The organism is Larkinella harenae (assembly GCF_054780515.1).
On record NZ_BAAGWE010000001.1, the window covers coordinates 1,384,116 to 1,499,458 of the forward strand.

General features: G+C 53.4%; 91 protein-coding genes and 1 riboswitch (2 of these 92 cut by a window edge). Of the genes, 51 read left to right on the forward strand and 40 right to left on the reverse strand.

From position 1 onward, the window contains the following. From nirB to ACYVH9_RS05665, 20 genes are all read left to right on the forward strand, one after another. Nucleotides 1-1,031, forward strand: the end of a protein-coding gene (gene nirB / locus ACYVH9_RS05570; protein ID WP_460635307.1) for a nitrite reductase large subunit NirB. It extends 1,489 nt beyond the left edge of the window; 1,031 of the gene's 2,520 nt are visible here — the last part of the coding sequence; its start codon lies beyond the left edge, outside the window; it ends in the stop codon at nucleotides 1,029-1,031. A gap of 90 nt (nucleotides 1,032-1,121) precedes the next feature. After that, nucleotides 1,122-1,478 carry a nitrite reductase small subunit NirD gene (nirD, locus tag ACYVH9_RS05575; protein ID WP_460635308.1) on the forward strand — a complete coding sequence of 119 codons (357 nt, stop codon included), beginning with the start codon at nucleotides 1,122-1,124 and terminating at the stop codon, nucleotides 1,476-1,478. A 6-nt stretch (nucleotides 1,479-1,484) separates the two neighbouring features. After that, on the forward strand, nucleotides 1,485-2,948 hold the full coding sequence (locus tag ACYVH9_RS05580; protein ID WP_460635309.1) for an ATP-binding protein: 1,464 nt from the start codon (nucleotides 1,485-1,487) through the stop codon (nucleotides 2,946-2,948). 19 nt (nucleotides 2,949-2,967) lie between these two features. Then, nucleotides 2,968-3,642: a response regulator transcription factor gene (locus ACYVH9_RS05585; RefSeq protein ID WP_460635310.1), complete on the forward strand. Its 675-nt coding sequence runs from the start codon at nucleotides 2,968-2,970 to the stop codon at nucleotides 3,640-3,642. 607 nt (nucleotides 3,643-4,249) lie between these two features. Next, complete coding sequence (wecB, locus tag ACYVH9_RS05590; protein ID WP_460636447.1) at nucleotides 4,250-5,338, forward strand: non-hydrolyzing UDP-N-acetylglucosamine 2-epimerase; 1,089 nt, start codon at nucleotides 4,250-4,252, stop codon at nucleotides 5,336-5,338. Nucleotides 5,339-5,385: 47 nt separating this feature from the next. After that, a complete protein-coding gene (locus ACYVH9_RS05595; RefSeq protein WP_460635311.1) occupies nucleotides 5,386-6,087 on the forward strand; it encodes a class I SAM-dependent methyltransferase in 702 nt (233 codons plus the stop codon). A 177-nt stretch (nucleotides 6,088-6,264) separates the two neighbouring features. Beyond that, nucleotides 6,265-8,610: an SLBB domain-containing protein gene (locus tag ACYVH9_RS05600; protein WP_460635312.1), complete on the forward strand. Its 2,346-nt coding sequence runs from the start codon at nucleotides 6,265-6,267 to the stop codon at nucleotides 8,608-8,610. Next, entirely contained in the window at nucleotides 8,610-9,716 is a 1,107-nt protein-coding gene (locus ACYVH9_RS05605; protein ID WP_460635313.1) for a Wzz/FepE/Etk N-terminal domain-containing protein, read from the forward strand. The genes ACYVH9_RS05600 and ACYVH9_RS05605 overlap by 1 nt, the downstream gene beginning before the upstream one ends. Nucleotides 9,717-9,761: 45 nt before the next feature. After that, on the forward strand, nucleotides 9,762-11,114 hold the full coding sequence (locus ACYVH9_RS05610; protein ID WP_460635314.1) for a lipopolysaccharide biosynthesis protein: 1,353 nt from the start codon (nucleotides 9,762-9,764) through the stop codon (nucleotides 11,112-11,114). A 5-nt stretch (nucleotides 11,115-11,119) separates the two neighbouring features. Continuing rightward, a complete protein-coding gene (locus tag ACYVH9_RS05615; RefSeq protein WP_460635315.1) occupies nucleotides 11,120-12,448 on the forward strand; it encodes an oligosaccharide repeat unit polymerase in 1,329 nt (442 codons plus the stop codon). A 33-nt stretch (nucleotides 12,449-12,481) separates the two neighbouring features. Next, complete coding sequence (locus ACYVH9_RS05620; protein ID WP_460635316.1) at nucleotides 12,482-13,663, forward strand: glycosyltransferase; 1,182 nt, start codon at nucleotides 12,482-12,484, stop codon at nucleotides 13,661-13,663. Next, nucleotides 13,660-14,382 carry a hypothetical protein gene (locus ACYVH9_RS05625; protein WP_460635317.1) on the forward strand — a complete coding sequence of 241 codons (723 nt, stop codon included), beginning with the start codon at nucleotides 13,660-13,662 and terminating at the stop codon, nucleotides 14,380-14,382. Before ACYVH9_RS05620 ends, ACYVH9_RS05625 begins: the two co-directional genes overlap by 4 nt. A gap of 97 nt (nucleotides 14,383-14,479) precedes the next feature. Beyond that, entirely contained in the window at nucleotides 14,480-15,286 is an 807-nt protein-coding gene (locus tag ACYVH9_RS05630) for a class I SAM-dependent methyltransferase (RefSeq protein WP_460635318.1), read from the forward strand. Nucleotides 15,287-15,293: 7 nt separating this feature from the next. Beyond that, nucleotides 15,294-17,201: an asparagine synthase (glutamine-hydrolyzing) gene (asnB, locus tag ACYVH9_RS05635; protein WP_460635319.1), complete on the forward strand. Its 1,908-nt coding sequence runs from the start codon at nucleotides 15,294-15,296 to the stop codon at nucleotides 17,199-17,201. Between the two features lie 3 nt (nucleotides 17,202-17,204). Beyond that, nucleotides 17,205-19,382: a bi-domain-containing oxidoreductase gene (locus tag ACYVH9_RS05640; RefSeq protein WP_460635320.1), complete on the forward strand. Its 2,178-nt coding sequence runs from the start codon at nucleotides 17,205-17,207 to the stop codon at nucleotides 19,380-19,382. Continuing rightward, nucleotides 19,379-20,938: a heparinase II/III domain-containing protein gene (locus ACYVH9_RS05645; RefSeq protein ID WP_460635321.1), complete on the forward strand. Its 1,560-nt coding sequence runs from the start codon at nucleotides 19,379-19,381 to the stop codon at nucleotides 20,936-20,938. Before ACYVH9_RS05640 ends, ACYVH9_RS05645 begins: the two co-directional genes overlap by 4 nt. After that, on the forward strand, nucleotides 20,935-22,182 hold the full coding sequence (locus ACYVH9_RS05650; protein ID WP_460635322.1) for a glycosyltransferase family 4 protein: 1,248 nt from the start codon (nucleotides 20,935-20,937) through the stop codon (nucleotides 22,180-22,182). The genes ACYVH9_RS05645 and ACYVH9_RS05650 overlap by 4 nt, the downstream gene beginning before the upstream one ends. After that, nucleotides 22,115-23,050: an NAD-dependent epimerase/dehydratase family protein gene (locus ACYVH9_RS05655; protein WP_460635323.1), complete on the forward strand. Its 936-nt coding sequence runs from the start codon at nucleotides 22,115-22,117 to the stop codon at nucleotides 23,048-23,050. Before ACYVH9_RS05650 ends, ACYVH9_RS05655 begins: the two co-directional genes overlap by 68 nt. Nucleotides 23,051-23,088: 38 nt before the next feature. Continuing rightward, nucleotides 23,089-24,243 (forward strand): glycosyltransferase, encoded by a 1,155-nt coding sequence (locus ACYVH9_RS05660; protein ID WP_460635324.1) that lies wholly within the window; start codon nucleotides 23,089-23,091, stop codon nucleotides 24,241-24,243. Continuing rightward, a complete protein-coding gene (locus ACYVH9_RS05665) occupies nucleotides 24,221-25,237 on the forward strand; it encodes an MraY family glycosyltransferase (RefSeq protein WP_460635325.1) in 1,017 nt (338 codons plus the stop codon). Before ACYVH9_RS05660 ends, ACYVH9_RS05665 begins: the two co-directional genes overlap by 23 nt. On the opposite strand, the gene ACYVH9_RS05670 is transcribed toward ACYVH9_RS05665, so the two are convergent. The 3 genes from ACYVH9_RS05670 to ACYVH9_RS05680 are packed head-to-tail and all read right to left on the reverse strand — an operon-like array spanning nucleotide 25,200 to nucleotide 30,587. After that, nucleotides 25,200-26,768: a capsule assembly Wzi family protein gene (locus ACYVH9_RS05670; protein WP_460635326.1), complete on the reverse strand. Its 1,569-nt coding sequence runs from the start codon at nucleotides 26,766-26,768 to the stop codon at nucleotides 25,200-25,202. The genes ACYVH9_RS05665 and ACYVH9_RS05670 overlap by 38 nt on opposite strands. A gap of 22 nt (nucleotides 26,769-26,790) precedes the next feature. Further along, the gene (porU2, locus tag ACYVH9_RS05675) at nucleotides 26,791-30,150 is read right to left on the reverse strand and encodes a putative type IX secretion system sortase PorU2 (RefSeq protein ID WP_460635327.1); all 3,360 of its coding nucleotides are present in this window, start codon (nucleotides 30,148-30,150) and stop codon (nucleotides 26,791-26,793) included. Between the two features lie 47 nt (nucleotides 30,151-30,197). Further along, the gene (locus ACYVH9_RS05680) at nucleotides 30,198-30,587 is read right to left on the reverse strand and encodes a sugar 3,4-ketoisomerase (protein WP_460635328.1); all 390 of its coding nucleotides are present in this window, start codon (nucleotides 30,585-30,587) and stop codon (nucleotides 30,198-30,200) included. A gap of 367 nt (nucleotides 30,588-30,954) precedes the next feature. Between ACYVH9_RS05680 and ACYVH9_RS05685 the strand changes: the two genes are divergently transcribed. Together ACYVH9_RS05685 and ACYVH9_RS05690 are read left to right on the forward strand one after the other, a co-directional pair. Beyond that, nucleotides 30,955-31,854, forward strand: a complete 900-nt coding sequence (locus ACYVH9_RS05685) for a sensor histidine kinase (protein WP_460635329.1) — start codon at nucleotides 30,955-30,957, stop codon at nucleotides 31,852-31,854. Between the two features lie 67 nt (nucleotides 31,855-31,921). Then, nucleotides 31,922-32,812: an SDR family oxidoreductase gene (locus tag ACYVH9_RS05690; RefSeq protein WP_460635330.1), complete on the forward strand. Its 891-nt coding sequence runs from the start codon at nucleotides 31,922-31,924 to the stop codon at nucleotides 32,810-32,812. Nucleotides 32,813-32,865: 53 nt separating this feature from the next. Here ACYVH9_RS05690 and ACYVH9_RS05695 read toward each other — a convergent pair whose 3' ends face one another. From ACYVH9_RS05695 to ACYVH9_RS05705, 3 genes are all read right to left on the reverse strand, one after another. Continuing rightward, on the reverse strand, nucleotides 32,866-34,248 hold the full coding sequence (locus tag ACYVH9_RS05695) for a DUF4932 domain-containing protein (protein WP_460635331.1): 1,383 nt from the start codon (nucleotides 34,246-34,248) through the stop codon (nucleotides 32,866-32,868). 224 nt (nucleotides 34,249-34,472) lie between these two features. Continuing rightward, nucleotides 34,473-34,646 carry a hypothetical protein gene (locus tag ACYVH9_RS05700; protein ID WP_460635332.1) on the reverse strand — a complete coding sequence of 58 codons (174 nt, stop codon included), beginning with the start codon at nucleotides 34,644-34,646 and terminating at the stop codon, nucleotides 34,473-34,475. Nucleotides 34,647-34,770: 124 nt separating this feature from the next. Beyond that, nucleotides 34,771-35,208: an FKBP-type peptidyl-prolyl cis-trans isomerase gene (locus ACYVH9_RS05705; protein ID WP_460635333.1), complete on the reverse strand. Its 438-nt coding sequence runs from the start codon at nucleotides 35,206-35,208 to the stop codon at nucleotides 34,771-34,773. 322 nt (nucleotides 35,209-35,530) lie between these two features. On the opposite strand from ACYVH9_RS05705, the gene ACYVH9_RS05710 reads away from it, so the two are divergent. From ACYVH9_RS05710 to ACYVH9_RS05730, 5 genes are all read left to right on the forward strand, one after another. Next, the gene (locus ACYVH9_RS05710) at nucleotides 35,531-36,184 is read left to right on the forward strand and encodes an RNA polymerase sigma factor (RefSeq protein WP_460635334.1); all 654 of its coding nucleotides are present in this window, start codon (nucleotides 35,531-35,533) and stop codon (nucleotides 36,182-36,184) included. A gap of 108 nt (nucleotides 36,185-36,292) precedes the next feature. Next, nucleotides 36,293-37,381 (forward strand): FecR family protein, encoded by a 1,089-nt coding sequence (locus ACYVH9_RS05715; protein WP_460635335.1) that lies wholly within the window; start codon nucleotides 36,293-36,295, stop codon nucleotides 37,379-37,381. Nucleotides 37,382-37,560: 179 nt separating this feature from the next. Continuing rightward, nucleotides 37,561-40,896 carry a TonB-dependent receptor gene (locus tag ACYVH9_RS05720; protein ID WP_460635336.1) on the forward strand — a complete coding sequence of 1,112 codons (3,336 nt, stop codon included), beginning with the start codon at nucleotides 37,561-37,563 and terminating at the stop codon, nucleotides 40,894-40,896. Between the two features lie 13 nt (nucleotides 40,897-40,909). Then, nucleotides 40,910-42,580, forward strand: a complete 1,671-nt coding sequence (locus ACYVH9_RS05725; protein ID WP_460635337.1) for a RagB/SusD family nutrient uptake outer membrane protein — start codon at nucleotides 40,910-40,912, stop codon at nucleotides 42,578-42,580. A 12-nt stretch (nucleotides 42,581-42,592) separates the two neighbouring features. After that, on the forward strand, nucleotides 42,593-44,050 hold the full coding sequence (locus ACYVH9_RS05730) for a BNR-4 repeat-containing protein (protein ID WP_460635338.1): 1,458 nt from the start codon (nucleotides 42,593-42,595) through the stop codon (nucleotides 44,048-44,050). A gap of 60 nt (nucleotides 44,051-44,110) precedes the next feature. On the opposite strand, the gene ACYVH9_RS05735 is transcribed toward ACYVH9_RS05730, so the two are convergent. The 3 genes from ACYVH9_RS05735 to ACYVH9_RS05745 form a co-directional block, all read right to left on the reverse strand. Further along, on the reverse strand, nucleotides 44,111-45,412 hold the full coding sequence (locus ACYVH9_RS05735) for a RagB/SusD family nutrient uptake outer membrane protein (protein WP_460635339.1): 1,302 nt from the start codon (nucleotides 45,410-45,412) through the stop codon (nucleotides 44,111-44,113). Nucleotides 45,413-45,481: 69 nt separating this feature from the next. Then, nucleotides 45,482-48,529: a SusC/RagA family TonB-linked outer membrane protein gene (locus ACYVH9_RS05740; RefSeq protein WP_460635340.1), complete on the reverse strand. Its 3,048-nt coding sequence runs from the start codon at nucleotides 48,527-48,529 to the stop codon at nucleotides 45,482-45,484. 128 nt (nucleotides 48,530-48,657) lie between these two features. Continuing rightward, the gene (locus tag ACYVH9_RS05745) at nucleotides 48,658-50,448 is read right to left on the reverse strand and encodes a serine hydrolase domain-containing protein (RefSeq protein WP_460635341.1); all 1,791 of its coding nucleotides are present in this window, start codon (nucleotides 50,446-50,448) and stop codon (nucleotides 48,658-48,660) included. A gap of 354 nt (nucleotides 50,449-50,802) precedes the next feature. On the opposite strand from ACYVH9_RS05745, the gene ACYVH9_RS05750 reads away from it, so the two are divergent. Continuing rightward, complete coding sequence (locus tag ACYVH9_RS05750; protein ID WP_460635342.1) at nucleotides 50,803-51,135, forward strand: cupin domain-containing protein; 333 nt, start codon at nucleotides 50,803-50,805, stop codon at nucleotides 51,133-51,135. A gap of 53 nt (nucleotides 51,136-51,188) precedes the next feature. Here the strand turns inward: ACYVH9_RS05750 and ACYVH9_RS05755 are convergent, their stop codons facing one another. The 5 genes from ACYVH9_RS05755 to ACYVH9_RS05775 form a co-directional block, all read right to left on the reverse strand. Next, on the reverse strand, nucleotides 51,189-52,445 hold the full coding sequence (locus ACYVH9_RS05755; RefSeq protein ID WP_460635343.1) for an MFS transporter: 1,257 nt from the start codon (nucleotides 52,443-52,445) through the stop codon (nucleotides 51,189-51,191). A gap of 20 nt (nucleotides 52,446-52,465) precedes the next feature. Next, nucleotides 52,466-53,578 carry a Kelch repeat-containing protein gene (locus ACYVH9_RS05760; protein ID WP_460636448.1) on the reverse strand — a complete coding sequence of 371 codons (1,113 nt, stop codon included), beginning with the start codon at nucleotides 53,576-53,578 and terminating at the stop codon, nucleotides 52,466-52,468. 21 nt (nucleotides 53,579-53,599) lie between these two features. Further along, on the reverse strand, nucleotides 53,600-54,538 hold the full coding sequence (locus ACYVH9_RS05765) for a dihydrodipicolinate synthase family protein (protein WP_460635344.1): 939 nt from the start codon (nucleotides 54,536-54,538) through the stop codon (nucleotides 53,600-53,602). A 93-nt stretch (nucleotides 54,539-54,631) separates the two neighbouring features. Next, on the reverse strand, nucleotides 54,632-56,143 hold the full coding sequence (locus ACYVH9_RS05770; RefSeq protein ID WP_460635345.1) for a RagB/SusD family nutrient uptake outer membrane protein: 1,512 nt from the start codon (nucleotides 56,141-56,143) through the stop codon (nucleotides 54,632-54,634). Between the two features lie 18 nt (nucleotides 56,144-56,161). Next, nucleotides 56,162-59,431, reverse strand: coding sequence for a SusC/RagA family TonB-linked outer membrane protein (locus ACYVH9_RS05775; RefSeq protein WP_460635346.1), 3,270 nt, complete (start codon nucleotides 59,429-59,431; stop codon nucleotides 56,162-56,164). 234 nt (nucleotides 59,432-59,665) lie between these two features. Between ACYVH9_RS05775 and ACYVH9_RS05780 the strand changes: the two genes are divergently transcribed. From ACYVH9_RS05780 to ACYVH9_RS05790, 3 genes are read left to right on the forward strand one after another with little or no spacing between them, the layout of a single operon-like run. After that, nucleotides 59,666-60,370 (forward strand): FadR/GntR family transcriptional regulator, encoded by a 705-nt coding sequence (locus ACYVH9_RS05780; RefSeq protein WP_460635347.1) that lies wholly within the window; start codon nucleotides 59,666-59,668, stop codon nucleotides 60,368-60,370. Nucleotides 60,371-60,372: 2 nt separating this feature from the next. After that, complete coding sequence (locus tag ACYVH9_RS05785) at nucleotides 60,373-61,542, forward strand: sialidase family protein (protein ID WP_460635348.1); 1,170 nt, start codon at nucleotides 60,373-60,375, stop codon at nucleotides 61,540-61,542. A gap of 15 nt (nucleotides 61,543-61,557) precedes the next feature. After that, nucleotides 61,558-62,721: a n-acyl-d-glucosamine 2-epimerase gene (locus ACYVH9_RS05790; RefSeq protein ID WP_460635349.1), complete on the forward strand. Its 1,164-nt coding sequence runs from the start codon at nucleotides 61,558-61,560 to the stop codon at nucleotides 62,719-62,721. 54 nt (nucleotides 62,722-62,775) lie between these two features. Here the strand turns inward: ACYVH9_RS05790 and ACYVH9_RS05795 are convergent, their stop codons facing one another. Continuing rightward, nucleotides 62,776-63,786, reverse strand: coding sequence for a LacI family DNA-binding transcriptional regulator (locus tag ACYVH9_RS05795; RefSeq protein ID WP_460635350.1), 1,011 nt, complete (start codon nucleotides 63,784-63,786; stop codon nucleotides 62,776-62,778). Between the two features lie 329 nt (nucleotides 63,787-64,115). Here ACYVH9_RS05795 and fbp point away from each other — a divergent pair, with 329 nt between their 5' ends. Next, nucleotides 64,116-65,117: a class 1 fructose-bisphosphatase gene (gene fbp / locus ACYVH9_RS05800; protein ID WP_460636449.1), complete on the forward strand. Its 1,002-nt coding sequence runs from the start codon at nucleotides 64,116-64,118 to the stop codon at nucleotides 65,115-65,117. Between the two features lie 54 nt (nucleotides 65,118-65,171). Here the strand turns inward: fbp and ACYVH9_RS05805 are convergent, their stop codons facing one another. From ACYVH9_RS05805 to ACYVH9_RS05815, 3 genes are all read right to left on the reverse strand, one after another. Then, nucleotides 65,172-65,414, reverse strand: a complete 243-nt coding sequence (locus tag ACYVH9_RS05805; RefSeq protein ID WP_460635351.1) for a hypothetical protein — start codon at nucleotides 65,412-65,414, stop codon at nucleotides 65,172-65,174. 83 nt (nucleotides 65,415-65,497) lie between these two features. Next, a complete protein-coding gene (locus tag ACYVH9_RS05810; protein WP_460635352.1) occupies nucleotides 65,498-68,455 on the reverse strand; it encodes a glycosyltransferase family 117 protein in 2,958 nt (985 codons plus the stop codon). Nucleotides 68,456-69,019: 564 nt separating this feature from the next. Next, entirely contained in the window at nucleotides 69,020-69,418 is a 399-nt protein-coding gene (locus tag ACYVH9_RS05815) for a response regulator (RefSeq protein ID WP_460635353.1), read from the reverse strand. A gap of 192 nt (nucleotides 69,419-69,610) precedes the next feature. On the opposite strand from ACYVH9_RS05815, the gene ACYVH9_RS05820 reads away from it, so the two are divergent. Further along, nucleotides 69,611-70,033 (forward strand): response regulator, encoded by a 423-nt coding sequence (locus ACYVH9_RS05820; protein ID WP_460635354.1) that lies wholly within the window; start codon nucleotides 69,611-69,613, stop codon nucleotides 70,031-70,033. 154 nt (nucleotides 70,034-70,187) lie between these two features. Here the strand turns inward: ACYVH9_RS05820 and ACYVH9_RS05825 are convergent, their stop codons facing one another. The 4 genes from ACYVH9_RS05825 to ACYVH9_RS05840 all read right to left on the reverse strand — a co-directional run bounded on the left by ACYVH9_RS05825 (nucleotide 70,188) and on the right by ACYVH9_RS05840 (nucleotide 77,213). Then, nucleotides 70,188-71,726 (reverse strand): RagB/SusD family nutrient uptake outer membrane protein, encoded by a 1,539-nt coding sequence (locus ACYVH9_RS05825; protein WP_460635355.1) that lies wholly within the window; start codon nucleotides 71,724-71,726, stop codon nucleotides 70,188-70,190. Between the two features lie 14 nt (nucleotides 71,727-71,740). Further along, complete coding sequence (locus tag ACYVH9_RS05830; RefSeq protein WP_460635356.1) at nucleotides 71,741-75,142, reverse strand: SusC/RagA family TonB-linked outer membrane protein; 3,402 nt, start codon at nucleotides 75,140-75,142, stop codon at nucleotides 71,741-71,743. Between the two features lie 247 nt (nucleotides 75,143-75,389). Further along, complete coding sequence (locus tag ACYVH9_RS05835) at nucleotides 75,390-76,448, reverse strand: FecR family protein (RefSeq protein WP_460635357.1); 1,059 nt, start codon at nucleotides 76,446-76,448, stop codon at nucleotides 75,390-75,392. A 180-nt stretch (nucleotides 76,449-76,628) separates the two neighbouring features. Beyond that, the gene (locus tag ACYVH9_RS05840; RefSeq protein WP_460635358.1) at nucleotides 76,629-77,213 is read right to left on the reverse strand and encodes an RNA polymerase sigma-70 factor; all 585 of its coding nucleotides are present in this window, start codon (nucleotides 77,211-77,213) and stop codon (nucleotides 76,629-76,631) included. A gap of 193 nt (nucleotides 77,214-77,406) precedes the next feature. Between ACYVH9_RS05840 and fabF the strand changes: the two genes are divergently transcribed. The 5 genes from fabF (at nucleotide 77,407) to tenA (ending at nucleotide 81,793) form a co-directional block, all read left to right on the forward strand. Next, nucleotides 77,407-78,651 carry a beta-ketoacyl-ACP synthase II gene (gene fabF / locus ACYVH9_RS05845; RefSeq protein ID WP_460635359.1) on the forward strand — a complete coding sequence of 415 codons (1,245 nt, stop codon included), beginning with the start codon at nucleotides 77,407-77,409 and terminating at the stop codon, nucleotides 78,649-78,651. 31 nt (nucleotides 78,652-78,682) lie between these two features. Then, nucleotides 78,683-78,784, forward strand: a riboswitch (TPP riboswitch). Nucleotides 78,785-78,829: 45 nt separating this feature from the next. Next, nucleotides 78,830-79,636, forward strand: a complete 807-nt coding sequence (thiM, locus tag ACYVH9_RS05850; RefSeq protein ID WP_460635360.1) for a hydroxyethylthiazole kinase — start codon at nucleotides 78,830-78,832, stop codon at nucleotides 79,634-79,636. Further along, the gene (gene thiE / locus ACYVH9_RS05855; RefSeq protein WP_460635361.1) at nucleotides 79,633-80,253 is read left to right on the forward strand and encodes a thiamine phosphate synthase; all 621 of its coding nucleotides are present in this window, start codon (nucleotides 79,633-79,635) and stop codon (nucleotides 80,251-80,253) included. Before thiM ends, thiE begins: the two co-directional genes overlap by 4 nt. A 60-nt stretch (nucleotides 80,254-80,313) precedes the next feature. Next, nucleotides 80,314-81,120, forward strand: a complete 807-nt coding sequence (gene thiD / locus ACYVH9_RS05860) for a bifunctional hydroxymethylpyrimidine kinase/phosphomethylpyrimidine kinase (protein ID WP_460635362.1) — start codon at nucleotides 80,314-80,316, stop codon at nucleotides 81,118-81,120. Nucleotides 81,121-81,124: 4 nt separating this feature from the next. Then, a complete protein-coding gene (gene tenA / locus ACYVH9_RS05865) occupies nucleotides 81,125-81,793 on the forward strand; it encodes a thiaminase II (protein ID WP_460635363.1) in 669 nt (222 codons plus the stop codon). 6 nt (nucleotides 81,794-81,799) lie between these two features. On the opposite strand, the gene ACYVH9_RS05870 is transcribed toward tenA, so the two are convergent. The 3 genes from ACYVH9_RS05870 to ACYVH9_RS05880 form a co-directional block, all read right to left on the reverse strand. Then, nucleotides 81,800-82,462, reverse strand: coding sequence for a GNAT family N-acetyltransferase (locus tag ACYVH9_RS05870; RefSeq protein ID WP_460635364.1), 663 nt, complete (start codon nucleotides 82,460-82,462; stop codon nucleotides 81,800-81,802). Between the two features lie 286 nt (nucleotides 82,463-82,748). After that, on the reverse strand, nucleotides 82,749-84,275 hold the full coding sequence (locus tag ACYVH9_RS05875) for a PKD domain-containing protein (RefSeq protein WP_460635365.1): 1,527 nt from the start codon (nucleotides 84,273-84,275) through the stop codon (nucleotides 82,749-82,751). A gap of 50 nt (nucleotides 84,276-84,325) precedes the next feature. Beyond that, nucleotides 84,326-84,808 (reverse strand): hypothetical protein, encoded by a 483-nt coding sequence (locus ACYVH9_RS05880; RefSeq protein ID WP_460635366.1) that lies wholly within the window; start codon nucleotides 84,806-84,808, stop codon nucleotides 84,326-84,328. A 334-nt stretch (nucleotides 84,809-85,142) separates the two neighbouring features. On the opposite strand from ACYVH9_RS05880, the gene ACYVH9_RS05885 reads away from it, so the two are divergent. The 3 genes from ACYVH9_RS05885 (at nucleotide 85,143) to ACYVH9_RS05895 (ending at nucleotide 87,972) form a co-directional block, all read left to right on the forward strand. Beyond that, nucleotides 85,143-86,150, forward strand: a complete 1,008-nt coding sequence (locus tag ACYVH9_RS05885) for a helix-turn-helix transcriptional regulator (protein WP_460635367.1) — start codon at nucleotides 85,143-85,145, stop codon at nucleotides 86,148-86,150. Between the two features lie 82 nt (nucleotides 86,151-86,232). Beyond that, nucleotides 86,233-86,829, forward strand: a complete 597-nt coding sequence (locus ACYVH9_RS05890; RefSeq protein ID WP_460635368.1) for a hypothetical protein — start codon at nucleotides 86,233-86,235, stop codon at nucleotides 86,827-86,829. A gap of 6 nt (nucleotides 86,830-86,835) precedes the next feature. Beyond that, entirely contained in the window at nucleotides 86,836-87,972 is a 1,137-nt protein-coding gene (locus ACYVH9_RS05895; protein ID WP_460635369.1) for a serine hydrolase domain-containing protein, read from the forward strand. A gap of 8 nt (nucleotides 87,973-87,980) precedes the next feature. On the opposite strand, the gene ygiD is transcribed toward ACYVH9_RS05895, so the two are convergent. The 5 genes from ygiD to ACYVH9_RS05920 form a co-directional block, all read right to left on the reverse strand. After that, the gene (ygiD, locus tag ACYVH9_RS05900) at nucleotides 87,981-88,814 is read right to left on the reverse strand and encodes a 4,5-DOPA-extradiol-dioxygenase (RefSeq protein WP_460635370.1); all 834 of its coding nucleotides are present in this window, start codon (nucleotides 88,812-88,814) and stop codon (nucleotides 87,981-87,983) included. Nucleotides 88,815-88,947: 133 nt separating this feature from the next. Then, complete coding sequence (locus tag ACYVH9_RS05905) at nucleotides 88,948-89,451, reverse strand: hypothetical protein (protein WP_460635371.1); 504 nt, start codon at nucleotides 89,449-89,451, stop codon at nucleotides 88,948-88,950. Nucleotides 89,452-89,578: 127 nt separating this feature from the next. After that, nucleotides 89,579-90,823 (reverse strand): L-fucose:H+ symporter permease, encoded by a 1,245-nt coding sequence (fucP, locus tag ACYVH9_RS05910; protein ID WP_460635372.1) that lies wholly within the window; start codon nucleotides 90,821-90,823, stop codon nucleotides 89,579-89,581. A 139-nt stretch (nucleotides 90,824-90,962) separates the two neighbouring features. Beyond that, nucleotides 90,963-92,105 (reverse strand): trypsin-like peptidase domain-containing protein, encoded by a 1,143-nt coding sequence (locus ACYVH9_RS05915; RefSeq protein ID WP_460635373.1) that lies wholly within the window; start codon nucleotides 92,103-92,105, stop codon nucleotides 90,963-90,965. A gap of 1 nt (nucleotide 92,106) precedes the next feature. After that, entirely contained in the window at nucleotides 92,107-92,682 is a 576-nt protein-coding gene (locus tag ACYVH9_RS05920; RefSeq protein ID WP_460635374.1) for an RNA polymerase sigma factor, read from the reverse strand. A gap of 141 nt (nucleotides 92,683-92,823) precedes the next feature. Here ACYVH9_RS05920 and ACYVH9_RS05925 point away from each other — a divergent pair, with 141 nt between their 5' ends. From ACYVH9_RS05925 to ACYVH9_RS05965, 9 genes are all read left to right on the forward strand, one after another. Further along, nucleotides 92,824-93,006 carry a hypothetical protein gene (locus tag ACYVH9_RS05925; protein ID WP_460635375.1) on the forward strand — a complete coding sequence of 61 codons (183 nt, stop codon included), beginning with the start codon at nucleotides 92,824-92,826 and terminating at the stop codon, nucleotides 93,004-93,006. A 308-nt stretch (nucleotides 93,007-93,314) separates the two neighbouring features. Continuing rightward, nucleotides 93,315-94,178: a heme/hemin ABC transporter substrate-binding protein gene (locus ACYVH9_RS05930; RefSeq protein WP_460635376.1), complete on the forward strand. Its 864-nt coding sequence runs from the start codon at nucleotides 93,315-93,317 to the stop codon at nucleotides 94,176-94,178. Between the two features lie 22 nt (nucleotides 94,179-94,200). Next, nucleotides 94,201-95,307, forward strand: a complete 1,107-nt coding sequence (locus ACYVH9_RS05935) for a FecCD family ABC transporter permease (RefSeq protein ID WP_460635377.1) — start codon at nucleotides 94,201-94,203, stop codon at nucleotides 95,305-95,307. A gap of 89 nt (nucleotides 95,308-95,396) precedes the next feature. Continuing rightward, complete coding sequence (locus tag ACYVH9_RS05940) at nucleotides 95,397-96,236, forward strand: heme ABC transporter ATP-binding protein (RefSeq protein WP_460635378.1); 840 nt, start codon at nucleotides 95,397-95,399, stop codon at nucleotides 96,234-96,236. Nucleotides 96,237-96,248: 12 nt separating this feature from the next. Next, nucleotides 96,249-97,283, forward strand: a complete 1,035-nt coding sequence (locus ACYVH9_RS05945; RefSeq protein WP_460635379.1) for a hemin-degrading factor — start codon at nucleotides 96,249-96,251, stop codon at nucleotides 97,281-97,283. A gap of 181 nt (nucleotides 97,284-97,464) precedes the next feature. Then, nucleotides 97,465-97,692 (forward strand): hypothetical protein, encoded by a 228-nt coding sequence (locus tag ACYVH9_RS05950; protein ID WP_460635380.1) that lies wholly within the window; start codon nucleotides 97,465-97,467, stop codon nucleotides 97,690-97,692. Between the two features lie 34 nt (nucleotides 97,693-97,726). After that, nucleotides 97,727-98,341 carry an HmuY family protein gene (locus ACYVH9_RS05955; RefSeq protein ID WP_460635381.1) on the forward strand — a complete coding sequence of 205 codons (615 nt, stop codon included), beginning with the start codon at nucleotides 97,727-97,729 and terminating at the stop codon, nucleotides 98,339-98,341. Nucleotides 98,342-98,366: 25 nt separating this feature from the next. Beyond that, nucleotides 98,367-98,720, forward strand: a complete 354-nt coding sequence (locus tag ACYVH9_RS05960) for a DUF6686 family protein (protein ID WP_460635382.1) — start codon at nucleotides 98,367-98,369, stop codon at nucleotides 98,718-98,720. Nucleotides 98,721-98,950: 230 nt separating this feature from the next. After that, nucleotides 98,951-100,102, forward strand: a complete 1,152-nt coding sequence (locus ACYVH9_RS05965) for a hypothetical protein (protein ID WP_460635383.1) — start codon at nucleotides 98,951-98,953, stop codon at nucleotides 100,100-100,102. 84 nt (nucleotides 100,103-100,186) lie between these two features. Here the strand turns inward: ACYVH9_RS05965 and ACYVH9_RS05970 are convergent, their stop codons facing one another. The 10 genes from ACYVH9_RS05970 to ACYVH9_RS06015 all read right to left on the reverse strand — a co-directional run bounded on the left by ACYVH9_RS05970 (nucleotide 100,187) and on the right by ACYVH9_RS06015 (nucleotide 114,530). Continuing rightward, on the reverse strand, nucleotides 100,187-101,560 hold the full coding sequence (locus ACYVH9_RS05970; protein ID WP_460635384.1) for an HmuY family protein: 1,374 nt from the start codon (nucleotides 101,558-101,560) through the stop codon (nucleotides 100,187-100,189). A gap of 45 nt (nucleotides 101,561-101,605) precedes the next feature. Then, complete coding sequence (locus ACYVH9_RS05975) at nucleotides 101,606-103,882, reverse strand: TonB-dependent receptor (protein WP_460635385.1); 2,277 nt, start codon at nucleotides 103,880-103,882, stop codon at nucleotides 101,606-101,608. 278 nt (nucleotides 103,883-104,160) lie between these two features. Further along, complete coding sequence (locus ACYVH9_RS05980) at nucleotides 104,161-105,498, reverse strand: agmatine deiminase family protein (protein WP_460635386.1); 1,338 nt, start codon at nucleotides 105,496-105,498, stop codon at nucleotides 104,161-104,163. Between the two features lie 202 nt (nucleotides 105,499-105,700). Continuing rightward, on the reverse strand, nucleotides 105,701-106,990 hold the full coding sequence (locus ACYVH9_RS05985) for a sensor histidine kinase (protein ID WP_460635387.1): 1,290 nt from the start codon (nucleotides 106,988-106,990) through the stop codon (nucleotides 105,701-105,703). A gap of 83 nt (nucleotides 106,991-107,073) precedes the next feature. Continuing rightward, a complete protein-coding gene (locus ACYVH9_RS05990; RefSeq protein ID WP_460635388.1) occupies nucleotides 107,074-108,459 on the reverse strand; it encodes a sigma-54-dependent transcriptional regulator in 1,386 nt (461 codons plus the stop codon). 115 nt (nucleotides 108,460-108,574) lie between these two features. Then, nucleotides 108,575-109,729, reverse strand: a complete 1,155-nt coding sequence (locus ACYVH9_RS05995; protein WP_460635389.1) for an ABC transporter permease — start codon at nucleotides 109,727-109,729, stop codon at nucleotides 108,575-108,577. A 78-nt stretch (nucleotides 109,730-109,807) separates the two neighbouring features. Further along, entirely contained in the window at nucleotides 109,808-111,052 is a 1,245-nt protein-coding gene (locus ACYVH9_RS06000; protein ID WP_460635390.1) for an ABC transporter permease, read from the reverse strand. Between the two features lie 87 nt (nucleotides 111,053-111,139). Beyond that, nucleotides 111,140-111,802 (reverse strand): ABC transporter ATP-binding protein, encoded by a 663-nt coding sequence (locus tag ACYVH9_RS06005; RefSeq protein ID WP_460635391.1) that lies wholly within the window; start codon nucleotides 111,800-111,802, stop codon nucleotides 111,140-111,142. Nucleotides 111,803-111,814: 12 nt separating this feature from the next. Beyond that, on the reverse strand, nucleotides 111,815-113,275 hold the full coding sequence (locus tag ACYVH9_RS06010) for a TolC family protein (protein ID WP_460635392.1): 1,461 nt from the start codon (nucleotides 113,273-113,275) through the stop codon (nucleotides 111,815-111,817). Beyond that, nucleotides 113,268-114,530, reverse strand: coding sequence for an efflux RND transporter periplasmic adaptor subunit (locus tag ACYVH9_RS06015; protein ID WP_460635393.1), 1,263 nt, complete (start codon nucleotides 114,528-114,530; stop codon nucleotides 113,268-113,270). Before ACYVH9_RS06015 ends, ACYVH9_RS06010 begins: the two co-directional genes overlap by 8 nt. 239 nt (nucleotides 114,531-114,769) lie before the next feature. Between ACYVH9_RS06015 and ACYVH9_RS06020 the strand changes: the two genes are divergently transcribed. Further along, nucleotides 114,770-115,343 carry the start of a hypothetical protein gene (locus tag ACYVH9_RS06020; protein ID WP_460635394.1) on the forward strand. 764 nt of this gene lie beyond the right edge of the window, so 574 of the gene's 1,338 nt are visible here — the first part of the coding sequence; its start codon is at nucleotides 114,770-114,772; its stop codon lies beyond the right edge, outside the window.

Genomic DNA, 115,343 nt, shown 5'->3' on the forward strand with positions numbered 1-115,343 from the left:
AGGAGCTGCTGGATCTGGTCAAAATCAACCGGTTTCAGACGTACGATGCGGTTCTGGACCAGTTTGGAAAAGGAGATGGCTGTGAGGTTTGTAAGCCGCTGGTTGCTTCGCTGCTGGCCAGCCTCTGGAACGAAAATATTCTGGAGCAGGGCCGGGCTACCATACAGGACTCCAACGACCGGTTTTTGGCCAACATCCAGAAAGGCGGCACGTACTCGGTGGTTCCGCGCATTCCCGGGGGAGAAATCTCACCAGACAAGCTGATTGTCATTGGGCAGGTGGCTAAAAAGTACGGTTTATACACCAAAATCACCGGTGGGCAGCGCATCGATCTCTTCGGTGCGCACGTGGGCGATTTGCCCAGAATCTGGGAAGAACTGATAGCGGCCGGTTTCGAGAGCGGCCACGCTTACGGGAAATCACTGCGGACGGTGAAAAGCTGCGTCGGATCCACCTGGTGCCGGTTTGGCGTGCAGGATTCGGTGTCGTTTGCCATTGAAGTGGAGGATCGTTACAAGGGCATACGGTCTCCACACAAGATCAAATCGGGCGTGTCGGGCTGCATTCGTGAGTGTGCCGAGGCTCAGAGCAAAGATTTTGGCATCATCGCCACCGAAAAAGGCTGGAATCTATACGTAGGCGGCAACGGCGGTTCCAAACCGCAGCACGCTCAATTGCTGGCGTCGGATGTGGACAAAGAAACCTGCATTCGCTACATCGACCGTTTTCTGATGTTTTACATCAAAACTGCTGATCCGCTGGCCCGTACCGCAACCTGGCTCAATAAAATGGAGGGCGGCATGACGTACCTGAAAGCCGTGGTGGTGGACGATGTGCTGGGCATTGCTGCCGATCTGGAGCAGGAGATGCAGTTGCTGGTCGATACGTTTAAATGCGAATGGAAAGAAGTGGTTGACAACCCGGAGCTCCGCAAACGGTTTACCCACTTTGTCAACGTACCAGAGCAAAAAGACCCGACCGTCCGGTTTGAATCGCTGCGCGATCAGAAGCGGGCCGTGGAGTGGAAATAACGGTTTTTTGTTCATCGTATTCTGTACTACGGTTGTGCAGCCGGGATTTCCCAACAATCATCCTTGTCTTTTTCTAACCACATTACTATCATGGAAGCGCTTGTTGCAGATAAAGAAGAAATGACCTGGCGGCTGGCCTGCCGGGTCGACGATATTCCCGAAAATGGCGGTGCCTGTGTGCTGATCGACGGGCACCAGATTGCCGTTTTCAATTTTACACGCCGGGGCGAATGGTATGCTACTGATAACGAGTGCCCGCACCGGCAGCAAATGGCGCTATCGCGGGGCATGACCGGTAGCCAGGGCGACGAGCCGAAGGTGGCCTGCCCGTTTCACAAAAAGACGTTTTCGCTCCGAAGTGGACAATGCCTGAACGATGAAGGCTACCAGATCAACACTTTTCCGGTGAAAGTAATGGACGGAATGGTGTATATTGGAGTGGAATAACCCAGCATGAGTCAGCTTGATGAACAGGTCGCAGCCCGGTTGACCCGGTTTTATGTGGTGGCGCTCACCGTTGTTGCGTTGCTATCGCTGAGCGGGCTGCTGTTTATCCGGCGAACCATCAGTACGCATTACGACGACAGCCGGGTGGTGAACGTAGCCGGGCGGCAGCGGATGCTCAGCCAGCGGCTAACCAAGCTGGCGCTGTTGCGAATCACCGGAATACCGTCGGCTGATACGGTGGTATTTGATTCGCTGTTGCGGACCTGGAGTCAAAGCCACATCCAGCTGCGGAACGGAATGTTGCGGATGGAAATGGCGTATTCCGTGCGGAAGAGCCGTCAGCTGGAAGCCATGTTCGCGCAAATCGAGCCGGTTTTCCGGTCGGTTTACGACAGCTTTCGGCAGATCAATAATGCCCATGCGCCACCTGCGCAGAAAAAAGCGGCCCTCGAGCGGCTGCTTCGCGAAGAGCCGCTTTTTCTGCAACAGATGAATGCAATTGTTTTCCGGTTCGATACGGAAAGTTTTGAACGGGTCCGGCAGCTGGAACAGGTCGAATGGGTGTTGACGGTGGCTACGTTACTGACCTTGCTGATTGAGGGGCTGCTGATTTTCAAGCCCGTGGTCAACCACACCCGGGAGGTCATTCGGAAGTTGACCGAATCGGATGAAGCACTTCGGGAGGCCAACATCAGCCTGGGACGCGCCAACGGGGATCTGGAAGTGGCAAATCAGCAACTGGTGCAGACACAGCAGGAATTGCTGCGGGCTACCGAAGAAAAATACCGGTTGCAATTGCTGGAAGATACCGTGCGGTCGGCGGCTTTGCTGGAAGGGCAGGAGGAGGAGCGACGTCGGTTTGCCCGTGAACTCCACGACGGCATCGGCCAGATGCTGACGGGCCTGAAACTGCACGCAGAAAAGCTAAAAACCGTTCCGTTTGCCGAACCCAAACACCGGCAACGGTTTGAGGAGTTGTGCGATCTGATTTACGACGTAATCCAGACCACCCGACAAACCTCGCACAATCTGATGCCGTCGGTATTGGGCGATTTTGGTCTGGCGGCTGCGCTCCAGTTTCTGGCGGACCAGGCGGCCCGTTCGTCTGGTCTGGCGGTGGTTTTTGAAGGAGCCGACTTGCCGAATCGATTGAGTCCGGCGATGGAAATTGGGTTGTACCGCATTGCGCAGGAGGCCCTGAACAATGCCATTAAATACGCCGAAGCGCAAACCATTCGGATTAAGCTGGAACTGGGAAAAGCCGTTCTGGAGTTAACCATTGAAGACGATGGAAAGGGCTTTGCCGTCAAGTCGGTGCTGAACGGCGAACGAAGGGTGCCCGCCATCAAGGGAATCGAAAACATGCGCACTCGTGCCCGGTTGCTAAACGGCGAATTCACCCTGACGTCGAAAAGCAAAAAAGGAACGAAAGTGCGAGTTCGGTTTCCGGTACGTTTTGATAGTCAGTAGTTTGAAAACTTTTTAGCGTATGCCCATACGGATTCTGGTTGCCGACGATCATTCTGTGGTCAGAAAAGGGATTCGGACCTTGCTGGAAGATGAAACCGATATCGAGATCGTGGGCGAAGCCCCGGATGGCGACGAAGCGATCAGTATGATTCCGGCGACTCAGCCGGACGTCATCCTGCTGGACATTACCATGCCCCGGATGTCGGGGATCGATACCTTGAAGGCGGTGACGCAGCAATTCCCGCGTGTTCGGGTGCTGATGTTCAGTATGCACAACAACCAGGATTATATTCTGAAATCTGTGCAATACGGCGCGGCTGGCTACCTGCAAAAAGACACGGATCGGGAGGAGTTGCTGCTGGCCGTTCGGACCGTGGTCGACGGGGATTTGTATTACCCGCCCAGCGCGTCGTCGGTGATCATTCGCCAACTGGTGTTGCCCGTGGCCAGCCCACTAAAAACCGACGCCGGCCCGCAGCCCAAACCGTCGATCTGGAAGGTAATTACCACGCGCGAAGCCCAGATTCTTACCTGCCTGACAAAAGGGATGAGTAGTCCTGAAATCGCCAAAGAGTTTGCCATCAGCCCCAACACCGTTGCCAACCAGCGGGCCAGCATCATGCGGAAAGCCGGGGTGAAAAATACCGTTGACCTCATCCGACGCGCGCTGGAAGATTCCGGAAAACCGTTGTGACTTGCTGGTGTTCCAGTGGCTCGAGAATGAGAGCTGCGTATTGGCGTTCAGCGCCACCACGGAGCTGTCGGGCAATGTTTTGCCAAACCTCGATCATGGCACGGCTGGCCTCGTAACTTGTCCCGAAACCCAGCGTCTGAATGAGTTGCCGGGCTTCTTCTGCTTCCGCGGTTTTGTGCGGATGGTGCCGAAGCCAGGCTTACCAGAACGTTTGGATGGCCGGATCGGGGGCAATGACCCACTTCTGAAACGAAGCATCACAGACAAAATCCACTGTGGTAAAATGCTGATAGTCCATGCCTTTGGTTCCGCTGGTCCTGGTTCTTATGCCAAGACAGTCGAGGTTGGCAGAGCTCATCAATTCTCCCGAAAAAAATCAATGGCCAGTCAGCTTTCATTGAATTTAGAATGCAATTGTTGGTTAAGGTGTTGTCAATCACTTTTCCGCTCGTTTGTGACCGGGTGAATTGGCTCGGAAGATTCGATTCAGCGTCAGCCGTAGGAATTGCAAAGGGGAGACACATTCCTAAATTTTCTACAAGCCGACGGTTTTATTCCCCCAATTTTTGTGGTGAACCGGTCCTCTGACTTCACCATGCAAAAGCCGATCAAAATCCTGAATATCGTTGGGGCGCGTCCCAACTTCATGAAAGTGGCTCCTCTTCACCGCGCTTTTCAGCAGTACGCTGCTGTTCAGTCGATTATTGTTCATACCGGACAGCATTACGACGCTAAAATGAGCGACGTATTTTTCAGTCAGCTGGAACTGCCGCAGCCCGATTATTTTCTGGGCATTGGCGGAGGGTCGCACGCGCAGCAGACCGCCCGCATCATGCTGGCGTTTGAAACCGTCATGGAAAAAGAGCAGCCCGACCTGGTGCTGGTGGTGGGCGATGTCACGTCGACCATTGCCTGCGCGATGGTGGCTGTAAAACTTCATGTTCCGGTGGTGCACGTAGAAGCCGGTTTGCGAAGCAACGACCGGCGAATGCCCGAAGAAATCAACCGTATTTTGACTGACCGGATTTCTGACCAGTTGTTTGTAACCGAACAAGCCGGGTTGGATAATCTGAAGCGAGAGGGCGTTGATGACGGAAAAGTACATTTTGTCGGCAACGTCATGATCGACTCGCTGGTGCATTACCGGCGGAAAGCCGCTGAAACCGAAACGGTTGAAAAACTGGGACTGAAGTCGAAAGAATACGTATTGATGACGATGCATCGGCCAGCTAATGTTGATGCGGAACACGGTTTGCGAAGCATTTTGCAGATCGTTGAAGATACCGCCCAGTACAAAAAAGTACTGTTTCCCATTCACCCGCGTACGTTGAGTAATATTGAAAAATTCGGGCTGGCCAACCGCCTGAAATCCATCGCCAATCTGAAGTTGATGGAACCCCAGGGTTACCTGGAATTTCTGAATCTGATGGAACACGCAGCCATTCTGGTGACGGATTCGGGTGGGATTCAGGAGGAGACGACTTTCCTGCAAGTGCCCTGTCTGACGTTCCGCGACAGCACGGAGCGCCCCGTGACGGTGGAGCTCGGTACCAACCAGTTGCTGGCCGATCTAAATCCCAAAACTGTTCACCAGAAGGTGATTGAAATTCTGGATGGCCGGGCTAAAAAAGGAACAATTCCTCCGCTTTGGGACGGGCAAGCCGCCGGGCGGGTGGCCGGCGTTCTATTTGATTAATGCCAAGATTGGAAACCAACAGAAACCGTGAAAACAGCAGTGTAAGGATGACGACGGGTATCATTTATACGGAACAAAATGGGGCATATTTGCAGAAAAACCCAACCTGGCACGTAGAGGATTCGCCGTGGAAGGCCCGGCAGATTCTGAAAATGCTGGACCGAAATCCAATTGCTCCTCAAACCGTGGCCGAAGTTGGTTGTGGAGCGGGCGAAATCCTGAATCAGCTGTATCGGGCCATGCCGGAAGATGTGGATTTTACGGGCTACGACATATCCGTTGATGCCATCATGCTCGCTAAACAGCGGGAGAAAGCCCGGTTGAGATTTCGGCATGAGAATTTCCTGGAAACGGAAACCGTCGTTGATTTGCTCATCATGATGGATGTGTTTGAACACGTGGATGATTACCTGGGGTTTCTAAAACAGTGCCGACAGAAGGCAAAGCATACTTTATTCCATATTCCGCTGGATCTGTCGGTGAGCGCCATTTTGAGAAACCGGTTGATGGCTGGCCGCCGGTCAGTGGGTCATTTGCATTATTTCATGAAAGAAACCGCGCTGGCTACCCTGACCGACAGTGGCTACGAAGTCGTTGATTTCTTTTATACAACGGGGTCGCTGGACTTGCCAATGAAGGATTTTCGGTCCAGGGTTGCGGTTTGGCCGCGAAAACTGCTGTATGCTATCAACGAAGACATGGCGGCCAAGCTACTGGGTGGTTTTTCATTGTTAGTACTGGCAAAGTAAGCCGATTTTTACCCCAAAATAGGCATTACAATAGGCCTTTGAGTGGCCGCCGGACCCGAGATTTGGATAGTTTTCTACACATCCACCTTTTGCCCTCCCTCTATATTTACAACACTGAGCCCTGGGTGAGTTTCCTGGGCAGCTCCTTGCACTTATTCCGTTTATACCGTGATTTTTTTGGGTTTAACGAATTGGAGAACAGGTGGTAGGCTACTAAGCCTGGTCGTACTGATTGGGCTAGGGCTGTTTACTCCGGCAACTGCTCAGAAGGTGAGCGAACTGACCGACGAGCAGGTGCAGCAGTTTATTCAACAAGCGAAAGAAACCGGTCTCTCCGAAGCACAGATTGAGCAAATGGCCTTGTCGCGCGGGTTCACGCCCGCCGATATTGTCAAGATGCGTCAACGTATTGCCGATCTGGAAACCAAACCGGAACAAAAACCGGTCCGCGACACGGGAGCTGGCCGTACCCAATCGGAAGAGCTGGCAACGCCCGTTTCCCAGCCCGTTACGAAACCCGCTCTAGCCGAAGAAAAAGCATCACCGGTTTTTGGCGCTTCCCTGTTTTCCAACGCCAGCCTGACGTTTGAACCCAACCTGCGGATTCCGACACCCAAAAATTACCAACTGGGGCCGGATGATGAGCTGATTGTGGACATCTATGGGAATGCCCAGCAAAACTACCGCGCCAAAATCAATCCGGAAGGTACCATTCGACTGGAAAATCTGAGTCCCATTTACGTCAACGGTTTGACTGTGGAACAGGCCGGCCAGCGCATTATTGGCCGGTTGCGGCAATTGTATACCGGCCTCAATGCGCCCGGAAGTGGTGTGCAGGCGGAAGTATCGCTGGGCAACATCCGGAGCATCAAAGTGACGTTGATTGGGCAGGTGGTCAAGCCAGGAACGTATACATTGTCGTCCTTAGGAACGGTTTTCAATGCGCTGTATGCCGCCGGGGGGCCTGATCCGGGTCGGGGCTCATTTCGGGATATCCGGGTGATCCGCGCAAACCGCGTGGTTCGCACCCTGGATATTTATGACTTTTTACTGGGTGCTGATCAGAAGGATAACATCCGTTTGCAGGATCAGGACATCATTTTTGTGAACCATTACGACACCCGGGTTGAGCTCAGTGGCGAAGTGAAGCAACCGGGAATTTATGAAGTAAAAAAGGACGAGTTTCTGAAAACCGTGCTGGCTTTTGCCGGAGGGTTTACCGATAAGGCTTATACCGCATCGTTGACGTTACGCCGGAATACCCCCAAAGAGCTGGAAGTTGGAACCATTCCGGCCGCCGAGTTGGAGAAATTTGTGCCCCAGCGCGGGGATCTGTACGTGGTGGGCAGCATTCTCGAACGGTTTGCCAACCGGGTCGTCATCAGCGGGGCGGTATTTCGACCGGGCACATATTCGCTGCAAAAAAATCCGACGCTCCGGCAGCTTATCACGGCTGCGGAAGGTTTGCGGGAAGATGCTTTTCTGAACCGGGGAACCATCCGGCGACTCCGGCCCAACCTCGATCCGGAATTGATACCGGTTGATCTGGGTAAAGTGATGCGAAGTGAAACGACCGATATTCCGCTGCAACGCGAAGACGAAATAACGGTTTTGGCGTACAGCGATCTGCGCGAAAAGCGGACCGTCTCGTTGCAGGGAGCGGTCAATAAACCCGGTGATTTTGCGTATGCCGACAGCATGAGTGTGGCCAACCTGATTGTGCTGGCGGGTGGCTTTGCGGAAGGGGCTACGGCCTCACGCATTGAGATTGCCCGGCGGCTCCGCAGCGATACCGCCGGTTTGCCGACCAACCAGAATGTCCGTCTGTTTCAGTTTGATCTGGACGAGAACCTGCGCCTGACCGAAAGCGATGCGCGGTTCAGCCTTCAGCCATTCGACCAGGTATTTGTGCGGACATCGCCCCGGTACGAAGCGCAAAAATTGGTGACCATCACGGGGGAAGTGCGCTATCCGGGACGGTACGCCATTCGGGATAAATCCGAACGGGTGTCGGATCTGATCAGTCGGGCGGGGGGGCTACAACCGGAAGCCTTTCTGAAAGCAGCCCGGTTTAGTCGGAATGGAGCCATGATTTCCATCAATCTTCGCGAAATTTTACAGAAGCCAACAGATAGCGGGAATTTGTTGCTGCTGGCGGGCGATTCCATCACGATTCCCCGGAAAGTGGAGCTGGTACGGATTCTTGGGGAAGTGCTTAATCCGTCGACGGTGGATTACAACTCTGATAAATCCTTTCGATCCTACATCGACGAAGCGGGCGGGTTTACCGCCAAGGCGCAACGACGGAGAACATACGTGATCCACGCGAATGGCAAAATCCGGCGAACCAAGCAATTCCTGTTCTTTCGTTCGTATCCCAAACCCGAGCCGGGCATGGACTTGATCATTCCGAGCAAGCCCAAACGGGAAGATACAAAATTGTCGCCTGCCGAGCGGATTGCTGTGATGACGGGCATCACCTCCCTGGCGGCAGTGGTCTTGACCGTAATTCGATTATTTTAATGAACGCAGAAGCCATCCCATCGACCGCGAATCATGTAGCGCACCAACCCGCGCCGGCCAGCCGTTACTGGCTGGGTTTATCGCCGGCCCGAATCGGTCAGGTGCTCTGGAAGAGAAAGGTGGTATTAGGACTGATTACAGGTTCGTTTGCGCTCATCGGTATTGTGCTGTCGCTGTTGCAGAAGCCGGAGTATACATCCGAAGCCCGAATCATGCCCGAAATAAGTCAGGGCTCGGGGGATTTGATCAAGCGGCTGGCCACCGTCGCGGGGTTTGCCGGGCTGGAGTTTGGCGAAACCGGTAGTGTCGATGCCGTTCGTCCCGACTTGTATCCCAAGGTATTACAGAGCACGCCCTTCATCCTGTTTCTGATGAAACAGTCGGTGCCGACGAAAGATGGCGGCCAGAAAACCGTGGCTGATCTGCTGACGGTTTCCGACGCCTGGTTTGACAAAAAGTGGTTTTCATCGCCCACCAAAACCGATATCATCCAGGCCAAAACCAGGCCCCAAACCATTCGGCTTACGCAGGAGCAGCAAGATTTGCTCGAAGATATTCAGCAGCGGGTGGGCGCTCAGATGGACACCCGTTCCGGAGTGATCACGGTTTCGGCCCAGATGCCCGATCCGGTAGCGGTGGCCGCCGTGACGGACATTACCCTGGATTACCTGACGCGCTACGTCACCAATTACCGCACCGAAAAATCCCGGCGCGATCTTGAGTTTTACACCAATCGGCTGAAGGAAGCCAAGCGTCGGTTTGAGCGGGCGCAGTACAGCATGTTTCAGTACAACGATCAGCATAAATACATGGTTGTGCAGGCGGCAACCATGGAAAAGCAACGCATTGACGCCGAACTGAACATCTCGCAGGTCGTCTACACGGAACTGGCCAAACAATTTGAGCAGGCCAAAATCAAGGTTCAGGAACAAACGCCGGTTTTCAAGGTCCTCGAGCCGGCCCGGATTCCGCTGAAACGCTCGTCGCCCCGGCGTACGGTGATGGTCGTTCTGTATACACTCGCCGGGTTTGTGCTCGGCAGTGTGTATTGCGTAGCGGTGGAGATGAAGGCCGTTGAGCAGTTGCGTCGAAGCCTGACGACGTGAGCAAGCCGCCGAAACAGGAAAGTCGAACGTGTTGATTGATACCCGATGCTGCATCGCGTTTTAAAATCGTTGGGAGCCAGTGCATTCGGCCAAGCCAGCCAGATTCTGATTCAACTGGTGAGCGTGCCGGTGCTGATTCATTATTGGGGGTTGATCTATTACGGCGAATGGCTGCTGTTGTTCTCGATTCCGTCGTACCTGACCTTGAGTGATGTTGGAATAACGTCGGCGCTTTCCAACGAATTACTCATCGATGTGAGCCGGAAGGAATACGTAAAAGCGGCACGGCTTCTCGGAAATGGCATCACGTCCATCATGGTCTTCGGGAGCCTTGGTTCGGGGCTGATCGCAGCCATTCTCTATGGAGCGGATTTTACAACCTGGCTGAAAATCAGCCAGGTTGGTGGGTCGGAAGCCTGGCTGACGGTGCTGTTGCTGATGGGATACGTGGTGATGCTGCTTCAGCAGGAGTTGCTCAGTACGGTTCCGCGATCCGAAGGGGATAATGCAAGTGGCCGAATCTGGATTACGCTGACACGCTTGCTGGAGTTTGGCGTGGTAGTGGCACTGGTCCGGCTGGAAGGGCAGGCCGTGGTGGTGGCGCTGGGTTATTTACTGGTTCGGGCGCTTAGCTGGAGTGTAATGCTGCTGGTGTATCGCCAGCGGTTTCCGTGGGTTCGTCAGGTAACGGTAGGCTGGTTTCCACTGGCCCAAATCCGGCATCTGCTGAGTCCGTCGCTGGCCTTTTTCGGTTTTGCGCTGGCCAATGCCATGATCTTGCAAGGCAGTACGTTACTCATCGGCGCTTTCATGACGCCTGTTCAGGTGGTGATCTATACGGCGCTGCGGACGCTCAGCAATTTTATTCGGCAACTCATGAATCTGCTCACATCGGCCATCTGGCCCGAACTCACCCGGGCGCTGGTGGCGCACGATTTTTCCAAAGCCGTGGTGCTGCACCGGCGCGTCTGCCAGGTTGCCTTCTGGATCTCGCTGCTGGGCCTGCTGCTGCTCGAACTAGCGAACGGACCGATTCTGGCGGTCTGGACAAACGGCACGGTTCAGCCTGTTCAACCCGTCTTTACGCTGCTGCTGCTGGCAACGCTTCCGTACAGTTTATGGCTAACCAGCGCCACCATCGCCATTTCGGTCAACCGCCACCAGTCCATTGCACTGTCGTTCGTGCTGAGTAGCCTGGGAGCGTTGCTGGCGGCTGCCTGGCTGGTGCCGCGCTACGGGTTGACCGGTATGGCCGCCGGACTGCTGATCGGCGATTGCGTGATGCTATTTCCGGTTTTTCGAAACAGCCTGAGCATTCTTCTGGAAGAACGGGTTAGTAAACTACTCCCGGCTATTGTAACGGATTTTGGCTGGATTGGTCAACTTCGAAAAGGATAAGCACCATGATCTGGATCTACATGCTGGTCAGTTTGGGGGTATTGATTGCGGGCTTTATCAATGCCCGGCGGCTCAGTCCAACACAAACGGTAGCGTTTTCGGTATGCATTATTTTACTGCTGATCTACAGTGTGTTAACACCCCTGTATTTTTACCTGACGGGTCGAAAAACGATTGTTGGTGATCAGGGATTGTTTCTGTTTACCGGCAAGGATATAACCCCGTATTACGAGAAAGGCATGTTGTTTCATATGATTGCCAACGTGTTTTTCGTGTTCGGTTTTTTGTGGAAACGGTATCCGGATTCGGCAACTACGTACGAAATAAAAGAAACCGATACGCCGGAATTACGCCGGAAAGTGGTGGGCCTTTACTTGTTTTTTTTCGCCATTGTTTTCGTGGATTTATTGATTAGTGGGATCAATCCGCTTGCGATTATAACGGGTGTTTCCGAGGAGAGTATTTTCTTGAACGAGAACTCTACCCGCTCTTTTTATTTTCGGAACTGTGCCGATTGTATCGTAACAACCATTATTGTGTTTGCCTTCTTGAAAGGAAAGCCGTGGAAGCTGGCGCTGTTGCTGATTCCGGCGTTTGTTCTGTTTGCGGTCATGGGTTTTCGGTACCGAATGATCATTACCTTGCTCGGTATTGTTATTGGGTCTATTGCCAGCTCATCGTCGGATTTTAACGCTCGGAAGTGGCTGGTTATCGGGTGTAGCCTGCTCTATTTTGTTTTCTTTATTACGTATAATCGTTGGAATTTTATTGCAGGTCGATTTAGTGATTTATCTTACAATCCGGCGGAATTTGATTACGAAATGTTCTTTGATCAAACCCACCAGTCGCTCAATGATTACAACCTGATTCGCTACTACGAAGCGAATCCTGAGTTGGGTCCTGATTACGGATTAACCATGTTTGGGTATGTTTTTATCAAAGCGATTCCTAAATTTTTCTTCAAAAATGGTGAAAAACCGTACCCGCCCCCAGCGCTGGCGATCGTCAATGACTCTTTGGAGTTTCCGCCGGAATGGCCCAAAACGGGAGAAACAACCATGCACTACGGCGGATTTTACGGGGCTTTTGGCTGGTTTGGAGCGGTTTTTATGCCGTTTTTACTGGGCTTTGTAATTCATCTTTTTTCGAGTAGGAACCCGTCTACGCAACCCGTTGGACTGCTTAATCAAATTGTGTTGTCGCTGGCGTTGTTCATGTTTATTTCCCGAGGGTATTTTCCTCAATTTCTGGATAACTTCGTCTATTTGTCGATCCCGATCTGGTTAACGAAAAAGTCGATAAAGCAGCTTAGTGTGGTCACTTCAAAGGCGTAATAAATGAGTCAGTATCCGTAGAATAAGTGCGCTATGAAACTACTTATCAATGCTTTTAATCTGGCTTCTGCCGGAGGACTGAACGTAGCGCTGAATTTTCTAAAAAATGTTCAGCAGCTGAAACGAGAAACCGATATCGTTCATGTCGTGGTGCCTAAAGACTGCGGTTATGAAGTGTTCGAAGGCAAGGGGCTGCTGCTGCATTTTTTGCCGAAACTGCTGAATCCGTGGTTTACCAGACCTTATATGGATAATGTCTGGTACCCGCGTCTGGTGAGCCACGTAAAGCCGGATATTATTTTTACAATGGGTAATTTTCCTTCCTCGGTTGCCTGCAAACAGGTTGTTTTACTCCATCTTTCGCACCTGGCCTATCCGCATGATCAGTTGTTATGGAAAAAACTGGGCTATGAAATCCTTTTCAAAATCAAGCTGCGAACCTGGGTATTTAAACGACGCATCAAGCATGCTGATGTGCTGCTCGTACAAACCAACACCATGCGGACGCGGATGCGCCAGCTGTACACCCAGCTCCCCACGGTTCAGCTTTTTCCGAATGCGTATACTTTGTTGAAAAGCCATAGTGCGTACACCTTGCCCGCTCGGAAACAGGCCGGTCTGATTTATCTGTTGTGCCTATCGCGCTATTACCTGCACAAGAACCTGGAAATTCTGGTCGATGTAGCCCAAATTATCAAAGAGAAACAGTTGCCTTACCGGATCTTTCTGACTATTGAACCCGACCAGCACCCGAACGCAAAGCGGCTGCTGGCCCAAATCGCCCGCGAATCACTGGACGATATCCTGATTTCCATTGGCAATGTGCCGGCTGATGGTATTGCGTCAGTTTATCAGCAGGTTGATGGACTCATTATGCCGACTCTGCTGGAGTCGTTTTCGGCCACCTACGTCGATGCCATGCATTTTGGTGTTTCCATTTTTACGTCGCGTCGTGATTTTGCGGAGGAGGTTTGCGGAGAAAGTGCGCATTATTTTGACCCGCATTCGGCCCAGAATATCGTTGAAACGATCCATGCCGGGTACGCGGACGAAGCGCTTCGTCAGTATAAGATTGCCGAAGGCAGGCTGCGGTCTACCACCTTACCTGATTGGCCAACCGTCAGCCGAACCTGTTGGGAATTGCTCCAATCACTGGCCGAAAATACCGCAATGCCAGCGTCCATCCAGAACGAAAAATCGACCTACCGCGCATGAAAATCAGCTTTTTATCCTTATTTATTCGATTGTTTTGCCTGACTGCGCTGGTTGCTGGAACGGTTTGGTTAACGTCCTGTACACCTACAACCGAACCGCAGTCGGCCGGTTATGACTATCAGCCGCTGGAAAAAGGCAAGTACTGGATTTATGAGGTGCGGGAACAACGGTTTTCGCTGAACGGCAGCTCGACCTCCGAAACCTATCAATTGCGGGACATGATTACCCATGCGTACCCGCCCAGTGAAGTCCCGGGAGGGAGTATGACGTACCGAATCGAGCGTCACCGGCGGGCGAACGACAGCCAGGCCTGGCAACCCGATTCGGCGAGCAGCATCCGGATGGTAGATGATCAGCTGGTGAAGACTGAAAGTAACCGATCGTACGTCAAACTTGTTTTTCCGGTGGTCGATCAGTTCCAGTGGAACGGCAATGCTTTCAACAGCATCGGTGAGGATTTGTACCAGGTTAGAAATGTTGGTCAACCGTTTTCGGTGCTGAACCAGCCGTTTGCGGAAACGGCGACGGTGGTGCAACAAAACGATTCGACGCTGGTTTCGCAGGACAAACGGCTGGAAGTCTATGCGCGCGGAGTCGGCCTGATCTACCAGGAAAAAGTGCAGCTACAGTTTTGTTCGTCCACACCTTCCTGCGTGGGAAAAGCGCAAATTGATTACGGCATCCGGTATTACCTCCGTCTGAAGGAATACGGGAAGTAATGGTAGGAGAGAATTTGCGAGAGCGGCTGCATAATGGACGGTTTTCTACAGTCTCCCCCCGTCTTCGTGTCGATATTTGGTCATAAAGCTCGGCCTGATGAACGCGAAACAACAAGTCCACGATTTTTGGAATGAAGCCTCCTGCGGGGAAGAGTTGTACCTGAAAGGCGAAACCCTTCGTCAGAAGTACACGCAACAAGCGAAAGATCGGTATCGTCTTGAGCCCTACATCGCTGATTTCGCTGATTTTACGGCATACAACGGAAAGCAGGTGCTGGAAATCGGGGTGGGGCTCGGAGCCGACCACCAGCAGTTTGCGGAGGCCCGCGCCGTGCTGCACGGCTGCGACCTCACCGAGCGGGCCGTTCAGCACACCAGCGATCGGCTATCGTTGTTTGGTTTTCATTCGGATTTGCGCGTGGCCGACGCCGAAAACCTGCCGTATGCCAATGACGGTTTTGATCTGGTGTATTCGTGGGGCGTGATTCACCACAGCCCGGATACACCCCGGGTGGTGCAGGAAATTTTTCGGGTTCTGAAGCCGGGCGGACAGGCAAAAATCATGATCTATCACAAACACAGTTGGGTGGGCTATTTGCTGTGGCTGCGTTACGGGCTGGCCGTTGGCAAACCGTTTACCAGCCTGGCAGCTATCTATGCCAGACACCTCGAAAGTCCCGGTACGAAGGCCTATAGCCGACAAGAGGCTCGCCAGTTGTTTGCGCCGTTTAGCCAGGTTTCGATCAAAACCGTTCTGACACACGCCGATTTGCTCTCCTCAGAAGCGGGTCAACGGCACCGGAGCGGATGGCTCACGCTGGGCCGACGGCTTTATCCACGCGGGCTCATCAAAGCGGTTTTTCCGGGGCACGGACTTTATATGCTGATTTCCGCCATCAAATAATGACATTATGTGCGGCATTGCGGGCATCGTAAGCGCTTCGATTTCTTCTTCTCTTGATCTTCGTTCGGCTATCCGGCACCGGGGACCGGATGGCGACGGTATTTTTAATGCACCAGGTGTTCAGCTGGCGCACACGCGGTTGGCCATCCTGGATTTGTCGCCCAATGGCCAGCAGCCCATGCAAACCGCCGACGGGCGTTATGTCATCGTTTTTAACGGTGAAATTTACAACCACCTTGCGCTGCGGGCCAGCCTCGCCAACCAGCACGTTTTTCGTTCAACCTCCGATACCGAAACGTTGCTGTATGGTTTTGCTGCGTACGGTATTTCGGTTTTCAGGAAGTTGAACGGTATTTTTGCCTGCGCCATTTTCGATACGCTTACGCGCCAACTGGTGTTGGCGCGCGATCAGTTTGGGGTGAAACCGCTGTATTATTACCACAAAGACGGGTTGTTACTCTTTAGCTCCGAGCTGAAAACCATCGCGTCTTATCCGGACATCGACAAAGAAATCGATTACTCGGCACTCGTTAATTACCTGCATTTTCTGTATTCGCCGGGGGCGCAGACGCCCTTTCGGCACGTGAGTAAGCTGCTGCCGGGGCATTACATGCAGGTGTCGGTGGATGAACCCAATGTGGTTTGCATGAAACGGTATTATGAGCTTCCGTTTCGGGGCACGTATTCCGAACAATCGGAAGCTCAATTGCTGGAAGAACTCGACGAGCGGTTGTTTACGGCGGTAAAACGGCAGTTGCAATCCGATGTGCCATTGGGTTTTTTCCTGTCGGGCGGGCTGGATTCCAGTCTGGTGATGGCTATGGCAAAGCGGGCGCGACCCCGCGAGCGGCTGACGGGCTATACCATTCGAACAACCGCCCGTAACGGAGGCTTCGAAGGCTTCGAAGACGATTTGCCGTATGCCCGGCAGGTGGCCGCCCATTTGAACGTCGATCTGGTGGAAGTGGATGCCGACGCCAACATCGTGCACGATTTCGACCGCATGATTTATCACCTCGACGAACCCCAGGCTGACACCGCTCCCTTCAACGTGCTGAACATCTGCCGGCAGGCTCGAAAAAACGGCCATACCGTTTTGCTGAGCGGAACGGCGGGCGACGATGTTTTTTCGGGGTACCGGCGTCATCAGGCCCTGAGCATGGAACCGTTCCTGAACTGGATTCCACCGGTTATGGGCCGTTTGCTGAACCGCACGGTGAATTTCAGCAGCCAGGCGATCCCCTTGTTTCGGCGGCTTCAGAAACTCACGGCGGGTGTTGGGCAGCCGCAGCACGAACGCATGGCGGATTATTTTGCCCGGCTGCCCATTGCCACCAATCAGAAACTCTTTGAAAATGCCGTCGGAAAAGGCCTGGACAAATATCAGCCTAACCACCAGCTGTTGACCGCACTGGAGCGGATTCCGGATGAGAAAAATTTGCTTAATCAATTATTATTCTGGGAGTTGTCCTACTTTCTGCCGGATCATAATCTGAATTATACCGATAAGATGAGCATGGCTGTGGGGGTCGAAACCCGCGTTCCGTTCCTGGATTCGGAACTCGTCGAATTCAGTACCAAGTTGCCTCCGTCGCTAAAAATGCGCGGACGAACCACCAAGTACCTGCTTCGGAAAGTGGCCGAACGGTATTTGCCTCATTCCGTCATCGACCGCCCTAAAACCGGTTTTGGAACGCCGTTGCGCGACTGGCTGCGGAGCGGGCAGCTGGATGCTATGCTGCAACGGTATTTGTCCGAACAAAGCCTGCGCGAACGGGGCATCTTCGATCCGGCTGCGGTCCATCAGTTAATTCGCGATAACCAGGACGGAAAACTGGATGCAACGTACTCCATCTGGGGCTTGATGGCCATCGAATCCTGGTTCCGACAGTTTGTAGACTCTGCTAAACCGTAGCGAATGAAACAACTGATTTTACACCTTAAAACCGGGCAGACCTTGCTCGAAAACGTACCGGCTCCCCAGGTTCGGCGCGGGCAGGTGCTTATCCAGACTCGCCGGACGCTGGTTTCGCTCGGTACCGAACGCATGTTGGTGGAATTCAGCCGGGGAAGTTTGATTTCAAAAGCCCGTCAACAGCCCGACCGCGTGAAACAGGTGCTGGAGAAAATCCGGACGGATGGGTTGATTCCAACGCTGGAGACGGTTTTTAACAAATTAGACCAGCCGCTGCCTTTGGGCTATTGCAACGTGGGCGAGGTCATCGCCGTGGGTGAGGGCATTACCGATCTGGCTGTTGGCGACCGTGTGGCCTCGAACGGGCATCATGCCGAAGTGGTTTGCGTGCCACGAAATCTGGTGGCCCGGGTGCCGGACGGGGTCAGCGACGACGAGGCCGTGTTTACCGTGATCGGTTCCATCGGTTTGCAGGGCGTCCGGTTGTTGAACCCAACCCTGGGCGAAACCGTAGTGGTGGTAGGCCTGGGGTTGATTGGGTTGCTGACAGCCGATCTGCTGCGGCTGAACGGTTGCCGAGTGATTGGGCTGGATGTGGATGAAAAAAAACTGGAGCTGGCCCGGAGTCGGGGGATCATCGCCCTGAATCCGGCGGGCGGCACCGATCCGGTGAAAGCCGTACTTGCCCTAACGCAGGACGTGGGCACCGATGGGGTGATTATAACGGCTTCGGCCAAAAGCGATGAGCTGATTTCGCAGGCAGCTCGCATGAGCCGAAAACGCGGACGGATTGTGCTCGTCGGTGTTGTTGGTCTGAATTTGAGCCGGGCCGAATTTTATGAAAAAGAACTGACTTTTCAGGTGTCGTGCTCGTACGGGCCGGGCCGCTACGACGAACTATACGAGCAGAAGGGCTCCGATTACCCACTGCCCTTTGTGCGCTGGACCCAAAACCGGAACTTTCAAACGATTCTGCAATTACTGGAGTCCGGCCAGCTGGCTGTCAATCCGTTGATTACGGAAGTGGTCGCGTTTGAGAATTTCGAACAGATTTACAACGGAATTTCCCGCTCCTCCTCGATTGCTTCATTGCTGCGGTATCCCGAAAAACCGGATCTGACACCCGTTATTCCGTTGCGTGAAAGCCGGTATGAAGAAGGGCCGCAGACCGTAGTGGGCCTGATTGGCGCGGGTAATTTCACGAGCGCCGTTCTGCTGCCCGCCCTGAAACAGACGGGTGTTGCCATCAAAACCATCGCCAGTGCCAACGGATTAAACGGAACCATATTGGCCAAAAAACACACGATTGCGTTCAGCACCAGCGATTACCGGGAAGTTCTGAACGATTCGTCGATCAATCTGGTGGTCATCACCACGCGCCATCAGCAGCATGCTCGAATGGCGCGTGAGGCTTTACGGGCCGGAAAGCATGTGTTTGTGGAAAAACCGCTGGCCATTTACGAAGAAGAGCTGGACGAATTGATTGAGACCCAGCAGCAGTCTGGTAAAACGGTTCTGGTCGGTTTCAACCGGCGGTTTTCGCCCCACGTGCAAAAAATGAAAGTGCTGTTGGGCGGTTCCGGTTCGGGTGAAGTGCCGATGAACGTGATCGCAACGATGAACGCAGGCTTTATTCCGGCCAACTCCTGGGTACACGACCGGGCCGTGGGTGGAGGGCGCATTCTGGGCGAAGCCTGTCATTACGTGGATTTAATTACGTTTCTGACCGGAAGCCGGGTTGTAGCGGTTTGCATGAACGCGATGGGGAACCAGCCCGCCGAAACGAACGATTCGGCCTCGTTGCTGCTGCGGTACGAAAACGGTTCGACGGGCGTAATCAACTACTTTTCGAACGGGAGCAAAGCGTATTCCAAAGAACGGTTTGAGGTGTACTCGCAGGAACGAACGCTGATTATGGACAACTTCCGAACGCTGAAAGGATACGGTTTTAAGGGCTTTTCCAGCCTGTCGACCCGCCAGGACAAAGGCCATAATGCACAGTTTCAACGCCTGGTAGAACAGGTTCGCAGGGGTGGAGAACCGCTCATTCCGTTTGCAGAACTGGTGAATACATCGCGCACGATGCTGGCGGCCCTGCGGAGCCTGAAAACCCGGCAATGGGTGGAGGTTGGAGTTGGCATGGGCATCTTTCAATCGACTGAAGAACCCCAAATCGTATGAAAAGCTGGCGGTTATATTGGGATACGATCCGGTATCTGCGGGTGCAGCAGGTGGTTTATCAGGTGATGAACCGGCTGCGCTCAAAACCGTCGCTAACTGTTGACAAGGTTCCGCTGGTAACGAGTTTTTTGCACGTTACCCCGCCGGATAAACCGCTTTGTCTGCATGGTCAAACATTTACATTTCTGAATCAATCGGTCACGTTTCCGGCGGAAATTGACTGGAATTACGGGCAGAACGGCAAGCTCTGGCACTACAATCTGTCGTATTTCGACTTTCTGAATCAAGCAGGTCTGGAAGCCCGGCAGGGGGTTGATCTCATCCGGGACTTTATCTGTCGGACGGCTGATTTGAAAGCTGGTTTGGAACCGTACCCGATTTCATTGCGAATCATCAACTGGGTTCGTTTTCTGTCGTACCACCGCTTGGAGTTACCAGACATTGATGCGCATCTATGGGCGCAGGTCCGGTTATTGGAGGAGCGGCTGGAATACCACCTGCTGGGGAATCATTTGCTGGAAAATGGATTCGCTTTGCTAACGGCAGCCCTTTACTTTCAGAACCGATCGGTTTATCAGAAAGCCGTTCAGCTGGTCAGGGCGCAACTGACCGAACAGCTGTTTCGGGATGGCGGGCATTACGAACGGAGTCCGATGTACCACCAGATTTTGCTGGATCGGCTACTGGACTGTTGCCATATTCTCCAGTTCGACACTTGGCACCAGGATTCGGACACAGATGCATTTTTGCGGAATCAGGCGCGCCGGATGCTGGGCTGGCTGGAAAATATGACCTTTGAAGACGGTTCTGTGCCGCTGCTGAACGACGCTGCCGACGGTGTTGCACCCACCACTGCGCAACTTCGTGCCAAAGCCGACCGACTACACATTCGGCCTCAGGTGACTGATTTAACGGACAGCGGTTTTCGCCGGTTTCGCACCCCAACGTATGAACTGGTGGCCAATGTCGGTAGCATTGGACCCGCTCACCAGCCCGGCCACGCCCACGCCGATACACTTAGTTTTTTGTTGCAGGTAGCTGGTCAGCCGGTTCTGGTGGATTCTGGCACATCGACTTACGAGAATAACGCCCGACGGCAGTGGGAGCGGAGCACGGCGGCCCATACTACCGTGCAAATCGACGAAGCCGACTCGTCCGAAGTCTGGGGCGGTTTTCGGGTGGGGCGACGGGCGCATGTGACGCTTCTGGAAGATCATGCCGGGGTGCTGAAAGCCCGGCACGATGGGTACCAGGATTGGGGAATTTGGCACGAACGTACCTGGATTGCTTACCCGGAGCAGCTGACGATTATTGACACCATCAACGACGAGCAAACCGCAACGGCCCGGTTCTACCTGGCCCCCGAACAGCGCCCCCTGGCGGTAGAAGCCAGTCAGATTCGTTTTGGCTGGGGGGCAATAGAATGGCAAAACGCGCAGAAGATTCGGCAAAAAACCGTTCAGGTGGCGCGGCAATTCAATCGGCTTCTGTCGGCGCTGGTCATTGAAGTAGAATTCAGCAAGAACTTACGAACGCTAATTACCTGTCGGGAATGAAAATCGTTTACTTCTACCAATATTTTTCAACACCGAAAGGCTCCTGGGGAACCCGGGTTTACGATTTTGCCAAACGCTGGACGGAAGAAGGGCATTCGGTTACGGTTGTGACTAGTATCTACGCTAAATCGGATTTGCGCGCCAGCCGCTGGAGTGAAGAACAGCTGATCGATGGTATTCGGGTCAAAATTCTGAACCTGAAGATTGATAACAAACAGTCGATCCTGCAACGCATCTGGACCTTTCTGGTGTTTGCGGTCTGGTCGAGCTGGTACGCCCTGACGCTGCCCGCCGATGTCGTCGTGGCTTCGTCGGGACCGATTACCGTGGGCATTCCGGGCCTGGTTGCTCGTTACCTGCGGGGCCGGAAACTGGTTTTCGAAGCCCGGGATCTGTGGCCCGATACCGCCATTCTGATGGGCGCGTTGCCCAGCAAACTGGCGCAAAAAATGGCCTACTGGTTTGAACGTCGGTGCTACCAGGCTGCACATCTGATCGTTGCGCTTTCGCCCGGTATTCAGCAGAACATTGCCCGGCGCTACGGATTTACCCACAGTATTTCCGTTCCCAATACCGTCAATCTGGATTTGTTTGCGACGCCGGTTTCTGAGTTTCAGCTACCGGGTAGCTTGTCGGGCAAAAAAGTGGTCATCTATACGGGAAATATCGGGGCCGTCAATAATTCCACGCTGCTGTATGAAACCGCAAAACTCCTGCGTGATCGCAGCGACATCGTTTTTTTGCTCATTGGCGATGGGCAGCAGAAAAAGGAGCTACAGGATCGGCAGCGGCAGGACGGATTGACCAACTTTCTGCTCTATGATCTGATGCCGAAACAGGAACTGGTGGCGTATGTACAGCGAGCCTGGCTGGCCATTGTGCCGCTGAAGCGCGCGCCGTTGCTGGATACGTCTTCGCCGAACAAACTGATGGAGGCTCTGGCGGCCGGAACGCCCGTCATTCAGACAACCGACGGCTGGATTAAACAATTTCTGGACGAGTATCAGTGCGGTTTTACGTTTAGCTCGGACGAACCGACGGCGTTGGCGGAACTGCTGGTGACACTGGCCAATGACGCCAGCTGGCGGCAGCCTACGGGGGAGCGTGCTGCGAATGTGGCCCGACAATTGTTCGATAAAAATAAATTAGCTGCCGACTATCTAAATGGATTATCCCATGTCTGCCACTCCAAGCCCTTTTCCGCCGACAGCGCTGCTGACCGGACACAATGGATTTCTGGGTAATTACCTAAAGGCAGGGCTGGAAGAAGCGGGGTACCGGGTGGTAGGATTGGGTCGGACGGTCGGCGACATTGTTTGCGATCTGGCTACGCAGCAACCGGATTTGTCGGACAGAGTGATCGATTTGGTGGTGCATGCGGCTGGGAAAGCGCATACGGTGCCGCGTACGGAGGAAGAAAAACGGTCTTTTTTTCAGGTCAATTTCGATGGAACCTTACGGTTGCTCCGGGCGCTGGAAGGCGCAAAAACCGTACCGTCCGCTTTTGTGCTAATCAGCACGGTGGCGGTTTATGGGTGCGAGTCGGGCTATAATATTTCCGAGGAGACGGGCTTGCTGGGAAAAACGCCGTATGCCGAGAGCAAGATGCAGGCCGAGGAGGTGGTGCAGCTGTGGTGTGAAAAGCACGGTGTTCGGTGCGCGATCCTGCGCCTGCCGCTGGTGGTTGGCGACCCGGCACCGGGTAATTTGGGTAAGCTGGTGCGGATCATTCGTCGGGGGCGTTACGTGCAGATTGGGCCTGGATCGGCCCGACGGAGCATGGTGCTGGCCGAAGATGTGGCCCAGATTATCCCGAAAGCGGCTCAGGTGGGCGGTATTTACAACCTGACGGATGGCGTTCATCCGTCGGTCCGCGAACTGAGCGATGCCGTTGCGCAACAGGCCGGTCGGCGGCTCCGGCTTATCGTTCCGTTCTGGTTGGCTCGGACGGTGGCCCGATTCGGCGACGGAATCAATTTCGTGCTGGGACGACGGTTTCCGCTCGATTCGATTGCCCTGACCAAAATAACGAGCTCGCTTATTTTTACGGACCAGCGAGCCCGTCAGAAATTAGGGTGGAAGCCTAACGCCGTAACTTCTTTTTTCTCCTGAAAATACTTTTTTAGGAATCAAGATTTTGAGTACCAGTTATGAATCAACAGCGAAAACGGATTTTACACATCAGCACGGCTCATCCTCCGTATGATCCGCGCATCATGTATAAGTACTTGCCCGCGCTGGTTCATCACTACGAGGTATATTGTGCGGTGCCACGCGCTGATCCCCGAGTCGCGTCGTTGGTTCATTTCATCAAACTTCCCTATTTCAAACAGGTTTTGCTGCGTTTTCTGATAACGTGTCCGCTGATTCTCTGGAAAACGTGGCGGCTGCGCCCGTCGCTCATTCACGTTTATTCGCCGGAGTTTTTGCCTTTTGCGTATTGCTACCGATGGCTGGGATGCAAAGTGATTTATGAAGTACAGGAAAATCTGTACAAGAAAATTCACCTGAAACGGCATAACCGAAGTTGGCTTCTGAAGCGTGGTTTTCAGCTTTTTGACCGGTTGGCGCGCCGTGATTTTTCCCTCATTTTTACGGAGCACGGTTATTTGACGACGTACACCGATCTGGCCAAACCGTGTGCTGTCATTTATAATTATCCCTTGCTGCCGTTTCTGGATGGCTTTCGGCGGTCTTACCGGCGTCCGTCCGATCCCGTCGAATTTTTCTACATCGGCTGGCTGAGTTTTGAGCGGTCTATTGTAACGCTGCTGGAAGGGCTGGCTCGCCTGAAAGCGACGCACCCGGATTTTAAGGTTCACCTGTTCGGTCACTGCTCGTTTACCGAGCGGGATATGGAAGCATTGCCCGCTTACCATACGATTCGGGATAATCTGGTTTTTTACGGCTATACGGATCAGAATAAGGCGTTTGCGTATGCGTCCAAGGCCGTGGCCGGTTTGGCACTGTTGCAACCCATTGGCGATTACCCGGAGTCGTACACCACGAAAATGTTTGAATATATGGCCCTCGGGTTGCCGGTAATTACAGCGGATTTTCCGCTGTACCGCGCGGTGGTGGAGGACAACCGGTGCGGTTTTTGCATTGATCCTTCTGACCCGGTTGCGCTGGCGGATCGGTTGCGGTATTTGATTGAGCACCCGGCGGCAGCCGAGCAGATGGGGCAGCGCGGTCGACGGGCCGCCGAAACCGTTTATAACTGGTCGACTGAAGAAGCTAAGTTACTGGAATTGTACGCGTCATTGCTTTCTCTTTCTACCTATGAACTGGACCCTGTACGCTAGCATTGCCTTTGCTTTGTTTATCGCCGAATCGCTATACCTGCGTTTGGCAACTCATTACCAGATCATTGATACGCCAAACCACCGCAGTTCGCACAACCGCCTGACTGTACGCGGGGGCGGGGTGATTTTCTGGCTGGCGGCTTTTTTCGCGTTTATTGTCACTGATTTCGCATCCCCCATCTTTTTTGCGGGCCTGACGCTGGTGGCTCTGATCAGCTTTCTGGACGATATTTACTCCATTTCGAATCGATTACGTTTTGTAGTTCAGTTAGTTAGTGTGTGTTTATTGCTGCTGCAAACGGGTTTTTGGCAGGAAAGTGTCTGGTGGCTGATTCCGGGGCTGATCGTGGCCTGCGGGGTCCTGAATGCGTACAATTTCATGGACGGCATCAACGGTATAACGGCTTTCTACAGCGCCGTAACCGTGGCGACGCTGATTGTTATCAATCGGTTTTGGATACCGTTTACGGATCCGATTCTGCCCGTTTTTTCCCTGATTAGTCTGCTTGTTTTTTCCTTTTTTAATGCCCGGCGACAGGCGCGTTGTTTTGCGGGCGATGTGGGAAGTGTGTCGATGGCGTTTTTGGTGATCTATCTGCTCGTTAGTTTGATGCGCGAAAGCCGTCAGGTGGTCTATATGCTACTGCTGGCGGTTTACGGCATCGACAGCGTGATGACGATTTTGTCGCGTTTGGTGCAAGGTGAGAACATTTTTCAACCGCATAAAGCACACCTGTATCAACTCCTGGTGCACCGGTTAAAGTTGCCTCATTTACGGGTGGCGTTCCTGTATGCGCTGGTTCAGGGGCTGATCAACGTTGTGGTGCTGGAACTGGTCAGGCGGGATGAGCAGACGCAGTGGTTGGGCAGTGGGGCGCTGCTGGCTGTACTGGTATTTTTTTACTGGCTGCTAAAAAACCGCTTACTGAATCCGGGCCAACCGGCGGCCAATCCGCTCAGCGGGGAGACACGTCCCAGGTTTTTCGAAGGCTAAGCTGAATGCCCGTCTGGTTGGGATACAACCCGCCCTGATCGTGGGCAATAGAGAGGCTGGTTTGGAACCCGCCAAAAGGAGCACCCACTACCAGAATAGACGAAAACTGCGATGTGTTGGCCGGAAAAGGGAGCGCGTAGGTGCCCAGGTTCTGGCTAAATGAGCATTTGAGCTGGAAGGAATACCGTTGGTGCACGCTGCCGGATAGCCCCAGGTGCCAGACTTTGACGCGGTTGTTGTTGCTGAATAATTCGAGTTCATTGGTTTGGGGTCGTGGCAAATCCGGGCGAGTGCTGCTGGCGGGCGGTATAAACGGGGTGCCCACGGTATTGCCCCGGTACGACCAGCCGTCGATGTACTGCGTATGGTTGAAGTAATTGTCGTTGCCGCGCGCTTTTTCGTGGTACGTAAAAAGCTCTCCACCCTGACTGAGGGTATACAAATACTCCGCAACGATGGTTTGGATGTGGATGCCCTGGCTGGCAGGTCGCTGGTTCCGATACCGAATACCGTGCAGGCCATCGGCAATATTGGTGAGGTAAAACAGAGAGCCATCTTCGTAAATGCTTTGGCGATAGAGCAATAGGGAAAACCGTTTTCCGTTGATTTCCAGGCCCAGATCGACGGTTCCCAGGTGGTTGCCTACGCGGTTCCCCCGGTCGGCTTTGCTGAATTGCGTGGTGTCGATGTTGTCGCCCCGGGCCGCCAGCGACGTGCCCATAATGGCGTTTAGGTAGTTGCTTAAACCCGTCGGAAAACGCCCGTCCTTGATCTGATTTTCACCCGTGACTACCTCGCTTTGCCCGGCCCACTGCACCTGGTGGTTCATCCCGGCGTAGAAGCGAACCGGCCAGCTGGCTTTACCCAGCCGCCCATACAGCGCCTTTTGGTGGAGGTACGAATGGGTAACAGCTCCTTGGTTGCCGAACCAGCCGTGGGCGTAAAATCCCCGGAAGGAAAGGATTCCTTTGGTGAAACCGATGGGGGTATAGTCGGACAAGGCAAGCTGGATTTTGGGCAGTGGCAGCGCGTTTCCGGCCCAGATCAGCGGCCCGGTTCCCAGCGTCGAATCGGCGAGTCCGACTACTTCCCGGCGTTGTCCGACCGTTAGTTCAAAGCACCAGAGCCGACCTTTCAGGTACGCTTCCGGCAGAAGAAGTTTCGACTGGTGATTACCATTGCCAGCTACTTCGAAACCGTACCCCCAACCGATCAGCCGGGATTTGTGCTGGATCAGATCGGATGGCTTGGCTTTATTGTACAGGTAGCTCGCGGATATTCCCCCCCGGATGGAGCCAAAAGGGGCCGTCATCGGAACAATGCCGTATTGATTGGCACGAAGCCAGAACGGCGTGGTCTTTGCTGTTCCGGCCGCCACAACGGTTTCGGCGAAAACGCGTATTTCTTTTTTGGATAGATCGGGAATTTTTACCTCCGCAGCGGGAGACTGTCCCTGCGCCGGAACGCAGGCGATGAGCAGACCGGCGAACCCCAGCAGCAAGACGGTTCCATATAGTCGAATCGGGTTCATCATTTCCGGTCTGGAAAATAGATTAGCGGTTTAACACAACCCGTCCTGCCTGATCCTGACCATCGCTCCGGACAAACCGGTACAGGTATAAGCCGTTCGGCAGGGCTACGCCACCCTGATCCGTGCCGTCCCAATAAAAGCCGTTTTCCCCGATTCGAAGGGTTTGATGCATCGTTCGGACCAGGTGCCCGTTGAGGTTTCGAATGGACAGGTAGCCTTCGCCCGGTGTCTGCTTACCAGTGACGGTAAACCGGAAACGGGTATGCGTTCGGAACGGGTTGGGAATTGCCTGGATGACGGATAGGCTGTCATTGGTTTTGACGCGAAAATTGATCTCGTACGGGCTAATGCCGGCCTTGTTGCCGCTCAGGTCGGTAGCTTGAACCCGCAAGGTGTAACGGCCATCGGCCAGATTTTTTGGGGTGTAGTGGAGCGTAAACCGGTTGTCGGGGCCGGCCGGTTTCCAGTTGACCTCGTCATTATTCAGGACAACGCGCGTGAAGTCGCATTTTTCACACGGTTTGCGGAGCAGCAGATCAAGGCCGAGTGTATCCTGCCGGATGCGGTACACGTCGTCGTCCTGCACAATCACCTGAATTTGCGGATTGGCCGAAACCAGAGCGCCATCGGTAATTCGGACGCCGTCGAAGGTGACATCCAGCAAAGGGTTGAACTGGTCGGGTGGGATTTGCTCGCTGGAATCGGGCAAGGAGACCTTGAACTTGTTGTTTTCGGCTGAGATTGTGAAAACCAGCAGGTTGTTGGTTTCGTTCAGTTCATCTACCTGGTTTTCGGGGTCGAGCACCAGTTCGTGACGGGTCGGAACACCAGCATCCAGCTCGGGCCGAAAGCTGTAATAGACCGTATCCCGGTAAGCAACAGCCGGGCGCACCACGGTTTTGTAAGAACGAGTTTGGCCGTTGGCCAGCCGTTTCCGAATGGTCAGGGTCAGGCGTTCCTGCTGGCTGAAGCGCCCTCCGTTGACCACCACCACCCGCAACCGTACGGAGTCGGCACCATTGTCGACGCGAGAAACGCCGGAGGAGTGAATCTGAAAGTCGGCTTTAGGCATCGGAAATAGCCGAAGCGCCGGGTCGCCCTGCAACACCATTTGGTGCGCGTTGGTAATCTGGAGAGCTTCGTTTGTGGCGGCCATCACCCGCCTTGTTGTTTCCTGATGCACCACGCCGATCGGTTTGGAAAAGTAGGTGCTGTCGGTAAAGAGGGTTTTGTAAAACTCACGCGTAAAGGTGTTCAGCGGAGTTGTAAATCCTTCAAAGCAATGCGCCAGAATGGCGATAGCTCCCTTGTCTGGCGAGATGACCCAGTTGGTACTTAAGACCGTGCCGCCGTAAAAGATGTTGCCAATTCCGCAGCCGTTGAAGAACATCAGCGGGTAGCGTCCTTTGTTGCGGTAGCCAAACAGCGGATCGGATGCGTAGCCAATATCAAGGTCGGTGGAAGTGGGCGAGGAGTGGCCAAAAAAGGAAATCATGGAAAGTCCTTTGTTGACCTTGTCGCTGATGTCGATGCGCTCGACGGGTTCGTCGGTTTTCTTGGTCTGGGTAGTAACCAGCGAGCCCAGGTATTGCTGTTGCGCGAATCCTTTGCCTTCGTCCAGAATACGCTTAAATGCCACTTGCTCGGCTTCGGTGCGGCCACCACTGAGGTGCAAAATATCCTTCCGCCAGGGTTCATTGGCCGCGTTGCGTTCAAACTCCCTGACTTTGGCGGTGTAATTCAGGACCTCAAACGGGTAGAGCACATTGAGTCGGCCAGTGGCCATCGCGGGCACATTCTCCGGAAAATTGGCGAGTCCGGCTGTCAGCAGGATATCGGAACCGGGCACGTTGCCGATGGTGGGGACCAGGTCCAGGTAGTACTGGTTCGGATTTTTTCGGAACGGGAAATAGACGGAAGAACGCCCCATCAGCAGCAGAAACTTGTTGCTTCCCGTCGTTAGCATGTAATCGGCAAACCGCCGGATGGCAAGCGGGGTTCGTTCACCGAAGCTGAATTGATTGAACAGTGCTTTCATGGTCACCACCAGGGTGTCGTAGCGTCCGCCCTGCTCCGACGCGCGGTAAGCTGCGTAGGCGTGAACGGCATCGGTGGGCTGACCGGTAGGCTTCATAAGTGCCTCGTGGCTGACAATTACATAGTTGGCTTGGGCTGGATCGTATTTCCGGAACACAACCCGTTCCAGGCGCGCGGGTGTTACGACGTCGGTACTGACCCAGATCCGGCGCGAGGTGTTGGTATTCGGGACAACCAGACGAAGCGTGGAGCCGTCCTGAATACCGTTAATGCGACGGGGCGCACTGGCGTCGGTAATGTCGTAGACAACGGTGTTGGCCGGTGCATCTGCCAGTTCCAGATACGAACGCCCGCCGGTTTTGGGTAGCAAGTGAAGCAGTTGGCGGGCGCCATTTTTTAGGCTGATGGTCTGCGGATACCGCACCCGAATGGAACTGATGGAATAACGATCAAATTCACCCGGGCCATTCGAAACCGCCTGCAACGTTAGCTCCGCCGACTGATCGGGATTCATGGCAAAATCGGATGCCTCGAGCTGGGCGGTCAGCCGTGCGGTTTTGAACGTGTTGAATTTCAGCGTTTCCAGTAAACGGTTCGACGAACCCACTGACACAGCGACTTGGTGGCTATAATTGTCGCGTCCGTTGAGCAGAAGATCTAGTTTCGGTTTTTCGGAAGTCGTAGTGAACCAGCCGGGCAGTTTGAGCGTCTGGCTAAACGGTTTGCCTTTTTGTTGCATAGGGCCAGTCCACCCTTCGCCTTCCTCAAAAAATACCTCGAATTGGGTAATGGCAGGTACTGGCCCCGTGGCCGGGTTGGTAGACATTTCATCCGTTAGCACCAGCAGGTGTTCGGCCAGGTGGAACCGTTCGGGGGCCAGGTTAATCGTGTTGGTTTCCTGGCTCATGGCAACTCGTTTGCCGGGCTTTCCGTCGGTACGCCAGGTCAGAAAATACGCGGCTGTATCAGAATACATGCTGTAGTAAGGATGCGGCTGGGCGTTCATGGGGCGATACAGCAGCGTATCCTGTAAACCGTCATTTCCTTCACCCACAAATTCCAGGTAGTCCTGTGGATCGAGTTTTTTATCCGGCTCTCCGGCCACAAAAATTGCCTGCTCAACCCCGCGCCGGAAGAGCTGCAAGGTCGTCGGGTCGATGGTAGAAACCGGAAGACCAGCTTTCTGTAAATCAGCGGTCGTTAACCGGTAAGCCGCCCGTTCAGTAACCGGAATGCGGTAATAGGTTTGGTCGTATTGAATCCATTCATTTCCGAATCGAACGCGCTGGGCATTTGCGGCCGAAATGGTTAGAAGTAAGAATAAAGTGATGAAAAGTTTTGTCATAAACCAGTCTGACAATAGGGTATTGATTTTTACTGTGATCGAGTGTATTAGACAAGAATAGCGCTTAAATTAGAAATAGATCGGTAGGGGTAATTGATGTAATCCAAAGCCGAAAAATGATCACTGGCCAACGCCATGATTATGCAGTCCGGTGAAAAATTATAAAGTACGCGCCAGTCGGAAGGAACGATGTGGAGCGCCTGGTTTGGGCTCGTTAGCCGGTAGGTTGTGTCGCCGTCTGGCGACTGAATAAACACCGTAACAGAACCGCTAAGGCAGAATAGAATGCTGTGGTTGTTTTTGTGCCTGTGATGGCCTCTACACTGATCCAGTGGAACGTTATAAATGAAATAGGAACGCAGAAATGACAAACCCGTTACGTGTTCCAGTTCGGCAATCTGGTTCGCTACTGATTGTATGGTATACAAGGTTGCCATAGAAACCGTTTGCGTTGAGGAAACTGGGTAAGCCTATTACAAATCAATGAACGGATTGGATCGAATCGTGTAGAAAATCGTCCATTTCGTGGAGGAGCACGTTGGCAGAAAAAAGCCAGTCAGCGGAAAAAAAGGATCAGAATAAATTTTTTTCTACAAAAGGCTGACCTGGGCTTTTTTATGTTTGAAAGGTTTTTCGGCGATACGTGACGCTATGGCAATCAAAAAAAGGAACAAAACGGTTGATCGGGTAAGCCTTTGGTCATTCTCCCGGAGATGCACAAACCCGTTTTTGTTCTCGATCGGCATGGCTTATTTTCCTGGATTATTGCCCGGACTGACAGCGGTTTTTTATAAGCAGCTACGCATGAATCTAGTCTTTTTCTGGCAGGAGTCGTCCTGGTTTCCGGTCCTGGTTGCGTTAACAATTGGAATTTCCGTTCTGCTATTTTGGGTAGTTAAAAATCGGGTTCAGCAGCAAAAGATAAAAATGAATGCCGAAACCGAAGCCCGGATTTTGCAGCAGCAAAGGCTCATTTCGGAGTTGCAGTTTCACAACGATCAACTCAAAATGACCCAACAGAATCTGGACCTTTCGATGGTGAAAAAAGACCATTTTATTTCCATTTTAATCCATGATTTGCGGCTGCCTTTACGCTTTTTGTATAAGAATACGGCTTACCTTTTTCGCAACTGGAAAGCTGATTCACACGATGAGGTTGATTATCTGATAACTGAAATTAATCAGTCGACACAGCAGATTCATTTTCTGACGGAAGAAATGATGCAATGGATTGCGGCTCAGAACAAATCCTACCGAATTTATATCCTCGAACATCATTTGGTAGATCTGCTGAAAGAGTTGAAAACGCTGTACGAAGAAACCATTTTACATCAGGGAAATACGCTGGAACTGGACGTGCCGCCGTCATTGACGGTAAAAACCGATAAAATTCTGCTGAAAGCGGTTCTCAGAAACCTGCTTGACAATGCAAATAAAAATACGGACGACGGTTTTATCCGGATTCAGGCTCGGCAAGTAGGACAAAGTGTCAGCATCACGGTTGCGGATACGGGTGTTGGGCTTTCGCCTGAATGGTTGCGGGCAATCAATCACTTTTTCCGCACCGGTGAGTCATCGCCGAGCCTGAATACGCAGGTAGGGCACGAAATCATCCGGGATTTTGCCCGGCTGCTGAATGCGACGGTGCTGTACGAAGCGCCAGAAAGTGGGGGTTTGTGCGTACGACTGACGCTGCCTTGCTGATTTCGTTTTCTTACAATTTTTAGCCGGGCGCAAGACGGAATTTTGTCAGGTATAAATCACAAAAACCATGACAACTTCAATCGCCCCTTCCATTCTGATTACTGGCGCTACCGGCACCGTCGGCACACAAGTAGCCCAGCAACTGGCCGGCCGGGGCATTCCATTTCGAGCACTGGTGCGCTCGCGGGAAAAAGCGACCCAATGGGCGACTCTTCCGGGCGTGCAGCTTGTTACCGGCGATTTAAGCGATCCTGAATCGGTTAGGGCGGCTTTGGAAGGCATCGAACGGGCCTTTCTGCTGACGAATTCATCGGAGCAGGCCGAGCAGTTGCAGATTAATTTTGTGGAGCTAGCCCGGCAAGTGGGCGTCAAACACTTGGTGAAGCTTTCCCAGCTGGCCGCTGATCCACATTCTCCGGTACGGTTTCTGCGTTACCATGCCGTCGTTGAGCAAGCCATCCGTCAGTCGGGGTTAACGTATACGTTTCTACGCCCCAACTTATTTATGCAGGGTCTGATTGGGTTTCGGGATTCCATCGTCAAGCAGGGAGCATTTTTCGCTACGGCGGGTAAGGCTGCTGTCAGCATCATCGATAGTCGGGATATTGCTGCTGTGGCGGTGGAAGCGTTACTGAACAGCGAGCACGAAGGAAAAGTGTATGACCTGACCGGCCCCGAAGCGCTAACGCACCCGCAAATCGCTGAGTTGCTTTCCGAAGGACTGGGCCGATCGGTTGCGTACATCGACGTACAACCAGCAGCCATGCGTCAGGGGTTGCTGGCGGCCGGTTTTCCGACGTGGCAGACCGATGGCTTGCTGGAAGATTACGCCCACTATGCGCGCGGGGAAGCCTCGGCGGTATCATCAGTCGTACAGGATGTACTAGGCCGAAAACCGAGGGGTTTTCAATCATTTGTAAAAGAATATGCCTCAGAATTTGCCGGATTGAGTGCCTGAACGTTGGTAGGCCAATCGTTTTATACGCGGTCTATCGCTTGTCTAAGGACGCATTACTGTCGCTCTGACCAGGTGATGATGGCAGGGTACAAATCAGCCACGGTTTGGCCCGGATTACGGTTTTGATACAGCCTCAATAGCTCTTGGTCGAATTCCCGAAACCGTTTGAAGCCCCGCCGGGTCACCATATCTTTTTCCAGATTCGTTTTGAGCTGCTCGAAGGTGGACTTATCAAACAGATCGGCATACAGGAGCGTTACCAGCGCATAGTTCATGTATTCTTCAAAACAAACCAGCGGGTTACTGTAATTGGAGGAAGGCGTCTCGGGTGTAATCCAGGCGGATAAGTCTTTGTAGGCCTGAGAAATTTGCTTGGCGTACTGGTCTGCTTCCGGGTTTAGGTAACTGTGGTTAAGTTCGGTAAAAATGATCAGCATTCGGTTGGCCTTCGTGATGGCAGCTGGTTGCTGAACCACATTTTGACGCACAAAAGGGAAGTTGACATGAGCCTGAGCTTCCGTAAAACCGTTGTCGCTGAAGTTATTTGCCGACTGATTCCAGCCCACCAGGGGAGAAAAAAGCACTTTGACGGCTGAATAATGGGTCCGGGGAAACTGTTTTTCCAGCCAGCGTTTCATCGTGGCAACGTCGACGTTCTGCTGAAAATCGGAGATCAAGCTTGCGTAATAAGCTGCGTTACTCTGGTAAAATGACCGGAATTTTGATTCGCTGGCAAAGGACTCCAGGAGCGGAATGTAGGGTGCCAGTTGGTTTGTTTCGCCCCAACTGAGTCGATCGTACACGCCTTTCTTCTGAATCCAGTTGTCGGTAAAACCGTAGGCATAACTGTCCATTTTCAAAGGGGCGTAATAGTCCTGGGATTTGGTCAGAAGCGAATCGATGGTGCGCACGGCTGCGTGCTGGGCGTAGGGCGTAAAATGAGCCATGACCGCCCGGTAATAATCGGTGTCTTTATAGATAGCGTCGGTTTTTCCGTACGTGGTCAGGGCAAAAATGATGTTGATCAACTCATATACTTCCGGAACCTGGATGATCGTTTTGCCCTGATTTTCCTGTTTGTAGGCATCCGTGAATGTAGCGGCCTTTACCTCCTTGTGAGCACTGAAATGACAGATCAGCGTATCCTTTTTGGTTTCCCGGATGATCCGGAAGGACGTTTTTTGTCCCTGGGTCAACAGCAGCGCAAGGGAATCTTTTTCGGAGGCCAGCGCCAGCGGGACGGTTTCCCGCTCGGTACCAAAATCGTAGGAAAACGGATTCGGGAGCTCATTGATGCCGTTGAAATTGCCCCGCTCGTTATTAATATAGAGGGTAATGTGGTTCAGGTTGGTTCGAATGGTTGGCAACGGACTGGTTTGGGCGGAAACGCGGAGCAGGGGCGTAACAAGGAGCAAACAGGTTGCGAAGAGTTTCATGAAAGGGCAAGGGTCTCAGGTTATCCTTCCTAAGTTTAGCTAAAAAAAAGCAATGCCCAAAGCAAGGTTCCTAAAAGTTAGTCAGCATACACAGCAGCAGTTTGCGGTGAAATGGCAGGTGGGGTAAGAGGAAGATAACGGTGGATAAGTCCGTGCATGGTTGGATCACTTCGCTACGCGGGCAACGCCAAAAACCGTGGAATGGATCAAGCAGGCTGAAGGCTCTACAGCGTACTTCGCGATGATTTTTGTCGGTACAGCTTGAACAGGCTGGCAACAATAACAATAACAACTAGTTCGATAAATCCCCACTTTGCCACTTCCAAGGCATTTAATCCCACCGGTTCCTGGGGGCGAACTTCCTGATAATACGCCGTGGATGGTGATTGATTGTTCATAGCGTCCTTTTTCAATTAGACGCAAGGATGCTCCGAAAGTAACAAGCCGGTTGTAAATTATAGAGCAGAATGAGGAGCAGGCAATCTCCCCAAAGTGATGAGGCCTAATCGTTTGCCGCCGATGCTAGTTAACCTGCACTAAATCAATCGTGAAAATCAGGATGGAGTTGGCCGGAATCCCGCTCTGAGCCTGCGAACCATACGCCAGACTGGGCGGTAAGTACAGGGTGATGCTGCCGCCCGGCGCAATCAGCGGAATGCCTTGCTGCCAGCCCAGAATAAGTTGATTCAAGCCAAAACTGACTCCGTTGCCGCTATCAAACGTACTCCCAGTGGTCAGTTTTCCAACGTAGTTGACGGTCACAGAAGAACAAACCGTCGGTTTATTTCCCGAACCGGCGTTTTGGATGCTGTAATAAAAACCGTGTTCGTCGGCAACGGCCGAAATTTTATTTGTCTCGATGTATTGCTTGAGGGCTGCGATTTCTGATTCAGGAGCTTTGGTGGCCGGAATGGCCGGGTCGCAGGGTGTTTGTTCGTTGCGTAGGCAACTGCTTGCCATAAAGGCCCAAATAAGGAATAGAAAACCGTATTTTTTCATAAAAAGTTTGCTCCCAACAAGCCTTCAAGCGCTGTCAGGGTTTTTATCGCTTGATTCAATGAAACCGTCGGGCAAAGATAAACGCTTTTGATGGGATGCACATCGTTTAGCGGGTAAAGTCCGTGAGGGGCCGATTTTCGGGGAGATCCCAAACGGCCTGAGCTGCGCAACCGACTGAATTTGGGCAGATACCGACGGCTTTTCGTTCGCTCGCTTATAAAAAATGTTTAATTGATTGTTAAAATTGATCAAGTCATGTCTTAAGGTAGTATAGCCGATTGTCATGACTGAATCTGGAGAGCCCCATTTTTCGCCGAAATTAAACCGTTTTCCCTCTTCGCAGGAGATGGGTAGTGACGTGTGGAACGCGGTGAAAAGTGGTGATGGTGAGGCTTTTAATGAACTAATGCAGCAGCATTATCGGCCCTTGTTCAGCTACGGAACCAAGCTGACGTTTGATAAAGAACTGGTACGGGATTGCATCCAGGAGGTTTTTCTGGAAATATGGCGTCGGCGGGCTGAGATTTCGGTGGCCGAATCGCCCCGGTTTTACTTGTTGCGTGCCCTTCAGCGGAAAATTGGGCGGGAAATCAGCCGCAACCGGGTGTTGTATCAGTCGGATGAACTGGAACCGGATGCCAGCTTCGCCGTCGAATTTTCCATCGAAACCGATCTGATTATTCAGCAGGAACGTGAACAGAACGCCCGGCGACTGACCAGCTTAATCAACGCGCTGACGGCCCGCCAGAAGGAAGTGGTTTACCTGCGGTTTTATCAGAACCTGAGCTTTGATGAAATCGCCGACTTTATGCAGCTCAACCGGCAATCGGTTTACAACCTGATGAGTGAGGCCTTGCGGCTACTTCGTAAAAAATGGCACGGTGCCTGGGCAATCCTGCCTACTCTTCTTTGGGAACTCTCCTTGCTTTGGGAGTAAAGCAAGTTCCTGATAATCACCTTATTGAAAGTATAGTTAAAAAATTTCTTTAAAAAATTCAGTAGTGATTGCCAAACCGCTGGTCTCCCTTCTTGAAAGAGCAGCAGGATGGATCACTACGCTACGTACGAAGTAACCGATTTTATTCTTGACGAACCGTTTGTCAATTGGGTCAAAAGCCCGACAGCCGCATCCGACCGCGTGTGGCAACAATGGCTGGCCGAACACCCGGACCGGGTTGAGGTGGTGGAAGAAGCCCGTTTCTGGATCCAGCATGTGTCGGTTAGGGAGCAACTGCCTTCTGACCGCGAAGTACAGGCGGTGATACAAACCGTTCAGCAACAACTGGCCGAAGAACAAACCGGACCCGTGCGGTCAATCGGTGACCGCATGGGAGCCATCGCCTGGCGCGTGGCGGCTGCCGTACTGCTGTTGATCGGACTGGCCTGGTATGTTCGGCGGGAGCGCACGATGGAATCGTCCAAACCGGAAGTGGCTGGTGTATTGGAAAAGCCCACGGATCGGATTAGCCGCGAAAACCGTACGTCCAAACCGTTGTCACTGACCCTGCCCGATGGCAGCCGGGTGGTACTGGCTGCTAAAAGTGTGGTCACCCATCCGCGAGCTTTTACGGCCCCGACGCGGGATATTGAGTTGACCGGTGAAGCATTTTTTGAGGTGGTTCGCCGAACCGAGCAGCCGTTTGTTGTGCATACCGGCACCGTCAATGTCCGGGTTTTGGGCACCAGTTTCGTGGTGAAAGCGTACGGCCACGCGCGGGACGTTAGTGTAGCGGTCAAATCAGGTAAAGTAGCCGTTTCCAAATCATCGGCACGAACCGATGAGCGCACTGCGGGCGTTTTGCTGACGCCCAACCAGCAGGTATCCTTTTCGTTGCAGGATCAGGTTTTTCGCAAGTCGCTGGTTGAAGCACCGATTTTGATCGACAAACGAAGCCGGGAAGCGGACTTTGTGTTTGATGAAGCGCCGGTTGCGCAGGTTTTTCAAAAGCTGGAAGCGGCCTATAAAATTGACCTGGTCTACAACCCCGACGAGCTGAAAAACTGTACGCTGACGGCTCAATTGGCCAACGAACCACTGTACGAAAAACTGAACAATATCTGCCGGGCCATTGGGGCCTCGCACGAAACGGTTGGTACCCAGATCATTATTCATGGAGACAGTTGTTCTCCTTAAGAAATTTTCAACCCTTTTTCCCTGCCTATGACCCTGAACTTTTGACCGATTTTCCACAAAAAAGCCGATAGTGTTCCCGCACCATCGGCCTGAAATTTCCCCTCTGTTCCTGATTTGGACCGGTTTCCCGACCGGTGAGGGATGTCTTTGTCTTGTGACCAACAAAAACAATCAAAAGTATGCCAAATCAATTTACCATCCAACTTTGGAAATTTATGCGATTCACGGCTTTTCAGCTCTGCCTAATGCTGCTTTTTGCGGGCCTGACGTATGCCGCGGATTCCAACGCGCAGGAGTTTCTGAATCAACGGGTGAGTCTCGACTGCAAGGACCTGCCCGTTAAAACCGTATTGCGTAATCTGGAGAAAACGGCCCATGTGCAGTTTCTGTATAGTGTGCAGCGGATTCAGGCCAACCGCAAAATTAGCTTCGAAGCCCAGAACGAAAAGCTGGGTGACGTTCTTGAGCGCTTGCTTAAACCGTTGGAAATTAGCTACGAAATTTCGGGGCAGCAGATTGTTCTGAGCCGTTCCGGGGGCGAAACCGGCGCGCTGCCTACCGAGGCTGGCCATCAGCAGGTGGCCGGTACGAAAACCGTGGAGCAAACCGTATCGGGTCGGGTAATCGACGAAAAAGGCGAAGGCATACCCGGCGTGAACGTAGTCTTGAAAGGCACCACACGCGGAACGACCACCGATGTAGACGGAAACTATAAACTGGTTGTTCCCGATGCCTCATCAATATTGATTTTTTCCTTCGTGGGGTATTTGCCGCAGGAGGTTACCGTTGGCAATCAGACTACCGTCAATATTTCCCTGCAAGCCGACAACAAATCGCTGGAAGAGGTGGTCGTGATCGGGTACGGAACCCAGAAAAAGAAAGACCTGACCGGGGCCGTGAACAGCCTCGATAACACCAAAAACGAGGTGTTGCCCAACACCAACATTACCCAGGCGCTGCGTGGAATGGTGCCGGGTGTGAGCATCACCGCCGGAGGAAACGCCGGATCAGGATCGGAAATCCGGATACGGGGCCAGAATTCGCTGACCGGTAGCAATAACGCCCTTATTGTTGTTGACGGAATTATTTACAACGGGCAGCTGGGTAACCTGAACCCAAACGATATTGCCTCCATCGATATTCTGAAAGATGCCAGTTCGGCGGCTATTTTTGGAGCGCGGGCGGCCAACGGCGTGGTGCTGGTGACCACCAAAAAAGGAACCACCGAAAAGCCGACCATTCAGTTTAATAGCTACGCCGGGATGCAGGATTTTCTGATGACGCAGGACCTGGAAACGCCGGAACAATACATTCAGAAACGCCTGAATTACCAGAAAACGCTGGCGTTTCGGAAGGTGGCCCCGGAGCCGAACCTGAATAACCCGGTTCAGTACCTGAACGCCGACGAGGTCGATAATTTCGAGCGGGGCATCACCGTTGATCCGCTCAAACGGATTACGCAACCAGCTCCAATTCAGAGCTATAACCTGAACATCGGGGCCAAAACTGCCCGCACCAACTACTACATCGCCGGAAGCTGGACCGACCAGCAGGGCCGCGTTATGGGCGATCAGTTCAAACGGGCGTCGATTCGGGTGAACCTGGAAACCAAGGTGACGGACTGGCTGAAGTTCGGGACCAATTCGTCCCTGTCATTTGTGGATGTGTCGGGCGCCAAAGCGGAGCTTTCCAATGCGTTTCGGCTGAGTCCGTACGCCCGCTGGTACCTGGATTCGGCCCAAACCACCCTGAACCCCATACCGATGACCGACGGTTTGGTGGGCAACCCGCTGATGCCGCTGCTCAATACCGTGACCAACCAGCGCCGGGATTTATTCGGTATTTTTTACGGCGAAATCAGTGTGCCGTTCATCGAAGGGCTGACGTATCGGTTCACATACTCCAACAACATCATCACCCAGAAAAACTACCAGTTCATCCCTTCCTTCAACGCGGGCGGACTCAATCGGGTGGGCAGTGCCAGCGATGCCATCAGCGAATCGCAGGATATGTTTCTGGAAAATCTGGTCAAGTACAACCGGACGTTTGCCAACGATCATAATGTTGATGTAACCCTGCTTTACAACTATAATTACGCCAAAGCGGACGACCTGACGGCTAACTCCAACACGTTTCCAACCGACGTGCTGAATTATTACGGCCTGAACCTGGGTACGAACCAAACCACCAACGCCGGTTTTTCGGATTACCGGGCAATTGCCATGATGGCCCGGCTGAATTACAAGTTCAAAGACCGTTACCTGCTGACACTCACCGGTCGGCGCGACGGAGCCTCGCTGTTCAGCGCCAACCACAAATACGCCTTTTTCCCGTCGATGGCGCTGGGCTGGGTGATTTCGGAGGAGAGTTTTCTAAAAGATGCCACCTTCGTTGATTTTCTGAAGCTTCGTCTTTCGTACGGAGCCAACGGCAACCTGGCCACGGGACGCTACCAGTCGCTGAGCCGGATTGAACCCAATACAGGCTACAACTACCTGTTTGGTGGTCAGACGGCTTTCGGAATTGCCAAAACCTCCATGGGGAACCCGGATCTGAAGTGGGAGAGTACCTACGCGATGAACCTCGGGCTGGATTTTGACGTGCTGAAAGGCCGCATTTCCGGGAGTGTGAATTATTACAACTCGGATACGAAAGATCTGTTGATTAACCGGACCATTCCGACGCTGAACGGTTTCAGCAATATTTTGTCCAACCTCGGAGCGGTCAACAACAAAGGGATCGAGATCAGCCTGAATACCGTCAATATTCAGCGGAGCGGTTTTGAGTGGAACACCGGCCTGAATTTTGCCCGAAACGTCAACAAAATCGTACGGCTGTACGGCACAACCGACGAAAACGGGCGGGAGCTGGACGACCTGAGCAACCGCTGGTTCATCGGTAAATCAATCGGAGCGTATTACAATTACACCACCGACGGCATCTGGCAAATTGGTGAAACCATTCCGGCGGGTTTCCGCCCCGGCGATTACCGGATCAAAGACCTCAACGGCGACGGGAAAATTACACCCGACGACCGCTCGATCATTGGCTACAACGTGCCGGCTTTTACGTTTGGCTTCAATAACACGCTGCGGTACCGCGGATTTAGTCTGTTTGCCCAGGTTAGCGGTTCGGTGGGTGGGGTTCGCGATAACGGCAGCATCCTGAATCCGGCTTCCAGCTTCACGTACCGCGTGCGCGACCGATACATTGACTGGTGGACGCCCGAAAATCCCAGCAACCGGTATCCGTCAATGGATTACCAGAATTCGTACGGTATCAACTGGCTGGAAAACCCGTCGTACGTTCGGATTCAGGATGTTTCATTGAATTACGATTTTGCGAAAGCCCTGCTGAGCAAGCTGAAAATGACGCGTTTGCAGGTTTATGTGAGCGCCAAAAATCCGGTGCTGTTTACCAACTGGAGTGGCTGGGATCCCGAGACCACCGGCAGCGGACGCACGCAGTATCCAACCATGAAATCCTACATTTTGGGCATCAACCTTGGCTTATAATTCTTGCTGACTCATGAAACGAATTTATCAAGTTATATCGGCCTTCGCCATTACCGTTGCGGGTTGTCTGGGTATTTCCTGTAGCAGTGATCTGCTGATTGAAAAACCGCAGGATTTCTTCAGCAGCGAAAACGCTTTTACGGACGCCAAAACCTTCCAGCTGGCCGTCAATACGCTGTATTCCGACGCCCGGAATTTTATCTTCAACGACAACGGTTCCGACAACGGTGGGTATCCATACCGCGAATACCTTCGCATGGGGACCGACGTGGCATCGGTCGGGCAAAAACACCGTCCGTACCTGATGGTCGATTTTCGGCTCTTCAACTCCACGCACGAAGCGGCCCGGTATTTCTGGGATAAAGCCTACCAGACGTTGATTCCCCGCGCCAACACCATCATCGACCGCGCTGAGCTACCGACAGTTCCGTGGAAAACCGAAGCGGAGAAAACCGCTATTCTGGCTCAGGCCCGCTTTTTTCGGGCGTATGCCTATTATACGCTGGTCAATCTGTACGGCGACGTACCGCTGATTACGCGCGAAATTACCACCCCGCAGTTTGAATTCACCCGCGCACCAAAAGCCGACGTGCTGAATTTCATCCGGCAAGACCTGGAGTATGCCGCCCAAAACCTGCCCGCCAATCCGGGACAAGTAGCGGAGGGGCAGCTCACCAGTGCTACCGCCAACATGCTGCTGGGCACCCTTTATCTGCAATTGAATTTGCCGGATCTGGCCATCGAAGCCACTTCGAAAATCATCAGTTCTGGCTATTACCGACTGATGACCGAACGGTTTGGCAACGATCCGACCCACAGCGGCCATTTTCCGGCGGGGGGCGGTGATGTTTTTTCGGATCTGTTCTGGGAAAATAACGCCAACCGCAGCGGAGGAAATATGGAATCGATCTGGGTGCTTCAGACCGCCAACCGGGTGCCGGGCGGAGCGGCCGGGGCCAGTTTGTCACGAACCTGGGGACCATATTATGCCAACCTGATTGCGCCCAACGGCAAACAGGGCATGACGCTGGCCGATTCACTGGGCGGTCGACCGGTTGGTTATATCCGGACAACGGATTACTTCAACTACACCATCTGGTCGGGTGAAAACGCGCGCGATATGCGCAATTCGCCCTGGAACATCCGGCGCAACTGGTATTACAATAACAAAGCTAATGCGCTCTATGGCCAGAAAATTGACTTCAAAGCCGTAGGACTGATCGATACGATTCAGTTTATTTACCCGATGGTTCGCAAAGGGGAGGGCATCATCGAGAGCATCAACAACAGCACGACGCCGAATTACAAATTCATCGTCTACCGCCTGGCCGAAGCCTACCTGCTGCGGGCCGAAGCACATTTGATGAAAGGCGACAGGGAAAAAGCGGCCGCCGATATCAACCAGTTGCGAAACCGGGCGAAGGCAAAACCGATTACCGCCAGCCAGGTAACCCTCGATTACATCCTGGACGAACGCGCCCGCGAACTGATCATCGAAGAACCCCGGCGGATTACGCTGAACCGCTTGGGCCTTTGGTACGAACGGACGTTGAAATACAGCCTGAACGAACCGGCTTTTTTCTACCTGACCAAAGAAACCATTCAGCCGCATCACGCCTTGTTTCCGGTGCCATTAACCGCCCTCGATGCAACGCCGGGGCTGAAACAGAATCCGAATTATTAACGAAGACAGTCTATGAAACGAAGAATTGTAACGGGATTGGCCTGCTGGTTGGGAATGACGGTTTTTGCGCAGCAGGCACACAGCCAGGTCGGTCAGAAAACCGATGGTTATCGGGGAATCTGGTACCACATCGGCGCAACCAAAAACGAATATGCCTACAAATACAGTGGCGGCCTGGGAACGTATCCGGCCAATCACTACCCATTTTCGGTGTACGCTCCGGCGGTTAACAAAACGTTTTTCTGCTACGGTGGCGTGACGGATTCAACCTCGCGTGAACTATGCCACATGGTTGGGCTGTATGACCACAAAACCGGGATGGTTTCAAAACCCACACTGTTGCTGAACAAAAAAACCAACGATGCGCACGATAATCCGGTGATTCAGCTCGATGCGCAGGGGTACGTTTGGGTATTCTCAACCTCCCACGGCACCGAACGACCGTCGTTTATTCACCGGAGCCGCCAGCCGTACAGCATCGATGGTTTTGAAAAAATTGAAGCCACGCGTCTGGATGATAAAGGCCAGAAAGTGCCCTTCGACAATTTTTCGTACCTCCAGATGTATTACCAGAACGGCCGCGGTTTTCTGGGATTGATGACGCACTACGACCGGGGTGTTTTGCTGTACGGTGAAAAAAAGCCCCGGCGGACTACGTCGGCCATCACCAGCCCGGACGGTGTGACCTGGTCGGCCTGGCAGGATATTGGCACCATTGAAGAAGGACATTACCAGAGCAGCGCGCAGCGGGGCAATAAGATCGGCAGTGCGTTCAATTACCACCCCAATACCAAAGTGGGGGCCGGACTGGATTACCGTACGAATGTCTACTACGTTGAAACCGATGATTTTGGCAAAAGCTGGCATACCGCCGACGGAAAAACCGTTCAGGTGCCATTGACCGAGATCAGCAATCCGGCGCTGGTCAAAGAGTACAAAAGCCAGGGGTTAAACGCCTACATCAGCGACGTGAACTACGACGAAGCGGGCCACCCCATCATTCTCTACGTCAACAGCAAAGGGCCGGAACCCGGCCCCAACAACGGGCCGTATGTCTGGAACATCGCGCACTGGACCGGTAAGGAGTGGAACATTCAACCCGTTACAGAATCGGACCACAACTACGACATGGGTTCGCTGTACGTGGAAGGGAATACCTGGCGCATCATCGGCCCGGCGGAAGCGGGACCGCAACCGTACGGAACCGGGGGCGACCTGGTGTTGCTCGAAAGCCGCAACAAAGGCAAAAGCTGGAAGAAGGTGAAGCGCGTGACCCAGAATCCGGCCCGAAATCAGTCGTATCCGCGCCGTCCGGTGGCGGCTCATCCTGATTTTTACGCCTTCTGGGCCGACGGCAACGCCCGAAAACCATCGGCATCGTACCTCTATTTCTGCAACAAAAAAGGACAGGTTTTTCAGCTGCCCGCTCAGATGAAGGGCGATTCCGAAAAACCGATTCCGGTTCGTTAAATCGTACCTGCTGATCAACGAAAAAACCGGCTAATGGCCGGTTTTTTCGTTGTGTACTTGTCAAATGGCCGGATCGGCGGGGGTATTCGGATTGGTGAGCCGTTCCTGATCGGGATACGGATAGAAGTTACGGTTCCGTTCCGTCAGGCTGGCCGGTGGGGCCGGACGACCAAACCGGCGGCTGTCTTCCAGACGTTGGCCGGTCATGAACAATTCCGCTCCCCGTTGTTTGTAGATTTCCTGCAACAGCGCTTCCGCCGTGATAGCCCCTGCATACGCGGGTAAGCCAGCGTACACCCCGAATGGATCGCCCGTGGTTTGCGTACGAACGGCGTTGATATCAGTTACCGCCTGCGCCAGATTTCCGTTACTCCGAACCAGCGCTTCGGCCCGAATCAGGCGGACTTCGTCGGGCAGGTACACCGGAATCGGGCGGTCGATGGCGTCAAAGAATCCTTTGAGGGTTTTCAGGGCTTCGCCGTTGACGGTTTTGTCGGGCGTCGTCAGGTAAAAGGCCAGCCGGTTATCACCGGTTTCAACCAGCGTTGCCGGAAGACCGAAAGCTGCGCGGGGCGCGTAGTTGGCCGAAATCTGAACTTGCTGGTAAATGGGGTTCGGGCTCTGGGTGTTGTAGACAAACTGCGAACGGGCGCTCAGGTTCACGGCATTGGCGGCTGTTAGAGCCGCTGCGTAATTACCGGCCACCAGATTGTACCGCGCCCGGTACGCCTGGATTGTGTTGATCAGGTCAAAGTCTGGCCCGGCGACCTGCGTGTTAAAAACCGTTGACGGCGGAGTGGCCGTCACCAGCGCAACGGCTTCATCAAGCAGCCGAATGGCTTCGGCAATGGCGGCCTTGCGGTCCGAGAAAGTTGCCTGTCCGTTGCGGTTTGTCTGAAGCGGCAGTTGTTCAAAGCCCGTTGCCAGGCCGCCCAGCGCCATCGCCTTGAACAGGTTGGCGTGGGCCAGTATGCCACTGCGCAGGGCAGGCTCGCCCGCCAAAACCGTTGGGGCATTGGCCTGAATATCTTCAGCCATGCCCATCACGCGCAGCAGCCGGAGCCACAGACCCAGCACGTTTCCGTTGAAGGTCGGCAGCCCTGCTCCACCCGCTTCCAGTTCCAGAATGTTCGTAAAAGTGGTAATGCCCTTGAGCTCCCGGCTGGTGGTGCCCGGGGCCAGAATAAGTGATTCCAGCCCGGACGTCGAATAAAATTGCCGCATACCGATGCTGAGCGTAATCATGCCGTCGCGGGTGTTGAGCACCTGGGCGTCGGTGGGGCCGTTCGGATTGGTCAGGTCGAGTTGACAACCTGCCATCGACAGAGCGGCTATAAGGAAAAAAAGACGTGTGAATTTCATAATTGATCGAATGTTGAAGGGAGCCAACCGTCGTTTACGCCGATGGGGTCTTTTCCCGGAATACCGTTGTTAGAAAGTTGCGTTGATGCCCAGCGTCAGCGTTCTCGGAATCGGAACTTCGACAAAGTCGAAACCGCGCACGGCGTTGGACTGCCCAGCCGCGTTGGTTTCCGGATCAAAGCCGCTGTAGTTGTCGATGGACAGCAGGTTACGACCCGCGACGCTGAACCGCACATTTCGGAAACCCCAGAATTTGGGCGTCACGGTATAAGCCGCCGACAACTCCCGCAGTTTGATGAAAGAACCGTCCTCGATCCAGTTTTCAAAAATGCTGAACAACGCGGCACTTGTTCCTTTGGGTACTTCGCCCCGGAGTTCGGGTTCGTAGCCGGCCAGCCCGCCGTAGATGTCGCGGTCGCCGACGCGCCGTGTAAAATTGAACACGTCAAAATTCTGCATGGCATCCCATTGCATCCGGAACGACCAACGCGATCCAACCGCCACCTCGTTGATCAGCGAATAGATCGACGTTGGGTTCGGGTTGCCAATTACCTTGCTCAAAATCGTACCGCTTGGCTGGCCGTCGGCAGCGCGTTGCACGGTGTAAGTGCCGTTTGGCCCCTGGATACCGCGCTCTCGCTGCGGCAAACCGCCCGGGGTCAGCAACAGACTGCCGTCGGGGTTGCGGGCAAAGAACGTGGCGTAAAAAGCACCCAGTGCGTAGCCATTGACGGCGGCCACCTGGCCAAATCCACCGGCAAACGGCAGAACCCCGTTGCCTTCCACACCATCAGTAACGTTTTTGTTGTGGGTGTAGGTCGCCGTGATGTTCCAGCGCACGTTTTTCGTTTCAACCGGAATGGCCCGTACCAGCACCTCAAAACCGCGGTTGGTCATGGTTCCGATGTTGACAAAGCGGTTGTTGAAACCCGAACTCGGTGAAAGCGTGCGATTCAGAATCAGGTCTCTTACCTGTTTGTTGTAGTATGTAAATTCAACCCCGATTCGGTTTTTGACCAGACTGAAATCCGTTCCGATTTCGAGTTCCGTCTGCCGTTCGGGCCGGACGCTGAAGTTACCCCGCTGGGCCGGAGCCAGGTAACCCACCAGACCACCCACCGTAACGGGCGAATAGTTCGTAAACCGATCGTAGGGCCCGATGGCGGTCAGGTTACCAGCCTGTCCCCAGGCCGCCCGAATTTTGAAATCCGGCAGGATTGTTGCCAGCGAAGAGCCTTGCCAGAAGGATTCCTCGGAGACGACGTACGAACCGCTCAGTTTGGGGTAAAACTGCCAGCGGTTGTCGATACCGTACACCGAAGCCGCGTCCACCCGTCCGGCGGCTGTTACGAAGAAACGGTTAAAGAAACCGAAGGTTTGCTGGGCAAAAACCCCGATGAAGCTCCGTTCCGTCCGGCCTTCGCTCGCGACGATGTTGGCTCCGTTGTTGATGGTTTGCCCGAAAACGCCGAGTTGTTGTGCCGTAATACCCGTGGTAAAACTGCGGTCGTACTGCACCGTGGCGCCAACTCCGGTGGTGGATTTCAGCCATTCCGTCGGGCTGGCCTGGTAACGGATGTTCAAATCATTGTTGACCTGTAGAACCGATGCTTCGCTTTTGCGGGAGTAACCGGCATTGTAAGATGGCGTCGTGTTGTTGGGCGGAATGTAGCCCGTGGCCAATTGAGAGTAAGTATCCACCCCGAACGTAAAGTCGATGCCCAGACCGGGCAGCGGGGTCAAATTAAGCTGGGCGTCACCGATGAAACGGCTGGTCCGCTGGCGGAAGTCGAAGCGGGCGATGGCTTCCAGGGGGTTGGTCCGGCGAACAACGGAAACCGGGGCCGTTGATGGATAGATGCCCGTTACGGGATCGGGTTGCGGATTGATAAAGTTATTGCTGAAAATAAAACCGGTCAACGCACCGTAGGCTTCGTTGATCCCGCCGTTCGGAATTTCCCGGCTGTTGCTGTAGGTGTAGGCCGACCCAATGCTTAGCGTGGCCCACTTGGCCAGCGTTTGCTGAATGCGCATCCGGCTCGACGCCCGGCTGAACTCGGCTCCGTTCACGATGCCCTGGTTGGCAAACAGCGAACCGGAAAAAAAGTATTGGGTAGTTTGCGTACCGCCGGATACCGATAGGTACTGCTCGTGGCCGGTGGCCGTCCGGAAAATATCCTTTTGCAGGTCATAGCGCGTGACCGGCGTCTGGGTTTGGTCGGTAACGGTGGTGTTCGCGAATACGGCGGGATGCTGGTTGTAGGGCAGCGTTTTGCGAATATCGCTCATTCGAAACTGGGTGGAGAAGTTGATCGTCGGGCGGCCTTCCTGCCCGCGTTTCGTAAAAATCTGAACCACCCCGTTGTTGGCCCGGGAACCGTAAATAGCCGCAGCGGCTGCTCCTTTGATGATCTCGATCCGTTCAATGTCATTCGGGTTGATATCAACCAGACGGTTTTGGGAATAACCGCCCAGATCCACCAGCTCACGGGAGTCGTTATTGACAATCACCCCATCGACGATGTACAGCGGATCGGACGAACCAACAATGGTGCTTGGGCCGCGCAGCCGGACGCTGATGCCCCCCGCCGGGTTTCCGGAGTTTTGGGTGATCTGCGCGCCCGAAACCTTACCCGCCAGCGCCTGATCAATCGATGTGGCCGCTGAGAGTTGCAGGTCTTTGGATTGCAGCGTTGCGATGGTGTTTCCGAGCTGTTTCCGGCTGGTGGCACCGGAGGTTCCCGTGACCACCACTTCGTCTAGCCCGAGGGCGTCTTCCGGGAGGCTCACGTTGGTCATTACCGTCGTGTTCTGGCCCAGCGTAATGCGCTGGGTTTGGGTCTGATAACCCACCGAGCTAATCTGAAGCGTGTAGGTTCCGGGCGACACCGTGGCCGTAAAACGATAGGTTCCATTGCCTTGGGTAATGGCTCCGAAAGAGGTTCCGACCAGGCCAATCGAAGCCCCGGGCATGGGTTTTTCGTCGGCCCGCGACGTAACCGTTCCCTGAAACGTGTAGGCGGTTCCCTGAGCCCGAATTTCCGGGCTTACCAGTAGAAAAAAGATGGGTAATAGCCAAATGAGGCTACATCGGCGAAGTAAAAAGAGTGAATTCATAGAATGTTGATAAAAAAACACGTAAAAAGCCTGGGAGATGGCTTCTGTTTAGTAATTAAACAATTTTTGGGGAAAGAGAAAACCGTCTGGAAGCGGAAAAACCTGGCCCAGACGGCTTTGAATTCGCATCAATTTCCCTGAAGAACGGCTTCATAAAACCGATCCAATAGGAGTGCACGCAGGTTAAGAGCGGGTTTGCCGTATGTTTTTCCATCGTCGGGATAAACCCGGTTGGTCAGGCAAATGTAAACCAGGTTGTATTTAGGATCGACCCAGACGTAGGTGCCCGTATAGCCACTATGCCCGTAAGCCAGCGCCGAGGGATACGGTTTAGTGAGCGGTTTTGGTGCCCGGGCAAAACCGTAACCACGCCCACTGGTCGTTGATTGTTCCGCCGTAAACAGATCGAGTGTCGTAGGTTCGATGTATTTCACCCCGCCATACGTGCCTTTGTTCAGGTACATCTGGTACAGAATCGCCAGGTCGTTGGCGTTACCGAAAAGACCGGCGTGTCCTTCAACGCCCCCGGCCATGGCGGCTCCGGGATCATTGACGTACCCCTGCACCAGCATGTTCCGGAACCAGTTGTCATTCTCGGTCGTGGGTACGATGCGGGAGCGCGGAAACCGGGTACGCGGCAAAAAGCCCGTGGCCTGCATGCCCAGCGGCACGTACAGTTCATTCAATACCAATTCGTTGAGTTTCTGGTGGGAAGCGGTTTCGACAACTTCCTTCAGCATGTACATGCTCACGTCGCTGTAAACAAACTTGCCCCGGGCCGAACCCTTCGATCGGAGCGTCACCGGCCACATCACATCCTCGAAATAATTGGCCCGCAGAAAATAGCCATCGGCTACTTTCGTCGGAAAGGCAGCGGACGAGTCGGCGCTCAGGTCCAGGGGTTTCAATTGCTCGTAGAATTTGATGTACGGTGTGTAGCCCGCTTCGTGCAGCAAAGCTTCCCGAACGGTAATCGTTACCTTATCCGGATAGGCGCGGGTGCGGGCCACGTACTTACTGATGGGCGTGTTGAGGTCAACCAGCTTGCGGTCGTACAGCCGCATGATGGCCGGGGTTGTAGCACTCACTTTGGTGACCGAAGCCAAATCGAAAAGATCATCCAGCTGGGTCGTCGCCTGTTGCGAATAGGTGTGATGCCCATAGGCTTTGTGGAAGATCACCTGCCCATCTTTGGCCAGCAGAACCACCGCGCCGGGGGTGACGTGCTGGGCAATGCTGACGTTCACGAGCGAATCCAAAACCGTCAGTCGGCTGCTGTTGACCGAAGCCGCTTCCGGCACCGAATAACCCAGCCGGATTTTTCGGGTTGTCGAGCCGCTGCCCTGTTTGAACACCGAACCATAACTGGTTTCGAGCCGGTGCGTGGCGGCTATACCACCAAAAATTACCTGGGCTGCCACCGAAGCGCCCTCCGCCGTATTCGCCGGGTACCAGATGAGGGGTGCCCGTACCGATGCCAGCGCAGCCAGATTTTTACCACTGCCGGTCAGCACCACCAGCACATTGGTGAGGGCCTGCTGGTCGTTGATAAATTGGAGGAGTCGGGGCCCAAACGGCGATGCCTCTGACAGCGTAATGATCACCAGGTTATACAGTTTGAGCTGGTCGTGCAACGCCCAGAAAACGGAGTCGGCGGGTGACGGACTGAGTGCGTAGCTGGTTACCGGATAGTACTTGGACGCTATGCTGTCAAATACCGCCTGCTGGCCGTAGGAGCTGTGCACACTGGCAATTTTCAAATCCCGAAGGTTTGTAATGGGAACGGCACCCGACGGGTTGTTGAGTACGGTAATCTGTTTCTCGGCGTCCCGCATGGCCGATAACCGCTGACGGTTTTGAGCCACGACGGAACCACAAAAGCCAAGCAGAAACAGGAGGGTGGGAAAAATTTTTTTCATAGCAGGTTGGCGGTAAGCGAAATCATCCGGGCTTGCACTGGTTTTAGCAAAAGTAAACGGATTGCGGGAAAAAAGTGGCCTATGCACGCACATGCTTGAATGAACGGACCGTCAGGCAGGATTTGGCCAGCGTGCCTGACGTTTTCAGGGGCGCACCAATTGGTCATTCCAGCGCAAACCATAGCTCAACGGCCTGCAATTGTCGAACTGGTTTTGCAGGCTGAACATCCGACCAGGTGGCTGGAGCCCGCCTTTCATTCGTCATGGTTTTCGTTATCTTTCAGCTTGAAAGGAATTTGTGTTTATTCGCGTTAGGGACCGTTCCGTTTGTTTAAAATCGAACTTTTATAAACCATGCATCTTCCCGCCCAACAAGCGATGCGCCAATTGCAGCAATCCGGGAAAGAGTTTCTGGAGCTATTCGGGCACGGTACGCTTTCCGTAGAGATTTACAAACCGGTCGGCGAAGACCGGCAGCAGCCTCATGACCGGGATGAGGTGTATTTTATCCTTTCCGGTTGCGGAATTTTTTACCTTGAAGGAACCACCTGCGACTTCAAGCCGGGCGATGTACTTTTTGTGCCCGCGGGTGCCGAACACCGTTTTCAGCAGTTTACGGAGGATTTTGCCACCTGGGTTATTTTTTACGGTCCGGAAGGTGGGGAACTGGCGACGCATTCGGTTTAAATCCGTCTTCCAACCTGACAGGGGTATATCAAGTCAGGTTTGACGGCACGGTTTTAGGCTGCGGCAACGTCTTTCACGCTCGGTTTCAGAAAATACAACTGAACCGCCAGCGCCACCAGCACAATGCCCGACAGGGTAGCAAAGCCGTTGCCCAGATTCCCGGCGTCGGTCGATTTGCCGAGCAGGTTGGTGATCAGCGCGCCCGCAAAAACGCCGGTCATGTTCATCAGGCCGTAGCCTGTGGCCCGGTAGCGAGGGGATACAAATTGGCAGAGAATGGGCATGTTGTTGGCATCAAACATCCCGAAGCCCAGTCCGAAACAGACCGCGGCTCCGACTACGTGCAGCAACGAGTGACCAAAGCCGATCAGCAGTAACGCCGGAATGGTCAGCGCCAGGCCAATAGCGCCTGTGTAAATCCGCCCCCGGATGTTGTGCTGCACCCAGCGGTCCGACAGAATGCCACCGGTGATGACGCCCACGAACGAAGAAGCCGCAATGGTGATCGTCGACAGCGGTCCAGCCTGGGCCATGTCAATTTGCAAGTTGGTGGAAAACAGCGTCGGTAACCAGTTTTTGGTGGCCCAGCCCGGCAAGCTGGGTACGGCGTAATAGAAAAGAATGACCCAGAAAGCCGGATTTGTGAGTAAAACCGTCAACCCTTTCAAAATGCCTGGGTTACCAACCGGAATGGCATCCGTGGCCGGAAGGTGTTGGCTAGCTCGTCCGGTTTCGCGTAAAAAACCGGTCAGGATCACCGCATAAACAATCCCAATCAATCCGAAGGTCTGGAAGGTGATTTGCCAGGAATACGACTCGGCCAGCGTGGCCCCAAAACCGCCCAGCGCTTGTCCCATGTACAAGCCTGTCATGTGAATTCCCACCGCCAGCGAACGGGTCCGGGAGGAATGTACGTCGGCAATCAGCGACAGACCCGCCGGGATGTACAGCGCTTCGCTCACGCCCATAACCGCCCGCAGCGCATACAACTGGTTGAACGTGGTGGCATAGCCCATCAGAAACGTCACGCCCGACCAGACAAAAAGACTGCCGATAATGAGCCATTTGCGGCTGAAGCGGTCGGCAATCAGGCCGGAGATGGGACTCATCAGCCCGTAAATCCAGAGGAAAACGGCCATCAGGTACCCGAAATTCGTGGCCGACTGCAACTCGGTGATAGCCACCTGCATCGCCGGTTTCATGGTGGCCAGCATCTGCCGGTCCATGTAATTGAGCAGGGCCACAAACCACAGCAGACCGACTACTCCCCAGGGGTTTTCGTTTTTTGATTCGTTTTCGTAGGGCTTCATGCACAGCAGCGTTAGTGGGTTTACGGAACCGTTAGTCGCCAGACCGCGGGCGTCCGAATGCCCGGCGAGACTTCGCCGGAGGGCAGTACAAAACCGTTTTTCCAACGGACCACGGGCGTTGTGACGGGCACTGGAAATGCCAGCGTATTCCGCTTCGACCACTGTTTTTGTTTAACGTCGTACTGCCATACTATCCGGCCAAAACCGGGGTGATTGCTTTGCAATTCGTTGCGCTGCCGCGTGATGCGATCGGCTTCAGGGCCGTTTGTTAGCGTTTTTAATTGATTGTTCAGCACCTCGATCTGTTTGAGCCGCTGGCCGTTGTCTCCACCGAAAATGAGCAGAGAGCCCGTACCGTTAGCCGCGGCACTGTGGGCCGAAAGCGCCTGGGGCAGATCGGGTAAACGTCGCCAGCGGTTTTGATCAATCCGGTATTCGTACGCGTCGGCAAAAACCGTGGTAACGCCCGCGCGCGTTTGCCGCCCACCCATCACGTAAAGTGAACGATTGACCGCGATCAGCGCAGTATACGCCCGGCCCGGCCCCGGTAAGTCCGCCCGCTTCTGCCAGCCTTTTTTCGGATTGCGTAAATCCAGTAAATACAACGTATTCTCGGCACCATGCTCCGATTCGCCCCCCACTACCAAGAGCTGATCGTCTAGTACTGCAGCCGCCAGATTCGCCCGTGGTTTGGGTAACGACGGCAGCGAATCCGTCCGGATGGTCTTGGTGTCGGGTTGCCAGGTCAGGCTGAACACACGGGCGTAGGATTGTTCGGCGTCGTTTCCGCCAATGCCAATCAACCGATCCTGCCAGTTCACCGAAGCGCCGTACCCCAACGGTTTTGGTAATTGCCCCGCGATGGTCCAGGAGCCACCCGGTTTTTCCAGGACATACACTGTCGTGTGCCAGACTTTTTTGCCATTCTGCCAGGGATAACCGTTGGGGAAATTAGCGCCCCCGGCCAGGAGCAGCGCTCCGTTGCTTATGCCCGCAAATGCCCCGGCCACGCCCGGATTCGGGCGATTCTCCAGCGCTGGTAAATCGGCCAGGCGCCCCACCACGAGCCGTTTCTGGCTTCGACCGGACAGCGACAGCAGGAGCAGCAGGAGGATAAGGTAAGGCCGCGGCATTCGGAACAAGTGAGTCAGTGGTTAATGCGAAACGGAAGCGGGCAAGCGCGTGGCGCAGGAATAAAAACCAATGCGGTCCAGATCGCGCAGGAAGGCATCGTACTGGTCCGGTGTCGGGTTGCGAACCGGCGAACGGAATTGGCCACAATCCAGCCCGATGGCGCGCATGTAGGCTTTGCCCGTGGCAATGCCGCCGTATTTGCCCAGCAGTTCGACAATCGCAATCGATTGATCCTGCAACTGCCGCGCGCGGTCCAGATTTCCCGCGTCGAAAGCGGCCATCAGTTCCTGATACAGCGGAGCCGCGTAATTGAACGTACTGCCCACGGCCCCGCGCGCGCCCATCGCCATAGCGGCCAGAAACACCTCGTCCCATCCCCAGAGGATGTCGTACTGCCCGTTGTTGAATAGCAGACACTGGCGGTATTCCATCAGGTTGTTGTGCGTGTATTTGATTCCCCGGAAATTCGGTAGCCGACCGTCTATTTCCGCCAGAAAATCGATCATGGACAGGTGGACGTTTGTCAACGCCGGGATATGGTAGAAATAGAGCCCCAGTTCTGGAACGGCTTCGCCGATCTGCACACAGAAGTCGGCCAGAACCTGCGGAGTAGCGGGTTTGAAATAAAACGGTGCGAGCACCGCAATGGCCTGAAAACCGTTCTGCGCGGCTTCCTGCGCCACCAGAATGCATTCGGCCAGTGAGGTGCCGCCTACCAGCATGATTTTTTGGAGGTCGGGCTGGTCCACCGCTCCCCAGGCCCGGAGCAAATCGAGTTTTTCGGGGAGCGTCAGGGAGACACCCTCGCCCGTTGAACCCGCAATAAAAGCGCCCTTGACCCCACTCTGGACGAGCATCTGGGCGTACGGTTCAATAAGTGAAAGATTAAGTGCCCCATTGGCGTGCATCGGGGTAAACGGAGCCGCAATCAGCCCCTGAATTTTCGGTATAACGGTCATGTATTAGGTAGAATGTGCAGGTTCTCCGGTTCAGAAAAAGGACAAGAGAGCCTGCTTTTACTTTTAAGAAATCAACAAAGGTTTTTTAGTCGATCAATACCCCGGCGTTTGCGTGAGTTTGGGGTCGGAGTTCAGCATGGCCACCGAAACGGGCAGCAGCAATCGGTATGCCTGGGCAGAGGACAGGTACTGAGTCCTTACGTTTTTGAATACGTAAGCATTGCCCGCCCGGCGCATTGCCCACCAGCGTTTTCCTTCGCCGATGAATTCCCGCAGGTATTCTTCCAGAATGGCGTCGAGGTTGGCCTGCTGGTTTCCGGTTACGAACGGTTTGTACCCCGAACCGTAGGCGCGGGCCCGGATGGCGTTGATCTCCGCCGAAGGGTCACCGCCGAGCTTGGTGTTAGCTTCGGCCAGCAACAGCAACACATCCGCAAACCGGTATACCGGGAAGTCATTGTCGTACAACTGCAACCCGGCGTCCACCCGGCCGATAAATTTGGTCAGCAGCACGCCGGCCACCGGATTCCCCGCCGTCGTTCGGTACATGGTGCGGAACGTGGCCCGCATCCGGGCATCCGACGCATCCGCCAACCGACTCAGCATCTCCGGCGAAAATCCGACCCGACTGGCCCCCGCCACCAGCGGATACGCCACATTGACCGCGACACCCGGACCCGGCACGGCATCCAGCACCAGTGTTCCGGCCTGGGTCGTGTTCACCAGAAAGCTGGAATAGGCGCTCTGCACGGATTCGTTTTTCTCGAAACTCAGCGCAAAGATGATTTCGCGGTTATTGGCCTCTTTGGTTGGATCAAAAATATCGGCGTAGTTGGCCTGAAGACCCAGTGTCGGTAGCGCTTTGACTTCTTCCAGAGCGGTTTTGGCCGTGGTAAAATCCGCCGAGCCACCACCCAGGTGCGTTCCCGACCAGATAAATACATCGCCTTTGAGGGTGAGCGTGGCCGCCCGGTTCCAGTACACCCGCTTGGTAGTAAAGCCGTTGTTGCCCGCAAACAGGCTCAGTGATTGCTCCAGATCACTTTTAATGAGCGTCATAACGGCTTCGGGCGTGCTACGCTCGCGGTACAGATCGGTCAGGCTGCCCACGGCGGCTACGGGTTCGGTGGTGATGGGCACCCCGCCCCAGGTCCGCAGTAACGTGTAGTATACATAAGCACGTAAACCGTGCATTTCGGCCAGGGCCGCGTTGCGCTGGGCATCGCTCAGGGGCGCCTGCGGAAACAGTTTGATCACGGTATTGATCCGGTCGATGAGCGTATAAAAACCACCCCAGTTGTTCGCCGGCACGTTGGTGGCGTTGATGTTGTGCGACCAGTATTGTTTCAGTCCCGCATCTTCGGATTCGGTAAATAAACCGTCGGCCCAGAGGTCGGAACGCATTTCACCGAGACTGACCAGTGTACCGTGGTACGTCCGCAGTGAAGCGTATACGCCGGTGTACAGCGTCATGGCCGCGTTGGCGTCAGTCAGAGCGAGTTGCTGGTTGAGCGAAGTCTGCGGTGTCACTTCCTCAAGTTGCTGCTGGCAGGACGCCAGGACTGAACACAGACCCAGCGCCAGAATAAATTTGGTGGCTTTCATGAGACAAAAAGCGTTGAATTACAGATTGATCGTTGCGCCTAACGTGAGCACCCTTGGCAGCGGGAACCGGCCCACATCGTTACCGCCCACTTCCGGCAACGTGCCGTTGTACCGGGTGAAATACACCAGGTTCGAACCGGTCAGGAAAACCCGCAGGCCCCTGACGCGATTGCGGGCGATGCGCTCCATGAGGGGACCGGCAAGGTCGTAACTCAGCGTTAGCTCGCGCAGGGCCATGTAGTTACCTTTCTGCCAGAAGTTGGCGGGTGCGGTGGTGTTACCCCCGGCATCCGTGAAGTAATTGCGTCCGTAGTTGGCCCAGTAGTAGCGCGGCAGGGTTCCGGTCGGGTTCTCCGGCGACCAGGTGTTCGTTACATCCACCGGCCCGTTCTGCGAGCCCTGTACCTGCGACATACCCCGCAGGTACATCTGGTTGGCAATCACAAACCCGAGCGAGTAATCAAACTGCCCGAACAGCGTGAAACCTTTCCACTGGAGCGTCGACGAAAAACCGCCCTGTACCGTGGGCGTGGTGCGGCCTACAAACACAAAGTCGCGGTAATCGAGTGTGTCGTTCTGATCGAGATCGCGCCAGCGGGCGTCGCCCAGGAGTTTGATGCGTTTGTCGGTGTAGGGCAGGTAGGTATTTACCAGGTTGGCGCGCGCGTCGATGTCGGCCTGCGAAGTGTAAATACCGTCGTAAACCGGGGCCCAGATTTCGTCCAGCCCAATGCGCTTTCCTTCCTGCAACCCGCCAACCCAGACCACCCGGCCCTGCGCCGGATCGTAGACCTGCATGGCGCTTTGCCGGTTGCGGTCCAGGCCGTTATCGGGTAATTTTTTGGCGTAATTTTTAACGTGAAACAGATTGGCTCCCACGCTCCACGACAAACCACCCGCTGCGCTCGGTTTCAGGATCGTGGCCTTGATATCCAGTTCAAGACCCCGGTTTTGCAACTGCCCCAGGTTGGTGGTGTAGGTGCTGTAACCCGTCCAGGCCGGAATGGTCAGCGAACTGATTTTGTCGTAGACATTGCGAATAAAGTAGTCGGCCAGCACAGTCACCCGGTTGTTGAACAGACCCAGATCCAGTCCGAAATTGAGCGTACTGGCTCGTTCCCAGCGCAGATTGGTATTGGTCAGGCCCGTTGCGGCAAAACCAGGGGCACCGTTGTAGATGCTGGCGTTCGTATTGTTGACGGTGACGGCTCCGTACTGCGGAATCGTGGCGTAATCGCTCAAGGGCGTGATGCTGCCGTTTTCGCCCCAGCTAATCCGGGGTTTTAGGGTAGAGACAGTGCGGTTCAGGCCCAGATTGGCGAAGAAATCCTCGAAGTGCAGGTTCCAGCCGAGCGACAAACCGGGGAAAAAACCGTAGCGGTTGGTCGTCAGCCGCGAGGTGCCGTCGTAGCGGGCGTTGACCGTGACCAGATAGCGGTTGTCGTAATTGTAATTCACGCGCCCAATGCCCGACGCCAGCCGTTGCCAGCTCGAAAAGGCGGAGGTTGGCACGCCCACGGCCGCCGTCGAAGCCGAGAGCCAGGGAATAAAGTCTGTGGCCGCCAGGTTGGCCGATGCACCGTAGTCATACTGACGGAACTCGAAAAACTCCCCGCCCCCCAGGGCCGAGATCGTGTGTTTGCCGACGGTTTTGTCCCATTGCAAAAAACCGTTGTACTGGTACTGCCCCACGCGTTGGTTGGTGTACGAGGCATTGCGGGTGTTGACCTGCGCCCCGCCCGTGCCGTTGATGTAGGCTTTTGTGAAACTGTCGTTGGTGGTATAGCGATAAAAGCCTGAGCCCGATGCCAGCAATTTCAAACCGGGCACAATACGGTATTCGAGGTTCAGTCCTCCGCTATAACGCTGCTCAATGGTCTGGTTGAAAAACTTGTCGCGGAAATACGCCGGATTGCCCAGCGTGCTGGCATCTACGCCCGGCAGTTCGGCACCGGTCACATCGTGGGTCAGGCGAACCGTTGGCGCGATGCCCGTAAACCGCTGGAGAACACCACCGCCAACTCCACCACCGCCATCGGCAGTTAGGTAGGAGGGGGTGGTTTTGGCGCTATAACCCGCCACGTTGAGCGAAACCGTCAGGTTTTTGCCCACATTCAAGCCACCGTTAAAGTTCAGGTTGTAGCGTTGCAGCGACGAACCAATCAGCGTACCCACATCCTTGATGCCACCCAGGCCGAGCGCAAAATTTCCCTGGTCGTTGCCGCCCGAAAAATTCAGATAATGTTCAGTCAGGTTGCTTTGCTGAAGAATCAGGCTTTCGAGGTCGCGCTGCGAAATCGACCGGTATAGCAGGCTGTCCAACTGGTTCGGATTGAACGGGTTTTTATCGACCAGCAGGCTGTATTGCGGATCATTGAGCAACCGGCGGTTGGCATTGGTCACCAATTGAGTGGAATACTTACCGTCGGGGGCCGTCCAGCCCGAGTTGACACCCCAGCCCCAGGCTCCGGCCAGTTGGTTGCGGGCGTTATTCATTTCCGCCGTGTTGTTGTCGGCCTGCGCGGCTTCGTAGCGGGCGGCCAAGCCCCGGCGGTTCCAGGTAATGTAGTCGGCGGCATTCATATAATCCAGCGGGTTACGCCGAACGTAATTGGCTGCTCGTTTGATGCTGTAGGTGACCTGTGTGCGCCCTTTCTTGCCTTTCTTGGTTGTAACCAGAATAACCCCGTTTGAGGCCCGTGCGCCGTAAATGGCTGTCGAGGCTGCATCCTTCAGCAAATCCATGGTCTCCACATCTTCCATATTGATCCCGAATAGGGACGGCACAATCACGCCATCAACAATGATCAAGGGCGTTCCCGAACCGCTAAAATCCGTGCCACCCCGGAAAGAGATGTTGGGCGTAGCGCCGGGCTGGCCGGTGGTTTGCTGAATCCGCAGGCCGGGAATGGTGCCTTGAAGGGCCGTTGCTGCGTTGGTCCGGGGAACGGATTTAAAAACCAGTGGATCGACGGAGGCCACCGAACCCGTCAGCGTCCGACGGCTCTGTTGCCCATAACCCACCACAACCACCTCATCCAGGCTTTTGGCTCCTTCCGCCAGCAGCACATCCAGTGTGGTTTGGTTGCCAATGGTAATCTCCTGCGTAGTCATACCGATCAGCGAAAAAACCAGGATTTCATCGGTAGCCACGTTCAGGGAGAACTTCCCTTCGGCATTGGTTACCGTACCCCGAGCAGTATTCTTGACGGTTACGTTAACGCCGGGCAGAGCTTCGGAGCTGCGGGCATCCCGGACGACTCCTTCTAATAGTCGACTTTGTGCCATGCTCGTAAAAGCCAGCAGAAAGCCGACAATAAGTATGACATAACGGGGGTTTAGAAATGAATTAGTAGCAATTAGTCGCATATTCATTGCATCGTTTTCATTATGTATGATTTGACAAAACTATTATGTATAACTTAATTTTCAAAACTTGAGTTAAATTTTTGATTTTTACCTTAAAAATTTGTCGTTAACAACTGGTTCTCTATTTTTGCGTCGTATTAAATAATACATAATATGGATTTGGTAGACAAAGCCGATGAGTTGCGGCTTCAGGAGCAGCTCTCGCTGGTAGATAAAGTAGAAGCCGATTTGCTGGATTTCTTTCAGGAGCGGCAGTACAAAACCGGGGATGTAATTCCAAAGGAGGTGGAGCTGGCAGTACAGCTGGGCGTCAGCCGGACGGTGGTACGCGAGGCCATGCAACGGCTTCGGATGCGGGGGATGGTTGATACCAAAAAGAAGCGCGGCACGGTCATTACCAACCCCGATTTGCTGTCACTGCTCGAAAAAACGCTGCATCCGGGCATTCTCGACGAGGAAACGCTGCGCGACATTTTCGAACTCCGGATGGTGCTCGAAATTGGCATGGGCGACCTGCTGTTTGAGCGCATCACCCAACGCGATATTGACGAGCTCTACGCCATTGTGGCCGACGAGCCAGCCAATACCGAAGACATGATTTTTGATGCAGATATGGAGATTCGGTTTCACGGCAAACTTTACGAAATCACGGGAAACCGTACGCTCAAACGGTTTCAGCGCATGTTACTGCCTGCGTTTGATTACGTGCACAACAGTGGGATTCTGAAAAAAAATGTGCAGCACAAAAAGTTTGTTTCGCACCGGGGCCTGGTGGATGTGCTCCAACACGGCACACCCGAAACGTTCCGGAACGCCATGCGCAATCATTTTGAAAACCATTTTCAACGCTTATTTTGATGATGTTTCTGTCTTTTCTATCGGTTTTGGGACTGTTGGCAGGACAGCCTGCTGACTTCTCTGCTGCGACTCCGCCGAGCGAAGTGACCGTATTTCGCAACGGGGAAAATGGGTACCAGTGTTACCGGATTCCGGCCATCGTGAAGGCGCCAGATGGCAGCCTGCTGGCGTTTGCCGAGGGTCGCCGAACCAACTGCGGTGATTTTGGGGATGTGGATATTGTGCTGCGAAAAAGCCAGGACGGTGGCAAAACCTGGGGTGCGCAAACGCAGGTCGTCGATTTTGGCACCAATCAGGCGGGCAACCCCGCCCCGGTTTTTGACCTGACCGACAGCCGCTACCCGAAGGGACGCCTATTTCTGATTTACAACACCGGCACGGCTTCCGAAAGCGAGGTGCGCAACGGCAAAGCGATCCGGGAAGTGTGGTACAAAACCAGCACCGATGGTGGCCAAACCTGGTCCGCAGCCGTGAACATTACCACACAGACCAACCGCCCCAACAAACCTGACGCCAATCCGGCGTACCGGTTTTCGGACGACTGGCGCTCGTACGCCAATACGCCCGGTCACGCCCTGCAACTGGGGCAGGGGAAATACCGGGGTCGGATTTTTGTGGCCGCCAACCACTCTGCCGGACCGCCTAAGCCGCAGTTTCGGGATTACCAGGCCCACGGTTTTTACTCCGATGACCACGGAAAAACCTGGAAGTTGAGCCCTACCATCGATTACCCCGGCGGCAACGAAAGCACGGCGGCCGAAACGGGCGACGGCGGGGTGCTGATGAACATCCGAAATCAATCGGGCGATGTCAAAAACCGGCTGCTGGCCCACTCGCCGAATGCGGGTGAAAGCTGGAAACCAACGGTGGTGGCTACCGATTTACCCGATCCGGTGTGCCAGGGTTCCATGATTAATTACCGGACGCCAGCGGGAAAACCGGTATTGTTGTTTGCCAACCTAAACAGCCAGAAAAAACGTGAGAAGCTGACCGTGCGCGTCAGTTCCGACGAGGGCAAGACCTGGTCGGCGGGGCGGGAAGTCTGTAGCGGCTCGTCGGCGTATTCCGATCTGGTGATTTTGCAGGATCAAACGATTGGCCTGCTGTATGAACGGGACGAGTACACTCAGATCGCTTTTGCCGCTTTTTCTTACGACTGGCTAAATCCCTAAAACCGTATTTCTTTCATGATTTCTGCCGACGCATACGCTGTGCAGTACCGGGATGCGCTGTTGAACGACGTGATTCCGTTCTGGCAAAACCATTCGCTCGATCGGGATAACGGTGGTTTTTTTACCTGCCTCGACCGCAGCGGTCAGGTTTACGATACCGATAAATTTACCTGGTTGCAGGCCCGTCAGGTCTGGACGTTTGCCATGCTCCATAACCGCGTTGAGCAGCGGGCCGACTGGCTGGCGGTGGCTCAGCACGGGGCGGACTTTCTGCAACGGTTTGGCCGCTCCGACGATGGCAGCTGGTATTTCTCACTGACCCGCGACGGAAAACCGCTGGTACAGCCGTACAATATTTTTTCCGATTGTTTTGCCACGATGGCCTTCGGGCAACTTTCGCTGGCCACGGGGAATGAGGAACAGGCGCACATTGCCGAATCGACGTTCCGGCAGATTCTGACCCGGCGCGACACCCCGAAAGGCCGCTGGAGCAAAGCCGTGGCCGGTACGCGCCCGCTGAAGAATTTCGCGCTGCCGATGATCCTCTGCAACCTGGCGCTGGAAATTGAGCATTTGCTCGACAAATCGCTGGTGGAAAAAACCGTCGACGAATGCATTTACGAAGTGATGGAGGTGTTTTACGACAAGAATCTCGGGCTAATTCGGGAAAATGTCACCCCCAACGGCCAGGTGTCGGATTCGTTTGAAGGACGGCTTCTGAATCCCGGCCACGCCATTGAAGCCATGTGGTTCATCATGGATCTGGCAGTTCGGCGCAACGACCGGGCATTGCTCGACCGCGCGGTACAAATCACGCTTCAGACGCTGGAATACGCCTGGGATTCGGATCACGGCGGTATTCTGTACTTCCTGGATGCCAACGGTTTTCCCCCGCAACAGCTGGAGTGGGATCAAAAACTCTGGTGGGTGCACATCGAAACGTTGATCAGCCTCGCCAAAGGGTTTCAGCTTACCCAACATCCGGCCTGCTGGGATTGGTTCGTGAAGGTACACGACTACACCTGGGCGCATTTCCCAGACCCGGCACAGGGCGAGTGGTACGGGTATCTAAACCGGCAGGGGCAGGTGTTGCTGCCGTTGAAAGGGGGGAAATGGAAGGGGTGTTACCATGTTCCGCGCGGCTTGTACCAGTGCTGGCAGGCGTTGCGATCAGCTTAAAATCTTTCAGACCTGGCGGGCTTCCAAGACCTGTCAGGTCTAAGTGAAGGCCTATTAACCAGCTTGTGTTGAAGTTCGAATAACCAGCCGGGTCGGAATCTTCACCGATTCGGGTAATTCCGTTTTTTTCTTTCCTTCAATTAAATCAATCAGACGACCGGCGGCAACCTGACCAATTTCCAGCGACGGTTGTTCAACCGTGCTCATTGGCGGATCGAATAAATCGGCCACCATGATGTTGGTAAAACCGATGAACGACAGTTGATCCGGAATCCGGATGTTTCGCTTTTTCAGGGCGCTCAGGCAGTCAACCGCTAACCGATCGCTGGCGGCCAGCCACGCATCGGGTTTCTGCTCCAATAACGCATTGACCATCGGCATTACATCGCTGGTTTCGAAGCCGACGTGGCGGATCAATTGCTCATCATAAGTCAGACCGTATTTTTCCAGGGCCGCCCGGTAGCCCGCCAGCCGCTCCTGGGCAATCGAGATAGACGCCGGAATGGTGACATGGGCGATACGCCGTCGGCCCGTCCGGATCAGGTGTTCTGTTGCTTCAAAAGCGCCCCTGACGTTGTCGGAAGCCACCGAAGGCAGGTTCAGGTGTTCGGAAACGCGATCAAAAAAAACAATGGGCAGTTTTTTCTCCTGAAGCGCCCGCAGGTGGCTTACATCGCCCGTACTGTTCGACATCGATATCAGCAATCCATCCGCTTTTCGGGCCACAAGTTGCTGAACTGTTGCCAGCTCCCGCTCGTACGATTCGTGGCTCTGAAAAATATTGACATGATACCCCCGATTGTAGGCTACGGCTTCGATGCCGTTGATAATCTGGGAAAAAAAATGGTTGGCAATCTGCGGCACAATTACTCCAATCATGCGGCTGCGGTTTTCTTTCAGACTCAGGGCAATTGGATTGGGGCGGTACTGATGGCGTTCGGCGTAGTCGAGGACCAGCCGCTTGGTCTCGGGATTGATTTCGTAGCTGTCACGCAGCGCCCGCGAAACGGTCGAGGTGGATAGGTTCAGGGCGCGGGCGATATCCTTAATGGTTATGGTCTCCAAGGTTGTATTGGTAAAGTTCAAAAAAAGATTTGGGTCGGAATGTTGGAGAAAACCGCCGTCCGGGAACGTTCCCGGTAACGATTGCGTGAATAAATATCTGATAAAGTTTTATATTTTAAAACCACCTGCCTAACATTATTGTATTATTCTGGTACCAAGTCTACATTGTGTTGCTGTGAGTTTTCTGAGAAAAAGATAATTTTTGTTTCCTCTTTGCACCAGCCCGATTTATTAAACGGTTTTTCGTTCTCCGGAGGATTTTCGCGCGAATACCGTAAAACGCCGATTTATTCAACCATTTTACTTTCTTTTCTATGGACGTTCAGCAAATGGAAATCACGGCTTCGCATCCGTTGGCGCTACCAGTTGGGGTGACGCTCGACCGCTACATCATGCACCGGCAAACGGCTTTTCCGTACGCAACAGGTGAACTCTCACAATTACTGCGTGATATTGCGCTGGCGGGCAAAATTATTCACCGGGAAGTGAATCGGGCGGGGCTGATCGACCTGACAGGCGGCATGGGCGTTCGGAATGTGCAGGGAGAAAGTCAGCAGAAACTCGATATGATTGCCAACATCCGGTTCAGTCGGGCGCTGAAAAATGGGGGAGAGGCCTGCGCCATCATTTCGGAGGAAGAAGAGGACATTATTTATACGGGAAACAACCATGCCAAATACGTAGTGGCTATGGACCCGCTCGATGGTTCGTCCAACATCGACGTGAATGTATCGATTGGGACTATTTTTTCCATTTACCGCCGGATCACGCCCATCGGCACGCAGCCAACGCTCGACGATTTTTTGCAGGGAGGGCGTCGGCAGGTGGCCGCTGGTTACATTCTGTACGGTTCGTCGACCATTCTGGTGTACACGACCGGCCACAATGCCAACGGTTTTACGTACGATGCGTCGCTGGGCGAATTCATTCTGTCGCATCCGGATATTCAGAGCCCGGCCGACGGGCAGATTTATTCCTGCAACGAAGGGAACCTGAATGATTATGAACCCGCCGTGCAGGAATACCTCGCGAGTTGCCGCCAGGAACGGTATACGGCCCGCTACATTGGCTCGCTGGTGGGCGATTTTCACCGGAATTTGCTCAAAGGGGGAGTTTATCTGTACCCGCCGACGAAGAAAAATCCCGATGGCAAACTTCGGTTGCTGTACGAAGCCTTTCCGCTGGCATTGCTGGCCGAAATGACTGGTTGCATCGCGTCCTCGGGGTATCAGGATGTTCTGGATATCAAACCCACGGCTTTGCACCAGCGCACTCCACTCTACATCGGGTCGCCCCGGATGGTTGAAAAGCTAACGGGCCTGTTAACATAGAGACCCCGTAAAAACCGTTGGAACCGTACGACGTGCGGCAGATGCTGTCTGTATTTACTTTGTTTCCAAGACCTTGCCCTGGTCGATGAGCTCTCGGTACGAAAAATCTTCATTCGGGATAGCACGCAAATCGTTGGAAACCGTGGCCCGGATGAGGGCCGAGCGGTTTTCCAGATCGGTATGCTCGGCCAGGATCGTAGCCGCTTTTTTTGGGTCGTATTTCTGGTCCAGCGGGTCACAACTCAGCAGGGCGAACGACAGCGAAGTCAGGAAGAGAAGGGTGTAACGGTTTTTCATGCTTGGAACTGCAACCCGGCTGCGCAGTGGGTTGCAGTTCGGTTTCTTCAAAACCAGTGCCAGATCGTCCTACCGACGGAAAATCACCCAAACAAGCTGGCGTGCTTTTGAAGAATGGCTTCGTACCGGCGGGCTGCGGCTGGTTGTCCGGCCTGCTGACAAGCTTCCATTAACACTTGCAGGATGTACCGATCCGCCTGTGGATTCCCAAAGCGTTCCCGGGTTGTGCGGGCGTAGTGCAGGTTCTGATCCGCCCGAACGGCCATGGTGTTGGCTATTTTGAGGGCTTTTTGCGGAGCGCCGACATTAAAATACAACCGCACGTAGTTTGAACACACCGCGTCGTACGGAATGACCTTATCCGGGATGGCTTTCAGCGAATCGTCCAGCACTTCGCGGGCTTTCAACGGGTTTTGTTCCTGAATGAACTGGTCGGCCAGCCGCAGGAAGGCCAGCCGTGCCGTAACGATTGGGGACGATCGGTAGGTTTCATCGTAGTAAACGTCCGGATTATCCAGTTGCCGCCAGGTGGATTTGCGCAGCATGTTGTCGTACATGCGTTCCGAATTGACGTACCCATCTTCTGCCCCCGGTATAGCTACGGGCATGAGCCGATACACCATGCCTTCGACCTGCATGTGGGTCTTCAAATTCAGGTAGCTTTCGGTGCCCATCGTGCTGGAGAAGTAGATGGGCCGCTGCCAGTTGTTGGTAGCAATAATGTCCAGCATGATCAGGTCACTTTTGGACAAATCCCGCGAACCGATGTTCCACTGCAACGTATCTTTCAACAGCGGTTTGAGGGGTTTGGGCACGAAATCGGCACGTTCGACGGCCGCCCGGTCGACGGGCAGAAATACGGTGGAAGATGGTAAAATGTTGGTTTTGTCACCGTTCGTAAGTGGAAGTTGAATGGCTGGGTTACTGGTTTTGACCAGGTGGATATACTGCTTCAGGTCAATGCCGTTCTTAACCGCCGGAACTTCGTAGAAAGGAATGAATTCATTCTTCCCCTTATCGAACTGATCGAATTCCAGGGAGATGGGCAGGGCGTCGGACTCATACGTTTTGCGTTTCATCTGCTGAATGTACCACTCGGCATTGAGCAGGCTCAGGTTGCAAACCCGCACATCGCGCCGGAACCCTTCCACTTCCTGAACGTACCAGAGCGGATACGTGTCAATGTCGGCACCTGTAAAGAGTATGGCATCCTGAGCGCAGGAATTGAGCAGGTTTTTGGCAAAATCGACCGAATAATACCGGTTATTCCGGTTGTGATTATCCCAGCTTTTCAGGCCCATCATGCCCGGAATCAGCAAACACAGCCCAACCGCCAGACCGTTGCGTACCGGCGCAGCTTTCAGGACAGTACGGACTCCTTCGGCCAGCGCCATTGCGCCCAAACCCACCCAAATTGCAAAGAAATAAAACGACCCTACGTAAATGTAATCCCGTTCGCGCGGTTCGGACGGGGGCGAATTCAGGTACACTTGCAGCAAAATTCCCGTAAACAGAAACAGCATCCCCATCACCAGCCAGTCCCTTCGGCGACGGTAATACTGAAAAACGATTCCGAACAATCCGAGTACAAAAGGCAACAAATAGAAATTGTCGCGGGCCTTGTTGGTTGTCAATAATTCCGGCAGGTGCTGATTGGATGACCAGGGTAGCAGGTAGCCCGCACCTTCTTCGTCGCTCTGCCGACCCGCGAAATTCCACATCAGATACCGCCACCACATGTGTCCGAGCTGGTGTTGGAACAAAAAGCGCAGGTTGTCGATCTGTGTTGGTTTCTGTCCTTCGGAAAGGCCCAGCATCTGGCGGTAAAGCTGAGGATGGTTCAGGTCGCTGCTGTAAACGCGGGGAAAGAAGATTTCATCGCCGGGCGCGTAGACGTACTCGGGCCGGTAATCCGAAATGACGTAGTGGTCCTTATTTTTTTTCCAGATCGGCGCACCCCGCTTCTGGTCGATGGGCCGGGCCGTAAAAACCGGTCCGTGCAGCAGCGACCGACTGGCGTATTGTTCCCGGCGCAGGTAGGAAAGGATGTTCAGCGCGTCGTCCGGGTTGTTGACGTTGACGGGCGGATTAAAATTAGCCCGGATCAGCACCTGCGTATACGACGCATAGCCGATGAGCAGAAAAGTCAAGGCGAGTAAAGCCGTATTAAGGGCGGGGCGCTGCTGGCGGGCCGACCAGAAAATACCGTACGCAACGCAACCGATGAGCAGCACGAAAAAGAAGATCATGCCCGAATTAAAAGGAAGTCCCAGCGTATTTACAAAAAACCGTTCGACGACAAAAGCCATTCCGGGCAACCCCTGAATCAAGCCGACATTGATCACGCCCAGTATGCCCACTCCGGCTATCAGCGCCACAAGGCCGCCGAGCAAAGTAGGCGTTGGAAATTTTTTAAAATAGTAGACCAGCGCCAGTGCCGGCAGAACGACCATGCTCAGCAGGTGAACGCCGATGGATAACCCGACCAGGTAGGCCATCAGCAGCAGCCAGCGATTGGCTGTGGCTTCGTCATCCATCCGTTCCCAGCGGAAAGCCGCCCAGACGACGATGGCCGTAAAGAATGACGATAAACCGTACACTTCGGCTTCCACAGCCGAAAACCAGAACGTATCCGAAAAAGTGTAGACCAGCGCGCCCACGGCACCGGTTCCCAGAATGAGAACGGTATCGGCAAGACGGTGCCGGTTTTCGGCGGGTTTGCCTACGAGTTTCTGGGCGAGCATCGTGATGGTCCAGAACAGGAACAGGATGGTAAAGGCACTGGCCAGCACGGAGATCATGTTGATCCAGTACGCGACCTGCGTCAGGTTGTCCAGCGCCAGCAGGGAGAAAAGCCGTCCCAGCAGCAAAAAAAAAGGTGCGCCCGGCGCGTGCGGAACCTGTAATTTGAACGCACAGGCAATGAATTCGCTACAATCCCAGAAACTGGCGGTGCGTTCGACCGTCAGGGTGTAGGTGATCAGGGCTGCGAGAAAGACCAGCCAGCCGGTCAGGGTGTTTAGGCGTTTGAACGATTGCATAACGTATCGAATTGATTCATCCGGTGTCAGGAAGTGGATGACCAAAACTAGGCAACCGGTGCGCTGTTGCGGTCTGGTGTACTTGTTAAAGTATGTTAACCGGCCAAACCGCAGGGGTTCAAGCTGATCGTAAAGAGGTTACCCGTGTGGTTCGTAATGATCTGAATGATAGAGTGTTGTGTTGAAGGGGTTCTGGGCTGGTTCGACCGTCCCAGGCGGGTGTCGTCGTGGTTGTTCACCGGCGATCTTAAGGTTTTTTAACAGCCGCCGGGTAACCCTTCAACCGGAATTTCGGGGCAGTAACGTGACCGTTTTCAGTTTTTTTGATTTTAATAGTTTATTTTTTTTGAAAAAGAGTGACTTCCTGCGATGGCCACCGTCTTATGTTGTGCTGGGCTATTATGGACCAGCTTATACACGTTTCCGCATTACAGCCCCGGCAATTTTTGCTGGGGCTTGTTTGTTGGTGCCGAATGACAGCGATTGAGCAGGAGTTGGGACGTAGAGCCGCATAAGAGACCCGGGTGGAACGGCGTCAAAGGAGCGGGTAGACGGTTGTTACCGTTAGGCAGAATACGTGGATAAGCAAAGTTCCCGGACGAACTGGCGCCATTCCTTGAAATCGAACGGTTTGGAAGCAACCTGATAAATGCCCATCTTTTCGGCTTTACCCAGGATATCGGTGCTCATGCGCTGGCTGTATAAAACCGTTTTGAGAGACCGGGTCGCGGGGGCACGACGAAGTTGCTCAATCAGGGTCAGTCCCGTTGTCCCCAATAAATAATAATCGACTAAAAGCAGGGCGGGGGGGAGCGGGGCCTGCTGAAGGGATGACATAAACTCCGTGGCGTCTGTGAAGGTCGTAATCTGACAACCGAGCTGTTCTTTTGCAAAAGCCCGCTCGAAGATTTCTATAACCGTCTGATCATCATCGATCAGCCAGATGGAGGGCTTTTGTTTCATCACCGTAGTCGAAAAATGGAAGCGTAAAAGTAGTGAATTAACGGGAAACGGCCTCGTAAACAGTTGTTAATTGCGGCCCCAGGGTTCCAAAATGGACAAAGACCGGATTATCTAATGAGTTCTTAATGAGAAGTTTTACGTCTTTTCCTATCTTTAGGCCAGCGGTCAGCGAATCCTGCCTGCTCCTTCAACGTGAATAAAAAGAGGATTGCCCTGATTGATGACGAGCCCAGCTTTGCTGAAATGTTTCATCGGGCCACCCGCGCGGAGTGCCCGGATGTGGTGGTGACGACTTATTCAACAGGGACTGACTTTCTGGAAAATCTACGCTCGCTGATGGATTTTGAGCACCCTGATTTAATTCTACTGGATTTGAGTATGCCCTTGCTGAACGGTTTTGCCGTGGCTGAGTCGGTGCGCTCAAATGGCCAGTCCCGGGCTACTCCTATTATTCTGCTGACGGCCCTCGAACAATCCGAAATTGTGAATGAAACCTACCGGCAGGGAATTAATGCCTTTGTAGCCAAGCCCTTTTCGTACCAGGAAATGAAACAACTGGCGAAGGACTTGTGTGAATACTGGCTCAATTTAGGGCAACTGCCGCAGCGGATGTAAGTAGTTCGGATGAAGCAGCCGGGCGTTTTTGCCTTTATTTTCTCCCCTACGCAGCCTGTTTACCCACTTGCTTGTTTGACCGAAGTCCATTTAAAAGCAATGACCCCGCTGCCCGAAGCAACGAGGTCATTAAACCGGATTGGCACCCGCCATGTTAATACCCCGGATTCTGGGTCAACTGGCTGTTGATCTGCATTTCCCGGAACGGTATTGCGTAAATCAGGCGGTTTTCGGTGACGTTAAACGACGCGGGCAGCAGAAACCCGTACAAACTCTTCATTTGCTGGCCGTGTTTGGTCATCACTTCAATGACTTTTCCGGTTCGGATCAGGTCGGTCCAGCGACGGTTTTCGAAGGCCAGCTCGTGCCGCATTTCATTCGCCACATTGTCTTTCGTAGCCTGCGTCAACGCCGGTAAGCCTGCCCGCTTTCTGACGTCGTTCAGGTAGGGGAGTGCCTGACCCGCTTTCCCCTGCTCCACCAGGCATTCGGCCAGCAGCAGCAGTGCGCCCGAATAGCGGAATACCGGCCAGTTGTTGCCCGTATTGAATTCGCGGTTGTATGGCGGATGGAAGTATTTGCGCACGAAGTAATAGAACGTTTTGCCCGGAGTTGGGGTGTAACCCACCACATTCTTTACGCCTTCGGCGGTAAACAAATCACCGGCACTCAGTTCACCGTCGATCACGCCGATGGACGCATTCAGGCGCAAATCGCCGGTTTCGTACGAATCCACCAGTTCCTGCGTTGGTACGTTCCAGCCACCGCTGTTGTCGCCGGCGTAGTTGTTGGCCTGAATGCCCAGAATGACGTCAGAGTTGGACATTTTCGGAATAAACCGCCAGATAAAGTTGCCCTGCTGCCCCACATCGCCCTCCAGATACTGAATATCAAAGATGGATTCTTTGTGGTTTTTATTCGACGGATCAAAATTAGCCGCGTAGTCGGCCAGCAACCCGTAGTTCATCTTGGTGATGTCCATCAATTCGGTTTCGGCCAGGGGATACTCGCGGGTTGGTTTGGACATGTAACTGTAAGCCAGCAACATCTTGGCGGCCCCCTTGGTGGCCCGTCCGCTCTGCGGGAAAGTCGAAGCCACCGGCAGCAGCGGAATGGCCAGCTTCAGGTCTTCAATCACCTGGGCGTACACTTCATTGACCGACGAACGGGGCAGAAACGCACCATTCTCCGACGTCACCTCTTCCAGTTGCAGCGGAACCCCGCCAAAATGTTGAACCAGGTCGTAATAATAAAACGCCCGCAGGAAGTGCGCTTCGCCCAGAATCCGGTTTCGGGCCGCTTCGGATAGCGTAACGCCGTCGATGCGCGACAGAATGGTGTTGATTCGCGAAATGCCGGAATAGGCGGCATTGTACCGGCTGCTAATGAAGCTGTTGGTGTTCTGATCATCCAGAAACTGCGCGATCACCTCCGTACTCAGGTAGGGGCCACGGTCGCCCGGGTAGTAGGTGAAAAACGTGTTGTCAGACCGCATTTCATCCATAAAGATACCGCTGGTCGCAATCTGGCGCAGGGGTTCGTACGAAGAGTTGAGGGCCTGGTTGAAATGTTCTTCGGTTTTGAAAAAGGTGGCTGAGCTCAGCGCCGTAGGCGGAGCCAGGTTCAGAAAATCGTCGCTGCACGAACTCAGTCCGAGGGTCGCCGTCAGCAGGTATATAAGTCGCTTTTTCATCGTGATTCCTTTGCTTAAAATTTAACATTCACCCCGAGTGTGTATACCGACGAAATCGGGTACGAGCTGATGTCTACCCCCTGGTGCAACCCGTTCAGGCCGTTGTTGCTGACCTCGGGGTTCATGCCGGGGTAGTTCGACAGAATGAAGGCGTTTTGCGTACTGAAATACAACCGGGCTCTTTTCACGAACGGATTCTCCCGGATCGGGAAATTGTAGCCGACGGTGATGTTTTTCACGGCCAGGTACGAACCGTCGAAAACCCAGCGGGTGTTGTTGTAACGGAACAATTCGGTGGTGCCGCTGCGGGTACGCGGAATCTTGCCGTTGCCCGGGTTGTCTTCCGACCGCCAGCGCTGGGCAATTTCCTTCGTCACGTTGAACACCCCGTCGATGTTTTCGGTCCACTCCAGCGTACCATCAATGATGTCGCCCCCAACCGAACCGGCAATGACCACGCTCGCGTCGAAGTTTTTGTACGAAAACTCGTTGGTAATCCCGTACAGAAAATCCGGATTGGGGTTGCCGATAATGGTGCGGTCGTTGAAATCAATCACCCCATCGCCGTTAAGATCCTTCATCCGAACCGTCCCGACCATCGACGACGCGTGTTTGGGCTGGCTGGCGAGTTCTTCCTGCGTCATGTAGACGCCGTCGTAAACATACCCCATGAACTGGCCGAGCGGCTGGCCAACCTGCGTGCGGTTGTAGTCGCCCTGGTTGGCGTTTCCGCCGATGGGCGTGTTGTTGGTCCCGAGCTTAACGGCTTTGTTGCGGTTGAAAGAAATGTTGAAGTTGGTATTCCACTTGAAGGCGCCGGTCATGTTGCGCGATTCGATGCCGATTTCGTGCCCCCAGAAGTTAAACTGGCCGATGTTGGAACGAATGCTCGAAAAACCGGACTGGTTCGGAATATCGATGGCGTACAAAAGACCGTCGGTTTTTTTCCAGTAATAGTCGTAGGTCAGGAAAACGCGGTCGCGCAAAATGCCCACATCCAGCCCCAGATCGTACTGAACGGTGGTTTCCCAGGTCAGGTTGTCGTTGCCAATCCGCTCAATCCGGCGGCCCGGCGCTACGTTGTTATCGAAAACGTAGTTGTTGGTAGCCACCGCAGCCAGATAATCGTAGTTTCCGATGTTGTTATTACCGGTTTTACCGTAACTGGCGCGCGCTTTCAGGTAGCTGATCTGATTCACGCTCTTCATGAAGTTTTCATCCGAAATCACCCAGCCCAGCGAAATCGACGGAAAATTACCGTACTTGGTGTTGGCACCGAACCGGGAGCTGCCATCGCGCCGAAACGCCAGCGAGAGCAGGTACTTACCGGCGTAGTTGTAGTTCACCCGACCGAGGTACGACAGCAACGACCACTGGTAGGCGTCGCCGTTTCCGACCCGAACGTTGGCCGCGTTGATCCACTCAATTTCATCATCCGGATATTGCGAAGCGTTGATGACACTGTTTTCGTAGCTCGCTTTCTGGGCCGAGTAACCGGCCAGAACGTCGAAGCTATGCTGACCGATGGTGCGGTTATACGTTAGCGTGTGTTCCAGCAGCCAGGTCAGGTAGTTGGAGGTGCTGTAGCTTCCGATGGGGGGCAGCGGAGGAGCCGAAAACATGCCACCCCGTGCGGTCGACGGTTCGAAGGACCGGAAGACGGTATTACCGATGTCTGTATTGGCGCTGATTTTGTAGGTCAATCCTTTCAGAATATCTACTTCACCATACACATTTGCCAGCGCGTTGAATTCCTTGGTCGGGTTCACCCGCTGCGTCAGCACCAGGTAATAGTTCGGGTTGGCAAACATCCCCGGCGCGCTGAACGAAATGGGGTAGGTGCCGTCGTCATTGCGGTATTTGAGCGAAGGGTCCATCAAAAAGGCTGAACCGATGATATTACGGCCACCGGCCAGCCCCGGCGTAATTTGGCTGGGCCGGAATGAACCTGACAGGTTCAGGCCAAACCGAATCCGGTCAGAAGCGTTGAACACGCTGTTGGCCCGGCCCGTAAACCGCTCGGAGAATGTATTCAGAATAACCCCTTCCTGTTTGTTGTAATTCAGGTTGACCGCCGTTCTGAATTTATCAGTGCCCGACGACAGCCCCAGGTTGTAGTTCTGGGTCGGAGCGGAGCGAAGCAGCACATCAAACCAGTCCGTGCCGGGGTTGTTGCGGTATTGTTCCGGATTCTGGTAAACTTCCGGCACCCCGCCCGTATAGTTCTCATACCGGGCCTGATCTTCGTAATATTCCTTTTTGAACTGCGCGAACTCGTAGGCATTCATCACGTCCGGACGGCCCCGCTTGGAAACTTTTTCGAAGCCGTAGTAGGAGCTGAAGTCGATATTGGTCTGGCCGCTTTTGGCCTGTTTGGTGGTAATCAGAATCACCCCGTTGGCCGCCCGCGAACCGTACAGCGAAGCCGACGCAGCATCTTTCAGCACCGAAACCGACTCGATTTCATCCGGACTGACACTGGTGATACCGGCTACGGTCGGAAAGCCGTCGATCACCACGAGCGGACTATTCCCGCCGTTGATGGACGCCTGGCCCCGCACCCGGAACGACACACCCCGGCCGGGTTCGCCCGAAGTCTGGTTAACCTGCACACCCGCCATCCGGCCCTGCAATTTCTGGCCCAGGTTCTGCACCGGAATGTCGGCAATTTCGGTTGTTCCAATGCTGCTGACCGCGCCAGTAACATCGCGTTTTTTCTGGGTACCGTATCCCACCACCACCACTTCTTCCAGGGCCTTGGTATCGGGTTGCAGATTAACGTTTACGGCCGTTTGGTTGCCAACCGCTACTTCCTGAGGCATATAGCCCACAAACGAAAAAATCAGCGTGACATTTCCGTCGGGAACGCTCAGCGAAAATTTTCCGTCGGCGTCGCTGGACGTTCCTTTTTGCGTTCCCTTGATAACAACGCTAACCCCGGGCAGGCCGCCCCCTTTTTCGTCGGTGATCAGACCGGTAATGGTTCGGTCAACAACCTGAACTACCGGAGTACTTTCTCCCATGCTCGTAGGTTCGGGTTGTGCCGATGCGTTGGCTTCGGTTTTGATAATTATCTGTCCACCAACAACTTTGCAGTTTACTTTGCTGGGGTAGAACACTTCGTTGACCGCTTCGACCAACGGTTTTTCCGCGATTGCCACCGATACTTTCCGGCTGGCGTGCAGCGACCGGGAGCTGTATACGAATTTGACTCCCGCGGTTTCTTCGAGCCGGTTTAAAACGACCCGAATCTCGGTATTACTGGCTTTGATGCTGACAGTTTTTTGCAATAATTCCTGGCCTGTAACTTCGCTGGCCAGGCTGCGGCTGACGAAAGCGATCAGCAGCAAAAAAGGAAGGAGCGAAACTCTCGTAATTCGACCGATAACGGTTATGAATCTTCGATGTTTTTTCATTCTTTTGTTTTGTTAAATCTCAGAATTTGACAATTTTTTCCGATACCATCTGGCAGGATGAAAATTCGTATTCGGAAAGGACGGAAAGGCCGGGTTCGAAATGTGGCAGCATTTTGGATCTGGCTTTTCTGCTTATAGCTGACCTTATCCCGATGGTACGTTGGGGTTTGGGGCCTGGAGAAATAAAAGGCTGTTTTTACAGATCATAGGATTTTGGGTTTGGTAAAAACGATTGGTTACTTCTGGTTTATTCACAATTGCCGCCCGACAACACAATGCTGGTGCCTTTCACCTCATAGCGTGCATTGAGGGATTCGGCGATGATGTCGAGCTTGACAAAAAAAGGCTGGTCGGTGAGGTCAGCTGTGACCGGGCAGTTGTTGATTGCTTCGTTGATGAGTTCAAACTTCAGCCCATAAGCCGATTGCAACTTTTCAAGCACCTCACGCAATGGCGTGCCCGAAAACCGAAACAGCCGTTGCCGGGCCAAATCCGCCTGGGGCTTTATCGTAATAGGCTTGGCTACCAGACTTGTTACAAAGTGATTGTTGGAATGGTAGTAGGTCACTTGCTGGTTGGGGTTTAGCACCACGCCGTTGTTGAGGCCCTCCCGGCTAATAGCTTTGACGGGTTCCCGGCGTTCAACGATGACTTTTCCCGTCATGACCGACACCACCACATCCCGGGAATCTTGCTGGTCGGAGCGGACAAGGAAGCTGGTGCCCACAACTTTCGTGGCAATCTCTCCGGTGTATACGATAAAGGGCTTGTGCGCGTCTTTGGTGACGTCAAAAAACGCCACCCCGTTCAGGTGCACTTCCCGTACGTCTGTGCTGAACGGTTGTGGAAACTGAACCCGGCTGCCGGGGTGCAGCGTGATCCGGCTGCCATCGTCCAGCAAGACGGTTTTAGTGGTGGAACCGGTGTTGATTTCTTCGCGGAGGCCTGTTGTTGCGGCTAGGGGTCCGACCCGCAATTCGTCCCTGGAAAAGACCCGAATGTAGACCAGCCCACCGATCAGCAGCAGCGAAGCAGCCAGCGCGAGCTGAAAATACCAGGAGCGCCAGAGACCGATGCTGGGGCGCGCCCAACCCGGTTGCGGGTTGGCTTTGCCGTTGATCTGTTCCTGAATCTGTTGCCAGATGAGGGTCTGGAGTTCGGCCTGGCTGTATTTTCCGGATTCCAGCGGGCGTTGCACACCGGTTTGGTTGTACCAGGCGTCGATGGCTTGTCGCTCTTCGTCACTACAGGTTCCTTCCAGGTAGCGCTTCAATAAAAGGGGAAGGTCCTCTCGGCGAATATCCATGATCAGAGTTTAGGCGTTTGTAGAAAACAGGCACTGGCCGCAGCCACCCGATTTGCTACAAGTCACATTGGGCTGCCCCCGACCGCAAATAGTTTAGAAACTTGTGGGATAAGTACTATGAATTAGCCTCTTAGTAGATAAAGTTCTTTGATTAGTACAATGAGTGGTGCTGCCAACGGCTTAGCGGAAAAAACCAATGAACAGAAAAAGGTAAGTTGCGAAGTTTTTCAGGTGTGACCGCAACAGGCGAAGCGACTGGGTGATGTGGTATTCGACGGTGCGTTCGGGAATGTGCAGAAATTCCGAAATTTCCTTGACGGTTTTGTGCTCCAGCCGGTTTAAGCGAAAGATTTCCCGAGTTTTCAGCGGCATGTGTTCCAGCACCTCTTCAACGGCTTTGTGCAGGTCTTCGTAAGCCAGGTTGTTTTCGGCCCGTTCGTCGAAATAACTGACCAGGTCCTCCACGCCGGGGTCCCAGTACTTTTTCCGAATCAGGGCGTCCCGGATGTAGTTAATAACTTTATACTTGACAGCCGTAAATAAATAGCGGTCGAGGTGGTCGATGTTCAGTTTTTCCCGCCGTTCCCAGAGTTCGACGAAGATATCCTGAACGATCTCGGCGGCCGCTTCTTCCGATTGAAGCCTTCGGGCCGCTACCCTGAATAGGTCGTTCCAATAGCGTAAATAGATGGCCTGAAACGTCTCAGGGTCAAGGCTATTTAAGCGGTTGGTCGGCGTATCTTTAGGAAGGTTTGAAAACTCCATAAAGGGTCAAATTTGCAAGGCTATAGTCGAATCAATACACCTGGCCTTCTGGGAAGGACCAAATGAATACTCAAAATTTTCATAAAAACCGTTGACGGAACTGTCCTGTACTTGCCTGTAAAAGTTTTCGAAAGAATGGAATCAATGTGCGGTGGGTTCTTTTTCTTTGCGGGCTCATTGTATTACTGATGTCATGTTACACCGCGTTGTTATTACCGGATTAGGCGCTTTTACACCCATTGGCTCTACCCTTCCGACCTTCTGGCAAAACGTGGTCGAAGGGCGGTCGGCAATGGGCCCCATCACTCGTTTCGATGCCTCGTTGTTTCGGACCCGGTTTGCGTCCGAAATCCCCCATTTTGATCCGCTGCCGTACCTGGGCCGCACCGACAGCAAGCGGACGGATCGGTTTACGCAGTTTGCGCTGATTGCCGCCGAGCAGGCCATTCAGGATTCCGGTTTTGACCTGGGAAAAATGGATCCGTTTGATGTGGGCGTAATCTGGGGTTCGGGGCAGGGCGGAACCGAAACACTGGAAGACCAAACCACCGAGTTTGCCCGGGGCGACGGCCAGCCACGCTTTAGCCCGTTTCTGGTTCCCAAGGTGTTGGTCAACCTGGCGTCGGGGATGATTTCGATCCGGCACGGTTTTATGGGAATCAACTATACGGCGGTTTCGGCCTGCGCAAGTTCCAACTCGGCGCTGATGGATGCGTTTAACTACATTCGGCTCGGAAAAGCCAAAATCATCGTCAGTGGGGGCTGCGATGCCGCCATTACCCCGTCTTCATTCGGTGGCTATTGTTCCATGAAAGCCATGTCGACCCGGAACGATGACCCGGCCACGGCTTCGCGACCGTTCGATGTCGAGCGCGACGGTTTTGTGATGGGCGAAGGAGCCGGAGCCATCATTCTGGAAGAATACGAACACGCCGTTCGGCGGGGCGCTACGATTTACGGGGAAATGACCGGGGCTGCCATGACCGGCGACGCTTACCACATTACGGCTACCCATCCCGATGGCATCGGCGCAACGCGGGCCATGCAACTGGCGCTGACCGAGGCCCGCGTCAACATCGAAGACCTGGATTACCTGAATGCCCACGCGACCTCAACGCCGGTCGGGGATTTGTCGGAAATGAAAGCCGTGGCGCAACTGACCGGCTCGAAAAAGACAAAGCTGCACATCAGCGCGACCAAATCCATCACCGGGCACCTGATGGGCGGAGCCGGAGCGATCGAAGCCATCATCAGCCTGCTGGCCCTGCGCGACAACGTTATTCCACCCACCATCAACACCACCGTGCGCGATCCGGCTATTCCCGAAAGTCTGAATATTGTTTTCCGGGAAGCACGGACTACCGAGGTCAAAACCGCTATGAGCAATACCTTCGGGTTTGGTGGGCACAACGGGATCGTAGTTTTTCAGAAAATATAAAAACCGTACGGCGAAATACCCTACCTTTGCCGGGCAACTTTAGGGGTGTCAGGACCAGCATGGACTGACTGAGAGCATACCCTCACCACCTGATGCAGTTTGTACTGCCGTAGGGAAAAGTTTCCGGGAAACCGTTCGCCCCTCTGAAGTTGCTGTAGATAAACCGACCGACAGCAACATGTATCCAACTCCTCAATCTGTCTGGGCCGACCTGGAAACGATTCGCGCGCAGGCTCCGCTCATCCACAACATCACCAATTTCGTGGTGATGAACAACACGGCCAACGCCCTACTCGCCCTCGGTGCTTCGCCCGCGATGGTGCACGCTCCCGAAGAAACCGAAGATTTCGTTTCCATTTCCAACGCGCTGGTGGTCAACATCGGAACGCTCGATGCCACATTTGTTGCGGGCATGAAACTGGCCATGCGCCGGGCGAAGGATCTGGGGAAACCGGTGATTTTTGACCCCGTTGGCGTGGGTGCAACGGCTTTTCGCAATCAGGTCAGTCAGGAGTTGTTGTCGCTGGCTGCGCCCGCCATCATCCGTGGCAATGCGTCGGAAATTATGGCACTGGCCGGTCTGAATGCCCAAACCAAGGGCGTAGACAGTACCGTGGGTTCCGAGGCAGCCGTCGAAGCGGCCAAACGACTGAGCAACGTCTGGGGCAGTGTCGTCGTGGTCAGTGGTGCCATCGATTACATCATCCGTGGGGAGCAGGTGGCTACCGTTGCCAACGGACATCCACTCATGACCAAGGTGACGGGGATGGGCTGCACCGCTACGGCTCTGATCGGCGCGTTTGCGGCCGTGAATCCCGATTATTTCCGGGCGGCTACACACGCCATGACCGTGATGGGAATAGCCGGAGAACGGGCGGTGCAGAAACAGGCCGCGCCCGGAAGTTTGCAGGTGAACTTTCTCGATGCCTTGTACCAACTGACCGAGGCTGATCTGGCGGAAGGGCTAAACCAACCACAGGTATGAACGGGTTGTATTTGGTGACCGACAGCGGCATTGGTGCGCAGGCCGGGCACCGCCTGCCGTTTATCGTCGAGGAAGCGTGCCGGGCTGGGGTGCAATGGGTGCAACTGCGTGAGAAAGCCATCACGACCCGTGCTTTTGTGGAACTGGGGGCCGAATTGAAACGAATCACACAAACTTACGGGGCCAAACTGATTATCAACGACCGGATTGATGTGGCATTGGCGATCGATGCCGACGGCGTACACGTGGGGCAGGACGACATGCCGCACGAGCTGGCGCGGGCGCTCATTGGTCCGAACAAAATCCTGGGTTTGTCGGTGAACAACCGAACGGAGCTGCAAGCCGCCGAAGGAGCCGACGTTGATTACCTCGGGGTGGCGGCTATCTTTCCGACGCCCACCAAGCAGGACACGTCCAGCGCACTCGGGCTGGACGGCCTTCGGGAGCTTTGTTGCCTGACCAAGCTGCCCACGTTCGCGATTGGTGGGATCAACGCCGATAATATTCGGGCGATCAGGCAAACGGGCGTATCGGGTGCCGCCGTGGTTTCGGCCATTTGTGGCCAGCCGTCGCCTTACGAAGCCACCCGTGAACTGATTCAACGGGCTGATTGGTAACGCGGGCAGCTAATGCCTGAAAAACCGTACCGCATGTCAACCTCTTAATTTTTCTCCATCATGAAAACATACGCACGCGCGCTGACGATTGCCGGTTCTGACAGTGGCGGAGGAGCCGGAATTCAGGCTGATCTGAAAACGTTTGCTGCCCTCGGTTGCTACGGCATGTCGGTCCTGACGGCTCTGACGGCCCAGAATACCAAAGGGGTCAGCGGGATATTCCCAGTTCCGGCTACCTTTGTTGGGGACCAGATGAGGGCTGTTCTGAGTGATATCGGTGCCGATGCCGTTAAAATCGGAATGCTGCATTCGCCGGAAGTTATCGAACAGATAGCCCAGACGCTGACGGAATTTGGCATAAAAACCGTTGTGCTTGATCCGGTGATGGTGGCAACCAGTGGGGATAAATTGTTGCAGGACGACGCCATCGACGCGCTCAGGTCCCGGTTGCTGCCGCTGGCGTCGGTGATTACGCCCAACCTGCCCGAAGCGGGCGTTTTGCTGGGGCGATCCATCGGTACGTTTGCTGAAATGCAACAGGCAGCCATTGATTTGAGCCAGTTTTGTCCGGGTGCTATCCTGGTTAAAGGCGGGCATTTAACGACCGACGAAAGCACGGATTTGCTGCGCCTTCCTTCGGGCGAAATGCATTCGTTTTCGACGCCCCGGATCGACACCCCGAATTCGCACGGGACGGGGTGCACGCTTTCCTCCGCGGTGGCCGCCGGGCTGGCCAAAGGCTTATCGGTTGTTGAAGCCGTATCGATGGCTAAAGATTACCTGACGCAGGCGCTTCAGATAGGGTCGGTGTATCGGCTGGGGCAGGGTCACGGACCCGTTCATCATTTTTTCAACGTTTGGCAGTAACGCAATGGCATCATTTACCACCCAGCTCTGGAGTGATATTCTACCGGTTTACGACGCAATTTTACGGCACGGTTTTGTGCAGCAACTAACGGCGGGGAGCCTGCCTGGCGCGACGTTTCAGTATTACATTCAGCAGGATGCGCTTTATTTGACTGATTTCAGCCGGGCATTGAATCAACTAGCGGCCCGTTCGTCGCAGCCGGATGAACTATTGCAGTTGACGCAATTTGCCCAGAATGCGATTCTGGTAGAGCGGGCGCTGCACGAAACTTACTTCGCGCTGTATCAAATCGAACCGGCAACCGAGAAAATGCCGGCCTGTTTTGCGTACACGAATTACCTGCTGGCCACTACCTCGCTGCAATCGCTGGCGGTGGGGGCAGCTGCGGTACTGCCCTGTTTCTGGATTTACCGGGAAGTGGGGAAGTTCATCTACCAGCGCGCTGTTCTGAAAAACCCCTATCGGAGCTGGATTGATACCTACGCGGGCGAGGCTTTTGATCAGTCGGTTAAGCAGATGCTGGACCTGACCGATCGGCTGGCGGAATCGGCGGGGCTGGCCGAACGCGAAAAAATGCGGGAAGCGTTTCGGACTGCGAGCCGGCTGGAGTGGTATTTCTGGAACGATGCGTATACGCAAAACCGCTGGCAGGTGGGGTTTGAGGGGTTATAAAACCGCTTACTCATCCAGGATCTCGGCGGCTAATGAATGGACGGTTTTCCACGAAAACGGCAGCCATTGCCCATTGCTGTCATCGAATACTTCCGTGGCGGCTTCGCAGGGAAACAATTTATAATCGAATTTGGGGTAGTTACTAACCATGTAACCGGGGTAGTAGTACTGTTTTTGCAGGTGCCGGGCGTAGTTGATTTTCTGCAACATCAGGTATTTTCCCAAGCTATAACGGCGGTAGTCGGGGTGGTAAAAATTCATGATACCGGCAATGCTGTCGGCCCCCAGATCGAAAATGCCAACGGCGATGACCACATGCTGATCCCGAACTTCAATGGCGTACGTCTCGAACAAATCGTACGTGGCATCGCTGTTGAGCCAGAAATCGACCGATTCCGGCGCTTCAAAATCAACCGAGCTCCGGTACAGGGCATAGAGGGTTTCCATCTCTTGCGTCAGCACAAATGGCCGGGCGGTAACCAGAAACCGTTCGTTGCGCCGGAACAAACTGCGCTGCTTGCTGCCGTATTCGACCGCTGGAAGAACAAACCGCAGCCAATGCACGGGAAAAATCGTCTCATCGTAGATCAGGTATCGGCACGTAAAAAGATTCTGGTGCATTCGAAAATAACCCATACTCAGGTACAGGTCCAGCTTGCTTCCTCGCATCGTTGGTGGGTGGGTTCGTGCTGCGCTTGCGGCTTTTACAAAGTACTATGAAAATGGGCAAAAATCCAGCCATTTTTTACCCGTTTTCTTCTCAATGCAGCCGAGGTGCGTCTGAAATGACATGGTAGATGCGCGCTAAAGCGTTAGCATAAACGGGTGTAAAATTAGAAAAGTTGGTGACAATCTGACAGCCGCAACGGCGGAGTTACTTAGTAAATAGCATAAAACCTGGCAGGTCTTGAAGACCTGCCAGGTTTCGTTCATAGCGCCTACATTGCCAGATGGCTTAGTTCTCGAGTTCGACGGGGTTTTGGGCATTGCCGTCGAAAGCGTTGCTCGTTGGGGCGTCGGTGTTGATTTTAGATCCGTATCCAACCCAGATTCCGTAGCCGCCACTGCCGCTGATGCGCGTGTTTTTGACGGATATAGTGGCATTGTCGCCGTAAAGCGCCAGGTTTGCCCGTTTGCCGGAAACGATGACCTTGCTGCCGGCGTTTCGGATGTCGGCGTATTCAATGCTGTTCTGGGTGCTGGTTGAGTGGTTCAGAATGCCCGTCCAGTAAGCCGCTCCGCTTCCGGCTCCGGTGAGCGTAACTTTCTGGTTGACCGTTCCTTTCGCGACCAGGTAGCCACCCTCGTTGATGGTGATTGACTCGTCGCGGGCTACTTCGATGGTCACGCCGGGGTTCAGTTTCCAGCCGGTCCGCGCGGTTACCGAACCCAGCAGGCGATACGGTGTTTTATCCGCAAAACCACCCCAGACAACCTCTTCTTTGGTGTTGTGGCTGCCAATATACCCTTCCTGAATTTCAACGACGTTGCGACCGTTACCGCTGGTAAAAACCGAGCCTGCATCAAGTTTAGCCACATTTTCCGTGGAGAGCAAAATACCGGCTTCGGTGTTGTTGCTGAAGGTGTTGGTCGAAAACTCCCGCAGAATGGCTTCGCTGTAAGCGTACAAACCGTAACCGTCGTTTTGCGAGAACAGGGTGTTTTTCAGGGCGATCTGAGCATCCTTGAACATGGTCATCCCTGCCTTTTTGTTGTCGATCATGGGGCGGCTTCCGGCATGGAGAATTTCCACGTGTTCCAGGATATTCACATTGCTTTCCGAGTTGATCATAATGCCGGTCCAAAATCCTTTCGTTTGCCCGATTCCGATGAAACGGATTTTTTTCTCGGCGGTTCCTTTGGCCACCAGAATGCTGCCGTCGGCCACCGTGAACCTAACGTCGCGTTCAAACGCAATCACAACGCCGGGATTGATGGTCAGTTCGTGCTTCACCGCAATGTCTTTCGGAACGATGTAATCCGGCAGGTTCGGATTCAGGATGCGATCTTCCAGAACGGTTTTTACGGTAATGTCCTTGTTGAGTGTGACCGGCTGGGCTACAGAAGCCATTACCATCACCTTGTCGATACTGGTTCCTTCGCCGTTGGACACGGTCAGGGTAATCTCGTATTCACCCACTTCGTCGGGTGTGAACGTGGGTCGGGCGGTGGTGGGTGCCGTCAGAGCAACTACGCTCTTGGCGGGTTTGGTGGTAATAGCCCATTGAAACGTCAACGGTTTTCCCTGACCATCTTTTGAGGCTGTTCCGTCCAGCGTAACTAGTTGGCCCACCTGCACCGGTTGGTCGAGACCGGCGTCGGCTACGAGCGGAGCGGTGGGTTCGGGTTGTGTTTTTTTACAACTCGTGACCAGCAAGAGCGCCGTTAAGAAGAATAGTAAGGTGTTGCCCAGCGTAAAGCGCTTCCGGGCGGAGTGACGAACGGTTTTCGTCGGGTAGATGGATTGTTTTACAGGAGTCATTAGCTTGTTTGTTTACAAAATTTTATGGAAAGTAAGGTGTCATTACAGAGTTATCGGTGCAGGTGAAACCGTCCGCTGATGGACCGGGCGTCGCTGTGTTGTCCGTGCTGAGGAGTCAAAACGCCTGAGAAACGTCCTTTGGCGGATCGGTCGTCGGTCCATTCTTCGATACTCACTTCGCCCCGGGGCGACAACGCGGTTTTGGAATACGACGAATAAATAGAGCCGCCAAACCCGTACGTAACCAGACTGATGCCGGGCTGAAACGACTGATCATTGCCAAACGGGTAGGTGCCGATGTGGTTGCCGCAGAGCGCGATCGACAAAAAACACTGGCTATCGGCTCCCAGGCTGATGTACCAGAGCCGGGTGGCATTTCGGTGGGCTACCCGGCACGCTTCCAGACTCGTGTACCGGGTGTCGTGGCCCGCAAACGTAACCTGAAGGTAATTGTTGTCGTCTGGATAAACCGGCTGGCTGGCCTGACAATCGGTTCCTAGTCCGATCATCAGAAAGTGGCTATAGGTAAGCATGGAGTAGGGGCGATTGGGTTTTTCCGCCTGACCCTGCGGGTAAGGATTTAAGGAAGTTCATGTTCTTTGTTGTCGTTGTTTCGAAAGCAAAATTGGGGCGGAGCTGCCCAATTTGACCTACGCACAACGGATAAGAACCTACCCGCAACGGATTTTAGCGGTTCGGCCCCGCTACAGTTCAGGTGCCGGGATGCGCAATTGGCGACGTGCTTCGGTCAGTTGAAGAGCAATGCGATTGAGCCCGTACGCTTTCTACGCTACTTTTATTCTGCCGATCGGGAATGGCCAATACCGGTAGTTCGGATCGCAATTCACGCAAAACCAGACAGGGGATATGGCGACTACGGTTTTAAATACAGCTGATTTATTCGAGTTTGATCTTCTGCACAACCGTGCGTCGGCTACGGATGCCGTTCGGTGTTGCCACCCCAAAGCCGGAATCGTTCAGATCAATAACTTCGGTTTTTCGCACATGCAGGTGATGGAAATCCAGTGGGATACGGCTGAAGATATCGAATTGCACGATGTGAGTCCTGCCGACAGCATCTCCATCAATTTTATGCTGTCCGGCTCCATCGATTCGACTTTCCGGGGGCTGAAACACGATCTGAACATGCGCGCCCGGACCCACAACCTGATTCATACCCCCGAGACCGGGCATATCAACCGGATGCCGCGCGGGCAATCCATGTCGGCCCTGCTGGTCGGTATTGATAAGGCATTTTTTGCGTCGTCCATTGGGCAGAGTGATGCCTGGAGCGAGCGGGTACTGAACGATTTACACCATGAGCGACCTTTTTCCGGCGTCAAAGGTGAGCCGGTGGTGACTCCGCAGATGCTGTACCTGATCGACGATATCCGGAACTGCAAAGCAACGGGGCCGATGCGAAATCTGTTGATTCAGTCGCGGGTGCTGGAGCTGGTCGCGCTGGAAATTGAGCAGTTTAAAAAGCCGGTGGGCGTTTCGGAAACCATGCCGGTGGAGGAAGTTGAAAAGCTGCACCAGTTGAAACTATACCTGGAAACCAATTTCCTGGCCGAACACACGCTGGCGCAATTGAGCCGGTATTGCCTGCTGAATGAATTTAAGGTGAAGAAAGGCTTCAAGCAGTTGTTTGATACCACGGTTTTCAATTACCTGCGCAAGTTGCGGATGGACCATGCCGGGCAATTGCTCCGAAACGCTGCGCTGTCAGTTGATGAGGTGGCCGACCGGCTGGGCTACGAACACGCACAACACTTCTCCATTGCTTTTAAAAAATATACGGGGCTAACGCCTTCGCAATACCAGCACGGTACGTCAGCGGTTCGGTCGATGAATGTTCAACCGGTTTTGGCGTAAGCATTCCTTGAACGAAGTTTTGTCTATTCAATAGACCGCTGGCGGACTGGAAAAGAGTTTTTGCAACAACCAACAACAACTAATGAAAACGTTACTAGCTTCCCTTTGGGTGTGTCTACAACTACTTGCTACTCAGGTGGCAGTAGGGCAGCGTTCGGAAAGCGGTTTGCCGCTTCGGATCAGTTTATTAAACGAAGCGGCTAGTTTGCCTTCTTTGAGCCGCCTGGTTTCCAGTCTGAACCCGGGTGTCAGCGTAGGAACCGAGTTTTATTACCACCAGGGAGAAAAACATCAGTGGTTCCAGTCTCTGAATCTGGGCGGATTTTCCCACCGGCAACTGACCACCTCCTTGTTTGTTACGTCGGAAGTGGGCTACCGGTTTTGGGCCGGTAAAATCAATCTGGACCTGAAAGTGGGACCTGGTTATTTGCTGAATAAGTCGGCGGCTCCCCTGTACCATTATGATGGGATTGAGTTTGTCAAAAGGTCGGGTTATCAGCACCGGTTTGCCGCCACTGCCGGCCTGAGCATTGGGATTGAGGCAGGTCCTGTCACGCCGTTTGTCTCCTACAACGTGCTGATTGAGGCCCCATTTCTGCGGGACAACTCGCTGTTTTTACCCCACCAGCTGATTCAGGTTGGTATTGCCAAAAAAATCCGTCGTTCACACCGCCCATAAATCCGTATGAAAAAGCGAATTATTCCCATTCTTTGTCTCGTTCTGACAGCTTTAGCTTGCCAGCAGCAAGATGTGCCTGTTCCGAGCGCGGGTCGCTCGGTTGACTACAGCAAGCACCCAAAACAGTATGAATACCGTGATTTTCTGACCCAATACCAGCAGACCAGCGCGGCCCCGGGCAGCATCATGCTGGTGGCCAAGCCGGGCGAACCACTTTGGGTCGGGGCCGTTGGGCAGTCCAATCTGGAACACCGGACGGCTTTTGGAACCGACACACCCTTCCGGATCGGAAGCGTTACGAAGGTATTTGTCAGTGCGCTGGTGCTGAAAATGGTGGAAGAGGATCGGCTTCGGCTGGACGACAAGCTGGCAAACCTGCTGCCGAATCTGGCCGGACAGATACCGTCTGCCGACAAAATTACGGTTCGGCACTTGCTGGCGCATACATCCGGGGTAATTGACCCGCCGAATCAGCGTCTGCAATACCAGACCGATCTGGTCAACAACCCCGATAAAATGAAAAGCCTGACGACCGAAGAACGCTTTCGGAAGTATGTTGGCGGAAAGGCACTGCTGTTCGAGCCCGGCACGGATTATTCCTACTCCAACCCTGGATACTGGTTGCTGGAGCTGATTCTTGAAAAGGTTTCCGGCAAAAGTTTCTCAACACTCATGGCTGAAAAAATTCTGACTCCGCTGGCGTTGACGCATACCCAGCTGGACCGTGGCACGAACCCAAACGTGGCCCGGGGCTATTCTGTCACCACGACCAGCAATGTTAGGGATGTAACGGCCTGGGACGTTGCGGAAGGAAACGGCATGGCGGCCGGGGGCATGGTGAGCACCGTGGGCGATATCCACCGGTTTTATACGGCACTTTTCGGCGGTAAGCTCCTTTCTCCGGCGCTGCTGGCTGATATGCAAAAGCGGCAGCTGACCAATTGCGCCGGGATAGATTGCGACTACGGTTTAGGGCTGGAAATCTGGCATCTTGGTGGTAAAACCGGGTTTGGACACAATGGTGCCCTGATCGGTATTGAAGCGAATGCGTTGTATTTTCCGGAAGCCCAAACGACCGTTGTGCTGTACAAAAATCTCGGCGGAGGGTCGGATAAGGGGTTTCTGGCAAAAATTATCAACTAACCGGTTCATTACCCGATTTTGACGGATGTCATCGTCAGCGAACCCGCAACGGCCCGATCATTAAAAAACGAAACGGCATCGTTTCGGCCCTTCAAGCCCAGGTTATACAGCAGCGGAAGGTAATGTTCCGGCGTCGGAATGGCGAGCATAGCGTCTTTGCCCAGGCTGCTGTAATTGATCAGCGGTTTGAAATCACCTTCACTAATCAGGTGTTTGAAGATATCATTCATGGCGAGTGCCCAATCATAGCCATAATCCGGAAGGTCCATTTTGTTCCAGGCTACCATCCTCAGGTTGTGAACCATGTTGCCACTGCCCATGATCAGCACCCCTTTCCGTCGAAGATCATATAGCTCCCGCGCCAGGTCAAAGTGATACTGTGGTCCTTTGGTGTAGTCGATGCTCAATTGCAGAACCGGAATGTTGGCCTCCGGGTACATGTGCCGCACTACCGTCCAGGTGCCGTGGTCGAGTCCCCAGTCGTGGGCTAGCTCAACGTGAGCCGAATGAAGCAGGTTGGCCGTTTCTCGAGCGAGCGCTGGATGGCCCGGTGCCGGATATTGTACTTCGAATAACGCCCGTGGAAAACCGCCGAAGTCATGGATGGTTTCCGGGAAATCCATCGCCGTAATTTTAGTTCCTTGCGTAAACCAGTGGGCGGAGACCACCAGCACGGCAGCTGGCGTCGGAATTTCTTTTGCGATGGACTTCCAGCGACGACTGAATTCGTTATCCTGAATTCCATTCATGGGCGAACCGTGGCCGACAAACAGGACGGGCATCAGCGTTTCCTGTTTGGGTAGCCCATCCGTGAATTTTTTGAAATCGGTTAAACTGTTCATGGTATATGCTCCTGTCAAAAGTGTCTTTACAAAGGCAAGATGCTTCCTGCAAATGCAAGCATGAAGCATCTTACTAATTTCAATGTAATAACATTATTTGTAGTTACATTAGTTCAAGGAGCAGCAGAACTGTTCATAAAAGCCGTTCGTGATGAATCGAAAGGCTGTAGCCGGTGTATTGCCCAGCAATACCGTTACCGGCATCGGTGGGTTTAAAACTGATCACCATATTGTCTTTGTAAAAAATCTGACGTTCCGTAAACTCGGTTCCGGCAACGGTTTCGGCGGGTTTGAAACCCAGGTTTATCAGTTCGTTGCGTAGCTGCGTCTGCACGGTTTGGGACGGCTGCTGGAAGTTTAACAAACCCCGTTGTCCGTTGCAAATGTACTGAATCAAAACCGTTGAGTGGGTCAAGTCACTCACGTACGGAAATGACTCATAGGCGTAAATACAGGCGGAATTGGCCACACTCTCGGAACGAGCCTTAAAGTGAAAGCCTTTTCGGAACAGGCACGAATCGAATTGAGCAGGTTTTAAGCAGGTCATTTCAATCAGTTCGCGCATGGTAATTTTTTGGGCGTAAACCGTGCTACTCAGTAGCAGCAATAGGATCAGGAAGCGGCCGGTGTATTTCATGGAGGTGACAGATAAATAACTATACTTCGTTTTACAAGCAAATTATTTGCCGGTTTTGCCTGCTCCCTACACGCGAATGGCCAGCCGAGAAGGCTGGCCATTCGTAAGCCCGTAAACACACTTGGAGTTACTGAACTTTATAAAACTTAAATCCGAACAGGAAAATCACCGCGTAGCAGATAATGGGCAGGTAGTAAGCGGCCGCCACATCGTAGTCGGCCACGGCACCCATCGCAAACGGGAAAAAGGCACCACCGCAGACACCCATCGAAATAAAGGAAGCTCCCTGTTGCGTGTTGGCTCCCAGATTTTTCAAACCAAGACTGAAAATGGTTGGGAACATAATGCTAAAAAAGAAATTGAGCATCATCAGGGCAATGAAAGAAGGCCAGCCCCAGCTTTGAGCCACAATCAGACACATCAGGATGTTGCAGGCGGCAAAGATAGCCAGCAACGAATGGGGTGCAATGAAGCGCATAAGGAACGTACCAACAAACCGTCCGGCCAGCATTAATCCCATGAAAAGGACCATGTAATTACCGGCAACCGCGTCGGGGAAACCCATTTTCTCGTGGCCGTAATTAATAAAGAAAGCCCAGGTTCCGCCCTGCGCAGCTACGTTGAAAAACTGCGCAATTACCGCCCAGACAAAATGCCGGTGTTGGAAAAGGCTCTTGTTCGGCGCGCTATCCACGTTTACGGCGTCGGAATCCGTGCTGGCGGTTACGTGCGGGTCGGTCAGGTCAGGAACCTTGACAAATGAAAATAAGACGGCAATTCCGGCAATGACGCTGCCAATGGCGATGTACAGCATTTTAACCGAAGTCAGATCCGTGCTGCCTTCGGTATTGTTGCGCAGCAGGAAATAAGAACCGATGGCGGGTCCCAGAATAGCCCCCAATGCGTTGAAAGCCTGGGCGAAGTTGATACGCTGGTCACTGGTGCGTTGGTCGCCCAGCGAAGCTACGAACGGGTGCGCTACGGTTTCAAGCGTGGAAAGGCCACAACCCAAAATGAACAGTGCCAGCCCAAAATAAGGGAAAGAAGCCGCGCTGGCCGCCGGAACGAACAAAAAGGCACCGGTGGCAAAAAGTCCCAGGCCCAGTAGGACGCCCATTTTGTACCCAAACCGCTTCATGAACAGACCGGCGGGAATACCCATGACAAAATAAGCCCCGAAGATGGCAAACTGAACGAAAGCAGATTGCGTTTTGGTCAGGCTCAAAACGTGCTGAAAATGTTTATTAAGAACGTCGCCCATCGTGATGGCAACTCCCCAGAACATAAACAAGGACGTTACAAATATCAGCGTGATGAGGTATTTTTTTTCGGTAAAGGCCGCTGGCTTCTGGGGACTTACGCTTGGTTGCATGAGTTAGAATTAGGTTAATCGATTGGCTCTGGTTCGTTAAAAATTAATTTGCCAGACCAATGTAATGCTTAATAATCGCTCCAACAAAAAAGCCGCTCCTTTTGAGAGCGGCTTTTGTCCAACCAAATCGCCGGAAAGTTTATTTATCGTGCTTAAACACCTTCACAATGTAGACGTTCTCCTGAATCTTCTTGATCTGATCTTTCCGAGGCAGTTTGGCAAGGCCATTTTTGCGGCTCATCCGGATGGAGTGACTTTTGAGCGAGTCGGTCGGAATGGCCGAAATGGCCCGGAACAGATAATCCGTTTTGATCGCGAACGTTGCGCCCTCGGTGGCAGTCTGCTTACCGCTGATGATGCCAATCACGTTGCCTTTTTCATCCAGCAACGGCCCTCCGGAGTTGCCGGGGTTGACGCTAATGGCCACTTGATACGCCGTTGAATCGCCCCGATAGCCGGTTTTAGAGCTCAAATACCCTTCGCCGTACACAATTTCCTCGCGGGGAAAACCGAGTGTAAAAACACGTTCGCCCAGATCCGACGGACCGGCTTCAAAACCGTAGGGCAGAACGGTTTTCGCCCGAAAGGTACTGTCTTCGTGTACCTGCAAAATGGCCAGGTCGTATTTGCGATCGGCATAAACCACCTTCGCTTTGTAAATGTCTCCTTTCGTACTCTGAATGTAAACCGAATCGGCGTCTTGAATAATGTGGGTATTCGTCACCAGATACCCGTTCGGCGACAGCAGGAAACCTGACCCGGCTACTTGCCCCGGGTTGATTTGCAGGGCGCGTTCGCGGGCGTTGAGATCCTGCAAAATAGCGTTCTGCGACCGACGAATGGCCTGAAGATCCCGGCGCATCATGCTGTATTGTTCCTGCTGTTTGTGACTCGACTGGTATTGTCGGATCAGCATCAGGGTGCCAAAGGTTGTGATCAGGGCCACAGTAGCGGCTACGGCCAAGATGGGGCGGTAGGTCTGCCACAATTGCCGGAGAGTTCCCCGGTTGGGCTGCAACGGCCGCACGGTTGACTGCTGCTGTGCTTCTTCCCGTACGGCATCCAGATCCAGTCTGGCGTGCACCTGGTTCAGGCGCTTGCGGAAATCAATCCGTTGCCCATACTGCTGCATGGCCTGTGCCAACCGCTGTTGTTCGCGGGTTCGTTGCGCAAGGACCGGGTCTGATCGGCGGAGTGCTTCAAATTCAACCCGCTCGTCCTCCGTCAGCTCGTTGCGGAGCCATTTGTCAGTCCAGTCGGTGAATTTCTGAGGATCGATCATACTATTCTTCTTTATAAACGGAAAAGAACAACCGTTTGAGCCGCATCAGGCATTTGTACTTCTGCGTTTTGGCATTATCGGCGTTCGTATAGCCAAATTTTTCGGTAATGTCCTGCATAGACAAGTGGCGGATGTAAAAATCTTCCAGCAAGGTCCGGCAGGGTTCCCCCAATCGGTTGAGCGAATCGGCCATCAGCTCGAACTGCTGATCGCGGGCTTCGTGATTCGTCAGATCGTCGGTGACGTCTGCAATGTCTTCCGTATCCAGCAGTGAACTTCCGTTTCGGCTTCGCAGCGATAACTGCTTGAGCCAGAGCCGCCGACTAACCGAATAAATGTACGTTTTTAATTGACAATGCAATTCCAGCGAATCCGTCGTCACTTTTTCGTACAGGACAATTAGCGTTTCCTGATAAATATCTTTCGCGTCAGCTTCCGAGCCGCTATTGTTCAAGATCAGGTGCAGCACCATCGGGAAATACCGTCGATACAGTTCTTCCAATAAGGTATCCGAACCGTTGGCCAACCCCGCAAGCAATTGGTCATCAGATAAATACGAACGGCTGGATTCTGTCATTACTTCCTTGTATACTTAATACGATTCCGGGTCAAATGTAACCCAAAAATAAAATTTAATTTTTTTGAAAAAAGTTGGGTTACCTAATGGCCCTGTCGGTATTAAGGGACGAGATCTAATAAACATAAACTGACTACTCTCATGAAACGTATTGTAAAATCTGTATTGTTCGTTGCAACGATGGTTTCTTTGGCAGCTGCTTGCCAGTCTAAAAAAGCTGAAGACACTACGTCTACAACTGACTCATCAACGATGTCTGACTCAACGATGATGTCTGACACGACGATGGCAACGGATAGCATGGCTGCTGACTCAGCTCAATAAGAAATCCGTTTATATAACGAACGAAAGCCGCCCAGCAATGGGCGGCTTTCGTGTTTTTATGTGATACCGGTTCTGTTCAACAGAATCAGCTGTCTTCGTGCATTTCGTACTCAAGCCTTTGATGAGGCCAATGCCTGATGCAGAAAGGATGAATCAATAGGTACTTATCCTGCTGATTAATAGACTCTAGCGCTGGTGCATACGAGGCAGAACCGCCACGAATAGGGGAGGGCGCGAAAATAATCTCACCAAACGGTTGTTTATTTAGAAATAGTCTAATTAATTTGTAGCCATATTCTGACAGCGAAATGGCGAAGAAAGTATACATCCTTATTATGCTGCTCCTGGTCACCCGTCAACTGGTGTATGCACAGAGCCGCCCCAAAGCGGAGCGCATTGTGTCCCTGAGCGGAACCCTGACCGAAATTATTTGTGAGTTGGGCTTGCAAAACCAGCTTGTGGGCGTTGATGTGACGAGTACCTATCCGGCGTCTATGGCCAAAGTTCCGAAAGTAGGCCATAACCGGAACATTGGCGCCGAAGCCGTGCTGGCGCTGCGGCCAACGGTTGTGGTGGCGGTTCGCTCCAACGGCGGAATGGATATTAAACCGGAAATTTTTCAGCAATTCAAAAGTGCGGGAGTCAAAACCCTGATTTTTGACCAGGAAACCAGCGTAGCCGGTACCAAAAAACTCATCAGTGATGTGGCCAAAGCGCTCGGTCAACCGGCTAAAGCTGCGGTTATAACCCGTAAACTAGATACCGATCTGGCCAAAGTCCGGAAGCCTTCAAAACTCCAGAAAGTGCTATTCATCTACGCCCGCGGCACGGGAACAATGATGGTTTCGGGCCGCAACACACCCATTGAGAAGATTGTTCAGTTAGCGGGTGCCCAAAATGCCTTCAATGATTTTGACAATTTCAAACCCTTGACCCCTGAAGCATTAGTAGCCGGAAATCCGGATGTAATTCTCCTGTTTACGAGCGGGTTGGAGAGCCTCGGCGGTATTGACGGCCTGCTGAAAGTACAGGGTATTGCCCAGACCAATGCGGGTAAAAACCGCCGGGTGATTGAGATGGATGGTCAGTTGCTGACCGGTTTTGGCCCCCGGTTGGGCCTGGCTGTGCAGGAACTGAGTGGAAAGCTCAACGGCGAATTGACACTAAAATAAAGTATTCTCGTCCACCGTCGCTATGCAAACCGATTTTCAACCGACCTTAACAACGGCTACTCCCCGACCGGTTTCGCCGGCCAAGCCGTCCCGAAACCGGGGCTGGTGGCTGAACGGAACCCTACTGGTGATGTTGCTGCTGGTGATGGTGTGGTCGGTAGGCATCGGGGCTGTTGCCATCCCGATTCCGGATGTTCTGGCGATTCTGGTAAAGCAGATTGGCTGGGAGGTCGGCGTTGTAAAACCGCAGCTGGAAACGGTGTTGACGGTTATACGACTACCGCGGATTCTGCTGGCGGTATTGGTCGGGAGTGTCCTGGGTATTTCGGGGGCTGCCATCCAGGGCTTGTTCCGCAATCCACTGGCCGATCCGAGCCTGATCGGTATTTCATCGGGCGCATCGGTGATGGCCGTCCTGATGATTGTGCTGCAACTGAAAGTATTTCAGGAATTATCCTCGCTATCGGGGCTGTATGCCTTGTCGCTGGCGGCTTTTGCCGGTGCAGTTGCCACCACCTTACTGGTTTATTCACTGGCTCGCCGGAATGGCCGGACGGTGGTTTCAACCATGTTGCTGGTGGGAATTGCCATCAATGTGCTTTGCGAGGCCCTGCGCGGGCTGATGATGTACCTGGCCGATGAAGCGCAACTGCGGGCGATCTCGTATTGGAGCCTGGGGAGTCTGGGCGGAGCCAGTTGGGAGGTTTTGCAAGTCGCATCGCCCTTTTTGCTGCTTCCGATTCTGCTAATGCCGCGGTTGAGCAAACCGATGAATGCTTTCGCGCTGGGCGAGAGCCAGGCCGGTCACCTCGGCGTGGATGTGTCAAAACTCAAGCGAAATGTGGTCATCCTGGCGACGCTGGGTGTGGGGGTGGCTGTAGCGGTTTCGGGGGTCATCGGGTTCATCGGACTGGTGGTCCCGCACGTGATTCGGCTGATTGCCGGGGCCAACCACCGGACTGTATTGCCCGGGTCAGCACTCTTTGGAGCGATTGTGCTGACGTTGTCGGATCTGGTTGCCCGCACCATCGTGGCGCCGGCCGAATTACCGCTTGGCATTATCACCGGCATGATCGGCGCACCAACGTTTCTGTTTATGCTCATGCGAGGAGCTGGCAATCGGGCTTAATTTTTACTGTTCAACATCTATATTTTGACGTTAAGATCAGTTTAGGAAAAATCTTCAAACGTTAAACCTCAGACCTGAAGCGACAAAAAATGTTGGAAGCGAAACACATAACCTACCAGATTGGCCGTAAAACCCTGCTGGACAATGTGTCGTTGGGCGTGAAACCGGGTGAGTTGGTCGCAGTGGTTGGGGCTAATGGTGCCGGGAAGTCAACCTTATTAAAAACATTTAGCCGCGAACTGACGCCCACAAAAGGGGAGGTGATGCTGGACCAGAAACCCATTCATCAGTATTCCGCGCTGGAACTGGCCCGTCGTCGGGCGGTGCTGGCGCAGCAAAACCCGCTGGCGTTCGAGTTTACGGTTTACGAACTGGTGATGATGGGGCGGTACCCGCATTTTGACGGCCACCCCCGACCGGAAGATGTTGCCGTGGTTGATTTTGCCCTTGAACGAACCGGCATTCTTCATCTGGCCGGGCGGGTGGTACCAACACTGTCGGGGGGGGAGCAGCAACGGGTTCATCTGGCCAAAATTCTGGCGCAGCTGATGACACTGGCCGAACTTCAGCGGCCTGTTACCGTGATCCGGCCGACCAAATACCTATTGCTGGACGAGCCCACTACGGGCCTGGACCTGTATTATCAACACAGCCTGCTCGACGTGGCAAGTGATCTGACCCGGCGTGGCTATGGGGTGGTGACCATTCTGCACGACCTGAATCTGGTGATGCAGTATGCCGATAAAGTACTCCTGCTGAAAGAAGGAAAGGCGCTGGCGTTTGGGACACCGACGGCGGTGCTGACAGCCGAATCAATCTTTGAAGCATTTCAATTATCCGTTCATATTATTCAACAACCGGAGCTGGATTACCCGCTTATTGCATATACCCGGCAAACGACTCCTGTACCCTTGGCTACTCATTCTTAGCAACTTATTACAATGACAACAACTGTTCTGGATCTGAAAAAACAATACGCGGCTTTTAAAGCCGAAAATCCGAAAACCCGCATACGGGATGCGGCTCAGCAACTGGGTGTTAGCGAAGCGGAACTGCTGGCTACGGGCGTAGGCGAAACCGCTACGCAACTGGAAGGCGATTTTCGGGATTTGCTAAAAGAAGTGCCAACGCTGGGGTATGTAATGGCCCTGACCCGCAACGAAAGCGTGGTACACGAGCGGAAAGGCGAGTATACGAATGTCTCGTTCAATGGCCATGTGGGCCTGGTTTTGGGCGAAGACATCGATCTGCGGTTGTTTATGGCCAGCTGGAAGTTTGGGTTTGCCGTTCACGAAAACGACCGAAAAAGCCTCCAGTTTTTTGCGGCTGATGGCGAAGCTCTGCATAAAATTTACCTGACTGATAAGAGCAACGAAGCCGCATACGACGCTATCGTGGCCAAATACCGGTCGGAAAAGCAGGATGGCGTACTGGCTATTGAGCCCAAGCCGGAAACACCAGCACCAACACCGGATGCTGACATTGACGTAGCGGCTTTTCAACAGGCCTGGCTCGACCTGAAAGATACCCACGAATTTTTTGGCATGCTGCGGAAACACAAGGTGTCGCGTTTGCAGGCCATGCACCTGGCACCAGAAGGATACGCATTTCCTACGACGATGGAAGCCGTAAAAAATGCGTTCGGTGAAGCCTCAAAAACCGCGTTGCCCATCATGATCTTTGTCGGAAACCGGGGCGTTATTCAGATTCATACCGGCGAAGTCCGGAAGCTGGTTCCGATGGGACCTTGGTTCAACGTGCTGGATCCGCAGTTTAACCTGCACCTGCGGGAAGACCATGTTGCATCGGCCTGGGTGGTGAAAAAACCGACGACCGAAGGCATCGTCACCAGCCTGGAATTATTCGATGCAGACGGCAATCAGATTGCCTTGATTTTTGGCAAACGGAAGCCCGGTGTGCCGGAAAAAACGGAATGGCGCAACATAGTTGCTCAGACGGCCTTGACCGTTAGCTAATAAGAAAGGTGGGTTGTTTCGTTGGCAAGTTGCTTGGAGTGAGATACTTGAAGGGTACTTCGACAGGGCAACTCACCGTAGAATGAAAGTAGTACACGCATGTTACGCCGGATCATTTTTCTTTTTAATTTAGAATTGAACTAAATATAATAATTGGAGTGATCCCTTCATACCAACACCATTGAACGTACTGGTTTTTCGAACGAATATTAACTCCGGGCAACGGCTCCATAAGGCGGCTTGCCGGTTGTGCAAACTGCGGGGCGTTTGCCGCTGGAGCGTCGATATGGAAGATCGGGACTGTGTGTTGCGGATTGAAGTGCCAGCGGATACCGGTCAGGAGTATGACGAGCAGACCGTTATCCGTTTATTAACCAAAGCCGGACTCCGGTGTGAAGCACTGACGTGAGCCGGAGACTTGTAAACCATCTAGTTGAAAAACAGTGAACAAACTTTCCTTGATACTCAGCAGCGTGCTCGTTGGAACGTCCCTGCTGGCATTGCCGACCCAGGCGGTTCGGGCGCAAACCGTACCGGTAAAAACCGCCAACGATATTCCGGCCGATCCCGCGATCAACGATCCGCAGTCGGGCCGACCATTGGGCTCGACCAACCGGTTCACGTTTTTCAGTTTGAAAGACGGCAAACAGGTACCCAACAGCGACTCGGCCACCGCTAAGTGGGACATTGGGTTTCGGGCTACCACCATTATTGTTAACGGCGGGAATGGCCGCGCGGGAAAGGGTGGAGCATACATCCACAACGGAACATTCGAGAGCTTGACCACCGTACCCGAAAACGCGGCATTCATCGTTGACGACAATGCCACTAAGCTCGCCATTCCGACGGGGTCGGGCAACGGCTGGTATACGTACGGTGGAGGAGTCATTGCTCCAACACCCGAAAAAGTACTCGTGATTCGGACCGCTGACGGCAGCTACGCCAAAGTGGAAATCCTGAGCTATTACAAAGGTGGCCCGGACGGGCCGGGGAGCGAAAGCCGTTACTACACGTTTCGTTACGTCCATCAACCCGATGGCAGCAAAAAATTAAACTAACCGACTCTATCCACACCTTCTTCTCATGACTGACCGCGACGCTTGTTTCATCACACTGGCCCAGAACGAACACGGTGAAATTCACCTGTGCCGGGGGTGTAAGGCCAACCTTAGTTTCCGGTTCAACAATATTTTTCAGATCATGTCGCCGGGTGAGTTCAGGCAGTTGTTTCTGCACGTGGAGTCGATTGATATGGACGGTTTTTTTGGAATACCGCTGGCCGAACCGAGCGCTCCCCGACGGCTTTATCTCGGTACAACGGTAGAACCGTTGTATTTCTGCTTTACCCAGCCGGAACTGCAACAGCTCCGCATCATTCTGCACGATGCCATGGCACGGCTGAATACGCTGGAAAAAGCGTGGACTGAACTAAACTAAGGGCTTACGACGGCCTTTAACGAACAATAATACAGTAAAAGCTATAGTGAGTAGGATAGAAAAAGCAGTGTCTTTGACGCTGCTTTTTTTTTATCAAGCAATACATCAGTACTTTGCACGTAATAGTAGAATATAGACAAGAAAGAATAGAGTCGTGCAGGGTGGGCAACGATCATTTTGTAGCCTATCTCTTCTTCTGGCTTTGGCTAGGCTCTTTCACCTAAAAATGTATGCGTAAACTGTATAAGTTTTGCCAGCCCGTCATCGTCTTGGCGATGGGATTGTCCATTGGCTTTACGTCGTGTAAACAGGAAACCGATCCGGATTTGAAGCCGTCGATGCGCGTTCCACTGGTGTATGATAGCCTGGGTTTTGACACCAATAAGGAAGCGATTCAACCGCTGGTGGATCAGTTCATGGTATTGCAGGATCAACTGCAAATGGGCAATCAGCGGGGCGTCTACGTATCTGAAGAATCGCTAAATGCCGCTTTTACCCAGGGCAGTTTCAACCTGCAATCCATCACAACGCCGTATTACATCAGCCGTCTTCAGGCGTATAACAATGGGTTTTTCGCCGAACTGTCGAAAGCCAGCGGTTCGTACTTCGACCCGTTTAATCGGAACTGGGAGGGTGGGGTATATGGTCCTTACCTGTTTGATGAGTACGGTTTGGAAATGAGGCAACTCATTGAAAAAGGATTATACAGCGCTGCGCTGTACAACTATGCGATGTCGCTGACCGACGGTATGTTCCGGCCAGCTACGGCGGATCAGCTCCTGTTTTTATACGGGGCCAGTCCGATCTTTTTCAACAGCGATAATGCTGCGTTTTACAAGAATCCCGACCGCCTGATGGCTGCGTATGCGGCCCGGCGTGATGATGGAACGGGCACGGGTTTATACCATCAGATGCGTCAGGAGTTTATCAAATTGCAAACCGCGCTGAAGGAAGGGGAAGCTTATAACGCGTATCGGGATGAAGCCCTGGCCGCGATCAAACTGAACTGGGAAAAAATCAGCGCAGCTACGGTGGTGCATAACCTGCACGAGAGCATTGCACAACTGCAGCAGTGGAACCTTTCGGTGGAACAGCGGGCCGAAGTCATGCACCGCATCAGCGAAGCCGCTGGCTTTCTGCATGGCTGGCGAACGATTGAAAGCAAGAACAAGAAGATCACCGACGCGCAGATCGACGAGTTACTGGTGTTGCTCAACGCGCCGTACGACCGCTCGGCTTCAGTGTATCGGTTTGTTACGAATTCGGGCGAAGAGACTCCTAAATTAATGGAAGCCGTTGGCAAAATTCAGGGAATCTACGGGTTTAGCAACGAGGAAATTGAGAGCTTCCGCCGAAACTTTGTCGCCGACCAGGGACGGTAGGTGTTCCTTGGAAACGGTTTTCGGACGAAATAAAAAGCAGCGCATCGGGACAACGGACCCGATGCGCTGCTTTTTATAGGGTAATTAGGCTTTCTTCACCAGCTTGTATTCGATGTTTGGGTAACCCCGAACCCCGCCGTCGGCCGAGTGAAAATTCAGGAATTTGAGTTTATAAACGTTCCCGGCAGCATCTTTGATTACGTAAAACCGGTCAGTTTTAACACCCACCGTTGCTCCGGAGGTGACGCGCCAGTTGCTGCTGATCACGTTCCGGTCGCCTTTAAAGGTGGTCGTGGCAATGTTGCTTTCGCCGTAGTTATCGTACGAAACCGTGCTGGTCAGTACTTCAGCCGCCTGCACACCACCCAGGTGGTTGACAAACACCAGATCCGAGAACGAGTAAGGGAATGTCATCGTGTAGAACAGGCTGTACGTCCACTGAATATCCCAGTTGGTTTTAGCAGGCTCTACGTCAACGGCACCCTTATCGAACGAAACGTAGTTGAAGTTATAAGCGGCATCTTTGGCAACATCCAGCGTTTTGAACGTCGTTTCATTAATTTTGGCGTATTGCAGGGTGTAACCGGTTCCTTTGCGCAGAACCCGGATTTTGATTAAATCAGCCACTGCCGGAACCTGACCAGATCCTCCAACCCGGTTGACGATGTAAACTTTGTTATCGGCATCGTTGGCCGAGATTTCCGCTATGGCGGTTTTGGTCAGGTCGCCGTTGACGTTGTCGTACACTTTGAACGAACCGACGGCTTGCCCGACGGCCAGGCTGTCCGCTACTACGTCTTTGGATGTCACCTGCGCCAGATCCGTTTTGTTGACCGGCCAAACCGATGCACCCGTGGTGTTGTTGACAATTACCCGGAAGGCACTGCCGCTGGCAAAACCGAAGTCCCAGCTGTTGCGGGCGATTGCTTTTTGCGAGTTGGTGCTGAAATCGACAAATACCGAGTTGACGGCAGCCGCACCGCCTTCACCACCTTCCAGCTTGAGTTGCGAACCAGCTGATACAATCGACGAGAATTTCAGCGTAGCTTCCTTTTTCTCTCCGACCAGCACCGGGCTGGCTGCGGATTTGATGGTAAACTTAATGGATTCCGTTCCGTTCAGGAACAGGTTTGCTCCTTTTACCACCTTAAAAGAACCCGTATTGCTGCCAGCCGGAATCGAGACGGTCAGGCTGTTATTGGTGGCCGCCGGGTTGGTCGTGAATTGGGTACCGTAGGCAATGCCCGTGGCCGCCAGATCAATCGTAATGGCGGTGGCGGCATCAACGGCACGCGACAGGGTCAGTTTAACATCGGTATCGGCTTTGTCCGACTCGAAGCCTTGTTCAGTGGCTTCAAACTGGACGAGGTTATCGGGCAATGGGGGATCATCTTGCTTGCAGGCAGTAACTACCGTGGCAAACGCCAATACCATTAAAAATGAGCGTACTTTGTTCATGGATTTATTGATTGATTAGACTTGTGTATTGATTGGTGAGAAAGGTTATTGTTTGCTCCACTGGAAATTCAAACCGAGGAAATACGAACGTCCGTAACTCAGCGGAACGGCTCCGCCAGTGCTGTGCGAACCGCCTACGTCGCCCGAGGTGTTGTTCAGGCGGGTTACGTTGAAGATGTTTTTCGCCCCGGCATTTAGGGTGACGTATTTCGTAATGGATTTATTGATCGTAACATCGGCCCATTGATAGGCTGCGGTTTCGGCCAGGCGGATGGTCGGCGTACCTTCGTTGTTCGTCAGGGTTTCGTACAGGGGCCGTTTGCCGGTATACTTATAGAAGAGGCTGATCTTGGTATCGATTTTCTGCAGGTGGTACGTCAGGTTGGAGTTCACCTCGGGCGACCACACAAATTCCGGCAGATCCGTCCGGCTCTCGGTCAGGCTGTTGTAACGCCCGATGTGCGAAAAACCGAGCGTAAACTGAAAGTTTTTGGTATTCAGGGTATTGTTTATCGTTCCGCCGGTTGTTTTAAACCGGGCCACGTTGATGGTCATCATCACGCCCGGACTGGCCGGGTCATAGCCATAATCAATCAGGTTGTGGAAGTCGTTGTAAAAACCGGTGAGCGTCGAGCTGATGCGCAGGGTGGAGGTCGTTACCGAGCGCCAGGTCAGCGAACCATTGAAGCTGTTGGAATATTCGGCTTTCAGGTTTGGGTTGCCTTTGATGGAGTGACTCGCGTCGAAGAAGTTGAAATACAGTTCGCGCAGGGCCGGCGACCGAAAACCGCGGGCGTAGGCAAACCGCAGATCGGTATTCCGGTGCAGGACCACTTTGGCGTTCAGTGACGGAATCACCGGCGGGGCGTCGTACACCGAGTTTTTGATAAACCGCAGACCCGGCCGCAGTGTAACTGCCGACGACGGTTTGAGCTCCGATGAAACAAAAAAGGCATAATCGTTGATTTGGGGAGACCCCAGAATCCGGGCCCCGCTCGCACCGTCCATGTTGATGTCAACGCCCGGCTGAAACGAAACGGCATTGGAAACCTTGTATTGAGCCGTGGCCCGGAAAACCTTCGTGTCGAAGAGCGACACATCCTGCTCACCCGCCCCCAGCGAGAGCGTCCGGCGCCCCGTATTCAGGTCGATGTTGGAGGTCTGCGTTTTACGGCTGTAGTCGGTATACGACAGAATCACGTTGATTTGCAGCTGGTCGCTGGCTTTCCAGTCGCTCTGGAGCTGGTGCGTAAACCGATTGGTGAGGTATTTCTGGTCGCGGGCCTGGTTGGTATTGACGTTGGCGGGCCCCATTGCGTCAATCGTTTCGTTGAGTGCATCCAGACGGTACCAGACGTTAACGTGCTCGTTGCGATACCCGAATTTGGCGTTTCCGAGCAATTGTTCTTTGGGATGCCAGTCTTTGGCCCGGGTGGTAGACGTGCCCTGCCAGCCGCCAAAGCCGTTGTGGGTGCCGCCGACGTAGGCGTTCCAGCCTTTCCGTTGCCAGGTCACACCCAGATTCTGGTTGTGAACACCTTTGCCGGTGAACGGGCTGTATTCGGTATTGGCGGTTTCTTCCTGAACGCGGGCCGTTACCGAAAGCCGTTCGCTGCCCGGTTTTTTAGTGATGATGTTGATAATACCGGCCAGTGCATCGGTGCCGTAGGAAACGGACATTGGACCTTCCACAATTTCCACCCGTTCGATGGTATTGATGTCGACCTGATTCAGGCTTTCGCGGGTGTCGCCCCGATCCACCATCGGAACGCCATCGAGCAGAATCTTCACGTTCCGGCCCGACATGCCCATCAATTGAATATCAGACGTGCCTAAAACCAGGTCGTTCGAAAACCGGATACCCAGTTCGTTGTTCAGTACGCCAATCAGGTTGGTGGCTCCGCGCAGTTGAATCCGTTCGCGGTCGATGGTTCGGATTTGATAAACTGACTGGCGCATGGATTGCGGCTCGTACTGGCCCGTCACCACCACATCATTCAGTTGCTGGCTCGACTCCTGGAGTGTTACCGGCTGAACCGTTACGGTTTCGCCCGCTTTCACCCGGACCGGAAAACTCTGCGTTTCCAGCCCGAGAAGTTGGATTATCAATGTGTAGCGGCCTTCCGGTACCGTCATCGCATACGATCCGTCCGCTTCCGTGGAGGCTCCAAACCGGGTGTCCTTCAGGCGGGCGGTGGCAGCAACGGCTGGTTTTCCATCAGTGGTGACGACCGTTCCGCGGATTTTTCCGGTAGTTTCCTGCGCAATCGCCGTCGTGTAGAATAGTTGGAAACAGCAGATAAAGAGGAAGAGATGTCTCATTGTCAAAAACTGTCTGACCTTATTTAGACTTAATAACTATTCTTATTAAGACTGATTATAATTTAGACAAAGGTACAACTTCGTTTGAGCAATGCTAGAGTTTGCTTCGCTTTTTGAGAAATTTTACTCAAAGGGTAATAGCCAGAAAAGACAGGGGAGGATGGGAAGGCGGCTTAATAACCGTTCGGCTCAGGATTGCCTTCCTGTTTTTTCGGCTGGAAAACAAAAAAAGCCCGGCAGTGAGGCCGGGCAAAAGCAGGTGGATAGGTGAATGGACCTTATTTAACCGATGCAGGAACTTGCTGCGTAATGCAGTGCATACCGCCCCCGCCAACCGTTATCGCATCCGGGTTGATCTGTACGACTTTGCGGGTAGGATACAACGACTCGATCAACTGCTTGAACGCAGCATCTTTTTGTTGCAACCCCAGATCACGGCCAGGTTTGTACAATTGAGGAACCAGCACCACATTATTTGTAACCACGTAATTCATGTAACTGGCCGCCAGCACAAACTTAACAGAGCCGTCATTCGTCGGAAAATGCTGAATGCCTTGCATTTCTTTCAGGGTTTCGTACATGCCATCGCCGGGCACCAGCTCAATCGTGATGGGGCTGGGTTCGGGCGCCCGAATGATCGTGAGCGGTTTGCCGTCCTGATCCGTTGCGTGGCTTAACACCTGATAGGCATCTTCCAGGGCATCGTACGATTGCTTCGTGAAGGGGTTTCCATCGGCCAGTTCCGAAGCCGACACCTGAGCCAGCAGCACGGTGTGGTCATTGATCCAGGTAACCATTTCGTCGGAGTGCCAAACGCCAAAATTGAAGTGAGCCTGTCCGTTAACCATCTTGGGGGATTCCAGGACCGGGTGAGAATCCGTAGCGGTATTTTCGTTCAGGAAGATGACTTTTTTCAGGTTAAAAACGCGCTTCAGCTCGGCTTCGATCTGCGTTAACGTCATGGAGGGGTTGCTGGCCAGCAGGGATTTTTTTACGGCAATAACCGTTCCCTTGCCGTTGAAATGCAGGTTTCCGCCTTCCGCTACCAGGGGAGAACTAATCACGCTGGCACCTTTGGCGGCACCCGTACCGTGAGAAATATCATTATCCAACTGATAGAGGGCGTAGCTTTCAGCGGGAATGTAGTCTTTCGTTCGGTACGCATCGAAGTCAAAATCTACGATCCGGTAAGCGCCTTTTTTATTTTTCAGAAATGTTCCACCGGTATCCCGAATCCACAGGTCGCCGTGTGAAACGGTGTGGAAGAAAATCGCGGTATCGATGGCCGCTGGCGAAACACCTTTACTGAGCAGAGCGGTTTTTAGGGCTTCGATGTCGTCTGGCGAGTTGACGGCATAATCGACCTTGGTCGTAGTCGGTAAAATTGCCTTGATCATCTGGGCCTGCACGTCGAGCATCGAAAGGCCCTCTTTGTAATCAAAGGTCGGGGCCGACAACCAGATGGAAGCCAGGGGCTCAAACTCGGCCGGGACATAAAACGCATCGTCTTCCGGTTGTGGTCCGGCCGGATCTACGCCAATATGATCGTTGAGACAACTGGATAAACCAAACGAAAGAATGAAAACGGCAAGAAGTGGAAAAGATAACCTTTTCATGGTGTTTAAATATTTGTTGTTTCGTAATACAGGAAGGAGTGCCAGACCCGCCGGATGGGTGGGCGCGTTGCCGGAACAAAACTAGGGCCTTAGCCGGCAACGGGCGGATGGGCGTTCGGGCAAAAGACGAAAGCCGGGAACCAGGTACCCAAATGGTTGAATAAGCCGACGAATGAGCAACCGGTAACGGGCGGATTGTCGGTTACAGCGAAATGGCAAAAACCGTCCAGCCGTCGGGGTTGGTTTTCAGAGAAAACGGAAAACCGTGGTTGACGAGAATGTCGCGGGTGAGGGTGAGGCCGATGCCCTGACCATCGGGTTTGGTACTGAAGAACGGATTGAACAGGTTGCCTTCCAGCTCCGGGCTGATGGGTTTGCCATTGTCCCGAACGCTCAGTTGACGGGTTTCGATGACCACTTCAACGGTCTGCCCGGTTTGGCAGGCTTCGATGGCGTTTTTAATCAGGTTGACCAGTACCTGTTCCATCTGCGCCCGATCGGCCGAAACCAGTTGCGCATCGGATTTAGCAAGAATGAGTAGCGAAACTCCTTTTGATTCGGCCTGGGGTTGCATCAGTTGAACCACATCGCTGACCAGTTCAACCAGGTTGGTAGCGGTTTTCTGAGGTGGTGGCAGCCGAACCACGTCGGCAAACCGTCTCATGAACCGGTTCAGCCGGTCGTTGCGCTCGATGGCAATCTGGAGGGCATGGCTCACGTCCGCGTGCTCGGGAACATTTAAATACGACTGGGTAATATTCAGAATGGAGTTGATGGCGCCAATGGAATTGTTAACCTCGTGGGCCATCATGCGGATTACCTTACTGTAGGCTTTTTTTTCTGATTCCAGGATCTCGCTTGTCAACTCTTCAATCAGCATAAAATCACGCCGAAAGCCCCGATCCATGAAATGCGAACGTTGAATGCGGTACGTTTCGATGCCGTTGCCTTTCAGGGTTTTGGCCTCCTGGGTGGGCGAGTCGGCGAGTTGATTGAGGACCGGGTGATTGAGGTCGGACAAAAACCGTCCGGCCAGTTGGTCATTGGTGCGCTGGAGCAGGGCGGTGGCTTTGGGGTTGGCCGAGGCAATCCGTCCGTCAAAGTCGAAAATCAGGGTGGCAATCGGAGAGGCTTCGGTGAGTTTTTCCAGAAAAAACTGCTGTTCCATTTGTTTGGTGCGTTCTTGCCGGAGCTGGTCGATCATCAGGTTGTATACCTCGATCAGACCGTCGACCTCGCGGTGGCCGGTTGGTACAAATTTGATCGTAAAGTCTTTATCCTTAATGGCTTCGATTCCTGCCGAGATGAACTGCGACGGTTGGCCGAAAGCCCGGTACAACTGAATCGCGCCCAGGACGGACAGCAGTACGAAGATTTCCGAAATGATAAACAGCAGATCGTTTTCGCGAAGCCATTTGAAAATCAGAAAGACCAGAGCCGCATGAACGGTCAGTATGTAGAGCAGGTATTTGGTGCGCAGCGAGAACTTCATGCTGAACTGCGATTATGCAGATTAAAACGATTAACTATGATGCTTCGCCGAGGATATAATCCATGAATCCGCGCAATCCCAGTTCAGGTATCGGTGGTATACGGTATTCCATATTTTTCCAGTCGCCGGTACAGGGCAAAACGCGTAATACCCAAGGCCCGCGCTACTTTGGAAACCTTGTGGTTGTAAAATGCCATTGCCCGGAGAATCATCTGGTGTTCCAGTTCGTCGAGGGTAATGGTGCCCACTTCCGGCAGCGAACGCGAAGATTGGGGCAGGGGGCCGGGTGTAATCTGTCCCTGAAAATCCGTAATTCCCAAATCGTCAGTGGAAGATAACAAAACCGTGCGTTCGACAATGTTTTTCAACTGGCGAATATTGCCCGGTAACGTCAGGTTGCGGGCCCATTTCAGGGCGGCTGGCTGCACGTTCAGGTTGGGTCGTTCGTAAATCGTTTTCAGGTTGTTGACAAAATACGTGATCAGGGGCGGAATATCGTCGGGCCGTTCGCGGAGGGCTGGAATTTTGACGGTGATGAGGTTGATGCGGTAAAACAAATCTTCGCGGAACGTGCCCCGGGCAACCATCTCTTCCAGGTTACGGTTGGTGGCACAGATCACCCGCACATCAACGGTTTTGCTCCGGCTGCTGCCCAGTGGTTCGAACGTGCGATCCTGCAACACCCGCAACAGTTTTACCTGGCTCGACAGATCCAGGTCGCCGATCTCGTCCAGAAAAATAGTGCCTTTATGGGCCAGTTCAAACCGTCCGACGCGGTCGGACTTGGCATCGGTGAAGGCTCCCCGCAGGTGCCCAAACAGTTCGCTTTCGAACAACGTGGAGGAAATACCGCCCAGATTGACCTTCACGAACGGTTTGCTCCGGCGTCGGCTGTTCTGGTGAATGGCCTCGGCAATCAGTTCCTTGCCCGTGCCGCTCTCGCCCGTAATCAGGACCGGTGCGTCGGTCGGAGCTACGCGTCCGATGGTTTCCAGAATTTCGAGGAGTTTCGGATCGTCGCCGACGATATGCCCAAACTGGTATTGCTGATCGAGTTTCCGGCGGCTGAGCGAGCGGGCCGGACTTTCTTCCGCCGATTGCCGGTTAAGGTTCAGCAGCGTCCGGACAGATTGCAGCACGTACTCATTCTGCCACGGTTTGGTGATAAAATCTTTTGCACCAGCCTTCATGCCCTGCACGGCCAGGTCGATGGTGCCCCAGCCCGTAATCAGAATCACCGGAACCGTTGGGTGGCGGTTCCGGATGACGGTCAGCAGTTTCAGCCCTTCCTCGCCGGAGGTTTCGATGGAAAAATTCATGTCCAGCAAAATCAGTTCGGGGGCTTCGGTTTCAAGTGCGTTCAGGGCCTGTTTGGGGTCGCTGGCTGTCTGCACGGAAAAACCGTCTCTCCGCAACAGCAGCGAGAGTGAGGTTTGTACGGCAATATCGTCGTCGATAATCAGAAGCATGGGGCGGGAAGATACTAAAAGTTGGTACACTGCGGTAGCCAGCGCGTATCAGCGGTTGTCAGAGTGGCCTCTGCATAACGCTGATACGCGCTGGCTACGGCTGCGAAATAACTCCTTATTCCTCGTGCAACGCAACCGCCGGCTGAATCTGAGCGGCCTGCTGGCTGGGAAAGAGGGCGCAGAGCGTGACAATTCCGTAAATAATCAGTACCGATAGGATGATGGCCGTCACGTAAATTCCCGCTTCCAGGTTGAACACGTTCATCAATGGAAACTGAGCCGCAAAGAGCAGTCCAATCAGCAGGCCGAAGGTAGCCAGCACCCAGATTTCACCAATGAATTGCCGGGAGATGCCGTAGCCCGTTGCTCCCAGTGCCCGGCGCAGTCCGATTTCGCCCCGGCGTTTGGCAATACTCAGATTCAAGACCCCGAACAAACCCAAAGCAACATTGATGAGCAGAAAACCGCTGATGATCAGGAAGATGATGACGGGCACGAGGGTGATGTTGTGTTTGTTCTTGCGCGAGTCCGTCAGGTGATCTACTTCGACGCTCCAGCCCGGCACCATCGTCGTAATTTCCTTGACAATTTTGGCTTCAAACAGCGCGTCGGTTCCGGGTTTGACGCGGGTCAGGAGCGTTCGGTCCCAGGGATTTTTTGCGTCCAGAAGTTCAAACACGGCCGGGCTGTTTTCCATAAATTCGCCCCGGGATTTGAACAGATCGACCACGCCCATCACTTTGAACCGATTATCAATGATTTTTCCCAGCGGGTTTTCATTACCGAACAGTTCGGTCTGCGTCTTCCGGTTGATGACCACCGGCTTGTATTTCCCAACGCTATCGGCACTTTTGTACCAGCGCCCGGCGATCAGTGGCATGGAGAGTGTTTTTGCAAAGTGTTCGTCGGTGGTAAAAAAGTCGGCGACAACTTTCTTTTTGTTGTACTCGATACCGTTGTTCATCTGACTGCCCGAAAAAGGAAAGTTACTGCCCATGCGGGAGATGGATTCGACTTCGGGATAAGCGCTGAGCCGCTGGATGATTCGCTGCGTTTTTTGGGAAACATCAACCGTGTCCTGGTTGTTGCTCAGGCTGATGGCCCAACCGTTCTGGTACTCAAAACCCAGCGGTTGGGTGTAATTGCGGACGTTGTACACAATCAGCGACGTAAGTCCGAACAGAACCAGAAAGGAAGCCCAAATTTCGACCAGCACCAGGGCGTGGCTCCCTTTCTTGTTCCAGATGAGTTTAAAAAGATGACGGATCATAAATCAAGAGTGAAAGAGTGAGTGGTAAAAGAGCGAAAGAAAAAAGCGAAACAAACCGCTACTTCATTCTATCGCTCTTTAAGATTTCAGTGCTTCGGCAATTTTAAGTTTCGACATCCGGAGGGCGGGGGCAACTCCCGAAAGCAACCCGAAAAACAGACAGACCAGGATACTGACGGCAAACACGTTGAAGTTGATTGTCAGGTCGGCGTAGGCAATCCAGCCGCTGTGGTTGATCAGCTGGATCACAATCAGGGTCAGCACCAGGGCAATGGCACCGCCGATGAACGTAATGAAAATATTCTCGATGATGAACTGCCACAACAGCGTCCGGGTGGGCGCTCCGAAGGCTTTTCGGATACCGATTTCCGAAGCCCGTTCCATGATCCGGCTTACGTTGACGTTTACGAGGTTAATCGCTGGCAGCCCCATGAGCATAAAGGCGATGAAAGCCACAATGCCAAAGAAAACGGCTTTCAGGCCGGGACTTTCTCCGAAGGTCCGGACGAAGGAGTCGAGGTACGGTTCGCAGGTTACCTCCAGAATTCCGTATTTGAAACCGTCCTGCACACCAGGCAGCGGAATTCGCCGGATACCGCTTTGAAACTCATCCTGAATGGTTTTGAAATCGGCGCGGTCGTGGGCCAGAATCATGGCGACAAAATTGCCCCGCATCCCGTTGTTCTGGTAATTGCTCTTGGGGTTGGTGTACGGGAAATATACGTCGCCGTAGGTGTACAGACGCGTCACCGGGCTACCCCGCACCACCCCGATGACCCGGTAGTGAATGTTTTCGATTTCGATCTGTTTTCCGACAACGGGTTCGTCCGGATGGTCGAAATACTGCCGTTTAAAGTCGTCGGTGATGACGGCGACGTAGTCGCCGTTCGCAATGTTCTGTTCGTTGTACGGTTTTCCTTCCAGAAACTCAAATTCGGTCACATCCCAGAAATTTGCATCGGTATATTTGGTATTCAGCTTGATCTTTTGCGAACCCGAGTAGGCATTGGACGTGCTAATGAAGGAGCAGATGGTGACCTTCTCCGCAGTTTTCAGGGATTTGGTAAAATCCGTCAGGAATTTAAAGCTCATTGGTCCCATCTGGCGCGACGTTCGGCCCGAGTCGGCCATCAGCATTTGCTGAATGTAGAGCGTACGGTCGCGCCGGGTTTCGGGATAGTGCGTTCCGAACAGGTGGTCAAGAAATGAGGTCAGGACCATCAATACCGTTAGTGTCAGGCTGATGCCAAAGAGCGTAATGAAGGTGTAAAACGGATGCCGCAAGAGCACCTTCCAGGCGATTTTTATGTAGTTGACTAACATCGTAAAAGAGCGAAAGAGTGGATGAGCGAAAGAGCGAGGAGTGAGCAGGTCAATGGCGACGCGGCTACCTTTTCACTCTTGCACGCTTTATAAAACCTGTGTGCCATCGAAAAGCCGGATGAGCCGGTGGGTGCGTTTGGCCATGCTTTCGTCGTGGGTAACCATCACGATGGTAGCGCCTTCCTGATTCAGGCTTTGCAGGATGTTCATAATTTCGTTGCCCATCGCGCTGTCGAGGTTGCCGGTGGGTTCGTCGGCCAGAATGATTTCAGGTTTGCCCACAATGGCACGGGCAATGGCGACGCGTTGCTTCTGACCACCCGACAACTGCTTCGGGAAGTGCTTGATGCGGTTGCTCAGGCCCACTTTTTCCAGCGCTTCTTTGGCGTATTGCTGGCGGGGCTTGCCGTTGGACGACCGATATAGTAACGGAATTTCCACGTTGTCGACCACCGATAAATCGTTGATCAGGTGGAAGCTCTGGAAGATGAATCCGATCTTCTGATTCCGGAGGTGCGCCAGTTCCTTGTCGCGGTACGAAGCAACCGGTTGGCCGTCCAGTTCCACGGTTCCTTTCGACGGTTCGTCGAGCAAACCCATGATGTTGAGCAGCGTGGATTTGCCGCAACCCGACGGCCCCATGATGGAGACAAATTCGCCCTGGCGGATGTTGAGGTTGATGTTGTTCAGCGCCAGCGTCTCGATGCTGCTGGTGCGGTACACTTTTTCGATGTTTGTGAGGTTGATCATCGTATTTGTCGGTTATTTTATCTTTTCGTTTCGTTCAAAATCGTACAGGGTCAGCAGGCGAATGGTGTAAAAAGCGGTCCAGTAATCACGCAGGGCCAGGATGGCGTCGCGCCGGGCGCGGTCTTTTTCCTGCATGGCAATGCCAAGGTCCGTTACGCTCAGGTCGCTCAGCATAAAGCGGTTTTGGGCAATCTGATACCGTTGTTGCCCGATGTTGTCGGCTTCGGCGGTGAGTTTAACCTGCTGTTGCAGCATTTGCAACAGCGTTACCTGGGTGTAAATCGCCTGCTCAAACGTCAGTTTGTCCTGTTCCACCGATTGGGTGGCCAGCTGCTGATTGGCTTTGGCGGTTTCGGTACGGGCCTGGGCACGTCCCCAGGTCATGATGGGCAGCACAAACTGAATTTGCAGGTATTCCCGGTCTTGCGGACGGATGTATACATCGCCCAGCTGAGCTCCCCGGTTCGATAAACCAAAGGAAGCATCCAGGGTGGCATTCAGACCGTTGTCTTTGCGCGCTTTGTCTACGTCGCGCTGGGCTTCCAGCAGTTTTCGCCGAAACGCGATGGCATCGGAGCGGTTGCTAAACGCTTCCTGAAGGGCTTTTTTGACGTCGATGGTCAGCTCAATGACCTGGGTCGGCACCGCCAACAGCAACGCCTGTTCGTCGCGGTAGCCCATGTATGACCGTAGCCGCAGGGAGGCAATTTCGGCATTTTGTCGGGCGGAAGCGTAATCTTTTTTGGCCGTCAGCACGCTGAGTTGCAGTTGCAGCAGGTCGTTCTGCGAAATCTTCCCCAATTCGAGCTTATGCTGGGCAATTTTGTAGAGGGTGTCGGTGTTGCTCAGGTTTTTTTCGGCAATCTGTAAATTGACCTGCGCAACCAGCAGTTCAAAATACAACCCCGTAGCGTCAACGGTCACCTGTTCCATCGATTCGATAAACTGCTGGTTGCTTTCTTCAAATTTCAACGGTTCAATTTTCCGGTTCCACTTCATGGCGTTGAACTGAAACAGCGGTTGTCTGACGCCCACCGCAAACGGAATTCCGTTGTAAAGGCGGTTTTTGCGTTGAAAATCGTCGAACCGTTGCAGTTGTTTCTGCACATACACCGACCCGCCGGTCAGGGCAATGTTCTGGCTGAGTGCTAGATTCAGCACAGAATTGTTATTGGAAATGGGCTGAAAGCTGATGGTGCCGTCCGGCTGCGTTACCTCGATAAACGACCGCTCGAAACTGGGTAAAAAACCGTCGAGACTTAGTTGGGGCTTAAAATCCGCCAGAAACGAACGGTATTGCCAGTAATTGGTCTGCTTTTGCGTGGCGGCCTGTTTAGCCGCAATGGACTGCGCTTTGGCCATTTGCACTACATCGTCAAGTGTCAAGTGCTGCGGTTGCGCAAGGGCTGCCGTGGGACCGAGCAGGAAGCGAAACAGCAATCCTACCACCACCAGGAGCTTTTCGTTATTCATGGCTGCTGTTGTCGATGGTAATTTCCTGCAAATGATCGAATTCGCTCAGGTCGGTGATGATGACCTTCTCGCCGGGCTGAATCCCGTTTCTGATCTCAACGTAATCGAAGTTCGATAAACCGGTTTCCACTTCCCGCCGTTGGGCAACACCTTTATTGTTCAGAACGTATACAGACTGCCGTTTCCTGCCTTTGAACGCCGGTCCGTTGGCCACCCGAACGGCTTTGGCGGTGCGGTTTGTGACCACAAACACCTCGACTTTCATGTTGGGTCGCAGCGACGAATGCCGGTTGTCGTCCAGTTGCACGACAAACTGCACTACGCCATTTTTGACCGACGGTTTTACCTGAGTAATCGTACCGCGCAGGTTGGTGTCGTTGATTTTTACAATGACGGGCAACCCTGTTTTGACCTGATCTGCGTAAACATCCGAGCAGGAGCCCTCAACCCGGAAGCTGCCCAAATCGGCCATCTTAACCAGCATTTCGCCTTCGTTGACTGCCGAGCCAATATTTTCGTTGACCCAGGTCAACACACCCGGGCGGTCGGCAATGATGTTGGCCTGATTCAGTTTGTGGTCTAGTTCTTTCAGATTTTTCTCCTCGATTTGCGCCTGTAACGTTGATTCCTTCAGACTGGCGCTCATCGACTGGCGGTTGTAAGCCAGATCGTTTTCGAGTTTTTTCTTTTCCAGTTCGGCGATACGCAGGTTGTTTTCTGCGAGCGTTACGTCTTCCTGCGTTCGCCCTCCAACTTTTAGTAAACGTCGCGTGTCTTCGAGTTCGGCTTTCAGTCGATTGATATTCAGGGATTTGATTTGGTCATCGGCTTCGGCGTCGAACAGGTTTTTGTTCAATTTCATCCGCAGCTGCTCAATGCTGTTGCGTTTGAGCGCCAGCTGATCCTGCATCTTTTCGTAGTCGATGATCGTCAATGATTTGTCGAGGTCCAAAATGGCCTGACCGGACCGAACCTGCGTGCCGGGCGTGAGTAAAACCCGCCGGATGCTGGCGCGGATGGGGCTGGTAATAATCTGTTCATAGGCCGGAATCACTTCGCCCGTTGCGCTCAGGGAATTTTCGACGGGCCCCACCTCCGCCGTTGCCGTTCGGATGCGGGCGGCTTCGACGGAGGTCTTCAGGACATTCCGGAAGAAATAAATCGCGATGGCCGCACCTACCAATCCGACTGCCACGAACGTGTAAGTTTTGGTGCGACTTCGTTTGATGATTTCGGGGGCAAGTTCTCTGTCCATTTGTTGTTTACGTTGACAGAGGTAATTCAAACGGTATGCCAGTGGGTAAATTGCTGATTTTTAGGAGTCTATTCTGTAGGCGCTTAAGCGAAACTGTGCGGTTTCGCACGGTTTGTGCGGTTTTGAACAGCGCTATGTAGCATGTGATTGATGTCGCATTTAAATATAATGATATATTACAACGATTTGGTCCAAAAAGGTGTCAGCTAAACGTGGCAGAATCCTAAACCTCATTACTCATGCATCCATCTTTACGTTTTTTGATGGTTACGCTGGCCCTCGTCAGCCTGGCAATGGGATTGGTTCGGTGCAAACGTAATGCTGACGAACCCGAGCCTTCGGCAGCCGGAAGAAAGCTTTTGGAATTGCATCTCGCGGGTATCCCCGATAAAAATATTACCATCGATCAGGAAAAAAGAATCGTAACGATTCTTATGCCATCGACTTTCCCGGCGGATGAGATCAAAGCCACTTATAAGTTGTCGGCGGATACCCGAATTGTCGATGGCATAAAAGACGGTTATCTGAGGGCCCGGCACCTATCCAGGTGTTACGAGCCACGAATTGTTTTGCAGAAAACCCCGTATTCGCCGGAGGATTTTCCGGTTGAATACCGGATTGAAACCCGTTCGGCCGGAAAGCTAACTCCCAATCCGACCGCTCCGCTTGAGATGATTCTGGGGGATCTGAGTATGGTAACAATTCCTTTCGAAAATTTGTACGGGAGTGTGCCAGTCGTCGATGCGCTTGTGACCCGCGAAGGCGGTCCGGAAAAAATCAGTTTGCTGCATGAATCTTCTTCGAGCAATTGTG

Coding starts and splice junctions, on each gene's coding strand:
- ACYVH9_RS05760 (WP_460636448.1), bottom strand. CDS start 53,578: ATGCCGCGGCCTTACCTTATCCTCCTGCTGCTCCTGCTGTCGCTGTCC.
- ACYVH9_RS05775 (WP_460635346.1), bottom strand. CDS start 59,431: ATGGCACAAAGTCGACTATTAGAAGGAGTCGTCCGGGATGCCCGCAGC.
- tenA (WP_460635363.1), top strand. CDS start 81,125: ATGGCATCATTTACCACCCAGCTCTGGAGTGATATTCTACCGGTTTAC.
- ACYVH9_RS05825 (WP_460635355.1), bottom strand. CDS start 71,726: ATGAAAAAGCGACTTATATACCTGCTGACGGCGACCCTCGGACTGAGT.
- ACYVH9_RS05695 (WP_460635331.1), bottom strand. CDS start 34,248: ATGAAACTCTTCGCAACCTGTTTGCTCCTTGTTACGCCCCTGCTCCGC.
- ACYVH9_RS05805 (WP_460635351.1), bottom strand. CDS start 65,414: ATGAAAAACCGTTACACCCTTCTCTTCCTGACTTCGCTGTCGTTCGCC.
- ACYVH9_RS05785 (WP_460635348.1), top strand. CDS start 60,373: ATGTTTCTGTCTTTTCTATCGGTTTTGGGACTGTTGGCAGGACAGCCT.
- ACYVH9_RS05990 (WP_460635388.1), bottom strand. CDS start 108,459: ATGCTTCTGATTATCGACGACGATATTGCCGTACAAACCTCACTCTCG.
- ACYVH9_RS05605 (WP_460635313.1), top strand. CDS start 8,610: ATGAACGCAGAAGCCATCCCATCGACCGCGAATCATGTAGCGCACCAA.
- ACYVH9_RS05585 (WP_460635310.1), top strand. CDS start 2,968: ATGCCCATACGGATTCTGGTTGCCGACGATCATTCTGTGGTCAGAAAA.
- ACYVH9_RS05915 (WP_460635373.1), bottom strand. CDS start 92,105: ATGATCGATCCTCAGAAATTCACCGACTGGACTGACAAATGGCTCCGC.
- ACYVH9_RS05835 (WP_460635357.1), bottom strand. CDS start 76,448: ATGGATATTCGCCGAGAGGACCTTCCCCTTTTATTGAAGCGCTACCTG.
- ACYVH9_RS06005 (WP_460635391.1), bottom strand. CDS start 111,802: ATGATCAACCTCACAAACATCGAAAAAGTGTACCGCACCAGCAGCATC.
- ACYVH9_RS05745 (WP_460635341.1), bottom strand. CDS start 50,448: ATGAAAAAAATTTTTCCCACCCTCCTGTTTCTGCTTGGCTTTTGTGGT.
- thiD (WP_460635362.1), top strand. CDS start 80,314: ATGAAAACATACGCACGCGCGCTGACGATTGCCGGTTCTGACAGTGGC.
- fabF (WP_460635359.1), top strand. CDS start 77,407: ATGTTACACCGCGTTGTTATTACCGGATTAGGCGCTTTTACACCCATT.
- ACYVH9_RS05935 (WP_460635377.1), top strand. CDS start 94,201: ATGCAAACCGATTTTCAACCGACCTTAACAACGGCTACTCCCCGACCG.
- thiM (WP_460635360.1), top strand. CDS start 78,830: ATGTATCCAACTCCTCAATCTGTCTGGGCCGACCTGGAAACGATTCGC.
- ACYVH9_RS05610 (WP_460635314.1), top strand. CDS start 9,762: ATGCTGCATCGCGTTTTAAAATCGTTGGGAGCCAGTGCATTCGGCCAA.
- ACYVH9_RS05685 (WP_460635329.1), top strand. CDS start 30,955: ATGAATCTAGTCTTTTTCTGGCAGGAGTCGTCCTGGTTTCCGGTCCTG.
- ACYVH9_RS05615 (WP_460635315.1), top strand. CDS start 11,120: ATGATCTGGATCTACATGCTGGTCAGTTTGGGGGTATTGATTGCGGGC.
- ACYVH9_RS05755 (WP_460635343.1), bottom strand. CDS start 52,445: ATGAAGCCCTACGAAAACGAATCAAAAAACGAAAACCCCTGGGGAGTA.
- ACYVH9_RS05630 (WP_460635318.1), top strand. CDS start 14,480: ATGAACGCGAAACAACAAGTCCACGATTTTTGGAATGAAGCCTCCTGC.
- ACYVH9_RS05975 (WP_460635385.1), bottom strand. CDS start 103,882: ATGAGACATCTCTTCCTCTTTATCTGCTGTTTCCAACTATTCTACACG.
- ACYVH9_RS05715 (WP_460635335.1), top strand. CDS start 36,293: ATGGATCACTACGCTACGTACGAAGTAACCGATTTTATTCTTGACGAA.
- ACYVH9_RS05890 (WP_460635368.1), top strand. CDS start 86,233: ATGAAAACGTTACTAGCTTCCCTTTGGGTGTGTCTACAACTACTTGCT.
- ACYVH9_RS05995 (WP_460635389.1), bottom strand. CDS start 109,729: ATGATCCGTCATCTTTTTAAACTCATCTGGAACAAGAAAGGGAGCCAC.
- ACYVH9_RS05960 (WP_460635382.1), top strand. CDS start 98,367: ATGACTGACCGCGACGCTTGTTTCATCACACTGGCCCAGAACGAACAC.
- ACYVH9_RS05595 (WP_460635311.1), top strand. CDS start 5,386: ATGACGACGGGTATCATTTATACGGAACAAAATGGGGCATATTTGCAG.
- ACYVH9_RS05580 (WP_460635309.1), top strand. CDS start 1,485: ATGAGTCAGCTTGATGAACAGGTCGCAGCCCGGTTGACCCGGTTTTAT.
- ACYVH9_RS05725 (WP_460635337.1), top strand. CDS start 40,910: ATGAAACGAATTTATCAAGTTATATCGGCCTTCGCCATTACCGTTGCG.
- ACYVH9_RS05880 (WP_460635366.1), bottom strand. CDS start 84,808: ATGCTTACCTATAGCCACTTTCTGATGATCGGACTAGGAACCGATTGT.
- nirD (WP_460635308.1), top strand. CDS start 1,122: ATGGAAGCGCTTGTTGCAGATAAAGAAGAAATGACCTGGCGGCTGGCC.
- ACYVH9_RS05660 (WP_460635324.1), top strand. CDS start 23,089: ATGAATCAACAGCGAAAACGGATTTTACACATCAGCACGGCTCATCCT.
- ACYVH9_RS05885 (WP_460635367.1), top strand. CDS start 85,143: ATGGCGACTACGGTTTTAAATACAGCTGATTTATTCGAGTTTGATCTT.
- ACYVH9_RS05735 (WP_460635339.1), bottom strand. CDS start 45,412: ATGAAATTCACACGTCTTTTTTTCCTTATAGCCGCTCTGTCGATGGCA.
- ACYVH9_RS05670 (WP_460635326.1), bottom strand. CDS start 26,768: ATGAACCCGATTCGACTATATGGAACCGTCTTGCTGCTGGGGTTCGCC.
- ACYVH9_RS05665 (WP_460635325.1), top strand. CDS start 24,221: ATGAACTGGACCCTGTACGCTAGCATTGCCTTTGCTTTGTTTATCGCC.
- ACYVH9_RS05640 (WP_460635320.1), top strand. CDS start 17,205: ATGAAACAACTGATTTTACACCTTAAAACCGGGCAGACCTTGCTCGAA.
- ACYVH9_RS05625 (WP_460635317.1), top strand. CDS start 13,660: ATGAAAATCAGCTTTTTATCCTTATTTATTCGATTGTTTTGCCTGACT.
- porU2 (WP_460635327.1), bottom strand. CDS start 30,150: ATGACAAAACTTTTCATCACTTTATTCTTACTTCTAACCATTTCGGCC.
- ACYVH9_RS05895 (WP_460635369.1), top strand. CDS start 86,836: ATGAAAAAGCGAATTATTCCCATTCTTTGTCTCGTTCTGACAGCTTTA.
- ACYVH9_RS05750 (WP_460635342.1), top strand. CDS start 50,803: ATGCATCTTCCCGCCCAACAAGCGATGCGCCAATTGCAGCAATCCGGG.
- ACYVH9_RS05905 (WP_460635371.1), bottom strand. CDS start 89,451: ATGAAATACACCGGCCGCTTCCTGATCCTATTGCTGCTACTGAGTAGC.
- ACYVH9_RS05920 (WP_460635374.1), bottom strand. CDS start 92,682: ATGACAGAATCCAGCCGTTCGTATTTATCTGATGACCAATTGCTTGCG.
- ACYVH9_RS05815 (WP_460635353.1), bottom strand. CDS start 69,418: ATGAAACAAAAGCCCTCCATCTGGCTGATCGATGATGATCAGACGGTT.
- ACYVH9_RS05840 (WP_460635358.1), bottom strand. CDS start 77,213: ATGGAGTTTTCAAACCTTCCTAAAGATACGCCGACCAACCGCTTAAAT.
- ACYVH9_RS05830 (WP_460635356.1), bottom strand. CDS start 75,142: ATGAAAAAACATCGAAGATTCATAACCGTTATCGGTCGAATTACGAGA.
- ACYVH9_RS05870 (WP_460635364.1), bottom strand. CDS start 82,462: ATGCGAGGAAGCAAGCTGGACCTGTACCTGAGTATGGGTTATTTTCGA.
- ACYVH9_RS05720 (WP_460635336.1), top strand. CDS start 37,561: ATGCCAAATCAATTTACCATCCAACTTTGGAAATTTATGCGATTCACG.
- ACYVH9_RS05700 (WP_460635332.1), bottom strand. CDS start 34,646: ATGAACAATCAATCACCATCCACGGCGTATTATCAGGAAGTTCGCCCC.
- ACYVH9_RS05875 (WP_460635365.1), bottom strand. CDS start 84,275: ATGACTCCTGTAAAACAATCCATCTACCCGACGAAAACCGTTCGTCAC.
- ACYVH9_RS06010 (WP_460635392.1), bottom strand. CDS start 113,275: ATGAATAACGAAAAGCTCCTGGTGGTGGTAGGATTGCTGTTTCGCTTC.
- ACYVH9_RS05730 (WP_460635338.1), top strand. CDS start 42,593: ATGAAACGAAGAATTGTAACGGGATTGGCCTGCTGGTTGGGAATGACG.
- ACYVH9_RS05940 (WP_460635378.1), top strand. CDS start 95,397: ATGTTGGAAGCGAAACACATAACCTACCAGATTGGCCGTAAAACCCTG.
- ACYVH9_RS05930 (WP_460635376.1), top strand. CDS start 93,315: ATGGCGAAGAAAGTATACATCCTTATTATGCTGCTCCTGGTCACCCGT.
- ACYVH9_RS05970 (WP_460635384.1), bottom strand. CDS start 101,560: ATGAACAAAGTACGCTCATTTTTAATGGTATTGGCGTTTGCCACGGTA.
- ACYVH9_RS05705 (WP_460635333.1), bottom strand. CDS start 35,208: ATGGCAAGCAGTTGCCTACGCAACGAACAAACACCCTGCGACCCGGCC.
- ACYVH9_RS05925 (WP_460635375.1), top strand. CDS start 92,824: ATGAAACGTATTGTAAAATCTGTATTGTTCGTTGCAACGATGGTTTCT.
- ACYVH9_RS05980 (WP_460635386.1), bottom strand. CDS start 105,498: ATGAAAAGGTTATCTTTTCCACTTCTTGCCGTTTTCATTCTTTCGTTT.
- ACYVH9_RS05765 (WP_460635344.1), bottom strand. CDS start 54,538: ATGACCGTTATACCGAAAATTCAGGGGCTGATTGCGGCTCCGTTTACC.
- ACYVH9_RS05740 (WP_460635340.1), bottom strand. CDS start 48,529: ATGAATTCACTCTTTTTACTTCGCCGATGTAGCCTCATTTGGCTATTA.
- ACYVH9_RS05690 (WP_460635330.1), top strand. CDS start 31,922: ATGACAACTTCAATCGCCCCTTCCATTCTGATTACTGGCGCTACCGGC.
- ACYVH9_RS05620 (WP_460635316.1), top strand. CDS start 12,482: ATGAAACTACTTATCAATGCTTTTAATCTGGCTTCTGCCGGAGGACTG.
- ACYVH9_RS05655 (WP_460635323.1), top strand. CDS start 22,115: ATGTCTGCCACTCCAAGCCCTTTTCCGCCGACAGCGCTGCTGACCGGA.
- thiE (WP_460635361.1), top strand. CDS start 79,633: ATGAACGGGTTGTATTTGGTGACCGACAGCGGCATTGGTGCGCAGGCC.
- ACYVH9_RS06000 (WP_460635390.1), bottom strand. CDS start 111,052: ATGTTAGTCAACTACATAAAAATCGCCTGGAAGGTGCTCTTGCGGCAT.
- asnB (WP_460635319.1), top strand. CDS start 15,294: ATGTGCGGCATTGCGGGCATCGTAAGCGCTTCGATTTCTTCTTCTCTT.
- ACYVH9_RS05770 (WP_460635345.1), bottom strand. CDS start 56,143: ATGAAAGCCACCAAATTTATTCTGGCGCTGGGTCTGTGTTCAGTCCTG.
- ACYVH9_RS05790 (WP_460635349.1), top strand. CDS start 61,558: ATGATTTCTGCCGACGCATACGCTGTGCAGTACCGGGATGCGCTGTTG.
- ACYVH9_RS05965 (WP_460635383.1), top strand. CDS start 98,951: ATGCGTAAACTGTATAAGTTTTGCCAGCCCGTCATCGTCTTGGCGATG.
- ACYVH9_RS05650 (WP_460635322.1), top strand. CDS start 20,935: ATGAAAATCGTTTACTTCTACCAATATTTTTCAACACCGAAAGGCTCC.
- ygiD (WP_460635370.1), bottom strand. CDS start 88,814: ATGAACAGTTTAACCGATTTCAAAAAATTCACGGATGGGCTACCCAAA.
- ACYVH9_RS05810 (WP_460635352.1), bottom strand. CDS start 68,455: ATGCAATCGTTCAAACGCCTAAACACCCTGACCGGCTGGCTGGTCTTT.
- ACYVH9_RS05645 (WP_460635321.1), top strand. CDS start 19,379: ATGAAAAGCTGGCGGTTATATTGGGATACGATCCGGTATCTGCGGGTG.
- ACYVH9_RS05985 (WP_460635387.1), bottom strand. CDS start 106,990: ATGAAGTTCTCGCTGCGCACCAAATACCTGCTCTACATACTGACCGTT.
- ACYVH9_RS05945 (WP_460635379.1), top strand. CDS start 96,249: ATGACAACAACTGTTCTGGATCTGAAAAAACAATACGCGGCTTTTAAA.
- ACYVH9_RS05710 (WP_460635334.1), top strand. CDS start 35,531: ATGACTGAATCTGGAGAGCCCCATTTTTCGCCGAAATTAAACCGTTTT.
- ACYVH9_RS05680 (WP_460635328.1), bottom strand. CDS start 30,587: ATGGCAACCTTGTATACCATACAATCAGTAGCGAACCAGATTGCCGAA.
- ACYVH9_RS05780 (WP_460635347.1), top strand. CDS start 59,666: ATGGATTTGGTAGACAAAGCCGATGAGTTGCGGCTTCAGGAGCAGCTC.
- fbp (WP_460636449.1), top strand. CDS start 64,116: ATGGAAATCACGGCTTCGCATCCGTTGGCGCTACCAGTTGGGGTGACG.
- ACYVH9_RS06015 (WP_460635393.1), bottom strand. CDS start 114,530: ATGGACAGAGAACTTGCCCCCGAAATCATCAAACGAAGTCGCACCAAA.
- fucP (WP_460635372.1), bottom strand. CDS start 90,823: ATGCAACCAAGCGTAAGTCCCCAGAAGCCAGCGGCCTTTACCGAAAAA.